This window comes from Pseudomonas sp. SWRI179 (assembly GCF_014268705.1).
Lineage (GTDB): Bacteria > Pseudomonadota > Gammaproteobacteria > Pseudomonadales > Pseudomonadaceae > Aquipseudomonas > Aquipseudomonas zanjanensis.
The window spans coordinates 1-91427 of sequence record NZ_JABWRA010000024.1 but is presented as its reverse complement, the minus strand read 5'-3'; the positions used below and the strand labels follow the sequence as shown (position 1 = coordinate 91427).

The window sequence follows — 91427 nt, the reverse complement described above, 5'->3', positions numbered from 1 at the left end:
AGATCAAGATCAAGATCAAGATCAAGATCAAGATCAAGATCAAGATCAAGATCAAGATCAAGATCAAGATCAAGATCAAGATCAAGATCAAGATCAAAAGATCGCAGGCTTCGCCAGCTCCTACGGGGTTTAGATCCAAACGAAGATCGCCAGTAATCCACCGAAAAATGCCCACTTCTGCAGGTAGTACAACCTGCGGTTGCGCTTTTTCAGGGCCTTGCCTTGCAAACGTATCTTGTAGAGCCTGGAGAATGCCCGGTTCAGGCCGCCCGTCCTGTCGCCCGCGTCGTTGGGCGCGCCGGCCGCCGCCATCACGGTGCGGCTGAACCAGCGGTTGAACGCCGTGGCCCAGGGAAACTTCATCGGCCGCTCCACGTCGCAGAACAGGATGATGCGGTTCTGGTCGGTGGTGTTCTCGGCGTAATGAATGAACGTTTCGTCAAAAATCACCGCTTCGCCATCACGCCAGTGATAAGCCTCGCCATCGACATTGATGTAGCAGCCGGCATCGTTGGGCGTTTCCAGGCCCAAGTGATAGCGATAGGACCCGGCATATGGGTCGCGGTGCCGGACCAGCTTCGACCCCGGCGGCAACTCGGCAAACATCGCCGCCTTGATCGACCCGATGCTCTGCACCAGTTCGGTGGTGCGTGGGCACAATTTCATGGCCGACGGATGGCTGTCGCCGTACCACTTCAGGTAGAAACGTTTCCAGCCGGTCTTGAAGAATGAGTTGAAACCCACGTCGTCGTACTGATTGGAACGCTTGATCTCCCCCGCCCGCAGCAGGCTCTGGCCTTCGGCCCGGATTTCTTCCCAATGAGCCTGCAGCGGACTCAGGTCCGGGAACTGCGTCGGGCTCAGGAAAGGCCTGTTGGGCAGTTTCGAGCACAGGTAAAGCAGGCAATTGATCGGTGCGAGAAAAGACGAATGATCGCTCAGCTGGCGTCCGACCTTATGCCGCACGCGTCCACGCAGGTGGACGTAGCCGATGGAGAGGAGGTAGATCGCGACAATGATGAGCTTCACGAAAGTCCGTCACAAAGCAGGGAGTGAACAGGCTGCGTCTCCGGGCCAACCAAGCGGCAAGGGAGATGGCATTGGGTGAGGTGGCATTTTAGCCAGAGTTTGTAACCAAAAGTTATCCTGAAGTTGTGAAAAACTGTCTTGTCCGGGCAATACCCTATCGTTAATGCGGCCAGATCAGTACAATCGCCGCCAATTATCACGCGCTCCCTTTGGCCGATGCCGCAAACTGCGGTTTCGGCGCACGTCTACCCGGGCCGGGCGCTCCGTATGCTGCTGTCCTCTTATGCCGGATGGACCCTTGCGCTTGCGACCGCGACGCCTTTGCGCGGTCGGGACGTGCGCAAACAGGTACTGAACAGGTACTGCCGCACCCTTAGCTACTCTGAATGTTCCGCAGGATAAACCTTTGATCTCTACAGCTAACATCACGATGCAGTTCGGCGCCAAGCCACTGTTCGAAAACGTCTCTGTCAAATTCGGCGCGGGCAACCGCTACGGTCTGATCGGCGCCAACGGTTGCGGCAAGTCGACCTTCATGAAAATCCTCGGTGGCGACCTCGAGCCGTCCGGTGGCCAGGTCATGCTCGAGCCGAACGTGCGCCTGGGCAAACTTCGCCAGGACCAGTTCGCCTACGAAGAATTCACCGTGATCGACACCGTGATCATGGGTCACGAAGAGCTGTGGAAGGTCAAGGCCGAGCGCGATCGCATCTATTCGCTGCCGGAAATGACCGAAGAAGACGGCATGGCCGTGGCCGAGCTCGAAACCGAATTTGCCGAGATGGACGGCTACACCGCCGAATCCCGCGCCGGTGAACTACTGCTGGGCCTGGGGATTGGCATCGAACAGCATTTCGGCCCGATGAGCGAAGTGTCGCCAGGCTGGAAGCTGCGTGTACTGCTGGCCCAGGCGCTGTTCTCCGACCCGGAAGTGCTGCTGCTCGACGAACCGACCAACCACCTGGATATCAACACCATCCGCTGGCTGGAAAACGTGCTGACCCAGCGTTCGAGCCTGATGATCATCATCTCCCACGACCGTCACTTCCTGAACAGTGTCTGCACCCACATGGCGGACCTGGACTACGGCGAGCTGCGCCTGTTCCCGGGCAACTACGATGAGTACATGACCGTGGCGACCCAGTCCCGCGAGCAACTGCTGTCGGACAACGCCAAGAAGAAAGCGCAGATTTCCGAACTGCAGTCGTTCGTCAGCCGCTTCTCGGCCAACGCCTCGAAAGCCAAGCAGGCCACCTCCCGCGCCAAGCAGATCGACAAGATCCAACTGGCCGAGGTCAAGCCATCGAGCCGCGTCAGCCCGTTCATCCGCTTCGAGCAGACCAAGAAACTGCACCGCCAGGCGGTCATCGTCGAACGCATGGCCAAGGGCTTTGACGGCAAGCCGCTGTTCAAGGATTTCAGCTTCACCGTCGAAGCCGGCGAGCGCGTGGCGATCATTGGCCCGAACGGTATCGGCAAGACCACCTTGCTGCGCACCCTGGTCAATGAACTGGAACCGGATGCCGGTACGGTGAAATGGACCGACGCCGCGGAACTGGGGTACTACGCCCAGGACCATGCCCATGACTTCGAAGACGACGTCAACCTGTTCGACTGGATGGGCCAGTGGACCCAGGGTGGCGAGCAGCTGGTGCGTGGCACTTTGGGCCGCATGCTGTTTTCCAACGACGAGATCCTCAAGTCGGTCAAGGTTATTTCCGGTGGTGAACAGGGCCGCATGCTGTTCGGCAAGCTGATCCTGCAAAAGCCGAACGTGCTGGTGATGGACGAACCGACCAACCACTTGGACATGGAGTCCATCGAAGCGCTGAACCTGGCGCTGGAAAACTACCCAGGCACGCTGATCTTCGTCAGCCATGACCGAGAGTTCGTATCGTCCCTGGCCACCCGCATCATCGAGCTGAGCGCCGACGGCGTGGTCGACTTCAGCGGCACCTACGACGACTACCTGCGCAGCCAGGGTGTGGTGTTCTAAGGGCAGCCCCGAGTTGTAAGCTTCAAGCGGCAAGTCAAAAGCCCCGTCCACTGTGACGGGGCTTTTTGCATTCCAAGGGTAACTCCCCTGTGAGCGCGAACTTGCTCGCGATGGCGCCAGCCCAGACAACGCTGCCCCCGTGGCGAGGGAGCTTGCTCCCGCTCGGCTGCGCAGCCGTTGAGAACGCTCACCGACTCTGCCCGGAGCCCAACGCCTCGGCCATCCGGACCAGGTCCGCAAACGACCTGGCGCACATTTTTTTCATCGCATGGGCGCGATGGATCTTCACCGTGATTTCGCTCAGGTTCATTTGCCCGGCGATCTGCTTGTTCATCAACCCCGTGACCGCAAAACCCATGACCTCTTTTTCACGGGCGGTGAGCGTCTGGTAGCGGGCATGCAGATCGGCAAACTGTTGTTCGACCTGCCGTCGCCGGACATCCGCCTGAAGCGCGGCGGACACCGCATCCAACAGGTTCTGTTCACGGAAAGGTTTCGCCAGGAAATCCACGGCACCGGCTTTCATCGCCTTGACCGACATTTCGATGTCGCCGTGGCCGGTGATGAAGATGATCGGGATATTCGTATTCGACTCCGCCAACTGCGCCTGGAAGTCGAGGCCACTGGCGCCTTGCAACCGTACATCGAGGACCAGGCAACTGGGGCACTCGGTCTTCGGCTGCCGAAGAAAATCCGCCGTGGAGGCGAACGTCTCGACGCGGATCCCGACCGAGCGCAGCAGGTTGCTCAACGCATCGCGCATGGAGGCATCGTCATCCACCACGAACACAATAGAACCTTTGAGACCCGCCTCATTGGATGAAGCATTACCGTTCATTCACGACCCTTCCGGCGACCGAAACGAAAAAAAAGTGTAGCACAGCGACCTTGTCCAGCCTGCGCTGTACCTAGGCAATCAGCTGCGGCTCCAGCGTCGAAATTAAAGCGAATAGATCACGGGGACGCTGGAAATAAGCGTCGACCTGAGCGCTGTAGTGTTTTCCGCTGATGCACCAGTTGCAAAAGTGTTCGCAGTTGTTGGACAGAATCCGATAGCGGTTCTCACCGATCCGTGAAAGCGCCCGCCTGACGACTTCATCATTGGAAAATTCATACGGTTCCTGTGCTATCCAGACCGGTTTGCCATGGGCGAAATGTTCAAGGTCGATCACTTCGATGGGGCCGGATCTCAGCGAACCGCTGAAGCCGGAGTAGTGGGCGACTTTCAGGTCGCCCAGGTAGATCCCGTGATGGAGATAGAACCCCCGTGGGCTGATCAGGTGCGCGCCGATCGGCAACGTGGCCCCAGACCGTTCGACATGCACCCATTTCAAGGCGATATCAGACAGACCGCGATTGCGGGCCGCTGCGCACCCCTGCCCGTCCAGCATCGGCGTACCCAGGCGATAGAAAGCGCTCGCCGTGACGAGCGCCATCAAAACCAGCGCGACCGAACGAAGCGCAGAAAGTCCATCCATTGCCCGGTGGGTTAAATCGATCATGGCTCACACTCCGCAACCCGTGAGGCCAATCTATCGCCCGGGTTGCGACGTTGCATTTGTACGTGGGAGTGGAACCGGTGATCTATTGATATGCAGCCTTTAAACCTAAGTATGAATCGAACGCTGTCGAGTCCTCAGGCAGGCGTTTCCCCCTGGACGATGGGCAACGTGAATTGAACGGTAGCGCCGCGAGGCTGATTGACGCAGGCCTTCAGGCAACCGCCGTGGGACTCGATGATCGAACGACAGATCGATAACCCCAAGCCCAGCCCGGTGGGTTTGGTGGTGTAGAACGACGTGAACACCTGGTCGACGTTTTCCGAGGCGAACCCCGGCCCCGAATCGCTCACACTCACCAGCACCCAATCGGCCCCCTCTGACGTTGCGCAGATCCACAACTGCCGTTCGCCCTCGTTGACGCAGCTCATCGCTTCGAGCGCATTCATGATCAGGTTGAGCAGCACTTGTTGCAGCTCGACCCGGTCACCTTGGATGAGCGGCAAACCGTCGGCCAGGTGCGTCTGGATCGAGACGCCGCTCTTGATGATCTGGCCGCGGGTAAACTCGATCATTTCGCCAATGGCAATGTTGATGTCCACCGGGCCTTTTTGTGGCGGCGCCTTGCGGATATGCCCACGGATCCGCCCCAACACGTCCGCCGCCCGATTGGCGTCGTAGATGAGGCGCCCCAGTACCTGGCGGACTTCCTCGATCTCGGGTGGCTGGGTGTTCAGCCAACGCAGGGCGGCATCGGCATTGAGGATCGTCGCGGCAATCGGCTGGTTGACTTCATGGGCGATCGAAGCCACCAACTGCCCCATGGTCGCGACTCGGTTGGCGTGGGCCAGCTCGGTTTGCACCTCGCGATAACGTCGCTCGCTTTCGCGGATCTTTTCTTCCGCCTGCCGGCGTTCGGTCAGGTCCACCACGAAGGCGACCCCTTCCCTGCTATTGGCCTCGAACAGCGCCAGGCCGACGATGACCGGCAGGCGGCTGCCATCCTTGCGAAAATATTCCTTTTCATAAGGCCGGGCGTGCCCGGTGAGCAATGCCTGGGCCAGGGAGCGTTCGCTCAGTTCGCGGAACTCCGGCACCGTCAGGTCCCGCCAGCCCAGGCGGCCCAAGGCCAGGTCTTCGCGCTCGTAGCCGACCATGCGCAGAAAGGCATCGTTGGCTTCGATAATGTCGCCATCGGCATTCCAAAACAGAATGCCAATGATGTTGGCGTCCACCAGGCGCCGGATCCTCGCTTCGCGCTCGGCGACTTCGCGATACAAGCGGGCATTTTCCAAAGAGATGGCCGCACGGGACGCCAAGAGTTTCAACACGGCGATACGGGTCGGATTGAACACATGGGCAGCCAGATTGTTTTCCAGATAGAGCGCGCCGACGAGCTTGGCCTGGTTCAGCAACGGCACGCAGAGAATCGAGCGGGCACGCTGCTGGCGGATATACGGGTCCGCGGCAAACGGCGCCGCGATCAGGGCATCGTCAAGAAAAACGCTCTCCCCGGTGCGCAGGACGTGGTAGAGAATCGACTCCGGCAACAGTGCCGCGCTCACCGGGGCATTGTGGATTTGCGTTACGTGGTTGCCGGTGGTCACCTGCGCCGCGACTCGGTACTCGCCGTCGCTGGACAGGATCAATAACCCGCGTTCGGCGCCGGCCTGTTCGATCGCCGTGCACATGACCATGTCGATCAGTTTATCCAGCACGATTTCCCCCGACACCGCCTCGGAGACCTTGAGTACGGTGGCCAGGTCCAGGTGCTCGACCGGCGTCGTCATCGTCGTCGTTGGCCCGGGCACAGGCGCTTCGGTCCTCAGCAATGGATAGGTCTGCTCCAACTGCCGCACTTTGCCCTCAGCGCCCCAACGCTGGTAGGCGTAACGAGCATCCTGGAGATAGACGCGGGCGATCTTGTCGAAACCACGGGCAGCGTAAAAGCGCGCTGCAAGCTCGTTGGCCAGCGCCTCGATATGGACAAAACCGCTTTGCTGCGCGGCATGGATGGCTTGCTCGTACAGCGACTCGGCATCGACCACACGCCCTTCGACCCGGGCCATTTCGGCACCCACCAACGCGGTGCGGCTGGCGAAGTTCTCTGGACACTGCTGTGCCCATGTCTGGAGCTGGCGGTAATTGGCCGCCAACTCCACCCAGTGAGGTTCGCGCGCGTCCACCGGCACACGGTCGCAATAGGCGGCCCGCGTCAGGGCGCCATAGAAATGGTATTCGGCTTCCTCGAAGAACGACTGGCAAACCCAGAGCAAACCCTGGGCCTTGGCAGCGGCCGCCATGGCCGCTTCAGGATCGTCGGCCAGGTAGCGGGCCTGCAGTTTGCGGACCCAATACAAACATTCAGCCAGGACCAGATCCGGGTTGCCGGACAAGTGGGTTTCGATGGCCGGCTCGTTCAACTGGCCGTCGTCCAGGCAGCCGAACGTCAGCGTCACGCCCCGAAGCATTCGGATCAGCGCCAGCTGGGCGATAATAAAATCGGTCACCAGCCCGAAGTGCACCCTCTTGGCGTAGGCCAGGCCCCGCTCGGCTTCTTCTTGTACATCGATCAACGGCTCGCCAGCGAACAGCAGATCGGCGGTGAGGTTGTTGCCGGCGTAGGCTCCATACGGCAGGTCACCGATCCGATTCGCCGCCGCAAACGAACGACGCAACAGGTCCCGGCATTGCCCCACCGGCTTCATCCAACGCACGGCAAAGCATGAAAAACAGAGGTAGGTACTGGCCTCGAATCGCCGCAGGTCGCGTTTTTCAATGAGGTCGCAACCAAGCTGGCCAAAGCGGAATCCCATCTGGTAGTCACCGAACCGCCGGCCGGCGACTCGGAACAGATTGGCGTAGAGCACGCAGGACGCATCGCAGTTGCCCTGCTCCAGGCTCAAGGTGACCGCCTTGCAGATCAACAGGTCCGCCAGGTTCGCTTCACTCTGCAAGGCCGGCGCAAAGAGCTTACCCAGTGCGTTGAGCGTCGCCAGGGAGGTGGCGTCCACCATCAGCGGCAGATCGATGAGGTCCTCGATGGCCCGGCCTTCAAGCAGTTCCCCGATGCGCTCGTACTCGTGACGCACATCGTCGTCGCTCGGGTGGGCCGACCACTCGATCCCCACATGACGCAGGTAGTCGAGGCAGACGGCCACCGCACCGTCGCTGCGATCCAGGAGCAGGTAGACGTCCATCAGCAGGCACGCCACGTTGGCCCGCTCGATCACCGTCACGGCGCGGTCGGCCAAGGCCTTCAGGCGTTCGTCCGCGGCACCGAGTTGTCCGGTAAGGAACTCGCATTCGGCCCGGTTCAATTCCAACCCGAAAATCAAGTCATGACGCCCTGTCCAGCAGTCCTCATCCAGCAACTGCACGCCGGTGGCCAGGTAGTTGAGTGCCGAAGCATAGGCCGTCGAGGCCTTGGCCCGCTGGCCGGCCAGCAGGTTGAATTCAGCCAACTGCTCCCGCTCAGCCCGGTCGGTGAGCAATGCCGCGCCACGATTGAGCTGGCCGGCAATTTCAAAGATCGCCTCTTCAAGCGCTTGGGCGTCCGTTTGTGCCGCGAGCAACCGTCCAATGCGCAGGTGCGTCTCGGCACGCGCAGCCTGGGGGATCAGCGAGTAAGCGGCCTCATGAATGCGGTCGTGAACGAATCCATAGGCATCGTCCAGCCGCTCGACCAGTTCCTGGCGGACCGCCTGCCACATAACCGCCCGGACCTGAGTCAGGGAGATGTCCAGAACGGTGGAGAGCGCCTTGAGCCCAGCCACGTTGCCCAGGCACGCCAGTTGCTGCAATGCCTGCTGCGTGTCGGCGGGCAAGCGGACCAATTTGCCAACCATCAGGTCGACGACGTTGTCGGTGTAGCCCTTGGCGTGAATGCGCTGCGGATCCCACCACCACTGCCGCGCCTCGTGATCGAAAGTCAGCAATCGCTCGTCAGCGAGGGCCTGCAGGAATTGGATCACGAAGAATGGGTTGCCCGCGGTCTTGTCCAGCACCAGTTGCGCCAGCGGCTCGACACGATCAAGGGCGTCATGCAGGGCTTCGGCGATCAACTGCTCGACGTGCACCTTGACGAGGGGCGCCAGGGTGATCTCGCTGATCTTGCCCCCAGCGCTCCGAATAGCCTTGAGCTTGCCCGTCAACGGGTGCGTGGCGTCCACCTCGTTGCTGCGGTAGGCCCCCACCAGCATCAGGTGGCGCACATCGGCGCTGGTCAGCAGATCCTCCAGCAGGTCGAGCGTCGCCGCGTCCAGCCACTGCAAGTCGTCAAGAAACAGGGCGAGCGGATGGTCCGCGCGGGCGAACACACCGATGAAGCGCCTGAATATCAGTAAGAAGCGGCGTTGCTCCTGTTGGGGGTCAAGTGCCAGGACCGCTGGCGGCTCGCCGATGATGAGTTTGAGTTCGGGAATCAGATCGGTCATGAGCCGCGCATTGGCATCCAGCGCATCCAGCAACGCCTCGCGCCAATGCGCCAGTTCCGTGTCGTTTTTGCCCAGCAACGTGCGCACCAGGCTCTGGAAGGCCTGCACCAGGGTCGAGTAAGGAATGTCTCGCCGGTATTGGTCGAATTTGCCACTGGCGAAGAGGCCGCGCGGTGGAACCAGGACCTTGTGCAGCTCATTGACCACCGAGGACTTGCCGATACCGGAGTAGCCCGTCACCAGCACCAGTTCCGGCGCGCTGGTTTCGACCACCCGACCGAACGCGGTAACCAGCGTCTCGACTTCACGCTCACGGCCGTAGAGCTTCTCAGGGATCAACAGTTGATCGGAGGCGCCCTGTTCGCCCAGGGCAAAGGCATCGATGTGCCGCGATTGTGTCCAATGCGCCAGGCAACGGCGCAGATCATGTTCGACACTCGCGGCCGTCTGGTAGCGCTCCTCGGCGGTCTTGGCGAGCAGCTTCATGACAATTTGGGACAGTATCTCGGGGATGGTTTCGACCCGCACACTGGGCGGCGAAGGCATTTTGGCGATATGGCAGTGGACCCACTCTATCGGGTCGGACGCAGTGAACGGCAGCGATCCCGTCAACATCTGATAGAGCGTTATGCCGAAGGAATACAGGTCACTGCGCGAATCGATCGAGCGATTCATTCGGCCGGTCTGCTCGGGGGCCATGTAGGCGAGCGTGCCGGCCAGGGTCTCGGGGGCCTGGCGCTCGCGCGGCAGCCGCGAGGCCAGGCCGAACCCGGTGAGCCGTGCCTGGCCATCGTCGCAATTCACCAGGATGTGACTGGGCTTGATGTCCTTGTGGACGATGCCGCGCTGATGGAGCTTGCCCAGCGCCACGGCAATGCTCACCGCAAGGCGCAGGAACGTCGTCGTTTCCATCGGTGCGATCAACAGTTGCACGAGCGGCACGCCGCCGGGATCCGCGAGCACCAGTTGCACCTGGGGCCCTTCGCGCACCATGTCGAGGGGTTGTACCGACCAGGCGCCATCGAGTTCATCCTTCAGGCCAAACTCATGGACAAGCCGGTCAAGGCAACCAGGGCGAGGCTGTTCGGTCGCGGGCCGGGCCACCAGGACCGTATCGTCGCCGTCCACACCCGAGCGCAATTCCCGACAGAAGATACGCTCACCATCGTCCCATAATATTTGCATGCTGTTATTCCATCGGCACAGGAGCACTATTTTGTTTGGTCTGCCGCACTTTGCCGTCGGCTGTCGTCCAGTGTCATGTTGCACTTGCCGATGTCGTCACCAGGAGGCGACTTCCGTGGCTGCGCTGGATGCCTGAGGGTGAAGCATGTGCCGGGATCCAGGACGGGGTGTGTTGCGCTCTTTAGATTAGCGCCTCACGAAAGCGCTTCACAATTTTTTCATGGCCTGGTGCTGCACCAGGCACAAGGCACCGACCCTTAGGTCTTAGGCCGTTATACGCAGGTATACTTCTGCCCCCTATGAGACCGCGTATCGTGTAGTCACGACAGGCGCTGTTACGAGCGACCCCTATGACGCAAGCCACGCAGATACGCAACACGAGGATTATCGCCGTTGTTGACGATGACGAATCCGTTCGGACAGCCCTGGATAGCCTGTTGCGTTCCAGTGGCTACAAGGTTCGAACTTATTGCAGTGCCATCGAGTTCCTGGACGCCAAAGCCCCGGCCAGTACCCATTGCCTGATTTCCGATATCCAGATGCCGGGCATGAGTGGCCTGGAGCTGCATGAACAGCTCGGAGCCATGGGCTTGCGGATTCCCACTATCTTCATTACCGCTTATCCGGACCTGGGGGCGCATACGCCGGGGTTGGTCGCCTGTTTGCCCAAGCCTTGTGATACCGACGAGCTGCTGGAGTGCATCGAGACGGCTCTGCGTCCGGCACATTGAGCCACCGCTATCGCGAGCAAGCTTTGCTCCCACCGATCTGATGGATATACACCCCATTCCCAGCTAAGAAACCATACCCCCAGGCTCAACACATACCTTCGTATACATCCCCCGCCACCGAGGTATGACTTGGCTGAACCGATGTAGAAGTGCCCTCGCCGCAACCGCTCAATACCATGACCCCACAGCGGACGACTCGCTATCCAAGGATCGATCAAGCCCAGGCGCACGCTCGCGCAGCGGCGCTGCAACCTTGTGGGGAACGGCCCATGCCGGCTTTTTTCGAACTACTTCAACGCCGCTTGCAACCCATGGTCGTGCTCACAACACTGGCCCTCACCGGCTGCGCGGTGGGCCCCGATTTCATGGAACCCAAGAACGAACTTGACGCCGCGCAACTGACGCTCCGCCCCGAGCATGGACGCGACGCCTCCCTGCTCCCCGGCGCCGTTCCCAGCCAATGGTGGCAACTATTCAACGACCCGCTGCTCACTCAGTTGCAATCACAGGCACATGCCGGCAACCTTGATTTGCAGATAGCCGCCGAACGCATCGATCAAAGCCGAGCGCAACTGGGGATTACCGCTTCGCAGTTGCTGCCCAGCGTCGGCGCCAATGCCAGTTACGCCCGGGAGGCGCTCAGTGAACATGGCAAGTTCGCCGCGCTGGGCGCCCCGACGGCCCCCAGCAACTTCTGGCAAATGGGTTTCGATGCCAGTTGGGAAATCGACCTGTGGGGCCGGGCCCGCCGCGCGCGCGAAGGTGCGGCGGCGACGCTGGAGGCGACGGTCTATGAGCGCGAAGCCGCTCGGGTGGCCCTGTCCGCCGAAGTGGCACGGACCTACCTGCAACTGCGTGGCACCCAGGCCCAACTGGACATCGCCCAACAGAACCGGACGATCGCCGAGCGCACCCTGGGCCTGGCCGAAAGTCGCGAGCGCAATGGCGTGGCGACACGCTTCGAAACCTCCTCCGCACGCGCGCAGCTGGCGACGATCAAGGCCATGCTTCCCGAACTGGCCCAGCGTCGCAATGCCCAAATGAATGCCCTGGCGCTGTTGATGGGCGAACCACCTCGTACCCTCGACGCACAACTGCGCCAGGCCATGCCCCTGCCTTCGCTGCCCACTCGGGTGCCGGTCGGGGTCCCGTCTGAACTGGCCCAGCGACGTCCCGACATCCTGCGCGCCGAAGCGCAGCTCCACGCCGCGACCGCAGCCATCGGCGTAGCCAAGGCCGACTTCTACCCACGTATCGGCCTGAAAGGACGAATCGGTGTGGAAGCCTTCGACAGCGGCGACCTGGCCAATTGGGACGCTCGCTTCTTTTCCGTCGGGCCGACGGTTTACCTGCCGATCTTCCAGGGCGGGCGCCTGGTACAGCGCCTGGCCTTGAACGAATCACGGCAAAAGACCGCCGCCCTGGCTTATCGGCACACCGTATTGCGCGCCTGGCACGAAGTGGACGATGCCCTGGACGCCTGGGCCGCGCAACAGCGCCAACACGACGAGCTGCTGGTTTCGTATGAGCAGAACCGGCAGGCATTGCACGCGGCCGAACGCGGCTATCAGCAAGGTGCCGCCGACTACCTGAGCGTTCTCACGGCGCAACTGAACCTGCTCGCCAGCCAGACCAGCCTCAATGCCAGCGCCACCAACGCCACGCTAACCGTGGTCAATCTCTATAAGTCCCTGGGTGGCGGCTGGGACCCGGAGCCGCAACCATGAACAGCATCGCGTTGTCGCCCACCCAGGTCGCACCTCGCGCGGCCCCCTTGGCCACGTCGTCGAAACGCCAGCTGGTCGGTCTGGCCGGGATTTTCCTCGCGGCCATGATGGCGGGACTGAACACCCGGGTTGGCGCGTTAGCGCTGGCGGACGTAAGAGGCGCACTGGGCTTTGGCTTGGACGATGCGTCCTGGCTCACCACGGCGTATAGCGCCGGGGAGCTGATTGCCATGCCCTTTGCCGCGTGGTTTGCCCTGACGCTCTCGCTCCGGCGCCTTGAGCTGTTGACGCTCGCCACGTGTACGTCGCTGGCACTGCTCCTGCCGTTCATCCATGACCTCGATCTGCTCCTGGGCCTGCGTTTTGTGCAAGGCATCGCCAGCGGCACGACGATTCCGTTGCTGATGATGGCGGCTCTGAAATTCCTGCCGCCACCCATACGGTTGTACGGCCTGGCGATGTACGCGATGACCGCGACCTTCGCGCCCAACCTGGCCATCTGGCTGGCGGGGCATTGGACAGACGAACTGCAGGACTGGCGCTGGGTGTACTGGCAGATCGTTCCTCTGGCCGTGGTCGCTGCCGGCTTGATCGCCTGGGGGCTGCCACGGGAACCGATCCAGTTCCCACGTTTTCGCCAGGCCAATTGGGCCGGCATGGCCTGCGGTGTCCCGGCGCTTGGTTTGCTGACCGTCGCCCTGGATCAAGGCATACGACTGGATTGGTTTCACTCACCGTTGATCACCTCGTCCCTGCTCGCGGGCCTGGCCTTGCTGGCGATCTACCTGTTGACCGAATGGTTTCATCCCTCGCCGTTCATCAAGTTGCAGATCCTCGGGCGTCGCAACCTGGGGCTGGGCTGCATCCTGTTCGTCTCGTTGCTGGTAGTACTGCTGTCCAGTTCGTTGCTACCGGCCAGTTACCTCGGGCCGCTGCAGGACTATCGCCCGTTGCAGATGGCCGCGATCGGGCTGATCGTCGCGCTGCCGCAGTTACTCCTGGGGGCACTGGTGGCGCTGCTGCTGTACCAGAAATGGGTTGATGCGCGCTTCATGTTCGCGTTGGGACTGTGCCTGATCGCCCTGGCCTGCCTTTGCGGCGCGCAATTGACCAGCGACTGGAACCGCGAGCAGTTCGTCGTGGCGCAAACGCTACAGGCCTTTGGACAACCGATGGCGGTGGTGTCGATGCTGTTTCTGATCACCAGCGTGGTGCAGCCAGCCGAGGGTCCGTATGTGTCCGGCACCATCAATACCCTGCGCGCCTTCGGGTCGTTGTTCGGCGCGGCGCTGGTCGGACAGCTCGTGGTCGTGCGCGGCCGCTTCCATGGGGAAATGTTGCTGGACCAGGCGGCCCTGGCAAGCAATACCCTGGCCTCGGCGCCGCTCCCCTCAGAACTGCTGGGCATCGTCAGCCAGCAGTCGCTGGTGTTGTCGATCGCCGATGCCTATCGCGCGTTGGGCCTGCTGGCACTGCTGCTGATTCCCCTCGTGCTGCGGCTGGCCTACATCCCGGCACCTGCCAGGCAGGCCGCCTCATCCTCATCCTCACATGGGTAATTCATCATGGCCTTACCGAAGAAAGCCCAGATCATCAGTGTCGTGCTGCTCGCCGTGGCAGTCGCCGGAGTGCTCTACGCCAATCGCCCTGAATCCAGCTCATCGACGCAGTCAACGGATGACGCTTATGTCCACGCGGACTTCACCACAGTCGCGCCGCAGGTGTCCGGTACGATCGAGACGGTGTTGATCGAAGACAACCAGCGGGTCGAGAAAGGCGACGTGTTGGCGACACTGGACGACCGTGATTTCGTCGCCGCCGTGAACGCGGCCAACGCCCAGGTCGCCAGTGCCCGGGCCAGCATTGCCAGCCTGCAAGCGCACCTGAGCCGGCAGCAAACCGCCATTCGCCAGGCTCAAGCAGCGGTGGCCGCGGACGAGGCGGCGCTGAAACTGGCCAGTGCCAATCAAGCGCGGTATCGCAATTTGGCCCACGATGGCTCGGGCACCGTGCAAGCGCGACAACAGGCCGAAGCGCAATTGAGCATCCAACGGGCGCGTCGGGACAGGAGTGAGGCGGGTCTGCAGGCGGCCCGGCAGCAGGTGGATGTCCTCAGGGCCGATCTGGAAAAAGCCCAGGCCGCCCTCGCCCATGCCCAAGCCACGCAGGCCATCGAGGAACTGAAGCTGTCCTATACCCGCATCACGGCGCCGATCGCCGGCACCATCGGACAGAAATCCGTGCGCATCGGCGCATTCGTGAATACCGGGCAACCGTTGCTGGCGATTGTGCCGCTCGACGCCGTCTACATCACCGCCAACTTCCGCGAGACGCAGCTGGCGCGCGTCGCGATGGGTCAGGCTGTGGACATCACGGTCGACGCGTTGCCGGGCGAGTCGCTGCTCGGCACCGTGCAAAGCCTGGGACCTGCCAGCGGCGTCAGCTATTCAGCCATTGCGCCGCACAACGCCACTGGCAACTTCACCAAGATCGTCCAGCGCTTGCCTGTGCGCATTCGCATCGACCCCGACCAACCCGCCGCGGCGAAACTGCGAGTGGGGATGTCCGTGACCCCGCATATCCGCATTGAGGGATAAATGCCAAGCCCCGAACTGTGGGAGCGAGGCTTGCTCCCACAGTCGCCTAAGCAAATAGCTTAAAGTTATTTATTATCAGTTTTTTAGATCATTTAGATTAAGCCTTAAGCCCAATGGCTTCGCGGAAATGCTTTCAAGGAAATGTTGGCATTCATCCACCTTCAGTCACGGCAATCTCATTAACGGGCCACCGTCATGCAGCTTCTAACACTACCTCCCTCCCCCGGCCTGGCCACCTCGATCCGTGCCACCGCCCAAGTCTTCGAAGACCCCACCTCCCGCGCCTTGCTGGCTCACCTGCAACAAGTCGCGCCCAGTGAAGCCAGCGTGTTGATCATCGGCCAGACCGGGACCGGCAAGGAACTGGTGGCGCGCCACGTCCACAACCTCAGCGCCCGTCGCCACAAGCCCTTCGTCGCGGTCAACTGCGGGGCGTTTTCCGAGAGCCTGGTGGAGGCCGAGCTGTTCGGACATGAAAAAGGCGCTTTTACCGGCGCGTTGACAGCCAAGGCCGGCTGGTTCGAGGAAGCGGACGGCGGCACCCTGTTCCTCGATGAAATCGGGGATTTGCCGTTGCCGATCCAGGTCAAGTTGCTGCGGGTACTGCAGGAACGCGAAGTGGTCCGGCTGGGTTCGCGCAAAAGCATCAAGATCGATGTCCGCGTGCTGGCGGCCACCAACGTACAGTTGGAAAGAGCCATCAATGCCGGGCATTTTCGCGAAGACCTCTATTACCGCTTGAACGTGGTCAGCCTGGTGCTCAAGCCGCTGCGCGAACGTCCCGGCGACATTCTGCCGCTGATACGCCATTTCATTGCGCAATACAGCCACAGGCTCGGTCACGGCGAGGTGACGCTGGATGCCCAGGCGCAGCGCAAGTTGCTCGATTATTCCTGGCCGGGGAATATCCGCGAGCTGGAAAACGTCATTCACCACACGCTGCTGATTTGCCGTAACAAAGTGATTGGTGAGCAGGACCTGCACCTGTCGAACTTGCGCATCGAACGCCAGGACAACTTGTCGCAACCTGTACCCCAAAGTGCAGAGGCGCTCTTGCAGAAAGCCTTCGAGAAACTGCTCGAGCAAGGGCATGGCGATGTGTATGAAAAGGTCGAGGCCGAGTTATTGCGCACCGCCTACCGATACGCCAATTGCAATCAAGTCCATACCGCAAGCCTGCTGGGCCTGAGCCGCAACGTCACCCGCACGTTGCTGATCAGGATTGGCGAGTTGGTGGTCAATCGACGCCGCCCGGCACTGGACACTCGGGATGGCCGGGTAGTCAACCTGTCGACCTGACGCCCAGACTTTTGTGGCGAGGGAGCTTGCTCCCGCTGGGGTGCGAAGCGCCCCCATTGAGGCGGATGACATCCATCTGATACACCTCGGTGACTGGCTTTGGGGCCGCTGCGCAGCCCAGCGGGAGCAAGCTCCCTCGCCACAAAAGCGGTTCGGCGATGGCCCATTCATGGGGGCGCAGTGCTTAAATCCCGGCACCTTGTTCGCCCCTCGTCCGCCCTGCTGCCTCCCGCGCCTAGGCGACCGCCGCCGTTTTGGCCGTCACTTTGCGTTGCTCCAGCTCACGCACCAACGGCAGGACCTTACGGCCGAAATACTCGACTTCTTCCTGGAAGTGCAAGAACCCGGCAAGCACCAGATCCACACCCACGGCCTTGAGCGCGACGATGCGTTCGGCGATCTGCTGCGGGGTACCGATCAAGTTGGTCTTGAAGCCATCGTTGTACTGCACCAGGTCTTCGAAGCTGGACTTGGCCCAGTTGCCTTCGCCTTCCGGGCTGGACTTGCCGGCCTGTTTCGCCGCGTCGCCAAAGGCATTGACGGCCTCGGGATCGGCCTGGTCGATGATTTGGGCAAGGACCGCCCGCGCCTCTTCTTCGGTGTCGCGGGCAATGACAAAGGCATTCACGCCGACCTTGACCTTGTGGTGGTTGGCCGCGGCTTTTGCCTGGAGATCATCGATCTGCGCCTTGACCCCTTCCACGGTATTGCCGTTGGTGAAGTACCAGTCCGATACCCGGGCGGCCATGTCCCGAGCCGCACGTGAGCTGCCGCCCTGGAAAATTTCCGGGTGCTGCTGCAGGGGTTTCGGCTTGAGGGTGTAGTCGTGGAAGCGGTAGAAGTCACCGCGCAGCGTGAAGTTATCGGTGGTCCAGATACCCTTGAGGGCGGTGATGAATTCTTCGGAACGGCGATAGCGCTCGTCGTGCTCCAGCCACGGCTCGCCAATGGCCGTGAACTCGCCCTTGAACCAGCCCGACACGATGTTGACCGCCACTCGGCCACCCGTCAGGTGATCGATGGTTGCGATCTGCTTGGCCAACACCGACGGCGTCCACGGCCCCGGCAACACCGCGGCGATGACTTTCAGGCGCGTGGTGGCGGCCAGCAAGGCATGACTGAACGCTACGGACTCGTGCTGGTATTCGGCGCCGTAGCCGGCGGTAAAGCGCACCTGGGACAAGGCGTAATCGAAGCCGGCCGCTTCAGCGATCTGCGCCAGCTTGCGGTTGTAGTCGATGCCCCAGTCGGTGCGTTGTTCGATTTTGCTGACCACCAGTCCGCCGCTGACGTTGGGCACCCAGTAGGCAAATTTGATCGTGTCCTGGCTCATTGCATGTACTCCACGGCTCGTTTTGAAAGGGAAAAGGGATCAGGCGGCACTGGCGTCGCGTCGTGCGCTCGGGACCAGGCTCAGCAGCGCCGATTCGACGGCGCGCTCGATACGGTCCAGCACCTGTACGCTGGAGATCCGGTATTGGCTGAAATCGGTTTCGCTGGCATAGACGCCCACCGGCAGGCTGAGGGCTTGGAAGAAGCCGAACAGCGGTCGCAACTGGTGATCGATGATCAAGGCATGGCGATCCGAGCCCCCTGTCGCGGCGAGCAGCACCGGAACATTTTTAAGGGCTTCGTGATGGACGAAATCGAACAGGTGCTTGAACAAGCCGGTGTACGAGGCTCGATAGACCGGGCTGGCAGCGATCAGCAGATCGGCCGACTCGATGGCGTGCAGGTCATCCTGTACCGCAGCCGGCAACGCCTCGCGACGCAACACCCCGGCAAACTGCGGACCGACCTTGGCCAGTTCGATCAAGCGCACCTCGATCGGCAGTTGCTGCGCGAGCCTGTCCACTATTGCCTGGAGCAGGGCCAGGGTGCGTGACGGGTGCTGCACGCTGCCTGACACCGCCACCACTTTGAATTGCTTGCTCATCACTTACCCCATGCCTGGAGACGCCACCTCAGCGTCTGCACAGGGTGTAGAGCAGCAACCGTGCCACGTTCATATATCTTTAATAATCAATTGGTTGGAAGTACCGCCTAATCACTTCACTGTCGCTCGACGGGCAAGCTGTTGTTCCACTGTTGCCTGGTGAACACCTGCGTTTCGATGCCTGCCGCAACAACTGTTGCCGGGCATACAGTTGCGCAACAGATTGTCCGCAGCCAGGACAGCCCTATCACCGACGAGCGTCGTACAGGCCCCGCATTCATGGACGTCGCGGGCCGGGCATGGACTGTGCAAAGGCCCTTGGCACTGGCAGGTTTTTCCCCTGCCCGCCTACTCGCCATCAAGAAGGAACATCAACATGACCGCACAGCAACAACACCTGCCGCCAATCCTTTCCACTGGCACCGACTACGAACCCTTGGCCGAACGTTTCCGGCCGATCTTTGCGCGCATCCAGGCTGGCGCCCTGGAGCGGGAGCAGACGCGCAGCCTGCCCTTTGAACAGGTGAAATGGCTGAAGGAAGCCGGCTTTGGCGCTATCCGCGTACCGCTCGAATATGGCGGTGCCGGGGCCTCGTTACCGCAGCTATTGCAACTGCTGATCGAACTGGCCGAAGCCGATTCCAACTTGCCCCAGGCCCTGCGCGGGCACTTTGCATTCGTCGAGGACCGTCTCAATGCCCATGCCAGCAGCCCGCAGGACATTTGGTTCAAGCGCTTCGTCGAGGGTGAGTTGGTGGGCAACGCCTGGACGGAAGTCGGCGCGGTGAAAATCGGCGAGGTCGTCACCCGGGTTTCCCGCCAGGGCGATCAATGGGTGGTCAATGGCGCCAAGTACTACAGCACCGGCAGTATTTTCGCCGACTGGATCGACGTGTATGCCCAGCGTGACGACAACGGTGCAGACGTGATTGCCGCCGTACGCGTGCACCAGCCGGGCGTCAAGCAAAGCGATGACTGGGACGGTTTTGGCCAACGCACCACCGGCAGCGGAACATCGCTGTTCGAGAACGCATTGGTCGAGGCGCAAAACCTCATCGACTTCTCCACCCGCTTCAAATACCAGACCGCGTTTTATCAACTGGTCTTGCTCGCCGTGCTGACCGGCGCCGGCCGTGCCGCGGTCCATGACATCACCGAGCAAGTGCGCAAACGCACCCGGGTCTTCAGCACCGGCAATGCCAGCGAAGTGAGCCAGGACGTGCAGGTGCAGCAAGTGGTCGGCCGGGCCTCGGCCCAGGTCTATGCCGCCGAGGCCACTGCCCTGCGGGCCGCGAGCGCTTCCCAACGTGCCTATGAAAGCCGCTTCAGCCAGAACGCCGAGACCGAACACACCGCCAACATTGCCGCCGAGTTGGAGTCGGCCCAGGCCCAGGTGGTGATCTCCGACCTGGTGCTACGCGCCACCAGCGACCTGTTCAATGCCCTCGGCGCCTCAGCCACCAGCACCAGCAAGGCCCTCGACCGCCACTGGCGCAACGCCCGTACCGCCGCTTCGCACAATCCGTTGATCTACAAGGAGCGGATTATTGGGGATTGGGAAATCAATGGGACGGAACCGCCGTATGTCTGGCAGATTGGTGGGGGGGCGAAGCAGGTCTGAGTGCTTTGGGTCCGTGTGTATATCCGTTGCTGCGGTAACGGCGGCTTAGACCGCGCTCCTCCAGTGGGAGCGGGCTTGCTCGCGAAGGCGGTGTGTCAGTTTGCAGTGATGTTGGATGTGCTGGCCTCTCGCGAGCAGGCTCGCTCCCACAGTGGTTCTGTGTTGTACATGAGTTTTGTGTCTGCTGAAGATCCAGTGTGGGAGCGAGCCTGCTCGCGATGGCGGTGGGTCAGTTACATGGATGTTGAATGTGCTGGCCCCTTCGCGAGCAAGCCCGCTCCCACAGTGGTTCTGTGTTGTACATGAGTTTTGTGTCTGCTGAAGATCCAGTGTGGGAGCGGGCTTGCTCGCGAAGGCGGTGTGTCAGTTTGCGGTGAGGTTGGATGTGCTGGCCTCTTCGCGAGCAAGCTCGCTCCCACAGGGGGGCCAGGTGCACACGGATTTTGTGTCTGCTGAAGATCCAGTGTGGGAGCGAGCCTGCTCGCGATGGCGGTGGTTCAGGTGTATCCACCAGGTCCAATTGCCGACTTTTTCACAAAGCCAATAGGAACCCATCCCAGACGATCAAAACACTGGCATCATGCCTTTTTCCTTGCACTCATGGAGTGACTGTGACGAATCTAAGTGCCACCCCTGAGTTTGCACCCGCCTCCACTCTATCGCCTTACCGCTTCTTTCCCCGGCTCGGGATGTTTGTGCTGGCCACCGTGGTCGTCTTCCTGGCGGCGATGCCCGAGGTCCTTTTCGTCCCCGCAGACATGCAGGCCTATCTGACGTTCACGACCACCTCCGGTATCACCGCGCTCCTTCTCTTCGCCCTTTTCGCCTTGCAATATCGCGCCGATTTACGTTCACAGTGGCGAGGTCGCTCCATCCGCAAACCCCTGCAATGGGGAGCGATGGGCACCATCGGGGCCTACCTGCTTTTCGGGGTCGCCGTCCTCGTACTCGGGTTGCCGCGTGAAGTGTTCATGGCCGAGCTTCTGGACGGGCTCAACAATTGGCAGGCCACGATCAAGATCGCCTCCCTGATCGTGCTGCCGCCCATCGCCGAAGAATTATTCTTCCGCCACTACATGCTCCGGCTGTTTCCCTACGAGAACAGCCGTGCCTGGACATGGATCGCGATCATCGTGACGTCGGCCATCTTCGCCGGCATGCACATCCAATACGGAAACTGGCTGACGGTCGTGCTGATCTTCGCCTGTGGCGGCGTATTCGCCGTCGCCAGAGTGGCCAGCGGTGGCCTGCTGGTGCCGGTGCTCCTGCATTCGCTGGCCGAGATTGTCGCACTGACCACGGACAAGTCTTTCTCGTTGATGGGGCTTTACGGTTGAGTCAGGCGAAGGCGCCATGCCGCGCTATGATTTTGCGAACACCAGCATTTCAAACAAGGGCAACGATGAACACTCACGCATCATGCCTCGGACTGCTTGCCTTGACGCTTCCCTTGCTGTGCGAGCCCGTCCAGGCCTCGACATGGCAGATCTGTGAGATGGAGCTGCGTGTCGTAGAGGTGCTGAAACGACCCTATCCGCAGCTTCAGGCGCAGGTGGTGAAAGTCAAGCCGAAATCCGCCTCGGTGGAATGCCCGCAGCCAGGCTCGTTGCTCACCTTCACCCCGGAAACCCCGGACTATCAAGCCACGCTCCCCCGCCGGCAATGGCCCGGGAAAGGGCAGTCGGTACGGGTGGACTACCGTTACCTGGATGGCGTCTGTAAAGGCGACGGTAATTCGTACGCGTGTCGTATCAAGCACTACCCGGTGGTGGGTCGATAAGCGGGCGGCCGGACCGGGGCGTTGCTCATTTTGGTGAAATGACTGATGGCCTCATCGCGAGCAGGCTCGCTCCCACAGGGAAGTGTGGATGGTCACTGCATCCCGAGTCACCACAAAACCCCTTGTGGGAGCGAGCCTGCTCGCGATGACGTCGGCACATCCAACCTCAATGCCACTCAAGCCAGCAGCGCGCTGATCCAGCGGACCTGCCGGGCTATCTCTTGCAGCTTCTCCTCGGGCACGGCTTGCCGCGCCTTGGCCAAGCTGATGAGGGTCTTCTGCTTCTGGCGCAACAGGCGCTGCCACTTGGCCAGGAAGACCGGGGTTCGGGCTTGCAACTGCAGCGGGCCGAAATACAGTTCCTCGGCGGTGTACGCCACCGGCCCGGCGCGCTCGGCCACGATGATCTCGTAGTAGAAGCGGTTTTCCCGCAGCAATTCCTCGCAGAGGATGCGGTAGCCGTTTTCCATCAGCCATTGGCGCAGCGGTTGTTCGCCGCCGTTGGGTTGCAGGATCAGGCGCTCCCGACCGCTCAACCGCGCTTTGCCACTGTCCAGGATGTCGCGGATCGTCTCGCCCCCCATGCCGCAGAGGCTGATCGCCGTGATTCCGTCCTCCGGCTCGATTGCCGCCAGGCCGTTGGCCAGGCGCACGCTGATCCGCTGCTCCAGGTCATTTTCGACCACGGTGCGTTCGGCGGCGCGCAATGGCGTCAATGCCACCTCACCGGCCACCGCCGTCGCGATGACGCCACGGCGCAGCAAGGCCACCGGCAGGTAAGCGTGATCCGAGCCGATATCGGCCAGGTGCGCGCCCGCCGGCATGTGCGCCGCCACGCGCTCCAGGCGCATGGACAATGTGTGTTCGTTCAACTGCAATTCCCTGGGTTAATCGTAGAACGGCTCGACCGCCGCCCGACTGCCGACAAAGAAGCTGTCGGCGACCAAGCGCAGTGGCTGCAGGTCCATGTCGCTGGTTTTGTCGTTGATCAGTTGTTGAAAATGCCGGTACGCCGCCGCGTACTCGCCCTCCTCGGATACCGCCTGGCGCACGCCGTCGATGCTCAACAACGCACCGCCGTTGTCCAGGCGCAACACGCCTTCGGCGCAGCGAATCTCGATGCTCCAGAGCTCGTCATGACCATGGTCGAAGTCGAACTCCGCACGGATATCGAGGTGACGCGCGTCGGCCATCTTGATGCTGGCGGCAATCGGCGACTGGCAGTTGTCCGGCACGCGCAACTCGGCCGATTCCACGAACAACGGCAGTGCCAGCAGATGGGTGGCGATCGACAAGGCATTGATGCCCGGATCGAACACGCCCAGGCCACCGGGTTGCCAGATCCACGCCTGGCCCGGGTGCCACTTGCGCACGTCTTCCTTCCAATCGATCTGCACGCTCTGCAAGGTGCGGCTGGCCAGCCAGTCACGGGCGGCTTCGATGCCCGGGGCGTAACGGGAATGCCAGGCGAACAGGCCGCTGACGCCTTGCTCGCGAACCTGCTCCACCAAGGCCATGGCTTCACCCAACGTGGCGCACGGCGGCTTTTCCACCAGGACGTGTTTACCGGCCGCCAGCGCCTGTTGCACCAGGGCGAATCGACCTTGCGGCGGCGTGCAGAACGCAATCGCATCGACCTGCGGACCGTTTTCCAGCAGCTCGCCCAGGGAGCGGAAGTTCTCCACCCCGGCGCAAGGCTGTCCTTGCGTGGCGACCGCCACCAGTTGGAACGCGGGGTTGGCGTGGATGGCTGGAACGTGTTGATCCTGGGCAATCTTGCCGTAGCCCACCAGGCCGAGACGAATCGGTTGCATCGATGACTCCTAATTTTTTTGTACTTGTGATCGGCCAGCAAACTAGACGCAAATCGCCTGGCGGACAATGGGGGTCGTGCAGTATCTATTCGATTGCCCCGCCCAGTTGGGCAAATACTTCAGGCCCGTCGCTGTCCACCGTCCGCCGTCACGACGTTGGTCACTCGGCCGAAGAAGGGTTCGAGTCGCTCACGCGGCGCGTCGTGTTCCACCACCAGGGCGGCGACTTCTTCGCAGGCGGCCACCTGGTAGTGGGCAACGCTGGACAGCTTTTCATTGGTCACCGCCGCGATCACCTGCCCACTGGCCGCGACCACCGCGCGCTTGAACTCCGCGTCATCCAGGCCGAACGCCGTAACGCCATTGTCAGGATCGATGGCGCAGGCGCCGAGGAAACACAGGTCAAAACTGAACTGGCGCAATTGCTGGACAGCCGTCAACCCGATCACACCACCGGCGACTGGGTTCAAGCGGCCGCCCAGCAGGATGACTTCGGCCCGGGGCAGTTTCATCAACTGGACCGCAATCAACGGCGAGTTGGTGGTGAGGGTCAATGGCAGGTGCGGATCGATGGCGCAGGCAATCGCCAGGTTGGTCGACCCGGCGTCGATGAACACGTGCTGGCCCGCGCGCAACAGTGCAGCGGCGGCTTGGCCGAGGCTGCCCTTGCGCGCCGGGTCTTTGCGCACGCGCGCCTCCATCGACCCTTCGGCCGCGGGCACGAGGATCGCGCCACCATAAACGCGCTTGCACACCCCCGCCGCTGCCAACGCGCCCAGGTCACGCCGGATCGAGTGCTCGGAGACCTTGAATTCGCTGGCCAAGTCAGCCGCGATCACCCGGCCATACCGGGCGAGACGTTGGCTGATCAATTGCTGGCGTTCACCGGGGAACGCTTCGTGAGGAGTAGTCATGACATTACAACCTGCGTAAACGAGCACTAATGATCACAAACGAGCAAATAGTGCCGGTTATGCAACGAAGCGTCAAACCCGAGCGCTCACGCGGTAAACGTCAAGCGCCCCCAGGGACATTGGTGCCCATGCCCAATGGCAGGAAAGGTTGGATCTCGTCGATTTCCTCGGCGCTGAGGCGCAGCTGTGAACCGGCAATCAACCCATCGACCTGGGCGGGACGACGGGCACCGACGATGGCGCCGGTCACCACCGGTTTGCGCAGCACCCAGGCGATGGCGACTGCCGCCGCACTCACCCCGTGCCGCTCGCCGATACCGGCCAAGACCTCCACCAGCGCCAGGTTCGCGCTCAAGCGAGGCTCCTGGAAGTCCGCGCTTCGCGCCTTGCGCCAATCGTCGTCGGGCAATTGGGCGATGCGTTCGCGGGTCATGCTGCCGGAAAGCAGTCCCGATTGAAGGGTGGAATAGGCCAGGACCCCCATTCCCGCCTGCTCGCAAAATGGCAGGACGTCGTCCTCGATGTCTCGCATCAAGGCCGAATACGGCGGCTGGAGTGAGACGATCTCGGTCACCGCCTGGGCCCGCTTGAGTTGCGCAACATCGAAATTGGAGACGCCGATCGCGCGAATCTTTCCCTGTTCGCGGGCAGTGGCCAAGGCCGAAAGTGCCTCCTCGATCCCTTCACTGCTGCCGTCGGCAGGAAAGGCCGGCCAGTGGATCTGATAAAGGTCAATGGTTTCGACTTGCAGTCGACGCAAGCTTGCCTCGACCTCGGCGAGCAATGACTGAGGCTTCAGCGAGTGTGAGATCAACTGGCTGACCGGGTCCCACACCAGGCTGCCCTTGGTGAACACCAACGGACGCCGCGAAGCCGGTACCCGACGCAACAACTGCCCGACCAATTGCTCGGCATGGCCCAAGCCATAAACCGCCGCCGTGTCGATCCAGTTCACCCCACGCTCGACGGCATATTCAAGGGCGCCAAGGCTGTCCTCGTCATCCTGCGCGCCCCAACTGTATGCCCAGCCGGTGCCGGCGATGGCCCAGGTTCCCAGGCCAATGGGCGAAATCAGGAAATCCGATGATCCAAGACGATTCTTTTGCATAGTGCGTTCTCCACAGATGATGTGGGCCAGTATCCGCGAGGGATCTCATGACGATAAGATGGGTAATCGTATTTGAACTACTGAACGGTATTCATGAGTCAGCACCCCGATCTGTCCGAACTGGATGCCTTCGCCGCCGTCGCTCGCCATTGCAGCTTTCGCAAGGCCGCCGACGAGCGTGGCGTTTCGGCCTCTGCATTGAGTCACGCGATGCGTGCATTGGAAGCACGCCTGGGTGTCAGGCTGCTCAACCGCACCACGCGCAGCGTGACCCCGACCGAGGCCGGCCATCAGCTGTTGGTAACGCTGGCCCCTACCCTGCAGCAGGTTGCCGATGCCTTGGCGCAGTTGACCTCGCTGCAGGACGTGCCCGCCGGCAAGCTTCGCCTCAACGTAGCGCGTCCGGCGGCGCGTGCGGTCTTTGCCAAGGTGCTCGGGCCATTCGTGGCCCGGTACCCGCGCATTCAACTGGACCTGGTCACCGATGATGGCCTGACCGATATCGTCAGCGGCGGGTTTGACGCTGGTGTGCGCTTTGGCGAAAGCCTGGCCGGCGACATGATCGCCGTCCCTGTCGGGACCCCTCAATCGTTCGTGACTGTGGCGGCGCCAACCTATCTGGCCGCGAAGGGGATCGTCCAGGCGCCACGGGACTTGCTCGACCATGCCTGCATCGCCCGGCGTTTTCCCAGCGGCAAGCTCTACGCCTGGGAGTATCAGGCCGAGGGGCAACCGATCCGGTTGTCCGTCACCGGCCCACTCATCCTTGAAGACGATGCGCTGATGATCCAGGCGGCAAAAGATGGCGCAGGCATTGCCTACGTGTACGAGGAGCTGGCGCGCGATGACCTGCGCAACGGGCATCTCACGGAACTGCTTGCGCAATGGAAAGCGCCGCCAAGCCGGTTTTTTCTCTACTACCCCAGCCGACGCCATGTGCCGCCGGCCCTGAAAGCGCTCATCGAATTCATCCGGGCGCAAGATTGGCTAACCTGAAACCGCCAGGCAAAAAAAAGCCCCGCGACCGAAGACGGTGCGGGGCAAGGGAATTGGTTGGTTGCGGCCAACCAAAGGAGCACGGTGAAAAACGTTTACGGGCCGGTCAGATGCATTCCTGTGCGGCGCGTTCAAAACTCGAAGGCAGAAGGTTGGAAGCCAGCAGGTGGCGCTCGTAGATGAACACCTTGCCGCCGCTGCCGGCCTTGTAGGCTTCCAGCACGTTGTCCGCCGACACTTTGCTCGGCACCACGATGCGGTAGCTGCGCTGGGTCTGCGAGACCAACGGGTTCAAGGCATTGCCCTGCAATTTGGGTACGACGCACTCGGCGTATTGGGCCGGCGTCTTGCTGGTCTGCAAGGTCAGCGTCGGGTCATTCGGTGCCGAGGCACAACCGGCGAGCAACAGCGGGGAAAACGCCAGTGGAAGCAAAAATAAACGGCGCATGGGTCGGGGTCCTGAAAACAAAAATACGGGGCTGCGTGTTCGATGGCGCTGATTTTCCAATGATTGCCGGCAAAGCAGAACTTGCATTTGGTAATGGTCACTATTACTCCTAGCAATAGTTGCAAGCCGAGAAAGATTGATGAGGTCTATCCATGAGAACGTTTGATCTGATCCGCGATGCGGTATTGCCCGACTTTCGTGAGCGGGTGGCGGACTATCTGGTCCAGTACGAAAGCGTGCTGTTGAGCAATACAGAAGCCGACCCGGAGCTCAAGCAGGCCACGGCCCATCAACTGCGCGGCTATCTGCGCGGGTTGAACACGACGCGAGTATTGGGCATGGCGGATTGGGAGGAACTGGATCGGCGGGTGGTGGATACGTGGCTTTAGCGCCCGGCCAATGACAGGCTGGCCTTCGTGGAATGTGCTCGATTCATTGTGGCGAGGGAGCTTGCTCCCGCTGGGCTGCGCAGCAGCCCTCTTGCCGCCTCGGCCCGACACTGGCTTGCGCCCTGTCCACCAGCCGTTGCACCCAGGCGGCATCCTGGTCATTGACCACCCCATAGCGGTTCGGCGGTAAGAAATTCCAGTGATGGGCGGCCTCGTCCAGGCGCTTGAGTTCATCGGCAGACAGCCAGTACGGCATATCCATCAATGGCATCAACGCACCGCCGAAACGCCGGCCCAGCGGCAGGTTCGTACCGGGGGCGAAAGCGATCGCCAGTTCCTGACGGGGTTGCAGCAGCTTGTCCGGCGCCGGCATTTGCCCTACCCGTCCGTAACTGAAGTCGCCCGAAAACTGCTCCTTGAGCACCAGCCAATGCCCCGCCGCGGTCCGGGCCAGGATCCATTGCGACACACCGCTGTCCTGCACGTACTTCACTTTGCCGTCGGACCATTGCATGAGGGTGTTGCAATCCGGGTCATAGTCGTTGGACCACAGGCAGATGCCGGAAACCAGGGTATGGTGTTCGAGCTCGACCAGCCCTTGATCGGGCATCGACGCCCAATAACGCTTGGTCGGGTCGCGCGTATCACGCCAGACGTTGTGCACGATCCACGCCGCCATGAACAGCAAGGTGGCGAGCACAAGCCAGCCAAAGGAGGCCCCGATGATCCGGTCAAGGTCAACGCCTGGAGCGGATAACCCCTGATAGGCCAGCAGCCCCAGCAGAAACACGATACCCGGCAACACCGGGCCCAGGCTCAACGGCGGCACCAGCACCACGACCCAGCTGAAGCGATGCATCGTCGCACGCTCGCGCGCCCAAGCCAGTTCCTGAGCCAGCATCGGCGCCCGCTCCCGTGGGCCGATACCAGGATCGGGGGTCTGGAAGCGGGTGAACAGGTTGTAGATGTCATCGCTCATGGATCGGATCATGCCCTTGAAATCATCATGGTCGAGCGCCCCTTCGGGACGCCCTTTGACGCTGGAACAGGCGTATTATCCGGGTAACCAAGCGCCGTGTAGCCCCCCAATCATGCCCATCTCCCAGACCCGCCCTTCACCCGCGCCCTTGCTCAAGCCAGGCGAGACAGTGGTCCTGTTCGACGGTGTTTGTAAACTGTGCAATGGCTGGGCGAAGTTCCTGATCCGCCATGATCACGCCCGACGCGTACGGTTGGCCTCCGTCCAGTCGCCCGAAGGACAAGCCTTACTGGCCTGGGCGGGCTTGCCCTTGCAGCAGTTCGACACCATGGCCGTGGTTCGCGACCAACATTACTGGGTGCGCTCGGAGGCGATTCTTGAAGTGGTTGCCCTACTGCCCTGGGTTTGGCGTCCGGTGCAACTGCTGCGTTACGTCCCCCGCGTGTTTCGGGATTGGGCCTACGATCGCATTGCCCTGAATCGATACCGGCTGTTTGGCAGGTACGACGTGTGCCTTTTGCCGGATCCGGATCATGAGCGACGTTTCTTGAAGGCGCCCGCGCCTGAGAGCAATCCGGTGGAACGGATCGGTACTTAGCCCGTCAATAGCTCGATCCACTGACGTGGCGCCATCTTCGTCACCATGATCAGCACAATGACAAACATTCCCAAAAATCCAAAAACACCCATCCAGAACCACTTTTGATACACGGATGAGTATCGATCATCGAGCGCCCGCCCGTCCCCAACCGCGTTCGAAGCCATCACATGTAGCCGCTTCTGAAGCACCAGTACCGGAAGCCAGAGCGCGCCCACGCAAAAAAAGATGATCAGCGACGTCATGACCCATTCAGTGGTAAGGGGAAGTCCGGCCAGCCTCAGCAGCAGGTAGCCCGTCCCTATCTGAATAAAGCCCGCGGGCGTGGTAATCCAAGTGTCGAACTGAACGACCGTCCTGGCCACGTGGGCAATGACCTGAGGGTTGGCGGTGCGGCTGGCCGCGATCAGGTAGAGATAGGACCCCATGCCGAAGCCGAAGAGAAAAATGGCAGCAATGATGTGGAGGTACTTCAGGCAAAGATAGAGCATCTGTCAGCCCTGCTCGTCAGAGAAGCGTACAGACAGGCTCAAGTTTTCGGGGTCGTTGATGGCGGCCATGTATTCGTCAACACTGATTTCACCCACGCAGGCCCTAGCACCGGGTTCGGGCAGATACCCTTGGGCGACTTTTGCCGCCAACGCAACGGCTGCACAGCTGGGAATCTCCGGGCCCTTGTCGTTCATGGCGGTGAGTTGCACGTTCATCGACAACGGTTCGCCATTGGCCCCCATGCCATGGACGTCGATGTACATTGCGCTTTTGCCATCGCCAAATCGTTCGAACCAGAGCCCCCACCGATGTAGCCTGGCGGCCCAAATAACATGATCACGCACCAGCCCCATCCGCATTGCCTGGGCCAGCAGGTAGTTGGCGATGCCGCCTAGCTTCAGGCCTGCGCCGGCCTTGAAGCTCAGGTTCCGGGCACCATAGCGGCTGGCGAAGATATCCATGTCCGGCACGTCGACATTGGCCAATACCCGGGTCCCCATGTGCCGCAATCTGCGAAGCGTCAGATCCTGCCATCCCAGGACCTCATGCACCCGGCCATTCCTGAGTTGCTTGATCGGCTTGCCCGCATAGGCGAGGACGCCTTCGACGGTGGACAACCCCGGCATCTTGGCCGAAGAGGAAATGCCATGTTCAATGGTGTCGATGCGTTTAAATCGATACCGCTGCTGATCGATAAGGGCGGCCGAGAGCGTCGGCACTGAGCTGCAACCACTGAGGATCGCCACGCCTGCCTGTTTTGCCCTGGCGTCGAGTGCGCCAATGCCGGTGACAAAGGCTCTCGAATCGGACAGGTCACAGTAGTTCACGCCCGCGTCGATGCAGCTCTCGGCGACTGCATAGGATTGCCCTTGAAAGGGGCCGCCGGTATGAATGACCCATTGGATGTTCATCGAGCCAAGGACGGATTTGAAGCCCGGCCCCATGGCGTCGCCGCACCAACTTTCACACACCGAGTTCGATTGAGTGTTCAACTCATCGACTTTGCGCTGCAGTTTTTGGGCATCACGCCCGGAAATAACCAATTGCACGCCTGGCATCACCACCAGATGCCTGGAAACGATACTGCCGAAATTTCCATACCCACCGACCACCATGACCCTGAGCGTCATTCCATCCGTCCCTAAATATTCGATGAGGCAAGCACCTTGCCACAAGAAAGACTCGGTGGTGTACCCCCAGCGGTGGGTCACTGTCCCTTTGTGGCGAGGGAGCTTGCTCCCGCTGGGCTGCGCAGCAGACCCATGTCGTCAACTCAATTAGCCTGACACACCAAGGTGTCAGGGTTCAGGGCCGCTTCGCGCCCCGGCGGGAGCAAGCTCCCTCGCCACAAGAGCGGTTCGGTGGTCGGTCAGTTCATCAGGTGCAGGCTGTTTGGCGAGGGAGCTTGCTCCCGCTGGGCTGCGCAGCAGCCCCATGTCGTCAACTCAATTAGCCTGATCCACCAGGGTGCCTGGTTTCAGGGCCGCTTCGCGCCCCAGCGGGAGCAAGCTCCCTCGCCACAAGAGCGGTTCGGTGGTGGGTCAGTTCATCAAGAGCGGTTCGGCAGAGGGTCAGTGGGTGGTCGCATTTGTCCCCTGCTGATACTCCCGTGGCGTGCAGCCGAATTCGCGGCGAAACACGGTGTGCAGGTATTGCGCCGATTTGAAGCCACAGCTCTGGGCGATGTCGGCAATCGGCGCGTCGGTGTTTTCCAGTCCGTTGGCGGCGGCGGCGAGTTTGAAGCGCAGGATTTCGTCGTGGACGCTGCAGGCCCGTTCCTTGCGAAAATGCGCTTCCAGCGATGAGCGCGATATCCCGACATAAGCCGCCACTTGGGCGGTCTTGATGCCCTGGCAGGCGTATTGGCGGATGAAGAGCAGGGCCTGCATGACATAAGGATTGCCCAACGGTTGATGCAGGCTCGATACCTGTACGTTGATCGCATCAGGCGGGACCAGGATTTGCGTGCCCGTGGACGGCATGCCGTGCAGCATCTGGTGGAGCAGGCGCGCGGCGGTGCGGCCCATGGTTTCGGTGCCCTGGATCACCGAACTCAGCGGCACCCGTGTCAGGCTGCGGGTGAGCGGGTCGTTGTCGATGCCGATCAACGCCACTTGCTCCGGCACGGCAATGCCGGCGGTCAGGCAGGCTTGCAGCAGTTGCCGGGCGCGGGCGTCGCTGACGGCGATGATACCGATGGGTTTGGGCAGGCTTTGCAGCCAGGCGATCTGCTGTTCGACGGCGCTGTCCCAGAGCGGTGCGCTGGTGCCCATGCCGCGATAGACCTCGGCGTGCAGGCCATCGCGCTGCAGCAGCCGGCGGAAGGCCTTCTCCCGCTCCTGGGCCCAGCGATTGGCTTGTGCCTCGGGCAGGCTGAAACAGGCGAAGCGGGTCAGCCCGGCTTCGATCAGGTGCTCGTAGGCCAACCTCATCAACGCATCATTGTCAGTGGCGACGTAGGGAATGCCCTTCGGGTAGGCGCGCTCATCCTGATAGGAACCGCCCACCGCCACCACCGGCAGCTTGATCCCGGCCAGCGCCTCGCCGATCAGCGGGTCGTCGAAGTCGGCAATGATGCCGTCGCCCTGCCAGCGCTCGATGCCTTTCAAGCGGCAGAGAAAATCCTCCTCGAGAAACAAGTCCCAGGACGCGCGCGTGCTGCTCAGGTAGTTGCCGATGCCGCTGATGATGCCGCGGTCGTAGATCTTGCTGCCATTGAACAGCAACGCAATGCGGTGAACGGGCGGAACGGTTTTCATTGGTTTAACCCTGTGCCGATCGACACAGACTAGGCGCGCATACGGCGAATCTCAATACTCAAAATCGAACTGCCCGTTGGTGATTTTCATAATCAGCAGCCACGGGGCCGGCGTTAGTATCGGGACACCGCCAAGAATAAAAAGGAAACCTGCACATGCCCTACTTCCCCGGTGTCGACACGATTCGCTACGAGGGCCCCGCCAGCGATTCGCCGCTGGCCTTCCGTCACTACGACGCCAACAAACTGGTGCTCGGCAAACCCATGCGCGAGCACCTGCGCATGGCGGTCTGCTACTGGCACACCTTCGTCTGGCCCGGGTCGGATGTGTTTGGTGCCGGCACGTTCAAGCGTCCGTGGCAGCACGCTGGGGATCCCATGGAAGTGGCCATCGGCAAAGCCGAAGCGGCTTTCGAGTTCTTCTCCAAGCTGGGCATCGACTACTACTGCTTCCACGACACCGATGTCGCCCCCGAAGGCAATTCGCTCAAGGAGTACCGCAACCACTTAGCCCAGATGATCGACCACCTGGAACGCCATCAGGAACAAACCGGGATCAAGCTGCTATGGGGCACCGCCAACTGCTTTAGTAACCCGCGTTTTGCCGCCGGCGCCGCCAGCAACCCGGACCCGCAAGTGTTCGCCTGCGCCGCCGCCCAAGTGTTCAGCGCCATGAACGCCACCCAGCGCCTCAAAGGCTCCAACTACGTGCTATGGGGCGGTCGTGAAGGCTACGAAACACTGCTCAATACCGACTTGAAACGCGAGCGCGAACAGTTGGGCCGCTTCATGCGCATGGTGGTCGAGCACAAGCACAAGATCGGCTTCAAGGGCGACCTGCTGATCGAACCCAAGCCCCAGGAGCCGACCAAGCACCAGTACGATTACGACAGCGCCACGGTGTTCGGCTTCCTGCAGCAGTTTGGCCTGGAAAACGAGATCAAGGTCAACATCGAAGCCAACCACGCCACCCTGGCCGGTCACAGTTTCCACCACGAGATCGCCACGGCCGTCTCCCTGGGGATTTTCGGCAGCATCGACGCCAACCGCGGCGATCCGCAAAACGGCTGGGACACCGACCAGTTCCCCAACAGCGTCGAGGAAATGACCCTGGCCACCTATGAAATCCTCAAGGCCGGTGGCTTCGGCAATGGCGGGTTCAATTTCGATTCCAAGGTCCGGCGCCAGAGCCTGGACGAAATCGATCTGTTCCACGGCCACGTCGGCGCCATGGACGTGCTCGCCCTCGCCCTGGAACGCGCGGCGGCCATGGTGCAGGACGATCAGTTGCAGGCATTCAAGGACCAGCGCTACGCCGGCTGGCAACAACCCTTCGGCCAAGCGGTCCTGGCCGGCGACTTCAGCCTGGAATCGCTGGCCGAGCACGCCTTTACCAACGACCTGAATCCCCAGGCCGTCAGCGGTCGCCAGGAGATGCTCGAAAACGTGGTCAATCGGTTTATCTACTCCTGACAACGGGCAAAAGTCGGGCACAGCGGCTGTTACATTCTCGCGACAAATCTGTGCCCACGGCGCCCTGCAACGCTCTACAGTTCTACCCGGTATCACGCTCATCGTCAGGCAGTGTCTTTCAAACAACAATAAAAGGACGCACCACATGAAAAGATTCAAACGTACCCTGCTCGCCGGCGCCCTCGCCCTGCTCTCGCTTCCGGTCATGGCCGATGCGACCCATCCGAAAATCGGTTTCTCCATCGATGACCTGCGCCTGGAACGCTGGTCGCGGGATCGCGACTACTTCGTCGCGGCGGCGGAAAAACTCGACGCCAAGGTCTTCGTCCAGTCCGCCGATGCCAACGAGCAGAAGCAGATCTCGCAGATTGAAAACCTGATCTCCCGTGGCGTCGATGTGATCGTCATCGTGCCGTTCAACGCCACTGTGCTGACCAACGCCGTCGCCGAAGCCAAGAAGGCCGGGATCAAGGTCGTCTCCTACGACCGACTGATCCTCAACGCCGATATCGACGCCTACATTTCCTTCGATAACGAAAAGGTCGGCGAGATGCAGGCCAGCGGCGTGCTGAAAGCCGCGCCCAAGGGCAACTACTTCCTGCTCGGTGGCGCGCCCACGGACAACAACGCCAAGGTCCTGCGCGAGGGCCAGATGAAAGTGCTGCAACCGGCCATCGACAAGGGTGACATCAAGATTGTCGGCCAGCAGTGGGTGAAGGAATGGAACCCCACCGAAGCCTTGAGCATCGTGGAAAACGCCCTGACCCGGAACAACAACAAGATCGATGGCATCGTTGCTTCCAACGACGCCACCGCCGGCGGCGCCATCCAGGCCCTGGCCGCACAGAAAATGGCCGGCAAGGTGCCGATCTCGGGCCAGGACGCCGACCTCGCGGCGGTCAAGCGCGTGATCGACGGCACCCAGACCATGACCGTCTACAAGCCGCTGAAGCTGATCGCCTCCGAAGCCGCCAAGCTCTCGGTACAACTGGCCCGCAACGAGAAACCGGCCTTCAGCTCGCAGTACGACAATGGCAGCAAGAAAGTCGACACCATCCTGCTCACCCCGACGTCGTTGACCAAGGACAACATCGACCTGCTGGAAAAGGACGGGTTCTACACCAAGGCGCAGATCGCCGGGCAGTGATCTGAGTGCAACCCTGGGAGACCTGTGGGAGCGGGCTTGCTCGCGAAAGCGGTGCACCAGTCAACATTGATGGTGCCTGACATGCCGCCTTCGCGAGCAAGCCCGCTCCCACAGGGACTTAGCCTGACCTTGGCATTAGGGTGAGGCTGTTTCCTCCCCGCCGATGTGTAAGCCCTTTTTCATGAGCCCTTGCCATGTCCGACTACCTGCTGCAAATGAACGGCATCGTCAAAACCTTTGGCGGTGTCAAAGCCCTGAACGGCATCGACATCAAGGTCCGGTCCGGGGAATGCGTTGGCCTGTGCGGTGAAAACGGCGCGGGCAAATCCACCCTGATGAAAGTGCTGTCGGCGGTCTATCCCTACGGCACTTGGGAAGGCGAGATCATTTGGGACGGCCAGCCGCTCAAGGCGCAGTCTATCAGCGAGACCGAAGCCGCAGGGATCGTCATCATTCATCAGGAACTGACCCTGGTCCCCGACCTGTCGGTGGCCGAAAACATCTTCATGGGCCACGAGCTGACGCTGCCCGGCGGGCGCATGAACTACCCGGCGATGATCCACCGCGCCGAGGCCCTGATGGGCGAACTCAAGGTGCCGGACATGAACGTCTCGCTGCCGGTTTCCCAGTACGGCGGTGGCTACCAGCAGTTGGTGGAAATCGCCAAGGCGCTGAACAAGCAGGCGCGACTGCTGATCCTCGACGAGCCCTCTTCAGCCCTGACTCGCTCGGAAATCGAGGTGCTGCTGGACATCATCCGCGACCTCAAGGCCAAGGGCGTGGCCTGCGTGTACATCTCCCACAAGCTCGATGAAGTGGCCGCCGTGTGCGACACCATCTCGGTGATACGCGACGGCAAACACATCGCCACCACCGCCATGGCGGACATGGACATTCCCAAGATCATCACCCAGATGGTCGGACGGGAAATGAGCAACCTCTACCCCACCGAACCCCATGACATCGGCGAGGTGATTTTCGAGGCGCGCCACGTCACCTGCTACGACGTCGATAACCCCAAGCGCAAGCGGGTCGACGACATTTCATTCGTTCTCAAACGCGGGGAGATTCTCGGCATCGCCGGGCTGGTCGGCGCCGGTCGCACGGAACTGGTTTCCGCGCTGTTCGGCGCCTACCCCGGTCGCTACGAAGGCGAAGTCTGGCTGGGCGGCCAACCCATCGATACGCGCACGCCGCTCAAGTCGATCCGCGCCGGCCTGTGCATGGTCCCTGAAGACCGCAAGCGCCAAGGCATCATTCCTGACCTGGGGGTGGGCCAGAACATCACCCTGGCGGTGCTGGACAACTACGCAAAACTGACCCGCATCGACGCCGAAGCCGAACTGGGCAGCATCGACAAGGAAATCGCGCGCATGCACCTCAAGACCGCGAGCCCGTTCCTGCCGATCACCAGCCTCTCCGGCGGTAACCAGCAAAAAGCCGTGCTGGCCAAGATGCTCCTGACCAAACCCCGGGTGCTGATTCTCGATGAGCCCACCCGCGGCGTAGACGTTGGCGCCAAATACGAGATCTACAAATTGATGGGCGCGCTGGCAGCCGAAGGCGTGTCGATCATCATGGTGTCCTCGGAGCTCGCCGAAGTCCTGGGGGTTTCCGACCGCGTCCTGGTGATCGGCGAAGGCCAGTTGCGCGGCGACTTCATCAACCACGAACTCACCCAGGAACAGGTGCTCGCTGCCGCGCTCAGCCACCCCGATGGCCATAACAATAATGATCGGAAGTCCGCGTAGATGAATCAGGTCAAACAGCTGTTTTCCCGCTACAAAATGCTCGCGCTGGTGATCGCCGTGGCGCTGATCTGGCTGTTCTTCAGCTGGCAGACCGACGGTGGGTTCCTGACCCCGCGCAACCTGTCCAACCTGCTGCGGCAGATGTCCATCACCGGGATCCTGGCCTGCGGCATGGTGCTGGTGATCATCAGCGGCGAGATCGACTTGTCGGTGGGCTCGTTGCTTGGGCTATTGGGTGGGCTGGCGGCGATCCTCGATGTGGTCTATCACATCCCGCTGCTGGCGAACCTGAGCCTGGTGGCTCTGTGCGGCTTGGTGATCGGCTTGGGCAACGGCTACATGACCGCCTACCTGCGCATCCCGTCGTTCATTGTCGGGCTGGGTGGCATGCTCGCGTTTCGCGGCATCCTGCTGGGCGTGACGGGCGGCACCACCATTGCCCCGGTGTCACCGGAGCTGGTCTATGTCGGCCAGGGGTATTTGCCGCACACGGTCGGGACCGGGTTGGGCATCCTGCTGTTCGCCCTAACCCTGTTCCTCACCTGGAAACAGCGGCGCAACCGCGCCCTCCATGGCCTGGCAGCCCACTCCCTGGTGCGTGATGGGTTGCGCGTGGCATTGATCGGCGCGGTGCTGGCCGGCTTCGTCTACACCCTCAACAGTTACGACGGCATTCCGGTGCCGGTGCTGCTCCTGCTGATCCTGCTGGGGGTGTTCAGCTACGTCACCAGCCAGACCGTGTTCGGCCGCCGCGTCTACTCGGTGGGCAGCAACATGGAAGCCACGCGCCTGTCCGGCATCAACGTGCAAGCGGTGAAGCTGTGGATCTTCGGCATCATGGGCGTGATGTGCGCCCTCGCCGGCGTGGTCAACACCGCCCGCCTGGCCGCCGGTTCACCCTCGGCCGGCAACATGGGCGAACTCGACGCCATCGCTGCGTGTTTCATCGGCGGCACCTCCATGCGCGGCGGTTCCGGCACGGTCTACGGCGCTCTTCTCGGTGCGCTGGTGATCACCAGCCTGGACAATGGCATGTCCATGCTCGACGTCGACAGTTATTGGCAGATGATCGTCAAAGGCAGCATTCTGGTGCTGGCGGTGTGGGTGGATGTGAGTACGCGCACTGGGCGGCGGTGATAGGCTCCGTCATTTGCTGGCGGAGGCCATCAACACACCAAAGCCCACGAAGGTGATGCCCGACAGTTTGCCGACAACCCTGGCGCCCTGGCTCGACGAGAGCCAGCCCCTGGCGCCATTGGCCATCAGCGCATAGCTGGAATGCACCAGAACTACAAGCACGCTATAGGACGACACCAACAAGAAAAACTGGCGATAGTAATCGCCCTCCGGCTTGATGAACTGAGGGAACACGGCCAGGAAGAAGAACCCGGCCTTGGGGTTGAGCAACTGGATCGACAGTGCCTCGACGAATCGCCGCCATGGACGCGGCGACGTGGCTTTGAGTTCGGGAATAAAGCGCTGTGTACGCCACATCTTGATGCCCAGGAACAGCAAGTACGCCGCCCCGATGTATTTGAGCAGCGTGAAAGCCGTCGCGGAGGCCGCCAGGATCAACCCCAAGCTGCTGGCGCAAATAGCAGCCACGATAAACGCGCCCGTCGCGATCCCGAAGATACCCGGCAGCGCGCCGCGCCAGCCATGGCGTAGAGCATTGGATAGCGTCAGCACCACGCCTGGGCCCGGGCTGAGCACCGTCAGGGTCGCCAGGATCAGAAAAAGTCCGTAACCGGCCATGCATCACTCCACATTGAAGGCAAATTGCTGCGGCCTTCAGGGTGGCGTGGCGCGTGGGGACTGACAAACGCTTTAATTGCGCCGCATATGTGACTAAATTAGACACATGATCGCCAACCTCCCCCCGTTGAACGCCGTCCGCGCCTTCGCCGCTGCCGCTCGCCACCAGAGCTTCAGTCGCGCCGCCGAAGAGCTGCACGTCAGCCACAGCGCCGTCAGCCGTCACGTCAAGTTGCTCGAAGAGCGCCTGGGCGTACTGCTGTTCGAACGTCGAACCCGGCAATCCTTGCTCACCCCGGCGGGTCGAATTTTCTACGAGCAAGTCAGCGAGGCCCTGACGCAAATCGCCAACGCCGCCACCGCACTGACGCGCAATGCGGCCCAACGCAAAGTGACCATCAACGTACGCCCTTCCTTTGCGGTGCGCTGGCTCATCCCTCGACTGCCGGACTTCATGGCGCGCCATCCGGACATCAAGCCCGAGGTCGTCACCAGCACCCGGTCTCCAGATCCCTCAAGGGAATCGTTCGACGTGGTCATTCGGCGTGGAGATGCTGGCTGGTCGGCCGAGGTGCAGCCCACCCTGTTACTGGAAGACGACCTGCTGCTGGTCGCCGCCCCGTCGTTGCTGCAAAACGTACCGTTGGAAAGCCTCCAGGACCTGGCCAGGCACACCTTGTTATCGGGCAGGACACGCAGCAACGATTGGCAGGATTGGGTGGAGCACGCCGGGATCGATCCATTGAACAACCCGCCGACCCTGCAATTCGATCACATGCACCTGGTGCTGCAGGCGGCCGTCGATGGCCTGGGCGTGGCGTTGTGTCCGGCTTCGCTGTTGGGTCGGGATTTGTCCAATGGGCGCCTGGCCTGCCCACTGCCGGGGTTGCGCATGCCGCTGGCTCGTTATTACTACGGCGTTTCCGGGAGTGCGGTGGCTGAGATGCAGGTTTTTGTTGATTGGTTGTTGAATCAGGTCCATCAGCCCATCACTTGCCCGCCCGATCATTGACTGAGCGAGCCCTATGACCGCTTTGAGCTGTGGGAGCAAGGCTTGCCCGCGATAAAGATAACGCGGTCTTCCGGGAAACGAGGCGCCTGCATCGCGAGCAAGCTTTGCTCCCACAGAAATTCGCGCACTTCAGGGGTAGCGGCAAGAGGCGGTCCGAAAATCTCGTAGGAAACTACTTCCCGTGGCGAGGGAGCTTGCTCCCGCTGGGGCGCGAAGCGGCCCCGAACCAGGTGCCTCTTTTCACCAGGTACACCGCAGGCACCGGTTTTGCGACTGCTGCGCAGTCGAGCGGGAGCAAGCTCCCTCGCCACAGGGGGAGCGTGCGTCCTACAGGTCGGTTGTGGGTGCCGGGATCGGCTTCTATAGTTGGGGCGTCGCTGGCTTTTGTCAGTGGCTGTGGGTTTCGCAGCCCTCGATGAAAAAGATCTAATACCGTCAAATGAAATTCAGGCAAACTTGCCCGCGTTCGTTTTATGGCGGTTGTGCGCGGGAGACTTTCGGGTCTGCCGAGTTTTTGGATTCTTTTCCTCGGTCTGCGAACCCTCGCGCAACTGCCACCCATTCGATTCGCAGCGAAAAGGTGGCATTTCTTTTTTCTTAAAGGAATTCAACCTCATGACAACTCACTCATCCAACCGCTTCACCCCTCTCACCCAAACCGCCACCACCCACCCCGTGCTGCTGATCGACACCCAAGCCCCTCTCCCCGAACTCCATGCCTGTGCCAGCGAGCGCCTGCACGCCACGCTCGATTACCTGACCTTGGTGGCCTGCAGCAGCCTGCGTGATTCAGCGGCCAGCGACCTCAACACCCTCACCAATGTCGCGCGGATCCTGGTGCAGGATGTCGCGGATGTGTTCGGCGTGATCGAGCGGCGCGGGCTCGAAGGCTGAGCCATTGTGGGAGCGGGCTTGCTCGCGATGGCGGTGGCACAGGCAACATCTTTGTTGGCTGAACCACCGCTTCGCGAGCAGGCTCGCTCCCACAGGGTATTGCGGTAGCCCGAGCATTTCTCAGGAGTTTACCTCCCGTGGCGAGGGAGCTTGCTCCCGCTGGGTTGCGTAGCGACCCCAAACCGCCTGAATGCGATCGGCCTGATGCACCGAGGCGCCGGGTTTTAGGGCTGCTGCGCAGCCCAGCGGGAGCAAGCTCCCTCGCCACAGGTTAGTGTGCTACTCGGTCCAGTTGTCGGCGAACGGCCAGTTCTACTCCGCGGATTTCCGCCAGGCCCTTGAGGCGGCCGATCAGTGAGTAGCCGGGGTTGCTTTTGCGGTGCTGGTCGTCGAGCAGTTGATGCCCATGGTCCGGGCGCAACGGCAAGCGCGGGCCGCCTTCGCGTTCGCGCCGGCGCTCTTCGGCCACCAAGGCGCTGATGACCCCGACCATGTCGACGTCGCCGTCCAGGTGATGAGCTTCATGGAAGCTGCGCGGGTCGCTTTCCCGGCGGGTCGAGCGCAGGTGGGTGAAGTAAATGCGCGGCGCAAAGTGCTTGGCCATCGCCACCAGGTCGTTGTCTTCACGCACGCCATAGGAGCCGGTGCAGAACGTCAGGCCGTTGGCCGGGCTGGGCGCGGCGTCCAGCAGCCATTGGGCGTCTTCGGCGGTGGAGAGGATGCGCGGCAAGCCGAGCAATGCCCGGGGCGGGTCGTCCGGGTGGATCGCCATGCGCACGCCCACCTCCTCGGCAACCGGGATCACCGCGCGCAGGAAATACCCCAGGTGTTCGCGCAACGTGGCCTCGTCGATGTCGGCGTAGGTGCGCAGCAAGTCCCGGAAGTTGTCCAGGCTGTAGTGTTCCTCGGCGCCGGGCAAGCCCGCGATCAGGGTGTTGACCAGGGCTTCGCGCCGGGCTGGCGTCAGTTGTTCGAAATAGTCCTGGGCCTGCTGGATGTCCTCGGCGCTGTATTCGGCCTGCGCCCCCGGGCGTTGGAGGATGAACAGGTCGAAGGCGGCAAACGCGGTTTGATCGAAACGCAAGGCCCAGCCGCCATCCGCCAGCTCAAAGGACAAGTCGGTACGGGTCCAGTCCAGCACCGGCATGAAGTTATAGCAGACGATATCGATGCCGCAGCTCGCCAGGTTGCGCACGCTTTGCTGGTAGTTGGCGATGTATTCGTCGCGCCGTCCGCAGCCGCGCTTGATGTCTTCGTGCACCGGAATGCTTTCCACCACCGACCAGCTCAAGCCGGCCGTTTCGATCATCTGCTTGCGCGCCGCGATGGCGTCCACCGGCCACACTTGGCCATTGGGGATTTCGTGCAGCGCGGTGACGATACCGGTCGCACCGGTCTGGCGAATGTCCGCCAGGGAGATCGGGTCCTTGGGGCCAAACCAACGCCATGTCTGTTCCATGTTTCTCTCCTTTTTATCAGTTGGATGCGGCAAGGGTGTGCAACAGGCTATCCACGCCATCGCGCGTCAAGGCGTCGTAGGCGCGGTGCACGGCGTCGCGAAATGCTGGGCGAGCCGAGAGCGGCGGCGGGAAGACTTCCTGCAGATCGAGGACGGCATTCACCCGCGAGGCGCCCTCGAAGCGTCCCGCAAGGTCGGCAAAGGTCGCGCTCAGCGGGTCGTCGACCACGTGGGCCGGACGACCGGGCAACGGCTGCGTGCAGTAGTGGATCCAGGCCGCGATGCCCAAGGCGGTGCAGTCGATGCCGCGCCCTTGGTCGAGCAACTGCTGTGCGCCGAGTAGCCAGCGTTGCGGCAGTTTCTGCGAGCCGTCCATGGCGATCTGGCGCAAGCGATGTTGCAGGCTGTCGTTGGCAAAGCGCGCCAGAAGGTCGTTGGCATATGCCGAAAGATCGATCCCGGCCGGCATGTCCAGGGTCGGCGTGGCTTCCTCGGCCATGTAGCGCTCGATCAGGCGCGCCAGCCTCCCGTCGTTGACGGCCTCGAAGACCGACTCATGACCGGCCAGCAACCCCACGTAGGCCAGCAACGAATGGCTGCCATTGAGCATGCGCAGCTTCATCGTCTCAAAAGGGCCCACGTCGTCCACCATCTGCACGCCTTCCACTTCCCAGTCCGGGCGGCCGAGGGGAAAGTGGTCCTCGATCACCCACTGGCTGAAGCGCTCGCAAACGACTGCCGCACGGTCGTGACAGTCGAGTTGCTGTTCCAGCCGGCGGAAGGATGCGTCGTCCATGGCCGGCACGATGCGGTCGACCATGCAACTGGGAAAGGCCACTTGTTGCTCGATCCACCGCGCCAGCGCCTCATCCTGCAACGCCGCCAATGCGCTCACCGCCTGGCGGGTGCGCTGGCCGTTGTCGGGCATGTTGTCACAGCACAACACCGTGAAGGCCGGGACGCCTGCGGCGCGACGGCGACGCAGGGCTTCCAGGACAATGCCGGGGGCCGAGCGTGGCGTGTGTGGGTGGGCGATGTCATGGGCAATCGTCGGGTCTTCGCGGCGCAATTGCCCGGATGACGGGCTCAGGCAGTAGCCTTTTTCGGTGACGGTCAGCGTGACAATCCGGGTTTGCGGCGCGGCCATGCGTTGCAGCAACTGCTCCAGTTCCTCGCCGCCCTCGCCCACGAACAAGGCCTGGCGCAACACCCCGATCTCGCGCAGCGTCACCTGCTCGCGGTCGCGGTACTCGGCCACATGATAGCGGCCGTCCTGTGTGCGCAACTGCTCGACCAAACTGCGATTGGAGCGCAGGTTGGCGCTGCACACGCCCCAATCGCTTTCGCCATGGCGATTGAGATGGCGTTGCAGGTAGACCGCCTGGTGCGCGCGGTGAAACGCCCCCAGGCCCAAGTGCACGATACCGATCTGCGTGGCAGTGCCGGTGCTAGGTACACGGTTCACAACAGGCATCGACTCACTCCTTCTGTTCAGGAACGGCCCAAGGCCGAAGCGGGTTGCGGGCTTTGCGCCGCCGCGTGGCCGGTATCCGCCACCGACAGGGGTTTAACGTAGCGCGCCACACACACGGCACCGATCACGGTCAACAGCCCCGCCAGCAGGAAGGCACTGGTGAACGAACCGGTGAACTGCACCAGGAAGCCCGTCAGGGTCGGGCCGACAATGCCGGAGGTGTTCGCCAGGAAGTGCATGAAACCACTGACGCCACCCACTCGCGCAGCGGGGACGGTGTCCTGGATGATCGCCCAGTAGATGGCACCGGTGAGGTACAGGAAGAACACTGCCAAGGCGACCAGAATCACCGCCGGATACAAGGTACTGACCATCCCGGCACAGGCGATGCAAACGGCGCAAGCCAGCAGGCAGGTCACCAGCACCACTTTGCGGGAGAACATCATTTTTCCGGTTTTCTTGAACACGAAGTCGGAGATGAAGCCGCCCAGGGCCAGGCCGAGGAAACCCAGCACCCAGGGAATGACCGTGGCGATGCTCATGTCCTTGACGTTCAGGCCGTGGGCCATGGTCAGGTAGCTGGGGAACCAGGTCAGGAAAAAGAACAAGGTGTAGTTATAGGAAAAGAACGCCAGGGAGGTGAACAGCACCGTGGGCTGCTTGAGGTAGAACCGCAGCGGGAACACCGGTTGTGCCGCCAGCTCGCTTTGGCCCTCGGCCTGGAGAATAGCGTCGGCGCCCTCGCCTTCTGGCCGCTCCTTGACGAACTTGTACCACACGGCCGCCCAGATCAGGCCGACGAGCATGATGATAATGAACGACACCTTCCAGCCGTAGGTGACGGCGATGAAACCCACCACCGGGCCGGAAATCGCGCCACCCAGCGGCGTACCGGACATCGATGCGCCGATGGCTCGCGCCCTGCGCTTGGGGGTGTACCAGTTGTTCACCATCTTGCTGGTGGTGACGCTCAACGGTCCTTCGCCCATGCCGAACAAAATCCGGATAAGCACCAGTGAAGCGAAGCCCACCGTCAGCACGGTGAGACCACTGAACAGCGACCACAAGACCATGGCCAACAGCAACGTGGTCTTGGCGCCGTAACGGTCGGCGGCCCAGCCACCGATGAAGTTGAAGGCGGCATAGCCGACGAAGAAGCTGCTGAAGATCATGCCCATCTCACCCGTGCTCAGACCGTAGTCCTTCTGGATGAAAGGCGCCGCCACAGACAATGCCGACCGGTCGAGGTAATTGATGACCCCGGCCAGGAACAGCATGATGATGATTAAGCTACGTCCTTGACCAAACATGGTGGAACCTCCCGCTTGTTGTGTTTATTCGGTGAGGGTGCCCATGACAGGCACGGTGAAACCGGTGGTAGCGACGGCTCAGTGATGGGCGTTCGTCAGCTCCACCAGCACTTTTCGGGTTTGCTCGGGGTGCTGTTCGATCAGGTCGATGGCGCCGGGCATTTCGTCGAAGGTGACGCGATGGCTGATCAGGTCCTGGACCTGCAACTTGCCACTGGCGATCAGTTCGATCACCCGCGGGAATTTGCGATTGTTGAGCCGTGAGCCCACCAGGGTCAGTTCCTTCTTGATCATTTCCAACTGCACCAGATCACTGGGCGTGGCATTGAAGCCCAGCAATCCGATACGCCCGGCCGGCGAGGCCAGGCGCACCATCTGCGGCATCAGTGCCGGTATGCAGGCGGCATCGACGATCAACGGCACGCCTTCGCCTTGAGTGTGCTCACGCATCAGCGCTTCGACATCGACTTGCTGGCCGTTGAGGGTCCGACTGGCGCCGAGTGCTCGCGCCGTCTCCAGGCGGCTGTCGATGACATCGGTGACGGTGATGTCGGTCAATCCCAACGCCTTGGCCATCTGCACCAGGGTCAGGCCGATTACTCCGGCACCGTAGATCAACACGCTGTCGCCCGGTTGCGGCTGCATGCGATCGAGCACGTTCAAGGCAATGGAATAAGGTTCGACCAAGGCGCCGTGGCTGAGGGACATCGAATCGGGCAGGCGATGGGCGTTCTCGGCTGGTACGCAGACCTGTTCGCTGAAGCCACCGTCGCGGTGCACGCCGATCACTTGCAGCCGCGTGCAGACGTTGGGCCGGCCAATGCGGCAGGGATAACAAGTGCCGCAACTGATCACCGGATCGATGCACACCCGGTCGCCCACCTGCAGGTGTTCGACGCCTTCACCGACTTGCCGGATCACCCCGGAGAACTCATGACCGGTGACCCGGGGGAAACGCACGAATGCGTTCTGCCCATGAATGATGTGCATGTCCGAGCCACAGATGCCGGCATACGCCACATCGACCTGGACCTCGCCTTGGGCGACCTCGGGTCGGTCGACCTGGGCCAGCCCGAACTCGAAGGGTGCTCTTACCTGGAACGCTTTCATCGGGTCACTCCTGGCGGGACGTTTTCGCCCCGTTTCCTCAAAGGGTTGGAACTGCTTTACCAATGCCAGAGCGTGCCGTCTTCGAGACGGTTGACCGGCAGGCTGGCGCGTTTGTAGGGGTATTGGCGGGCAAGGTCTTCATCGATGTCGACGCCATGCCCCGGTGTTTCGCCCGGAGTGAAGTGGCCGTCCTCAAAGCGATAGGCATGGGGGAACACTTCATCGATGCGTTCTTCATGAGGCATGTGTTCCTGGATGCCGAAGTTCGGCACCCAGGTATCGAAATGCAGGGCCGCGCCCATGCACACCGGCGACAGGTCGGTGGCGCCGTGAAAGCCCGTGCGCACCTGGAACAGCGCGGCGAAGTCGGCAATACGCCGCACATGGGTAATGCCGCCGGCATGCACCAGAGTCGTGCGGATGTAGTCGATCAACTGCTCCTGGATCAACTCGCGGCAGTCATGGATGGAATTGAACACCTCGCCCACCGCCAGCGGCGTGGTGGTGTGCTGGCGAATCAGCCGGAAGCTCTGCTGGTTCTCCGCTGGCGTGCAGTCTTCCAGCCAGAACAGGTTGTACGGCTCCACGGCCTTGCCCAGGCGCCCGGCCTCGATAGGCGTCAGGCGATGGTGCACGTCGTGGAGGATATGCAGGTCGTCGCCAAAGCGTTCGCGCACGGCGGCGAACAGCTTGGGCACGTAGTTGAGGTATTTGGCGGTGTCCCACACGTGCTCGGCAGGCAGGTCGCTGTCGGCGGGCTCATAACGCTCGCCGCTGCGCTTGGCGACGCCATAGGTGGTGGCAATGCCGGGCACGCCGCATTGCACACGCACGGCTTTATAGCCCAGCTCGACGTGACGGGCGACTTCGTCCAGGCACCCTTCGATGTCCTTGCCAGTGGCGTGCCCATAGACCATCACCCGCTCGCGACTCTTGCCGCCGAGCAGTTGGTACAAGGGCATATTCGCGGCCTTGGCCTTGATGTCCCACAGCGCCACGTCGACGGCGGCGATAGCGGTCATGGTCACCGGCCCCCGACGCCAGTAAGCGCCGCGATACAGGTACTGCCAGATGTCCTCGATGCGGTGGGCATCGCGGCCGATCAACGCGGGCAGGACGTGCTCTTCCAGGTAAGCGACCACCGCCAGTTCGCGGCCATTCAAGGTGGCATCGCCGATACCGTAAATGCCCTCATCGGTGACGATCTTCAAAGTGACCAGGTTGCGGCCCGGACAGGTGACGATGACGCGCGCTTCAACGATTTTCATAAAGTCAGACCTGTGCAACAGAAGGAAGTGAGGACGCGCCCATGTTCGGCATCGCCGCGTGGGGAATCAGCGCACCCCGGTATTGGACGACCTGGGCCGCCAGGCGATGGCCCCAGCGAGCGGCCTGCTCCGGATCGCCGCCGCGCAGGCGGCACGCCAGGTAGGCGGCGCTGAACGAATCACCGGCCGCGGTGGTGTCGACGACATGGGAAACGGTTTGCGCGGGCACGTCGAAACGCCCCGTCGGGCACTGGATCAAGCAACTGGCGGCGCCACGCTTGAGGGCGACTTCGCGCACGCCCAGCTCTGCATAGGCACTGAACAAGGCCTCCGGGTCGCGATAGCCGAACAGGGCCACGTCATCTTCCCAGGTGACCAGGGCCAGGTCGGTCAGGTGCAACAGGTCGCGGTAGGCCTGCCGGGCGGTTTCAGGATCGGGCCAAAGATGGGGACGGTAGTTGTTGTCGAAGACGATGCGCGTGCCGGCCCGACGGGCCAGGTGCACGGCGTCGATCAAGCGTTGGCGCCCTGCTGGCGTGAGGATCGCCAGGCTGATGCCGCTCAGGTAGGCGTAGTCGTAGTCGGCCAGTGCCTCGAGCATGGTGTCGGCCTCGGGACCTTCGAACATGCGTCGCGCCGCTGCTTCCCCGCGCCAGTAGTGGAAACGCCGCTCGCCGTGTGGATCGGTCTGGATGAAATACAGCCCGGGCAGCGCGTCCTCGATCACGCGGACATGGGCGTCACCGATCCCTTCGGCCAGCCAGGAGCGGCCCATGGCGACGCTGAACGCATCGTTGCCCACGGCCGTCATGTAGTCCACGGCCACAGCGCCACGGGGATTCAATCGGGCCAGGTAGACCGCGGTGTTGAGCGTATCGCCACCGAACGTCTGCGTGATCGCGGCGCCCGGCTCACCGCGCATCTCGATCATGCACTCGCCCACCAGCACCACCTTCAGCGGGCGAGTGAAGCGGGTCTCGGAGCCATGGTTATGCGTCAAATCCATCATTACGCGCCTTTTCTTTATTTTTAAAACGGCGTTTCATTTTTGTCTCAAGGCCCGAGTCTAGTCAGATTTCCGCCCTCGTCAAGGAAAAATGAAACAGCGTTTTGTTCTGCTAGCGTATATCCTTGGGTTTTACTTTCACGTTGGAGCCTTCATGGACAACAGCGTCATTCCAAACAACGATCTGGTGTCGGCGGTGGGCCGGACCATGGCCGTGCTTGAGGCACTGGCCGAGCATCCGGAAGAAAGCGGCGTGTCGGAAATCGCCAACAAGCTGGACATGTCCAAGGCCACGGTCTATCGCTTCCTCCAGTCGCTCAAGGCCCGTGGGTATGTGGTTCAGGACGCCGAGGACCGTTATCGCCTCAGCGTCCGGCTGTTCGAATTGGGCGCCCAGGCCCTGCCCCACCTGGACATCGTCCGGGAAGCGGAGCCCGGGATGCGCAGGATCAACGAGCTGACGGGCGAGACCGTGCACCTGGGGATTCTCGACGAAGGCAGCATCGTCTACGTGCACAAGATCGACTCCAAGTACAACCTGCGCATGTACTCGCGGATCGGCCGGCGGGCGCCGTTGTACTGCACCGGCATCGGCAAGGTGCTGATGGCCTGGCTCGAAGAAGACGAACTGCTCGCCCACCTGGCGCTGGAAAGCTTCGAGCGCCGCACCGCCAACACCCTGACCAGCGTCGAGGCGTATCTGCTGGAATTGGAGACCGTTCGCCAGCAAGGCTATGCCGAGGACCATGAAGAGTTCGAAGACAACATGCGTTGCCTGGCCGCGCCAATCCGCGACCGCTTCGGCCACGTGATCGGCGGGATGAGCGTTTCATTCCCGTGCTTTCGCTTCCGGGAAGAGTTGAAGCAGGACTACGTCAAGCAACTGATGCAGGCCACCCAACAGATTTCAAGTCAGTTGGGTTGGCATGGGCACTGATGGCCGTCGACAAACCCGTGGCGAGGGAGCTTGCTCCCGCTCGGCTGCGAAGCAGTCGTGAACCGGCAGGTGCGGTGTGTCTGACGCCCCTCATGCGGCAGGTTTTGGGGCCGCTTCGCGACCCAGCGGGAGCAAGCTCCCTCGCCACAGGTCCGTCGCCGTTCTTAAGTGAACCGCATACCTGTGGGAGCGGGCTTGCTCGCGAAGGCGTCGGCACATCCAACATCATTGCAATCTGATCCACCGCTTTCGCGAGCAAGCCCGCTCCCACAATGGATCTTCACCAGGCTCAAAGTTCATATGTACCGCAAAACCTGTGGGAGCGAGCCTGCTCGCGAAGGCGTCAGCACATCCAACATCACTGCAAGCTGACACTCCGCTTTCGCGAGCAGGCTCGCTCCCACAATGGATCTTCAGCAGGCAAAAAATCATATGTACCGCAAAACCTGTGGGAGCGGGCTTGCTCGCGAAGGCGTCGGCACATCCAACATCACTGCAAGCTGACCCTCCGCTTTCGCGAGCAGGCTCGCTCCCACAGGGATGTGGGGTGCTCATGAGCCTTGCATTCAGCTTGCAGGTTTCACTGGGCGGGCCTCAGAACCAGGTTTCCATCTGGATGCCGTACTGCCAGGTGCCGCCGGCGTTGAAGTCGGTCTTGCCGAAGGCGTCCGTGGTGCTGTACCTGTCCAGGTCCGACGACCAGTTCATGACGCTGGCGAACAGGCGCAGCTCAGGGCGGGTGAGCAGATCGCCCAGGTCGGGCTTGAAAGTCGGAGCGACCGTGAATTTCCAGAAGTTGCCGTCGACCGCATTACGTTGCAGGTAGCCCTTGGGGTCGAGCTGCATGGTTTGCCAACTCATCTCGTAGGCCATCTCGAAATTGCTGTTGATTTCGTTGGCCAACCGCACGTTCAGGGTCATCCAGCGGTAGTCGTCGCCCTTGACGTAGCGGTCCTTGCTTTGCTCGGCCAGAAGGCTTGGGCCGATGCGCCAGTTGGGCGCCAGCGGCGTCTCGCCGTACAGCGCCAGACGCAGCGCACGAGCGTCGTCGATCAGTTCGCCGTCGGCGCCGACATTCTTGACCTCCGCCCCCAACCCTTGGCCATAGAGCAGCGCCGTCTTGAAGAAGCCTTCGCGACCGAAGAAGTTTTTCTGGTGATTGGCAACCATGCTGTGCAAGCCGGAATCGGCCGGCGTCAGCCCTGCTTCGTTGACGCGGGTGCCGACGTCGTTTTTCTTCGAGCCGATGGCGTTGAACATCCACTGCCACTGCCCGCCGTCGAAAAACTGATTGGAGGTCAGGATGTAGCTTTCCACATCGGCATTGACGCTGCCCTCGCTGAAATCCCCGTAGTTACGACCGATCAACGAGTAGTTCGAGCGCCAGTCCTTGGTCATCTGTATGTCATAGATGCCGCCGCCAGTGCCGGCCAGATAGACCACGTCCGAGTCCAGCCAGTGAATGTCGAAGTTGTCCCTGTCGAAGCGCTTGCCGGCCCATAGGGTGGCGTTTTCGAACATCGAATTGCCCTTGAATGCCGCCAGGTGATCGAGTTCGGTGAACACCTGGCGCACGTTCAGGTTGCTTTCCTCGGCGGTCCAGTCGTTGGAACTCTCCACGCCATCGGCGATGGACACCGTGAATTTGGAGCGGGTGCCGTTCTGCGCATACAGCTCTTTCGACAAGTCGATGCGCATGTAGGTGTCGTCCTCGTTACCGAGCCGCCCGACGGCGCCGCCGACAGAACCGGCCGGGGTGGTGTAAGGACCGCCACGACCACCGCCCAACCCATCGTTGATCAGCAAGCCGGAACGGGCGTAGCCCTTGAAGCTGAAGCCGTCGGTAAGGTGTGCGCCACTGCCCGGCTTTTCCGTGCCTTGCTGACTGGCCTCGAGTTTTGCCAGGCGGGCATCGACCGTTGGCGTCGCAACGGCGGCGACAACCGGTGGCGTGGCGAGTTTGATCTGCTGCAATTCCCTGGCGAGTGCCTGGGTTTGCTGTTCGGCGGCGGCGGCACGTTTTTCCGCTGCGCTGGCACGGGCCTCGAACGCGGCCATCCGCTCTTCCAGCGTCGCGGCCTGAGAAGTGGTCGCCGAGACGCCGAGCACGCTTGCGAGTAGCCAGCTTGATGCTTTCTGCATGTGGATTTTCCCTGTTTTGTTTTTATTGTTCTGTTGCCGCGAACGGCCTTATTCGCCCAGGTCATGAATTGTCTAACCGAAGGAAAAAAAGGATGCCTCAGCGCAAATACACTGCTACATTTGGCGATGTTAACGTTAACTTTTCTAAAAACAAAAATAAAGAGGGCTTTATGAAACAGCTCAAATCGTTCCTTCCAGCGGCGTTGCTCGGTCTTTGCGTCGGGTTTCCAACCCTGTCGATGGCCGCCAACCTGACGATTTCCTGCGGCGCCGTGGGCGCGGAATTGCAACTGTGCAAGGAGGCTGTCGAGGCCTGGTCGAAGCAGACCGGCAACAGCGTCGAGGTAGTGTCCACGCCTAACTCGGCGACCGAGCGGCTGTCGTTCTACCAACAGATCCTCAGCGCGCAATCCAGCGATATCGACATCATCCAGATCGACATGGTGTGGCCGGGCATGCTGGCCAAACACTTGATGGACCTGCGCGAAGTGCTGCCTGCCAATGCGACCCAAGGTTATTTCCAGGCCCAAGTGGACAACGCCACGGTGAACGGGCGCCTGGTCACCATGCCGTGGTTCACCGACTCGGGGCTGCTGTATTACCGCAAGGACTTGCTCGAGAAATACAACAAGCCCGTGCCCCAGACCTGGGAAGAAATGACCACCACCGCCAGGGCTGTCCAGCAAGCCGAGCGCGATGCCGGCAATGCCAACGCCTGGGGTTATGTGTTCCAGGGGCGCGCCTATGAAGGCCTGACCTGTAATGCGCTGGAATGGATCAGCAGCCAACCGCAAGGCGGACTGGTCAACGCCCAAGGCGATATCGTGGTCAACAGCCAGGCCTCAAGGGCGGCGTTGACCTTGGCCAAAAGCTGGGTCGGCGACATCGCCCCCCGTGGCGTGCTCAATTACACCGAGGAAGAAGGACGCGGTGTGTTCCAGTCGGGCAATGCGCTGTTCATGCGTAACTGGCCGTATGTCTGGGCCCTGGTGCAAAGCCAGGACAGCGCCGTGAAGGACAAGGTCGGCGTCGCGCCCCTGCCCCGCGGCGGCGCGACGGGCACCCACGCATCCACACTCGGCGGCTGGGGCCTGGCGGTGTCGCGCTACAGCGCCAACCCCAAACTCGCCGCCGAACTGGTGAGCTACCTGAGCAGCGCCCAACAGCAGAAACACCGCGCCCTGGTAGGCGCCTATAACCCAGTGATCGAGTCGCTCTACCAAGATCCCGAGTTGCTCGCGGCCATGCCTTACTACAGCCAACTGCACAGCATTCTCAACGATGGGGTCATGCGCCCCGCCTCGATCACCGCCGACCGCTATCCACGGGTCTCCAATGCGTTCTTCGATCAAGTGCATGGCGTACTGGCGGGCGAGCGGCCGGTGGATCAGGCCCTGGCCGAGCTGGAAAGCGAACTCACACGAATCAAACGCCGGAACTGGTAAGCCACAAGGAAGGAAATCACCATGTCTGCCTCCACCACACTCGCCCCTGACGACGAGTACCCGCTCACCCCGGAAACGCCGGTACAACGCCGTCGCGTTCGCGCTGCCTGGCTGTTCCTGACCCCGATGCTGCTGTGCCTGGCCCTGGTGGCGGCCTGGCCGCTGTTGCGCACATTCTGGTTCAGCCTGACCGACGCCAGCCTGGCCGACACCGGCGACGCGACCTTTGTCGGCTTGAGCAACTACCTGTTTTATAGCGGTTCCGCCTGGTCAGGCCTGCTCGTCGATCCACAGTGGTGGAATGCGGTGCGCAACACCTTGCATTTCACCGTGGTCTCGGTGGGATTGGAAATGGTCCTGGGGTTGCTGGTGGCGCTGCTGCTCAACGTCCAGTTCAACGGACGCGCCCTGGTGCGGGCGTTGATCCTGATCCCTTGGGCGATCCCGACCATCGTCTCGGCAAAAATCTGGTCATGGATGCTCAACGACCAGTTCGGCATCATCAATCACCTGATGCTCGGCCTCGGCCTGATCGACGCGCCCCTGGCCTGGACCGCCGACGCGGACCTGTCGATGTGGGCGGTGATCATCGTCGACGTCTGGAAGACCGTGCCGTTCGTTACCCTGCTGATGTTGGCGGCCTTGCAAATGCTGCCCAGCGATTGCTACGAAGCCGCCCGGGTCGATGGCATTCACCCGGTTAGGGTGTTCTGGCGGGTCACCCTGCCGCTGCTGATGCCGGCGTTGTTGGTGGCAGCGATCTTCCGCATCCTCGATTCCCTGCGGGTCTTCGACGTTATCTATGTGTTGACCTCGAACTCGTCGAGCACCATGAGCATGTCGGTGTATGCCCGCCAGCACCTGGTGGAATTCCAGGACGTCGGTTACGGCAGCGCCGCCTCGACCTTGCTGTTCCTGGTCGTCGCGGTGATCGCCATGGCTTATCTGTACCTCGGACGCCGTCAGCTGGAGGTGCGCTCATGAGCCCGCGCCTGCTGAAAAAAGCCCTGTTGCGCCTCGGATTCTGGTGCCTGATCGGAATCTTGCTGGTGTATGCGGTCTTCCCGTTCTACTACGCCATCGTGACGTCGCTAAAACCCTCCAGTGCCTTGTTCCAGGTGAGTTACTGGATCGACAATCCCGACTTTTCCAACTATGCCGCCGTGCTCAACCAGGCCTCGTTCCTGCGGGCTATCGGCAACTCGCTGGTGGTGGCGCTGTGCGTGGTCACCCTGGCGCTGTTCCTCAGCCTGACCGCCGCTTATGCCTTGGGCCGGGTGAAGTTTCGCGGGCGCGGTCCGGTGTTGATGATGGTCTTGGGCGTTTCGATGTTTCCTCAAGTCGCGGTGCTGTCGGGACTGTTCGAGGTGATCCGTTTCCTGGGCCTGTACAACACCTCTTGGGCGTTGATCCTGAGCTACACGATTTTCACCCTGCCCTTCACCGTCTGGGTGCTGACCACCTTCATGGGGCAACTGCCCCATGAGCTGGAAGAGGCCGCGATCATGGACGGTGCCTCACCCTGGATCACCCTGACCCGCGTGCTGTTGCCGCTGCTCTGGCCGGCACTGGTCACCACTGGTCTGTTGGCCTTCATCGCCGCGTGGAACGAGTTCCTGTTTGCCCTGACCTTCACCCTGACCGACTCGCAACGCACCGTCCCGGTGGCCATCGCACTGATTTCCGGCGGCAGCCCCCATGAGTTGCCCTGGGGCCTGTTGATGGCGGCGTCGGTGCTGGTCACGGTGCCCTTGGTGATTCTGGTGCTGATCTTCCAGCGCCGCATCGTTTCCGGCCTCACTGCCGGTGCGTTAAAGGGTTGAGGCCCAACACAAATAAGAAAGGAACAGCATCGTGATCAAGTTGAAGCTGGACAACGTGAACAAACAATTGGGTGGCGCGCGCATTCTTCGTGACGTCAGCCTGGAAATCTCGGCCGGTGAGTTCGTGGTCTTCGTCGGCCCTTCGGGCTGCGGAAAGTCGACCCTGCTGCGCCTGATCGCCGGGCTGGATTCGATCTGTGGCGGCGACCTGCTGATCGACGGTCGCCGGGTCAACGACCTGGAGCCACGCGAGCGTGGCGTCGGCATGGTGTTCCAGTCCTATGCGCTGTACCCGCACATGAGCGTCTACGACAACATCAGCTTTGGCCTCAAGTTGGCCAAGACCGAAAAGACCAGCCTGCGCGAGCGGGTGCTGAAAACCGCGCAAATCCTGCAGTTGGACAAGCTGCTGCAACGCAAGCCAAGGGAACTGTCGGGCGGCCAGCGCCAGCGCGTGGCCATGGGCCGGGCCATGGCGCGGGAGCCGGACATCCTGTTGTTCGACGAGCCACTCTCCAACCTCGACGCCTCCCTGCGTGTGCAGATGCGCAACGAAATCGCCCGCCTGCATGGGCGACTGGGTTCGACGATGATCTACGTGACCCACGACCAGGTCGAAGCGATGACCTTGGCCGACAAGATTGTCGTGCTCAATGGCGGGCGCATCGAGCAGGTCGGCTCGCCACGGGAACTCTATGAGCGTCCGGCCAGCCGTTTTGTCGCCGGATTCCTCGGTTCACCCCGGATGAATTTCATTGCCGCGTTCCTGCATACGCCGGGCGAAACCAGCCAGGTGGAAAGCCTGGTGCTGGGCATGACGTCCCTGCCCGTCGACAGCTCGGGCCTGACGGCGAATACGCAACTGAGCCTGGGGATTCGCCCGGAACATCTCTTCCTCAAGGCGGCACAGGGAACGACCGGCCTCGTGGTGAGCGCGGTCGAATACCTGGGCAGTGAAACCTATGTGCACCTCGACACCGGCCAGGACGAACCCATGGTCTGTCGTTGCGAGGTCAACGCCGGATGGCGGGTGGGTGACCGGGTCGAGCTGCAACTGGATATCGACAACCTGCATGTATTCGACGCCCACGGCACGGCCTTGAAGCGCCACACCATCGACAGCCTGCCTGCTGGCGTGGCTCCACGCCCGGCATCTGCGGGCGCCCTATGACCTTGTCCTTGAAGAACATGAACAACCCAATGCCAGCCTCTCTCGAAAGGGCCCAGCAGGCCCTGATCGATAACCTGCCTCACCTGATCCATGACTATCGACCCGACTATCACCTGGCCCCGCCAACGGGTTGGATGAACGACCCTAACGGGGTGGTGTTCTTTCGTGGCGAGTACCACGTGTTCTACCAACACCACCCCTTCGACGCCAAATGGGGCCCGATGTACTGGGGTCATGCCAAGAGTGCCGACCTGGTCCATTGGCAGCACCTGCCCATTGCCCTGGCACCCGGCGACGACTTCGACCGCGACGGCTGTTTTTCCGGTAGCGCGGTGGTGTGTGGCGACACCTTGGCGCTGATCTATACCGGGCACACCTGGTTGGGAGACGTCGGTGACGAACGCTTCATTCGCCAGGTCCAATGCCTGGCCACCAGTGTCGACGGCGTCAGGTTCGTCAAGCATGGCGCCGTCATCGAGCACGCACCGCAAGCGGCAATCATGCACTTTCGCGACCCCAAGGTCTGGCAGGAAGACGGCTATTGGTACCTGATTGCTGGCGCACGCCTGGGCGATACGCCGCTGCTGCCGCTGTACCGCTCCACCGATCTGCACACCTGGGAATTTCTCGGCTACGTGTCCAGCGGCAATGAGGGCGATGGCTACATGTGGGAATGCCCGGATCTGTTTCGCCTGGACGGACGCGATGTGCTGCTGTATTCCCCGCAAGGCATGAAGCCCGAAGGCTATGAACGGCTCAACAAGTACCAGACCGGTTATCGCATTGGACAGCTCGACAGCGACTGGCACTTCAGCGGCGGGCCGTTCATCGAGCTGGATAACGGTCACGACTTCTACGCCGCGCAAACGCTGGTGGCCGCCGATGGTCGGCGCCTGGTGTGGGCCTGGCTGGACATGTGGGAAAGCCCGATGCCGAGCCAGGCCCATCACTGGTGCGGCATGCTCGGTTTGCCCCGCGAGCTGGAATTGCAGGGCGATCGCCTTGGCGTGTTTCCGGCCCGAGAGCTGACGGCGCTGCGCCAGGCGCCGTTGCCGAGCGTTGCGCCATGGGCTGAGTCCGGCAGCCGCTGGGTGCCGCAGGTGACAGGCGACCGGTTGGAAATCCATGTGCACCTGGATCTGCTCGGTTGCAGCGAAGGCCAACTGGGCATCGCCTTGCGCTGCAGTGCCGATGAGCGGGAACAGACGCTGCTTTACTACGACGCGACACTGCAACGCTTGGTGCTCGATCGCAGCCGCTCGGGGGCGCAAGTGAGCGGTCAGCGCAGCGTGTCGATCGATCAGGCGCAAACGCAACTGCACCTACGGGTGTTTCTCGATCGCTCGTCCATCGAGGTGTTCGAGGACAATGGCCGTTTCAGCCTCAGCAGTCGCCTCTATCCCCGGCCCGACAGCCTCGGGGTGAAATTGTTGGCCAACGGCACTGGCGGGCGCGTCGCCATTGCCAACGCCTGGCCGCTGGGCTCGGGTTGGCTATGAGTCACGTCATCCGAGTCGCGAGAAGCGCGGGCGCTGTGGCATGATTCGGCGTCAACCTGACTGGCCGCACTTCGCATGACTTCCGTGAAAGACGTTGCACAGCTGGCCGGCGTATCCCTGATGACGGTTTCGCGAGCGCTCAACACGCCGGAAAAACTGAGCCCCGAAACCCTCGAGCGGGTCCGTCGCGCCATCGATGAACTGCAATTCGTACCGAGCCTGTCGGCGCGCCGGATGCGCGGCGACAACCTGCAAGCACGTACCATCGGGGTGTTCGCACTGGACACCGCGACCACGCCGTTCGCCGTTGAGTTGCTGCTGTCCATCGAGCAGACCGCGCAGCAGGCGGGCTGGAATGTGTTCATCCTCAACCTGCTGAGCAACCCGCCCACCGACCAGAACATCGATCTGATGCTGTCGCACCGTCCCGATGGCTTGATCTTCAGCGCCATGGGCTTGCGCCAGGTGAGCATTCCCGAGCGACTCAAGCGCAAACCGCTGGTGCTCGCCAATTGCCTGGCCGATGACCACCAGTTGGTCAGCTATGTGCCGGATGATGAAGCCGGGCAGTATCGCGCCGTGCATCATGCGTTGAGCCAAGGCTATCGGCGCCCGCTGTGCATCAATCTGCCCAGGAAAAGTGTGGCCTGGCGCCTGCGTCAGCAAGGCCTGCAACGCGCCTGCCAGGCCTTCGGGCTGGCGCCGGATGCGCTCCTGCAATACGACCTTTCCGATCACGATGCCTACGGTGAAACCGCCGCCATTCTCGACCGGCATATCGTCGACGGCCGTCCGCGATTCGACATCCTGGTCTGCGGCAACGACCGCATCGCCTTTTGTGCCTATCAATGGCTGTTGGGCCGCGGTTTGAAAATTCCCGGCGATGTCGCGGTGCTCGGCTATGACAACATGATCGGCATCGCCGAACTGTTCATGCCGCCATTGACCACGGTGCAACTGCCTTACTACGAGATCGGTCGCCAGGCGGCCCGGCACCTGATCGAGACCCTTGAGGTATCGGGCCCTCAACCGGTGGATTGCCCGCTAGTGGTCAGGGCATCGCTATAAGACCGCCGGCAACCTGTGGCCAGAGATGCACCTTTTTTTGCTTAAGTGAACAGCATCATGATCACTCCAATCCTGTGGGAGCTGAGCTTGCTCGCGATAGCGGTGGGTCAGGCTGCATTGAAGTTGTATGTGCCGCCGTCATCGCGAGCAAGCTCGGCTCCCACATTGATCTCGGGTGCTTATGATTCGGTGTCCACGGCAGGCTGCTGCGCGGGTGCTGGCGGCAACGACGCGATGATCCGGGCGCGGCACACCTCGAGGATTTCATCCGCCAGGGCGGAATCGTCCGGGCAGGACCGCGACAACATGATCGCGCCGACGGCATGGGCCAACATGTCGAGCATCTTCGCCCTCACCTCTTGCTGCGGCGCCTCTTGCCCGGTGTCGTACTGGCTTTCGAGCGCCGCCAGCGTGTTTTCGATGCCGTTGGCAAAGGTCGCCTTCAGCTCGGGCGGTTGACGGGCGGCATCCCCGCACAGCGCCGCCATGGTGCAACCGCCGCCAGGGGCGTCACGGTGCTCCCTGGACACGTAGACATTGACGAACTCAGGCACGCCGATACCCACATTGTTGGTCAGCGATTGCGCCAGGCCGTTCGCGGCCGCTTCGGCCATCAGGTCGGCCTTGGAGCCGAAATGTTTGTAGAAACCGCCATGGGTGAACCCGGCGGCCGCCATCAGATCCGCCACACCCACGCCGTCAAAGCCTCGCTCACGAAACAGGACAGAGGCCGTCTCGACGATGTGCTCCCGATTGGCCTGGGCCTGGGCCTTGGTTACGCGCATTTTTCACTCCCTCGTGCTGCTCAAAATCATGCTCACATCATACATAGATGTCGAGCATAATCAAATTCGTTGACAGTTTAGATTTCGGTCATCATCCTAATGAAAAGCCCGCTCACGTCGGCAGGCTGTGCGCAACGTTTATCCAAACATACGGAAACAAGACACCATGACCGACCAGAACCTGTTCACGCCCTACACGCTGGGTAACCTCACACTGTCCAACCGAGTGGTCCTGGCACCGCTGACACGTAACCGTGCGGGGCAAGGTTTTGTACCGAGCGAGTTCGCGGCCACTTACTACAGCCAGCGAGCGTCCGCCGGCCTGCTGATCTCCGAGGCGTCACAGATTTCCCGGCAGGGCCAGGGTTATCAGGACACGCCCGGGATCTACACGCCGGCGCAGATCGACGGCTGGCGCAAAGTCACCGAGGCCGTGCATGCCGAAGGTGGGCGGATATTCCTGCAACTGTGGCATGTCGGTCGGGTTTCCCACGTCGACCTGCAAGAAAACGGCGCCGCCCCTGTGGCCCCCTCCGCTTTGCGTCCGGCGACCAAGGTGTTCGTCAACAACCGTTTCGAGGACGTTTGCGAGCCGCGAGCGCTGGACATCGACGAGTTGCCGGGGATCGTCAACGATTTTCGCCAGGCGGCGGCGAACGCCATCGCGGCGGGATTTGATGGCGTGGAGATCCACGGCGCGAACGGCTATCTGCTGGACCAGTTCCTCAAGGACGGCGCCAATGTGCGCACCGATGCCTACGGCGGCTCGATTGAAAATCGCGCTCGCCTGCTGCTGGAAGTGACCGCGGCCGTCGTGGGAGCAATCGGGGCCGAACGCACCGGCCTGCGCCTCTCGCCCGTCTCGCCGGCCAATGGCGTGTCCAGCAGCGCGCCCCAGGCCCAGTTCGACTACCTGGTCGATCAGCTCAATGCCTTGGACATCGTTTACCTGCACGTGGTCGAAGGCGCGACGGGCGGGCCGCGCGACGTTGCGCCCTTCGACTTCGGCTCATTGCGCCAGCGCTTCAAAAACACCTACATCGCCAACAACGGCTACGACCTGGACCTGGCCACCGCGCGGCTCGTCGAAGACCAGGCTGACCTGATCGCTTTCGGCCGGCCGTTCATTGGCAACCCGGACCTGGTCGAACGGCTCAAGACCGGCTCGCCATTGTCGGCCTTCAATCCCGCCACGCTCTACGGCGGCGGTGCGGCGGGCTACATCGACTACCCGACGCTCGCTGAATCCAGCGCGCGGTAATCCTGACCAGAACCCATCGGCGCACCTGGAAAACAGCGCGCTAACGTTCCCTGAAAAAGAGAATCACCCATGAACACTCGCACAACCGTTCTCATCACTGGCGCCTCCACCGGCATCGGCGCTGTCTATGCCCAGCGCTTTGCCCAACGCGGGCACAATCTGGTCCTGGTGGCCCGCGACAGCACTCGCCTTGAAGCGCTGGCCGTCAAGCTGCGCAGCGAACACAACGTTGCCGTCGACATTCTCCAGGCCGACCTCACCCAGATCAGCGACCTGACCACCGTCGAAGCCCGCCTACGGGACGACGCCAGCATCGGCATCCTGGTCAACAACGCCGGTGCCGCCCAGTCCGGCAGCTTCATCGAACAGTCGACCGACAGCGTCGCGCACCTCGTGTCGCTCAACACCACCGCGCTGGTCCGGCTGGCCAGCGCCATCGCCCCACGCCTGGTCCAGGCGGGTGACGGGGCGATCATCAACATCGGCTCCGTCGTTGGCCTGGCACCGGAGTTCGGCATGTCCGTCTACGGCGCGACCAAGGCGTTCGTGTTGTTTCTCTCCCAGGGCCTCAGCCTGGAACTCTCCCCGAAAGGTGTCTACGTTCAAGCTGTCCTGCCGGCGGCCACTCGCACCGAGATCTGGGAACGCGCGGGCATCGACATCAACACCTTGAACGAAATCATGGAAGTCAGTGACCTGGTCGATGCAGCGCTGGTCGGCTTCGATCGTCGCGAGCCGGTCACCATCCCGCCCTTGCAGGAAGAGGCGCGCTGGGATGCCTTGCAGGCGGCGCGCCAAGGCCTGCTCGGGCAAATCAAGCAGTCCCAGGTTGCCGAGCGCTATCAAGACCTGGCGTGATCGACGTCTAGCGGGCGCCGGCGCGAAGGAACGCGCCGGATGGCTCGACGCCTGCCCAGCCTGCTGCCCCCTTATGAGAACCAAGCACCATGAAGGCATTTCTAATCGACCGCTACGGCAAGCACAGTGGCCGTATCGGCGAGGTACCGGCCCCTGAAGTGGCTGACCACGACGTTCTGGTCCGCGTCCACGCCGCCAGCGTCAACCTCCTGGATTCGAAGATCCGCAAAGGCGAATTCAAACTGATCCTGCCCTACTCGTTTCCGTTGACATTGGGGCATGACGTAGCCGGGGTCGTGATGCGGGTGGGATCCCGTGTCCAACAGTTCAAGCCGGGCGATGAAGTCTATGCCCGCGCCCCGGATGGGCACATTGGCACCTTTGCCGAGCAAATTGCAGTGAACGAAAATGCCCTGGCCCGGAAACCGGCAAACCTCAACATGGAACACGCCGCCGCCCTGCCCTTGGTCGCCCTGACGGCCTGGCAGGTATTGGTGGAAACCGCGGGATTGAAGAAAGGGCAAAAAGTCTTCATCCAGGCCGGTTCAGGGGGCGTCGGCACCCTCGCCATCCAGCTTGCCAAACACCTCGGTGCCTTCGTTGCGACCAGCACCAGCACCCCCAATGTGCCTTGGGTCAAAGCGCTGGGGGCTGACGTTGTCATCGATTACAAGCAGCAGGATTTCTCCAGCGTCCTGCAGGACTACGACGTCGTGTTGAACAGCCTGGGCGCCGATGAACTGGAGAAGTCGCTGAAGATCCTAAAGCCCGGCGGCCAGCTCATTTCCATCTCCGGACCACCCTCCCCGCAGTTCGCCCAGACCCAGGGATTTTCCTGGCCGCTGCGGCTGATCATGGGCCTGCTGAGCAGTGGCATTCGCCGCAAGGCCCGTCGAAAAGGTGTGAGCTACGCCTTCGTGTTCATGCGCGCCAACGGCGCTCAACTGCGCGAGATCAGCACACTTGTCGAGTCAGGTAGCCTCAAGCCGGTGATTGACCGAGCCTTCCCTTTCGAGGCGACGGCCGATGCCTTGAGCTACGTCGAACAAGGACGCTCCAAGGGTAAGGTCGTCATCAGGATTCACTCAGGAATGATCGATGAGTGAAACCCGTTTGCCCACGTTCATCACCACACCGCAATGTGCGAATCCGCCCTCGGCTCGGTCCCACCACACAGCACGCCGCTGATCGGGTCGCGCAGGATGATCTGGCCGCGACCATAGTCGGTCAGGTCACTGGCGATCTGGACCTCATGTCCCCGTCGCGCCAGGGCATTGGCCAGGTCCCGTGAAGCCCCGTGCTCGATCCCGACCTTCATGTCGCCCAGCCATTGCCAGCGCGGTGCGTCGAGGGCCGCTTGCGGGTTCAGGCCGAAATCCACCAGGTTCATGACCATCTGCACATGTCCCTGGGGCTGCATGTAGCCGCCCATCACGCCGAAGGGGCCAAGGGCCTCGCCATCGCGGGTAAGGAACCCGGGAATGATGGTGTGGAAGGTCTTCTTGCCCGGGGCCAGGCAGTTGGTGTGGGTCGGGTCGAGGCTGAATTCCTGCCCACGATTCTGCAAGGCAATACCGCTGTTGGGCAGCACCACACCGGAGCCAAACCCGTGGTAGTTGCTCTGGATGAACGAGACCATGTTGCCCTCCCCATCCGCGGTCGCCAGGTACACCGTGCCGCTGGCGTGGGGGTCGCCGGGCGCGGGCGGTTGGGCCTGTTCGCCGATCTGCCGACGACGGCGGGCACTGTAGTCATCGCTGAGCAGGTCAGCCACCGCCACGCGCATGTGCAGGGGGTCGGTGATGTAGTGCAGGCCGTCGCTGTAGGCCAACTTCATCGCTTCCAGTTGGCGATGCCAGGTCTGTTGGCTGTCACGGTGATCGAAGTCGAAGCCTTCCAGAATCTTCAGGGCCATCAAGGCCACCAGGCCCTGCCCGCTCGGCGGGATTTCCCAGACATCCACGCCTCGGTAATTGACGTGGATGGGGTCGACCCACTGGGCGCGATAATCCTTGAGGTCCGAGGCCTGCAGATAGCCGCCGCTGGCCCGGGAATGAGCGTCCAGGCGCTCAGCCAAGGCACCGCGATAAAGGCTTTCGCAGGCGGTGTCGGCCAGTTCCTGGAGCGTGCGCGCCTGGGCCGGGTTGCGAAAGATCTCCCCGGCCCGTGGCGCCCGGCCGTCGATCAGGAACGTCTCAAACCAGGCGTCCAGCACGGCGTCCCGATGGGGTGCGAACTCGTTCACGGCGATCTGCCATTGATGGGCAACCACCGGTGACAGCGCAAAGCCGTCCCGGGCCAGGCTGATGGCCGGTTGCAGCAACTCGGCGAAGGGCAGCTTGCCAAAGCGTCGGGACAGCTCGGCCCACGCCGATGGGCAGCCCGGGACCGTCACCGGTGTCCAGCCATAGACCGGCATTTTTTCATGGCCAGCGGCATTGACCGCCTCGATGCTCAAGGCCGCCGGCGCATGGCCGTTGCCGTTGAGGCCGTACAACTGGCCCTTGCACCAGACCAGCGCGAAGGCGTCACCGCCGATGCCGCAGCCCGTGGGCTCCACCACCGTCAGCGCGGCCGCCGTGGCGATGGCGGCGTCGATGGCATTGCCGCCTTTTTGCATGATCTCGATGCCCGCCTGGGCCGCCAGGGGCTGGGACGCAGCGACCATGCCCCGGCGGGCGAAGACGCTCTGGCGTTGTGACGGATAAGGGTATTCGTGGGCAGAAAATTTAAGCATGGCAAAAACTCTTCAATACAGAAATTCGGTGGCCGGGAAACGTCACAGCACGCGGCTGAGAAAAGCCCGGGTGCGCGGATGAATCGGATGACAGAAAATCTGCTCCGGCGGCCCTTGCTCGATCAGCTCGCCCTGGTCGAGCACCACCACACGGTCCGCCACTTCCCGGGCGAAGCCCATTTCGTGGGTCACTACGACCATGGTCATGCCCTCCTCGGCCAATTCCTTCATCACTTGCAGCACCTCGCCGACGGTTTCCGGGTCGAGGGCACTGGTGGGTTCATCGAACAGCATGGCCTGGGGCTTCATGGCCAGGGCCCGGGCAATCGCCACCCGCTGTTGCTGGCCGCCGGAGAGCATCGATGGGTAGTGATCGGCCTTGTCCGCCAGGCCGACCCGCTCCAGCAACCCGCGGGCCTGTTCCAACGCGGCGGCGCGAGTCACACCGAGCACCTGGATTGGCGCCTCGATGATGTTTTCCAGGGCGGTCATGTGGGGAAACAGGTTGAAGCGCTGGAACACCATGCCTATGTCCCGCCGCTGCCGGGCGATGTTGCGCTCCGACTCACGCACCAGGCTGCCATCGGCCCGTTCGCGATAGCCCATGGGCTGGCCATTGACGCGGATGCGTCCGCCCTGGATGTCTTCCAGCAGATTGATGCAACGGATGAACGTGGTCTTGCCGGAGCCCGACGCACCGATCAGCACCACCACTTCGCCGCGCCGCACTTGCAACGAGATGCCCTTGAGAATCTGCAACTCGCCGAAGGACTTGTGAACGTCCAGCGCCTCGATGATCAACTCTTCGCTTTTATGCGCCATGGTCAACGTGCCCTCAGCAGGTTCAGGGTGCTGCGGCCGAACATCCGCGTCGACGCCGGCGGTGGCGACGAAGGCCGGTCCGATTGGCCGAAGCGAGTCTCCAGCCAGCGCTGGAAAAAGCCCCACAGCGTGGTCAGCAACAGGAAATAGATCGCCACCACCAGGTACAACTCGAATACTCGGAACGTCGCCGACGTGACCATCTGGGTACTGAGCAACAATTCCTGGACGCCGATCACGCTGACCAGCGTGGTGTTCTTGAGCATCACGTTGAACTCGTTGCCCAACGGCGGAACGATGACCCGGAACGCCTGGGGCAGGACAATGCGCCGCATCAGTTTGGCGAAGGTCATGCCCAGGGAACGTCCGGCCTCGTATTGACCCTTGTCCACCGCACCGATGCCGGCGCGGATGATCTCGGCCATGTAGGCGCCCTCGTTGAGGCCCAGGGCGATGATCGCCGCCTGGATATTGCCGGGGATCACCAGCCCAAAGAGGTCGATGTCATCGAAGCGGAAAATCCCGCCGGCAGCCAGCGCGGTGTAGAGAAAGACGATCTGCACCAGCAACGGCGTGCCGCGCATCAGCCACACGTAAAAGCGCACCGGTACATGCAGCAGCGGGTTCTTCGACAACCGCAACAGCGCCGCCGCCAGCCCCAGCACGCAGCCCAGCAACATCGCCAGCACACTGATCAGGCAGGTCAGCCAGAGCCCGGTGAGGTACACCCCACTGGGCTGGAGCAGGTACTGCCAGAACACATCCCAATTGAAATTCATCGACGGTTCACCTCAATCAAGGGTGTCACTGGAGACATGCCATTTGCCGAGCAGTTGGCTGTAGCTGCCATCGCTGCGCATATCGCCGATCACCTGCTGCACGGCGGCGGTCAGTTGCGGATCGTCCTTGCGAATGCCCAGGCCGGTGAGAATCCGGCTGAAGGCCGGCACGCCTTCCTCGAACAGGTCGGGGGCCATGGTGGCGTAGTAACCGGCGGTTTCCACGGTGGTGCCGTAGGCGTCGACCTGGCTGATGCGCAGGGCCTGGAAGGCATCGGTGTCGGAGTTGTAGACCACCAGTTTCATGGCCGGCTTGCCGGCCTTGGCCAGGGTTGCGTTCTCGGCGTCGAGCAAGGTCTTGATGGTGGAGCCATTGAGCACCGCGACCTTGTGTCCGGAGAGATCCGGCAGCGTCTTGAGGCCCTTGGGATTGCCCTTGGGCACCACCACCGCCTGGCTGGAATACATGTAGTTGACGATGTCGATCACCTCGCGGCGCTCGGGCTTGTCGAACAGCTGGTCGACGATCATGTCGCACTGTCGGGCCAGCAACGCGGGGAGCAATCCGGAAAAGGGAATGACCCGCCACTCCACCTTCTTGTCGCCCAGGCGCTTGGCGATTTCCAGCCCCAGGTCCACGGTTAATCCCTTGGGTTTCTGCGCCTCATCGAAGGACACCAGCGGCGGCGAATCCATGCCCGAGCAGTAGACGAGTTTATCGGCCTTGAGCAAACGCTCCGGGACAACGGGCGCGGCAACCGCCCATTGCGCACAGAAACCCAAGGATAAAGCGGCAACCAACAGGCGAGGCATATGCATGACCAGACACTCCAGTTCATTAATGACGGCAGTACTCAAAGTCAGAACACGGGCGGACTCGAAGCCCGCTCTCGTTATTTTTTCGATTGCAGGAACTCGATCAATTCAGGGACGGTGCCTTCGATGTGCGCACGCACCACCGCCTCGGCCTTCTCGGCATCGCCCGCACGCAGGGCGTCGAGGATCAGCATGTGCTCCTGACGCGCACTCAGGGGCTTTTCCACATGCTGCAGCCACAGGCGCATGGGCGCTTCGATCAGGGAATAAAGCGCGCTGATCTGCTTGAGCAATCGCGGACGACCGCTGAGGCTGCACAGGTATTCATGGAAGGCGCGATGGCGGCTGACCCACTCGGCGCTTTCCTCGCGGTAATCGTCCATCTCGTCCAGCAAGCGCTCCAGGGCGGCCAGCTGGCGCTCACCAATCTTCGCCGTCGCGACACGCACCGCCAGGCCTTCGAGGGCGCTGCGCATTTCGAAGACTTCGTGCAACTCATCGATGTCGAGGCCGCTGACCACCGCCCCGCGATTGGGCCGCAAGGTCACCAGGCCCTGGGCATCCAGGCGGCGAAAGGCTTCGCGCACTGGCATGCGGCTCATGCCGATCTCGTTGGCGATGTCCTCGGCAATCAGCCGGTCGCCCTTGCGTAACCGCCCGCCACAAATGGCATCGAGCAGGAAGTTGTAGGCCTCCTCCTCGGCCGTCATGGGCGGGCGTTCAGCGTACGTCGGAGCAAATTGCATGGCAGCACCTTCTGCATTTTTGTATCCAATTATCCATGGATTCATAAAAGCAGAATGCATGCCAACCACACGCGTTATCGTGCAAGGATTTGATTTGAAGGAAGTTTCCGAGGAGAACGACCGCCCGTCTCTGGCCCAGGGTGGTACGGGTGTGCTACCAAACAGCTCAGCGGCTGCCTTTTATCGGTGCAGGAAGGCGCTTCGGTAACACCGCAGGATACCGCTCTTCAAGCCGGTGCCCTGGGCGTGTCCGAGGGTGACTCGCCAAACAGCGCCCGGTAATGGACGGCAAAATGGCTCAGGTGGAAAAACCCCATCGCCACCGCGATTTCACTGACGTTCAGCGCGGCCGCACGGGTCGTGATCAATCGGCGGCGCACCGCATTGAGCCGCAGGTTACGCAGGTACTCCACCGGACGCATGCCGGTGACGGCCTGGAAACTGTTCTGCAGGGTTCTGCGGCTGACCCGCAATTGCTCGCACAAATCAAGGATGCTCAAGGGCACATCGGCGCTGGCCACCACCAGTTCCTGGCAACGCTTGACCAGGTAGGCACTGACGGCAAAATTGCCGCGCCGGCCGCGCACCTCGTCCGTGGCGTGGCTGAACAGGTCGAGGAAGGCGTTGAGCAAAACGTCTTCGAGGATTTTCTCCGCGGCGGGATTGACCGCATCGGTCTGTTCCAAAAGGTGACGAAACAGTGGGTGGATCCGCTGTTGCACCCGGCGCAGTACCGCCTCATCCACGCTGACCTGGGACACGCTTTTCAAGCGTTTGAGCTGTTCGCTCGACAGTTCGTAGGCCGCGAGCTTGGCAAACCGCACCGTGTCGACATTGGCCGCGAAGAAATGCGTGCCTTCCGGGGCGTGCAGGACGAAATCTTCGCCATCGCGCAACAGCACGACGCTGTGGGCGCCCACCTGGTGCCCCTGCACCACCGGCGCACCACCCAGGGACATGGCAATGCACAAGCGTCCTTTTGGCGCGCAACCGCGCTGCACGACGCGTTTATCCAGCACCTCCTGGAAAATCTGGAAACGCTCGGCGCACACCTGCCGCAGCTCGCTGGACAGGCAACCGCGCCCGAGCTGGTCATAGACTTGTTGCCAACCCAGGATCGAGCCGGCGTGTTGCTGAGGATCATTGAAGGTACGGACTTCGGCGAACATGATCATTGTTCCTCGGTGGCGCTGTGCTTACTGCCTGGTACGGTTATGCAAGCAAGTCGGTAGCCCCGTGGCGAGGGAGCTTGCTCCCGCTTGACCGGAGCTGGCGCTCCAGCGCGAAGCGCTCACAAAAATGGGTCTGCTGCGCAGCCCAGCGGGAGCAAGCTCCCTCGCCACGGGTTCATCATTTCATTTGGGTGAACAGTGCTGACTACCGGAAATCCAAAGCCAGTTCCATGCCAAGCATGTGCAACCGGTACTCGGCAGCCTTGATGTCCAGAGGCGCCAACAAAGCCCCGGACAGCACCACCTGCCCCGCTTCGACACACTGCCCATCAGCCAGCAAGCGCCGGACCAGCCAGCACAGGTTGGCCTGGGGCGTGTCCTCCCGCGCCTGGGCATTGCCCTCGCCACAGGGCACCCCGTCACATTCCAGGCGATAGTTCACGTGGGCCTGCCCGGGATGAAACCTGACCCGCGACCCCAGGCAATACAGCGCCGCGGCAGCATTGTCGGCCAGAAACGCGCCGACGCCGAAACGCCAGCCTTGCCAACGGCAATCGGCGATCTCGAACGCCGGCGCGACTTCGGAAATGACGGCAAGGATGTCCTCGTCGCTGTAGAAGCCGGGCACCAGCGTGCGCCCCAGGACGAACGCCAACTCGATTTCCAACTTCGGCTGAATCAGCCGTGCGAGGGATACCGTACGTCCAGGTTCCACGACCATGGCATCGGTCAGCGCCCCCAACACCGGCTCATCGATACCGAAACGATCCTGGGCGGCGCGGCCGGCGAAGGCCACTTTCCATCCGGTCAGCCGCTCACCGCCGACCTGGCGCCGACGCAGTGCCTCGCGCTGCAAGGTGTAGCCCGTCGGCAAATCGACGGCCTCGGGTTCCAACGAAGGCAAGGCGTGTATGGCCTGCCCGGCATCGTGAAGCCGTACCAGCAGATCCTCTTCGCGCCTCATGACAGTTGCTCCGCCAGTTTGCGCAACACGCCTTCGAGTCGCTCGGGGGTGGTGATCGCAGCAACGAACCGATCCGGCCGCACCACCACGACGCAATCTCGGACCTTGGCAAACCATTCCCCCAGGCGGTTATCAACGTCTTCGACGCAAATGGCACCGCTGGCCGACAAGGGTTGATTGCGCCCCACGCCACTGCGCGAGCGATTGATCTGGATGAAACGCGTGTCCCAGCGCGCCCAATAAGCAGCGGTCTGCTCGCTGAGTTGTTCGCTCGGATTGACCCGATACCCCAGCACCGCATAGGAATGCCCCAGTACCTCGTCCAGGCGCCGACGCTGGCCTTGGGAATCTTCGATGGACGGTTGGATGAACAACTGTCCAACCAGATCATCCTCATGCAACTCGGCACGCTCGTGATACACCAGGCCTTTGGTGATGGTCGCCTTGGGTTTGAACTTGAATTCCAGCAAATGCGAACGCAGGTTGTCGACGCTGTTGACGGCCTGGAACAACCAGTCCCGCACCCCGGCCATCAACGGGTTGGTCAGCCCCAGGACCGCGCCCATGTTGTCGGCTAACGCGATGAGATCGGTCGCGTGCCCGCGGCGCTCCTGGTCGTAACTGGCCAGGATCGCCGGCGCCGCCCGCCCCTGGAGAATCGCGGCGAGCTTCCAGCTGACGTTGGCGACATCACGCAGGCCCGAATTGAGCCCCTGCCCGGCCCAGGGCGGGGAAATATGCGCCGCATCCCCCACCAGTGCCACACGGCCCTGGACAAAGCGCGCCGCGACCCGGGAGTTATGGGTATAGGCGCGGATCCGGATGATCTCCAGTTGATCGACCGCCTCGCCGATATGCCCACGGATCAGATCCCGGATCATCGCCTCTTCGCACATCCGGGTCTCGTCTTCGCCCTCCAGGAGCATGAACTCCCAGCGCCGCTGCTGATACGGCAGGTAGATGCAGACAAACGGCCGCTGAGGGTCGGCATGCAAGGCGGTATAGGGTGCATCGAGGCTGTCGTTGGCCGTGTCGATCACCACCCATTTGCGCGGATGGGTCAGCCCCAGCAGTTCGATGCCGAGTTTCTTGCGCACGCTGGAACGTCCGCCATCGGCACCGATCACGTACTGCGCCTGCAACTGATACAGCTCCCCTTGGGCATCGCGCACCTGCAAGGTCACGCCCTCGGCGTCCTGCTCCAGATCGAGCATTTCATGGCCCTGGCGCAACTCGACACTGGCGTGCTTGCCCAACTGCTCGCGCAGCGTCGTTTCCAACAACTGCTGCATGAAGATGTTGCGCATCGGCCAGCCATAGTTCGCCGTGCTCGGCTTGACCTCGGCAAAACACACGCCCCGCGCATTGTAGTAACGCAGGGGCACGTTGCTGATCATGTCGCGTGCGGCCAGCTCAGCGATGCCGATGCCCTGCAACACCCGCAGCGCCTCGTCATCCATGCCCACCGCACGGGGATACGGCAGGACGCCGTCAGCCAATTCGAGGACGATGCAGTCGATACCGTACAGCCCCATGTAATGAGCGGCCGTGATCCCGTTCGGGCCACCGCCCACGATGACTACCTGGGTTTTCTCCTGCTTCATCGCTATTCACCGCTTTGTTGTTGTGGTTTTAGGCATTGGTCGTACAAATAGTCCATGACGACAAGGTTGAACATTGCGCTCTGGTCATCATGAACGTAATGGCTGGCGTCGGCGATTTCCTCTGTGCTCACCCACTTGTTGGCCTGCTTTATCGACTCGAGGGTCGCCAGGGGCAGGAAGTCGGAACGGGCACCACGAATGAACAGCGTCGGGCAATCCAGCGCCCGTACCGCCGGCCACAGATCGGTCGGGGTAATGCTCAGGCGCGCCTGGGCAATGCCTTGCTGGTCGTGACGCCATTCGATTCCAGCCAGGGTTTCCTTCATCGAATACATCAACCTGGAGGCCAGTCCCTCCTCAGAGAGACCAGGTCGCGCTTGCAGCCAGAACTGGGCGGCGCTCTCCCAGTCAGGAAACAACAGCGGTGTCTGGCTCATCTCGCGCCGAATCCGCGCGGCGCCGTCACCGCTGACCGAAGAACCCGGGCCGATGTCCTCGATCACCAACGCTTGCAGTCGTCCCGGATGGAGCCGCGCATACTCCAGCGCATTGGTGCCGCCCAGAGAATGCCCCACCAGGACGAAACGCTGCAGCCCCAAATGCGCCACCAGGTCTTCAAGATCGTTGACATAGACCTCGGTCCGGTAACTGGAGGCATCCGCCCAGTCACTGTAGCCGCGACCGCGCTGGTCAAGGGCATAGCAGCAGTACCGCTCGCCCAATGCATTGGCCAGGCCATCCCAGGTCTGGGCATAGGAACGCAGCCCATGGAGCAGCAGCACGGGAATGCCTGACGCATCGCCCCACGACAGATAGTGCAGGCGCATCCCCGAGCGATTGGTGAAGAACTGGCTGTTTGCAGACATTCGTTGGCTTCCCACGATCAGCGCCCCTCAATACAGGCCGTCATTGCCCTTGACGTCAGCCGCCTGGAGACCACCCAGGCGCGCATGCAAACGCCCGCGCGTGGCGAAGGCCCAGATGATGATCAACTCGTCGGCCGCCGGACCATCGCCGAACGACAGGGAAATGCTGTCGTAGTGGGAACGGACATACAGCGCATCCTTGTGGGCCAGCGGCACGTCGATGGTCACGCCAGGCCCGCCGCGCTTGCCGGTGGAAGGCACCCAGGACTTGCCGCCGCCCAACGCGACACGGATCGGATCCGCCGCCGGGTTGGTCAGCAATGCATTGCCGTGCTCGTACTCACCTTGGCTGCCCACCAGGCACGCCTTGCCGTAACTGACGATCTCGCGCTGGCCCGCCAGTACCCGAATGCGCCGACCAAACTCCTGGCCCAGCAAGGGCGATGGTTCTATCAACTCCGCCAGGCTTTCACTGAAACGGCCAGCGTAAGGGTTGGCGATCACCGCGCCGATGGCGTACTTGAACAACGGCTCGCCATCGGCCAACTGGCCGGTTTCGTTGGCCAGGGTTTCCTCGACGAAGCTGTACCATTTGCGGATGTGATAACTGGCGAAATTCGCGGTTTTCATAGAGCAGTCTCATTCAAAGTGGGTCGAGATCGAAATGCCGGCTGGGGGCGCCAGCGGCCTTGAAGCGGGCCTTGCCGAGCGCGTCGTCGTGTTCGGACTCGAGGAAAAATTCCATGCGATTGCCATCGGGGTCGTTGAAATACACGCCGTTGCCGATCTCGTGGTCGGTGATCTTCACCACCTCGACGCCCTTGTTCAGCAACATGCCGTAGAGCTTGCGCAGGGTGGTCATGTCGCCCGCGATCTCCAGCCCGTAGTGCTGCAATCCCAGGCCGCCCTGGTGGGCCCCGGGCTCGGCGCGGAGCAACGCGATGTCGTGATGCTTGGCACCAAACGCCATCATGATCCAGCTTTCACCCCGGGCGCTTTCATGCATGCCCAGCACGTCGGCGTACCAGCGCGCCGACACTTGCGGGTCGCGCACGAACAACGACAGGTGAGTACGAACGACTTCGACTTTCATCGCACGGTCCCTCAGTTTTTCTTGATGATGGATTGATGCCCGGACTTGATTTGCGCCACGGCGGGCGTCCAGAGCACATCAGCGATTTCACTGAACTCGCGCCACTGCTTCTGCCAGCCGTCACCGCCATTCTCGGAGGTGAACAGGTGCCCGTACTTGGTACCGGCGACGATCTGGCGAGGGTCGGCAGGGTTCAAGGCAATCGCCCAGACACAGGAATTGGGTTGTTGCGGCAGTGGCAGCACTTCCCAACTGACGGCGGCGTCCCGGGAGACCAGCACCTTGCTGGTGGTGCCTGGGGTGCCGTCGGAGATGCTCAGGTACAGCGTATCCTCGCTGCCCAACGCCGCATTCATGGCGCGCACGTAGTACAGACCGAAGGTTTCCCGGGCGACGATGCCGCTCCAGGTCTGCCCTTCGTCGAGGCTGCGGTACACGGCGTTGACGCACACCACGACGATGACCTTTTGCCCGTGATTGGGCAGGACCACGATGTTGTGCACGTCCGAGTTGTAGTCCCACAGCAAGCGATCATCGACGCGGGTCCAGCTGTCGCCACCGTCACGGCTGTGGAACAGCCCGCCCTCTTCCAGGCCGAACCAGAGCTGGTTGCGATCCGTCGGGTCGTAGGCGAAGGCCAGCAAGCGTGGACGACTGACGCCGTCGCAGAATTCCGGGATTTCCACCGGGGCACGGTCCCAGCTCTGGCCACCGTCGAGGGTGCGCCACAGCACGGCGCGCGACGGCGCACCGGTGCCGACGAAAATCCGCTGCGCATCCTGGGGATCCACCGCGACCTTCCAGACTGTCTGCCCACTGAACGGCGAATCCACCCGCTGCCAATAGCCGCCGGTATCGCGGCTGACGCACAGGCCGACATCGGTGCCGGCGTAGATCACCTCGGGCGTGCCCGGATGAAAACTCAGGGACCGGGTGATCGCATCGAATTCCAGGTCCTGGCCCAGGCCCAGGCGATGCCAGGTACGGCCATCGTCGGCGCTGCGGATCAGCGCTTGCCCGACGGTGGCGACCAAAAGGGTTCCGTTACTCATCACTGCTGCTCCTCAAATGAAGATGCCACGGGTCAAGCCGCCGTCGATGCCAATCGATTCCCCGGTCACCGCACCGGCCTTGGGGGACGCGAGGAAACCGATCAGCCAGCCCATTTCGATGGGGGCCAAGGTGCGTCGGATCGGCGTCGCGTCGATGTAGCCCTGCTCCACCTGCTCGGGCGTCTTGCCCTGCTTGACCCCTTCGCGCTCGTACAGCTCCTGGATGTGCGGGGTGTCGACCACGCCGGGGTGGATCAGGTTGACCGTGATGCCGGACGGGCCGAGTTGGTCGGAGAGGGTCTTGGTCATGTGGGCGATGGCCAGGTTGCGCATGCCCGAAAGCACCTTGCTGCCACGCCCGGTCAGGCCACCGATGTTGATGATGCGACCGAAACCGCCAGCCTTCATGTGCGGCGTCACCGCCTTGGCGCAACGGAAATAGCCGATCACCTTGGTGTTGAGGTCCGAGAGCAATTCATCGTCGCCGGCATGTTCGATGTCGTTGCGCACCACGCCGGACGGGGCCGCCGCGCCGTTGACCAGGATATCGATGCGGCCAAAGTGCTTGTGGGCCGCCTCGACCATGTCGGACACCGCCGACATCTGGTTGGTGTCACAGAACAGCGGCAGCACCTCGTTGCCGGTCTCGGCGCTGATTTCCTCGGCGGCTTGCTGGAGGTATTCCATGCGCCGCGCGCAGATCACCACCTTGCAACCTTCCTGAGACAGAAAGCGCGCGACTTCCTTGCCGATGCCCATGCCACCGCCGGTGACGATCGCCACGCGGCCTTGCAATTCCAGATCCATAGCAGTTCCTCTTGTGATTATTCGGCTCAGGCCAGATCGACGAAGACACTTTTGGTTTCGGTGTAGGCATCGATCACGTTCTTGCTCATTTCCCGGCCCCAGCCGGATTGCTTGTAGCCACCGAAGGGCGAGGCCGGGTCGACGACGTTCCAGCAGTTGATCCACACCGAGCCGGCCTTCAACTGCGCCGCCACGCGGTGGGCGGAGCGCAAGTCACGGGTCCACAGTCCGGCCGCCAGGCCATAAGGCGAGTCGTTGGCACGCAGCACCAGCTCGTCGATTTCGGTCCAGCTCATGACGGTCAGCACCGGGCCGAAGATTTCTTCCCGGGCGACACAGGCGCGCTCGGCGCGGTCGAGAAACACGCTGGGGCGGATGAAGTGGCCGCGCTCCAAATGGTCGGGACGATCACCGCCGCAGATCAGTTCGGCGCCCTCGTCCTGGCCCCGCTGCAGGTAGCCACGCACCGTGCCCAATTGCCGGGCCGAGACCAGCGGGCCCATGCTGTTGGCCGGATCCAGGCCTGGCCCCAACACATGGGCGGCGGCGTGGCGCTGGAGCTCTTCGAGCACCTGGTCGAGGACGCTGGCGTGCACGTACAGACGCGAACCGGCGGTGCAGACTTGGCCCTGGTTGTAGAAAATCCCATCGGCGGCGCCTTTGGCGGCCCGGACGATGTCGGCGTCCGGCAGGATGATGTTGGGGGACTTGCCACCCAACTCCAGGGAGACCTTCTTCATGTTGCCGGTGGCCGCCTGGGCGATCAGCCGGCCCACTTGGGTCGAACCGGTGAAGGCGATCTTGTCCACGTCCGGGTGCTGGGCCAGCGGTGCGCCAGTGCGCGCGCCGAGGCCGGTGAGCAGGTTGACCACCCCGGCCGGGAAACCGGCGGCCTCGATCAATTGCACCAGGCGAATGGCAACCAGGGGCGTCTGTTCGGCGGGCTTGAGCACCGCGACACAACCGGTCGCCAGCACCGGGCCGAGCTTCCACACGCACATGGTCAGCGGAAAATTCCACGGCACGATCAACGCGCAGACGCCCACCGGCTCGCGCAAGGTGTAGTTGAGCATCGGCGCGCCACTGGCGGGCGACACCGGCAACGTGCTGCCTTCGATCTTGGTCGGCCAACCGGCAAAGTAACGAATGATATTCGCGGCGCTGGCCGCTTCGCCCCGGGCCGCGCCGATCGGCTTGCCGTTTTCCAGGGTGATCAATTGCGCCAGTTCTTCGCGATGCTGATCGAGCAGTTCCGCCAGGCGAAACAACAGCAACCCGCGCTGGGCCGGCGACTGCTGCGCCCAAGCTCCGGTGAAGGCCGCGCGGGCGGCAGCGACGGCGGCATCCACGTCGCGTTCGCCGCCTTCGGCGACTTCGGCCAGGGTGTGTTCAGTGGCCGGGTTTTCTACGGCAAACCGGCGACCATCGGCGGCGTCCTGCCAGGTGCCGCCGATAAACAGGCGCCCGGGTAACGACAGGAACTTCTCGACTACGGGTAACAATTGAATCTGGTTCATATGCCCTCCTTCACAGCGCCATTTCAATCAGGCAAGGGCCGCCATCGGCCTTGGCGTTGGCCAGGGCGCGCTGCAACTCGCCGTTGGTGTGCACGGTGCTGGCCGGCAAGCCGTAGCCCTTGGCCAGGGCCTTCCAATCGATGCGAGGACGGTCCAGTACCGTCAGGCTCAGGGCCTCGGGGCCCAGCTCGGTCATGCCGAAGCGGCGCAGTTCGTTTTGCAGGATGGCGTAGCGATGGTTGGCCGCGATCAGGATCACCACCGGCAATTGCTCCCGGGCGATGCTCCACAAGGTCTGGATCGTGTACTGGGCACTGCCGTCCGATTGCAGGCAGAACACCTTGTTGCCACGCTCGGCCATGGCGGCGCCAAAGCCCACCGGGATGCCCTGGCCGATGGCCCCACCGGTGTTGGTCAAGACCCGATGCCGTGCGGCATGGGCCGAGGCGGTGAAGAACGGATAGCCGCACGTCCCGCCTTCCACCGAAACGATGCAGTCGTCCGGCAGCGACGCGGCCAACACCTGGCCCACGGATTGAGGCGTCAACGTGGCTTCGCTGGGCGGCAGTTCGATACCGCTTGGCGTGGGCACATAAGCCGGTGCTTCAAGGGCATCGGCCAGCGCAGTGAGCGCCCCGGCAACGTCGTCCCCCACCTCAGCCAAACACAGCAGGCGTTCACGCTCGGCCAGCCGCGAGGCAATGCCTTCGTAGCCGAAATAGCTGATGGGTTCGGGGACGCCGGCGCAGACCACCGCGTCATATTGATCCAGGATCTCGATGGCCACTTCAGGGAAGTAAGGCAGGCGATCCAGGTCCGGCAGGCCACCACCGCGATAACTCACGCGGGGAAAGGTTTCGGCGAACAGGCGCACGCCCGGCAGCCGGGCCAGGCGCCCCGCCGCTTCGAGTCCGGCGACGGACAAGCCTTGGTCGCCGACGATAAACACCAGGCGCCGGCCATCGCGCAGTGCCTGGGCGACCGCCTCGATCCGGTCACCGGCAAAACGCCGGACCGGGGCCTGCAATGCCGTGAAGGCTTTCTCGTGCTGCACGGTGCTGGCTTGCAGGTCCATCGGCAGGATCAGGCTGGCGATCTGGCCGTTGGCTTGCCAGGCGGCACGCACCGCCTCCTGGAAATCTTCACCAACGCCCGATGCCGTGCGCGAAGTACGTACCCACGTGGAAACGCTGCCGGCCAAGGCCTGGATATCGCTGGCCAACGGCGGATCGTAATTGACGTGCCAGGACGCGTGATCGCCGATGACGTTGACGATCGGGGTGTTGGCGCGACGGGCGTTGTGCAGGTTGGCAATGCCATTGGCAAAGCCGGGGCCGAGGTGCGTCAAGGTCATCGCCGGCTTGCCGGCAATCCGGCCGTAGCCGTCCGCCGCACCGGTGCATACCCCTTCGAACAAGGACAGTACCGGCTTGAGGGCTGGCGCGCTGGCCATGGCTGCCACCAGGGGAATTTCAGTCGTTCCGGGGTTGGCGAAGCAGTATTCGATACCGCTCGCCACCGCCGCTTTCACTATCAGTTGCGCACCATTCATTTCCAGCCCTCTTCATCGAGCGTTTGCAGTGGCTGAGATTTATCACACAGTCAAATCGACAAAACAAGCTATTTTTCTGCATTAAAATCATATTTTGAGATAAATGCATATTTTCTAAGGGCAAACGACTGGAAATAAGTTTGCATTTCTCAAGCGTTCGGTTACCGTGGCAACGCGCTCCTGAGGGCATGCGCGGGCTTTTCATCACCGCCGCGGCTACCTATAGTGCTCACCCAACGCCCCCCTACGCGCCATTCCCCCTTTAGGAGCGAAATGAGCAGTCTGAGCAAAATGCTGAGCGTGCTGGACCTTTTCGGCCCGGCCACGCTGAAGATCGACCCTGATACCATCGCCGAGCGCATGGGCCTGTCACGGGCGACCGTGTACCGCTACGTCAAGGATTTGTGCGATGCCGGCCTGCTGGTTCGGGTGGATGCCGGCAGCTACGGCCTGGGGCCACGCATCATTGAGCTGGACTGGATGATGCGACAGTACGACCCGATCCTCGTGGCCGGCCGCGAGTTGATGCACGAGCTGTCCGATGCCACTGGCCTGGCGGTGTTCGCCAGCGTTTTCTACGACGGCCGCATCATCAACACCTACATCGCCGAACCCAGCGACACCTACCAGTTCTCATTCGGCCGCGGCCAGCCGCTGCCGTTCTTTCGCGGTGCGCAATCCAAAGTGTTGATCGCTTTCCAGAAGGGTCGACGCCTGCAACGCCTGTTCGAAGAGCACCTGGCCAACGACCCCCACGGCAGCTATGACTGGGCAAGCTTTTCCAAGGCCGCGAAAAAGATCCGCAAGGACGGCTATTGCATGACCCACGACGAACTCAACCTGGGGCTCACCGGTATCGCGGCGCCGATCGTCAACCCCGAACTCGACGACGTGGTTGGCAGCCTGTCGGCCGTCGGCAGCACCGACAGCTTCAAGCTGCTGCGCCAGGAAACCGTGATTGAAATGGTGATGGACACGACCCGGCGGATTGCCGAGCGGATGCAGAATCCGCCTGCGGTTGGCTAGAAAGCACAGACACTGCTCACTCAAGAGAAACACTGTCCCTGTGGCGAGGGAGCTTGCTCCCGCTGGGTCGCGCAGCGGCCCCTCTTTTTTGGGCCTGCTACGCAGTCCAGCGGGAGCAAGCTCCCTCGCCACAGGGTTTATCGAACAGCCCTGGCCTCAGAACGGCACGGCCACCGTCACCTGGCTGTAGACGTTGGTGCCATTGCCGCTCACTTGATTGCCCCCCGTCGTTGCGTCCCGATCCGGCTTGTAGAGGCCGATCAGCGGCGTGACGATCAAATGTTCGTTCACCGCCCATTCGGCGTACAGGTCCAACTCGCGGGCATCCAGGTCCAGCGCGTTGTCTTTACGCACGGTGTTGTAGTCGAAGTACAGCGCACCGAGGGTCAGTTTCTCCAACGGCTTGGCTGTCAGGCCGACATGATGAATGCCCGTGTTGCTGTTGAAGGGCCCGGCATAATTACCCGCGACTTCGCCCTGAAACCAGGTGCCATAACCGGTGCTCTGCCCGGTGAACAGCGAATCCCACTTCTGCGAATAGCGGGTGTAGCGGTACGTCAGCTTGGGGGCCCAGGCGAGATCGGCAAAGGTGTAGCCGGCCTCGGCGTACCAGGCGTTCTGCGGGCCGGCGTCCTTGTCTTGCCAAGCGTATTCGAACGCCAGGCTCGCATTTTCAATGCCGGCGTCGCCTTCACCGCGAAGACTGTAGACATCCATGCCCTTGCGTTGCCGCTGGAAATCGCTGGCCCACCGGTCATTCACATCCAGGCCGTGGATCCAGGTCAACCCCAAGGTCCCGGCCTTGGCGGTGTAGTCCAGCGTGCCGGCGGCCAGTTCGGTTTCGGCCTGGGCGCGGTTGTCGGACTTGAGCCACACCACGCTGCCATGCAGCCCCTCCTGCCCACCCAGGCGCAACACGGCGGTCTGATCGAACGCGTGCCGGGCCGCCAGGTAATAGGCGCCACCGCGATTCAAGCGACCGTCGGCAGGCCCTTTGCCCAGGTTCGGCCCGTCATCGTTGATCAAAAAGCCCCTGCCCAGCTTGACCACCTGGCGCCCGCCGGAGATATCGACACCGTCCTGCCCCAGCACGGGGAACAGGTCGGCGGAGCGCCACCCCAGGTACGCGTCTTCGATCTTCGTCGTGCGTTCGCTGCCCAGCGAATTGCCGGCCGCGTCGCCATCGCCCCAGGTAGCGGAACTGACCAGGCTGAACGCACCGTAGGCGGTGCCATGACCGGCCAGGCCCTGGTCGCCGCTGACGCCATACTTGATGAAACCTTCGCGCCAGGTTGAACCGCCGGGCCTGCCGTCGTAGTTCTTGCGACTGTTGAAATGGCCGAACACTGCCAGCAGGTCGGCGTTGAAATGCGTGTCGTCATCGGCATACAACTCATAGGCCTGGACCTGAGTCGCGGCGCAAAGCGCCAGCGTACAGGCCAGGCCACTGCCGAAAATTTCCATACGCGATAGGTTCCGCATGGCTGGAGCTCCTTGTGCTGCGCCTTTTGAAGGCTGTTTTTATATTCAGGGAGCCGGCACGGCATACCGCGCCGGCTTACAGATCAGCGGCAGTCGGCGAGCGCACCGTCCAACGCACCGACCATCAGGGCGGCCTCGTCGCTGGTGAGGGTCAGCGGCGGAGACATCACGATCTTGTTGCCAATCGGGCGCACCAATACGCCGGCCCGACGCGCTTGCTCGGCGATGCGCGAGGCCAGGCCGTTAGCGGGGTCAAGCGGCTCGCGGGTGACCTTGTCCGCCACCAGGTCCACGGCGATCATCAAGCCCTTGCCGCGCACTTCGCCCACCACCGCGTAACGTTCGGTCAGCGGCTGCAATTGCTCCAGCAACTGGGCACCGACTTTCCCGGCGTTGCCCGGCAAGTCCTCGGCCTCGACGATGTCCAGCACCGCCAGGGCCGCCGCACACGCCGTCGGGTGTCCGCTGTAGGTGTAGCCGTGCATGATCACGTTGCTGAAACCCGGACCGTTTTCGATGGCATCGACGATGCGCTGGTTGAAGACCGTGGCGCCCATGGGGATGTAACCGGCGGTGATGCCCTTGGCCAGGCACAGCACGTCGGGCGCGACGCCCCAGCCCCGGCTGCCGAGCATGCAGCCGGTGCGGCCGAACCCGGTGACCACCTCATCGGCGATCAACAGGATGCCGTGGCGGTCGCAGACTTCCCGCAGCCGCTTCCAGTAATGCGCCGGCGGCACGATCACGCCACCGGCGCCTTGCACCGGTTCGGCAATCAACGCGGCAATGGTCTGCGGGCCGAGCAGCGCGATCTGGTCTTCCAGCTGGCGAATGCAGTGAGCGGTCAGTTCTTCTGGATCGCGGCAGTCCCAGGGGTTGCGGTACAACCACGGCGTATCGAGCAGATGACAGCCGGCCAACAGCGGCCCATGGTTGTAGTGATACACGCCGTTGCCACCCACTGAGGTGCCGCCCATGTGCACGCCATGGTAGCCATTGCGCAACGACAGGAAACGCGTGCGCCCTGGCTCGCCGCTGGCGATCCAGTATTGGCGGGCCATTTTCAGGGCCGTCTCGACCGCATCGGAACCACCGGAACTGAACAGCACCCGCTCCATGTTTTCCTGGGCGAACATCGACGTCAGCCGCTCGGCCAGGTCGAACACCCGTGGATGGGCAATGCCGTCGAAGGTCTGGTAATAAGCCAGTTCGTCCATCTGCGCGGCGATGGCCGCCTTCACCGAAGGTCGGTTATGGCCCACGTTGACGTTCCACAGGCCACCGACACCGTCGAGCATGCGATGCCCCTCGATATCGGTGATGTAGTTGCCGTCGCCACGGGCGATGATCAACGTCTTGGAGCGGTTGGCGGGCGCCGAAGAACTCATCGGGTGCCAGAACTTCTTCTGTGCTGTCTTGTAGTGCTCGTACATGGTTGCAGTCCTCATTCTGTTTTACGCTTGCGTACGTACAGCAGTTGCTGGCCGGTGAACTCCAGCAACCCTTCAAGGCCGAACTCGACGCCAAACCCGGACATCTTGCTGCCGCCAAACGGCGTATTCGGCTGGATCTGCGCATGGCAGTTGACCCAGGCCATGCCGCATTCCAGGCGACTGGCCAGTGCCTGGGCCTGCTCGCTGTCGCTGCCCCAGACCGAACCACCCAGGCCCATGTCGCCGGCATTGGCGCGGCGCAGGACGTCCTCGACATCCTGGTAGGCAATCAGCGGCAACACCGGACCGAACTGTTCCTCGTCCACCAGGCGCTGTCCGTCGGTCACATCGGCGACCAACGTCGGCGGATAGAAAAAGCCCGGGCGGTCCAGACGGGCACCGCCGCACAACACCCGCGCTCCATGGGCACGGGCATCGGCCACCAGTTCCTCAACCAGCTTCAACTGTTCGAGGTTCTGCACCGGGCCAAACGTGACCTCAGGCGCCAAGCCGTCACCCACCACCTGACGCTGGGCGATCTGGGCCAGGGCCTGGGCAAAGGCTTCGTACTGGGATTGGTGGATGTACAAACGCTTGAGGGCCGCGCAGGTCTGGCCCATGTTCAGGAAGGCCGCCTGGAAAATGTCTTCGGCCACCGCCTCCACCGGGGTCCCGGGCAGCACGATGGCGGCGTCGTTACCGCCCAGTTCCAGGGTCAGGCGCTTGAGGTTGCCGGCAGCACCGCGCATCACGCTTTGGCCGGTGGCGGTCGAACCGGTGAAGACGATTTTCTGGATACCGGCATGGGCCGTGATCGCGCTGCCAAAACCTTGTTCGCCGGTCACGCTATTGATCACCCCTCGAGGCACATGGCGCGCGATGATCTCCACCAGGCGCAGGGTGCTCAGGGGCGTCAGGCTTGACGGTTTGCTGATCACACAGTTGCCGGCCCGCAACGCTGGCATGATGTGCCAGACGGCGATCATGAACGGCCAGTTCCAGGGCGTGATCGACGCGACGACGCCCAACGGCTTGCGGTGCAGCTCAATGCGCTGGCTCGGGGTTTCTTCCACCAATTCCACGGGGATCTGCTGCTCGGCGGCGTAGCGCGTCCAGGCCACCGCCCCCATCACTTCAGAGAACGCCAGTTCCAGCGGTTTGCCCTGCTCCAGGACAATCAACCGGGCCAACGCCTCGGCGTCCTGCTCGATGTCCGCGGCGATGTCCAACAGGCGTTGGCGGCGATCTTCATGGGTGCTGTGGCGCCACTCGACAAAGGCCGCTTGCGCCGCCTCGACGGCAAGGTCCAGTTGGGCCAGGGAGCCGGCCGGACACCGTGCTAACACCGTGGCGGTGGCTGGATTGAGCACATCGAAGTGGCCGTTCTCGCCGTCGACTCGAATCCCATCGATGAGCATTTGATAATCGTGCATGACACCTTCCTTTCGCGCGCTGCCGGACCGTCCCGAACGGCAGCGGATTTATTGTCTGGGTAGATTGATGGGGGCGCGCGGTGCCCTAGAGCTTGTGGCTGCCCAACGCCATGAACCGCTCGGGCGAGGCCTTGCGCAATCGGGCGGCGAGGTACACGCCGACGATCAGCGCGACGGGAATCACCGCGCAAAGTCCGTAGGACAAAAGTTGGCTGGCGCCGGTCAGCACGTCGAAATGAATCACCGCAAGGGCCAGGATCGCCAACAAGGCCAGGCACGAGAAGCCCGGAAGAATCCGACCGCGCCAGAGCCCCAGCTTCAACTCTGGGTGCGCGCGGAAATAAACCAATACCGCCGCCGAGGTCAGGGCCATGAGCAGGATCACGCACAGCGTGGCCAGGTTGGAAAACCAGGCGAACAGTTGCAGGATCGGATCGGCATCCAGCGCGGCGAAGATCAGCACCACCACCGCAGCGATCAGGCTTTGCAGGACCGAGCCCATGTGCGGGCTTTGATGCACGCGATGGGTGGTGCCCAAGCGGCTGTGCAGCAAACCGTCACGCCCGATGGCATAGAAATAACGGGCCGCGGCATTGTGGAACGCCAGCAGCCCGGCGTAGATGCTGACCATGAACAGCACGCGGATGACCTGGGTCAGCTGCGGGCCGACAAAGTGGTCGGACATGCCGTAGATGAACGTAGTGGGATCCTGCAGCGCTTGCAGGGTCGGCACGATCTTGTCCGCCCCTACGCCAATCACCATGGCCCAGACCGACAAGGCATAGAAACCACCGATCAACAGCACCGAGCTATAGGTGGCGATGGGAATCGTACGGTGCGGATTCCTGGCCTCCTCGCCGTAGATGGTGGTGGCCTCGAAGCCGATGAACGCCGCGAAGCAGAACAGCAAGCCGATGGATGGCGTACCGCTGAACACATGGCTGCGATCGAACGAATCGAGATTGATGCCGCTGTCGCCACCGGTCTTGAGGATGGCGAAATCCAGCGTCAGGATCGCCAGGTATTCGGCAATGACCACCACCGACAGCACCCGGGCCGACAGGTCAATCTTGCGATAGCCGAGAATCGCGATGCTCGCCATCGCCAGGAGCGAATAGGTCCACCATGGCAAGTCCAGGCCAAAGACGCTGGCCATCGTGCCGCTGACCACGCCGCCGAACATGCCGTACAGGCCGACCTGCAGGATGTTATAGGCAAACATCGCCAGTACCCCTGCCGCGCCTCCGGCCAGGCCCCCCAACCCACGAGAGGTGAACGCATAAAAACCACCGGCATTGGTCATGTGCCGGGACATGGCGGTGTAGCCCGCCGAAAATGCCAACAGCACCAACAGCGCCAGGAGCAGCAACGCCGGTGTGCCGGCGCCGTTGCCCAGCATGATGCCAATGGGGAAGCCACCGGCGATGACACTCAAGGGGCTCGCCGCCGAAATCACGAAGAAGATGATGAAGCCGACACCCAGGGCACCGCGTTTCAACTCCGTCGAGCTGCTGATCGGGAAAGATACGCTCATTGTTCTTGACCTTATTGTATGAGGCAGTTGTGGCTGGACCGCAGACGCCAGCTTCGCCGACTTCCAAACGCTTATTGTTCTGCTTGCACGCTGGATTCGATGCTAGGCCCTGGCCGAAACCCTTCGCTATCCCAAAACGGCAGCATCCGAAGCCGCGCCCCAAAACAGGTCAGGCCAATGCCGGAGTGCTATTCACTCAAGACCGACGACATTCTGTGGCGAGGGAGCTTGCTCCCGCTGGGGCGCGTAGCGGCCCCTCTTTTTTTGGGCCTGCTGCGCAGTCCAGCGGGAGCAAGCTCCCTCGCCACAGGGACGTCGTTGCCCTAAGTGACCCGCAATTAGCCCACTGTTGGAGCACAACCGCTGCCGATTCGGGATAACGGGAAAGAGCCTCCTGCCGCAAGATAACCTCGCCCACCGCTCAACCCGTGCTGGGCACAGAACAATAAAAATCCTCACGCAGGAAAACCTCAGCATGTCCTTCACTCGTCTCTCTATCCAATGGCGGATCACGCTCCTGAGCGGCCTATGCCTGCTGGCCGTCGTCGGGGCACTGACCGGTGCCTCGCTGTATCAGAGCCAGCAAAGCGCAACGCTGCTCAAGCAGCAAAGCAGTCAACTGCTGGGGCGCTCGGCCCTGGAAGGTTTGCAGGCACAGGGTCTGGCCCACGGTCAGCGGGTGGAACGGTTTTTCAGCGAAACGGCAATCTATGGGCAAGGTTTTGCCCAGCAAGTCCTGCAACTGCGCGCCCAGGCGTGGAACGGGCGACTGACACCGGGGCAACTGCGTCGGGACTTGATCGCCGCGACCCGCCAGGCCCTTCAGAATCGCGAAAAAGTGCTGGGCTTCTACGTGGTGCTGCTTCCCGACGCGCTGGTCGGTGAAGATGCCGGTTTCATCGGCCAACGGGATCTGGCCGGCAATGAAACAGGTCGCTTTGCCCTGTACTGGTCGCAAAGCCAACCCGGCCATCTGGTGCAAGAAGTGCTCAGCGAAGCCCAGATCAGTGCCAACACCGCGCCACCGGGCAGCGAGCCGGCCAACGCCTGGTACGTCTGCCCCCAGACCCAAGGGCGCACCTGCGTGACCGAGCCCTATGCGATCGAGGTCGAAGGGCAGAAGACGTTGATGAGCAGCATCTCCATACCGCTGCTGGACCAGGGCAAAGTCATCGGTGTCATCGGCATGGACATCAGCCTCGATACCCTCCAGCAGCTCGCCGCCAGCCTGGCCAACGACCTGTACCCCGGCCACAGCGAAATCAATATCCTTTCCCCATCCGGGCAAATTGCTGGCCACAGCGGCACCGTGGCGGGTACGTCTGTCGATGTGCAGCAATCCGTGCAAACCGCTCCGGCAAACGCCCCCTGGCAATTGCAGATACGCGTGCCGGAAACGCTGGTACAAGCGCCGGCCCTGCACATGCAGGCCCAGTTGGACGACAAGCATCGCCAGGCCAATTGGTTCAATCTCAGCCTGGGCTTGCTGGCTGCCGGCTTGGGCCTGTTACTCATCTGGCTCACCGCCTACGGCGTGACCCGGCCGCTGCTGAGGGTGGCGCAGATGCTCGATGCGATTGTCGACGGCGACGGCGATCTCACCCAGCGTCTGCCCGACGACCGTCACGATGAATTGGGCCATCTGGCCCAGGGCTTCAATCGTTTTCTCGATAAACTGCAGCCCATCATCCGCGATATCCAGCAAGCCTCCCTCGACACCCGCAACACCGCCGACACCTCGGCGCAGGTGGCCCGGGAAGTCAGCGCGGGCATGCACACGCAGTACCGGGAAGTCGAACTGGCGGCAACCGCCTTGCATGAAATGAGCACCAGCGCACAGGAAGTGGCGCGCCATTCCCACCAGGCGGCCGATGCCGCCACCGTCGCCGAAAACGCTAGCCGATCAGGGCGGGAGCTATTCGCCAACGCGGTCAACAGCATCGACAGCCTCGACCGCTGCCTGGAAACCACCCTCGAGCAAGTGCAGGCACTGGCCGGCAACAGTCAGCACATCGGCCAGGTGTTGGATGTGATTTGTGCGATTGCCCAGCAGACCAACCTGCTGGCATTGAATGCCGCCATCGAGGCCGCCCGCGCTGGCGAACAGGGCCGTGGCTTCGCGGTGGTGGCCGACGAAGTCCGGCATCTGGCGAGCAATACGCAGAATTCGGTCGAACAAATACGCTCGGTGATCGAAGCGTTGCAGCAACTGAGCCAGGACGTCGTGCACAGCACCCAGTCGAGCCGCGAGCTGGCCAGGGACAGCGTCGCTCAAGTCGATAAGACCCAGGCGGCGCTGCAGCGCATCACCGATGCCGTGGAAGTGATCGAACACATGAACCAGCAGATCGCCAGCGCGGCCCTGGAGCAAAGCGCTGTCGTGGAAGACATCAGCCAACGCGTCAGTGACATTCGCGGCATCAGTGAAACCTTGACCAGCCGCATGGAGGAAGCCTCGCAGGCGAGCCACTCGTTGCACGCCATGGCCAACCACCAGCAGCAGTTGGTGGGGCATTTTCGGATCTGATTACACAATTTCACAGAGCGCCTACAAAGCTTCACCCCTGCCGCAGGCCTCGGTCCCTACCATGGGCGGCTCAATCGTGGGGAAGCACCATGTCCAAGACTCCTTTCGTCACACTGGGCCTGTTGGTCGGCGCGCTGCTGCTCAGTGGTTGTGATAGCGCCTCGAACCCGCAAGCCTCCGCCCCGCTGCCCAATGTGCGTGTGGAAACCGTCCAGGCCCGGCCATTGTCGATCAGCAACGAACTGAGCGGGCGGATCGCCGCGCCACGGGTCGCCGAAGTCCGGGCGCGGGTGGCCGGCGTGGTCTTGCAGCGAGTGTTCCATGAGGGCCGCGACGTCAAGCAGGGCGAGGTGCTGTTTCGTATCGATCCGGCGCCGTTCAAGGCCGATCTGGACAGTGCCGAGGCGGCGTTGCGCAAGGCCGAGGCCAATGCGTTCCAGGCCCGCTTGCAAGCCCAGCGTTATGCCCAGTTGATCGATGACAAGGCGATCAGTGGCCAGGACTACGACAACGCCCGGGCCAACGTGCGCCAGACGGCCGCTGACGTCGCCGCCAGCAAGGCCGCGGTGGAACGGGCGAAACTGAACCTGGGGTATGCCACGGTGACCGCACCGATTTCCGGGCGCATCGGCCGCGCCCTGGTGACGGAAGGTGCCTTGGTGGGGCAGAACGAAAGCACGCCGTTGGCGCTGATCCAGCAACTGGACCCGATCCACGCCGACCTCACGCAATCGACCCGCGAACTCAACGACCTGCGCCGCGCCTTTCGCGCAGGGCAGTTGCAAGCAGTCGGCCAGGGCCAGGCCAAGGCCACCTTGATCCAGGACGACGGCAGCCCTTACCCGTTGCCCGGCAAGTTGCTGTTCACCGACCTCAGCGTCGACCCGAGCACCGGCCAGATCACCTTGCGCAGCGAATTCCCCAACCCCGACCTGGACCTGCTGCCGGGCAGTTTCATCCGCGTGCGTCTCGAACAAGCGGTCAACAGCCAAGGCATCACCGTGCCGCAACGGGCCATCCTGCGTGACAGCGCCGGGGTCGCCCAGGTGTTGCTGCTGGACGCCGAGCAAAAGGTCAGCCAGCAACCGGTGCAACTGGGCGCCGCGCAAAACGATCGCTGGGTCGTTACCCACGGCTTGAAACCCGGCGACCGCATCGTCATCGAAGGCCTGCAACACGCCCGTCCCGGCGAGCAAGTCCGGGTCGACGACTCCCCACTTCCCCTCGCCCAGGTTCCCGGGCCACAGGCAGGACACTAAGCCATGCCGCAATTCTTCATCGACCGTCCGGTGTTCGCCTGGGTCGTCGCCTTGTTCATTCTGTTGTCCGGTGTCCTGGCCATTCCACAACTGCCGGTGGCCCAATACCCGGTCGTGGCCCCGCCACAGATCGAGATCTACACGGTATATCCGGGCGCTTCGGCGCAAACCGTGGACCAAAGCGTGGTCAGCCTGATCGAGGAAGAACTCAACGGCGCCGACAACCTGCTGTATTTCGAATCCCAAAGCAGCCTGGGCAGCGCCACCATCACCGCGACCTTCCAGCCCGGGACCAACCCGGAACTGGCCCAGGTCGATGTGCAGAACCGCCTCAAGGCGGTGGAGTCGCGCCTGCCGCAAGCGGTCACGCAGCAGGGCTTGCAGGTGGACAAAGTCTCGGCCGGCTTCCTGCTGCTGATCACCCTCACCTCCAACGACGGCAAGCTCGACGACGTGGCCCTCAGCGACTACCTGGCGCGCAACGTGATGAACGAGATCAAGCGCCTGGACGGTGTCGGGAAGGCCCAGCTGTACGGCGCCGAGCGGGCCATGCGGATCTGGATCGACCCCCGGAAACTGGTGGGTTTCAACCTGACCCCGGCCGACGTCAACGCCGCCATCGTGGCGCAGAACGCCCAGGTGTCGGCCGGCAGCCTGGGGGATCTGCCGAGCCGCAGCACCCAGGAAATCACCGCAACCATCGTCGTCAAAGGCCAGCTCAATACGCCGCAAGAGTTCGCCGACATCGTACTCAAAGCCAACCCCGATGGCTCGACGGTGCGCATCGCCGACGTGGCACGGGTGGAAATCGGCAGCCAGGAATACCAGTTTTCCACGCGCCTGAACGGCAAGCCATCCACTGCCGTGGCGGTGCAACTCTCACCGGGCGCCAACGCGTTGAACACCGCGACCCTGGTGCGCAACAAGATGGATGAGCTGTCGCGCTACTTCCCGGCCGGCGTGGAATACAAGATCCCCTACGACACCTCGCCGTTCGTCAAAGTCTCGATCACCAAGGTGATCTATACCCTCGGCGAAGCGATGCTGCTGGTGTTCGCGGTGATGTTCCTGTTCCTGCAGAACATTCGCTACACGCTGATCCCGACATTGGTGGTGCCGGTGGCGCTGATGGGCACCTTCGCGACGATGCTGGCGCTGGGGTTCTCGATCAACGTGCTGACCATGTTCGGCATGGTGCTGGCCATCGGCATCCTGGTGGACGACGCCATCGTGGTGGTGGAGAACGTCGAGCGAATCATGGCCCAGGAAGGCTTGTCGCCCAAGGAAGCCACGCGCAAGGCCATGGGGCAGATCACCGGTGCGATCATCGGCATTACCCTGGTGCTGGTGGCGGTGTTCATTCCCATGGCGTTCATGCAGGGCTCGGTGGGGGTGATTTACCAACAGTTCTCGCTGTCGATGGCGACGTCGATTTTGTTCTCGGCCTTTCTCGCCCTGACCTTGACTCCGGCACTTTGCGCGACATTGCTCAAACCGGTCGCCCAAGGCGATCACCACGGCAAAAACGGTTTCTTCGGCTGGTTCAACCGTGGTTTCGACCGATTCGGCGACCGCTATCAAGGATGGGTGGCCTACGCGCTGAAACGCAGCGGCCGATACCTGCTGATCTACGGCGTGCTGCTGGTGGGCATGGGCCTGCTGTTCAGTCGCCTGCCCTCCTCGTTCCTGCCGGTGGAAGACCAGGGCTACACCATCACCGACATCCAGCTGCCACCGGGCGCGAGCAAAAACCGGACGGTGCAGGTGGTGGAGCAGATCGAGGCGCACAACGCCGGTGAGCCGGGGGTCGGCGACAGCACGGTCATCCTCGGTTTCAGTTTCTCCGGCAGCGGGCAGAACGCGGCCCTGGCGTTCACCACCCTCAAGGACTGGTCGCAACGCGGCGCCGAGGACTCGGCGGCGTCCATCGCCGACCGCGCGAACCTGGCACTGAGTCAGATCAAGGACGCCATGGCGTTCTCGGTGTTGCCGCCGCCCGTGGACGGCCTGGGCACCTCCAGCGGTTTCGAGTTCCGCTTGCAGGACCGTGGCGGCCTCGGCCACGCCACGCTGATGCAGGCCCGCAGCGAATTGCTCGCCGCCGCCGAAAAAAGCCCGATGCTGATCAATGTCCGCGAAAGCGCCCTGGCGGAGGCGCCGCAAGTGCAACTTGAAGTCGACCGCAAGCAGGCCAATGCCCTGGGGATTTCCTTCGCCGATGTCGGCGGTGTGTTGTCCACGGCGGTGGGTTCGGCCTACATCAACGACTTCCCCAACCAAGGGCGGATGCAGCGGGTGGTGGTGCAGGCCGAGGGCGACCAGCGCAGCCAGGTCGAGGACTTGTTGAAGATTCACGTGCGTAACAGCAGCGGGAAAATGGTGCCGTTGTCGGCCTTCGTCCAGGCCCGCTGGACCCAGGGGCCAGCGCAATTGACCCGCTACAACGGCTATCCGGCGGTGAGCATTTCCGGCGAACCGGCCCCGGGCTACAGCACCGGGCAAGCCATGGCTGAAATCGAACGGTTGGTGGCCCAAGGGCCGACGGGCCTGGGCCAGGAATGGACCGGGTTGTCCTTGCAGGAACGTCTGTCCGGCAGTCAGGCGCCGATCCTGCTGGGCCTGTCGCTGCTGGTGGTGTTCCTGTGCCTGGCGGCGCTGTACGAGAGTTGGTCGATCCCGACCTCGGTGCTGCTGGTGGTGCCGCTGGGTGTGCTCGGCGCGGTGCTGGCCGTGTCGTTGCGCGGCATGCCCAACGATGTGTTCTTCAAGATCGGGCTGATCACCATCATCGGCCTGTCGGCAAAGAACGCGATCCTGATCATCGAGTTCGCCAAGAGCCTGTACGACGATGGGCATGACCTGATCGACGCCACGCTCCAGGCCGCCCGCCTGCGCCTGCGACCGATCATCATGACGTCCCTGGCGTTCATCCTCGGCGTGGTGCCGCTGGCAATCGCCACCGGTGCCAGCTCGGCGAGCCAGCAGGCCATCGGCACCGGGGTGATCGGCGGCATGATCACCGCCACACTGGCGGTGGTGTTCGTGCCGGTGTTTTTCGTGGTGGTGATGAAGCGTGTCAGGCGTGTTGATTCAAAATAAGGCCCGGCCGGGCCACTGCTATCGCGAGCAAGCTTTGCTCCCACAGGGATTTGAGTTGAACGCCTATCCGGCGGTCACCCGGGACAAACTGTGGGAGCGGGCTTGCTCGCGAAGAGGCCGGCACATT

The 91427-nt window shown here is 62.3% G+C and carries 75 protein-coding genes; 32 read left to right on the top strand and 43 right to left on the bottom strand.

What is annotated here, in order from left to right:
- Nucleotides 1-129 precede the first annotated feature (129 nt).
- A complete protein-coding gene (gene lpxO / locus HU767_RS15695; protein ID WP_186709397.1) occupies nt 130-1029 on the bottom strand; it encodes a lipid A hydroxylase LpxO in 900 nt (299 codons plus the stop codon).
- 406 nt (nt 1030-1435) lie between these two features.
- Here lpxO and HU767_RS15690 point away from each other — a divergent pair, with 406 nt between their 5' ends.
- Nucleotides 1436-3025 (top strand): ABC-F family ATPase, encoded by a 1590-nt coding sequence (locus HU767_RS15690; RefSeq protein ID WP_003181279.1) that lies wholly within the window; start codon nt 1436-1438, stop codon nt 3023-3025.
- A 187-nt stretch (nt 3026-3212) separates the two neighbouring features.
- Here the strand turns inward: HU767_RS15690 and HU767_RS15685 are convergent, their stop codons facing one another.
- From HU767_RS15685 to HU767_RS15675, 3 genes are all read right to left on the bottom strand, one after another.
- Nucleotides 3213-3863: a response regulator transcription factor gene (locus HU767_RS15685; RefSeq protein WP_186709398.1), complete on the bottom strand. Its 651-nt coding sequence runs from the start codon at nt 3861-3863 to the stop codon at nt 3213-3215.
- Between the two features lie 70 nt (nt 3864-3933).
- Entirely contained in the window at nt 3934-4527 is a 594-nt protein-coding gene (locus tag HU767_RS15680; RefSeq protein ID WP_186729928.1) for a lecithin retinol acyltransferase family protein, read from the bottom strand.
- Nucleotides 4528-4661: 134 nt separating this feature from the next.
- On the bottom strand, nt 4662-10145 hold the full coding sequence (locus HU767_RS15675) for an ATP-binding sensor histidine kinase (protein WP_186729927.1): 5484 nt from the start codon (nt 10143-10145) through the stop codon (nt 4662-4664).
- Between the two features lie 350 nt (nt 10146-10495).
- Between HU767_RS15675 and HU767_RS15670 the strand changes: the two genes are divergently transcribed.
- From HU767_RS15670 to HU767_RS15650, 5 genes are all read left to right on the top strand, one after another.
- Nucleotides 10496-10876: a response regulator gene (locus HU767_RS15670; protein ID WP_186709405.1), complete on the top strand. Its 381-nt coding sequence runs from the start codon at nt 10496-10498 to the stop codon at nt 10874-10876.
- A gap of 269 nt (nt 10877-11145) precedes the next feature.
- Entirely contained in the window at nt 11146-12603 is a 1458-nt protein-coding gene (locus HU767_RS15665) for an efflux transporter outer membrane subunit (RefSeq protein WP_186729926.1), read from the top strand.
- Nucleotides 12600-14162: an MFS transporter gene (locus HU767_RS15660; RefSeq protein WP_186709408.1), complete on the top strand. Its 1563-nt coding sequence runs from the start codon at nt 12600-12602 to the stop codon at nt 14160-14162. Before HU767_RS15665 ends, HU767_RS15660 begins: the two co-directional genes overlap by 4 nt.
- A 6-nt stretch (nt 14163-14168) precedes the next feature.
- The gene (locus HU767_RS15655) at nt 14169-15200 is read left to right on the top strand and encodes an HlyD family secretion protein (protein WP_186729925.1); all 1032 of its coding nucleotides are present in this window, start codon (nt 14169-14171) and stop codon (nt 15198-15200) included.
- Between the two features lie 195 nt (nt 15201-15395).
- Nucleotides 15396-16499: a sigma-54 dependent transcriptional regulator gene (locus tag HU767_RS15650; RefSeq protein ID WP_186729924.1), complete on the top strand. Its 1104-nt coding sequence runs from the start codon at nt 15396-15398 to the stop codon at nt 16497-16499.
- A 235-nt stretch (nt 16500-16734) separates the two neighbouring features.
- Here HU767_RS15650 and sfnG read toward each other — a convergent pair whose 3' ends face one another.
- Both sfnG and msuE read right to left on the bottom strand, forming a co-directional pair.
- Complete coding sequence (sfnG, locus tag HU767_RS15645; protein WP_186709414.1) at nt 16735-17832, bottom strand: dimethylsulfone monooxygenase SfnG; 1098 nt, start codon at nt 17830-17832, stop codon at nt 16735-16737.
- A 39-nt stretch (nt 17833-17871) separates the two neighbouring features.
- On the bottom strand, nt 17872-18435 hold the full coding sequence (gene msuE, locus HU767_RS15640) for an FMN reductase (protein WP_186709416.1): 564 nt from the start codon (nt 18433-18435) through the stop codon (nt 17872-17874).
- Between the two features lie 376 nt (nt 18436-18811).
- Between msuE and HU767_RS15635 the strand changes: the two genes are divergently transcribed.
- From HU767_RS15635 to HU767_RS15625, 3 genes are all read left to right on the top strand, one after another.
- Nucleotides 18812-20056, top strand: a complete 1245-nt coding sequence (locus HU767_RS15635; protein ID WP_186709419.1) for an acyl-CoA dehydrogenase family protein — start codon at nt 18812-18814, stop codon at nt 20054-20056.
- Between the two features lie 611 nt (nt 20057-20667).
- On the top strand, nt 20668-21393 hold the full coding sequence (locus HU767_RS15630; protein ID WP_346343470.1) for a type II CAAX endopeptidase family protein: 726 nt from the start codon (nt 20668-20670) through the stop codon (nt 21391-21393).
- Nucleotides 21394-21458: 65 nt separating this feature from the next.
- On the top strand, nt 21459-21836 hold the full coding sequence (locus HU767_RS15625; protein ID WP_186729923.1) for a hypothetical protein: 378 nt from the start codon (nt 21459-21461) through the stop codon (nt 21834-21836).
- Nucleotides 21837-22012: 176 nt separating this feature from the next.
- On the opposite strand, the gene HU767_RS15620 is transcribed toward HU767_RS15625, so the two are convergent.
- The 4 genes from HU767_RS15620 to HU767_RS15605 form a co-directional block, all read right to left on the bottom strand.
- Nucleotides 22013-22708 carry a tRNA (adenine(22)-N(1))-methyltransferase TrmK gene (locus tag HU767_RS15620; RefSeq protein WP_186729922.1) on the bottom strand — a complete coding sequence of 232 codons (696 nt, stop codon included), beginning with the start codon at nt 22706-22708 and terminating at the stop codon, nt 22013-22015.
- Nucleotides 22709-22723: 15 nt separating this feature from the next.
- Nucleotides 22724-23650 carry a Gfo/Idh/MocA family oxidoreductase gene (locus tag HU767_RS15615; protein ID WP_186729921.1) on the bottom strand — a complete coding sequence of 309 codons (927 nt, stop codon included), beginning with the start codon at nt 23648-23650 and terminating at the stop codon, nt 22724-22726.
- 119 nt (nt 23651-23769) lie between these two features.
- Complete coding sequence (locus HU767_RS15610) at nt 23770-24564, bottom strand: DeoR/GlpR family DNA-binding transcription regulator (protein ID WP_186729920.1); 795 nt, start codon at nt 24562-24564, stop codon at nt 23770-23772.
- Nucleotides 24565-24664: 100 nt separating this feature from the next.
- The gene (locus HU767_RS15605) at nt 24665-25672 is read right to left on the bottom strand and encodes an aldo/keto reductase (protein WP_186729919.1); all 1008 of its coding nucleotides are present in this window, start codon (nt 25670-25672) and stop codon (nt 24665-24667) included.
- 93 nt (nt 25673-25765) lie between these two features.
- Between HU767_RS15605 and HU767_RS15600 the strand changes: the two genes are divergently transcribed.
- Nucleotides 25766-26668 carry a LysR family transcriptional regulator gene (locus HU767_RS15600; protein ID WP_186729918.1) on the top strand — a complete coding sequence of 301 codons (903 nt, stop codon included), beginning with the start codon at nt 25766-25768 and terminating at the stop codon, nt 26666-26668.
- A gap of 106 nt (nt 26669-26774) precedes the next feature.
- Here HU767_RS15600 and HU767_RS15595 read toward each other — a convergent pair whose 3' ends face one another.
- Entirely contained in the window at nt 26775-27116 is a 342-nt protein-coding gene (locus tag HU767_RS15595) for a hypothetical protein (protein ID WP_024617582.1), read from the bottom strand.
- 152 nt (nt 27117-27268) lie between these two features.
- Here HU767_RS15595 and HU767_RS15590 point away from each other — a divergent pair, with 152 nt between their 5' ends.
- The gene (locus tag HU767_RS15590) at nt 27269-27505 is read left to right on the top strand and encodes a hypothetical protein (RefSeq protein ID WP_186705909.1); all 237 of its coding nucleotides are present in this window, start codon (nt 27269-27271) and stop codon (nt 27503-27505) included.
- 43 nt (nt 27506-27548) lie between these two features.
- Here HU767_RS15590 and HU767_RS15585 read toward each other — a convergent pair whose 3' ends face one another.
- Nucleotides 27549-28484: a hypothetical protein gene (locus HU767_RS15585; protein ID WP_186729917.1), complete on the bottom strand. Its 936-nt coding sequence runs from the start codon at nt 28482-28484 to the stop codon at nt 27549-27551.
- Between the two features lie 112 nt (nt 28485-28596).
- Between HU767_RS15585 and HU767_RS15580 the strand changes: the two genes are divergently transcribed.
- Complete coding sequence (locus HU767_RS15580; protein WP_186729916.1) at nt 28597-29082, top strand: thiol-disulfide oxidoreductase DCC family protein; 486 nt, start codon at nt 28597-28599, stop codon at nt 29080-29082.
- Here the strand turns inward: HU767_RS15580 and HU767_RS15575 are convergent.
- From HU767_RS15575 to HU767_RS15565, 3 genes are all read right to left on the bottom strand, one after another.
- Nucleotides 29079-29573, bottom strand: a complete 495-nt coding sequence (locus HU767_RS15575; protein ID WP_186729915.1) for a DUF2269 domain-containing protein — start codon at nt 29571-29573, stop codon at nt 29079-29081. The genes HU767_RS15580 and HU767_RS15575 overlap by 4 nt on opposite strands.
- A gap of 3 nt (nt 29574-29576) precedes the next feature.
- A complete protein-coding gene (locus tag HU767_RS15570; protein WP_186729929.1) occupies nt 29577-30704 on the bottom strand; it encodes a saccharopine dehydrogenase NADP-binding domain-containing protein in 1128 nt (375 codons plus the stop codon).
- A 441-nt stretch (nt 30705-31145) separates the two neighbouring features.
- Complete coding sequence (locus HU767_RS15565) at nt 31146-32333, bottom strand: XylR family transcriptional regulator (RefSeq protein ID WP_186705906.1); 1188 nt, start codon at nt 32331-32333, stop codon at nt 31146-31148.
- A gap of 155 nt (nt 32334-32488) precedes the next feature.
- On the opposite strand from HU767_RS15565, the gene xylA reads away from it, so the two are divergent.
- The 4 genes from xylA (at nt 32489) to HU767_RS15545 (ending at nt 37840) form a co-directional block, all read left to right on the top strand.
- A complete protein-coding gene (xylA, locus tag HU767_RS15560) occupies nt 32489-33805 on the top strand; it encodes a xylose isomerase (RefSeq protein ID WP_186729914.1) in 1317 nt (438 codons plus the stop codon).
- A 145-nt stretch (nt 33806-33950) separates the two neighbouring features.
- Nucleotides 33951-34952 (top strand): D-xylose ABC transporter substrate-binding protein, encoded by a 1002-nt coding sequence (gene xylF / locus HU767_RS15555; RefSeq protein ID WP_186729913.1) that lies wholly within the window; start codon nt 33951-33953, stop codon nt 34950-34952.
- Nucleotides 34953-35146: 194 nt separating this feature from the next.
- Nucleotides 35147-36703, top strand: a complete 1557-nt coding sequence (xylG, locus tag HU767_RS15550) for a D-xylose ABC transporter ATP-binding protein (protein ID WP_186729912.1) — start codon at nt 35147-35149, stop codon at nt 36701-36703.
- Nucleotides 36704-37840, top strand: a complete 1137-nt coding sequence (locus tag HU767_RS15545; protein ID WP_186705902.1) for a sugar ABC transporter permease — start codon at nt 36704-36706, stop codon at nt 37838-37840. It abuts the gene before it with no gap.
- A gap of 9 nt (nt 37841-37849) precedes the next feature.
- On the opposite strand, the gene HU767_RS15540 is transcribed toward HU767_RS15545, so the two are convergent.
- Nucleotides 37850-38458 (bottom strand): LysE family translocator, encoded by a 609-nt coding sequence (locus HU767_RS15540; RefSeq protein ID WP_186729911.1) that lies wholly within the window; start codon nt 38456-38458, stop codon nt 37850-37852.
- A 106-nt stretch (nt 38459-38564) separates the two neighbouring features.
- Between HU767_RS15540 and gcvA the strand changes: the two genes are divergently transcribed.
- Nucleotides 38565-39470, top strand: a complete 906-nt coding sequence (gene gcvA, locus HU767_RS15535) for a transcriptional regulator GcvA (protein WP_186729910.1) — start codon at nt 38565-38567, stop codon at nt 39468-39470.
- A gap of 615 nt (nt 39471-40085) precedes the next feature.
- On the top strand, nt 40086-40364 hold the full coding sequence (locus HU767_RS15530; RefSeq protein WP_186729909.1) for a fructose-bisphosphate aldolase: 279 nt from the start codon (nt 40086-40088) through the stop codon (nt 40362-40364).
- A 271-nt stretch (nt 40365-40635) separates the two neighbouring features.
- Here HU767_RS15530 and uxuA read toward each other — a convergent pair whose 3' ends face one another.
- The 6 genes from uxuA to HU767_RS15500 form a co-directional block, all read right to left on the bottom strand.
- Nucleotides 40636-41823, bottom strand: a complete 1188-nt coding sequence (gene uxuA / locus HU767_RS15525; protein WP_186729908.1) for a mannonate dehydratase — start codon at nt 41821-41823, stop codon at nt 40636-40638.
- A 16-nt stretch (nt 41824-41839) separates the two neighbouring features.
- Entirely contained in the window at nt 41840-43297 is a 1458-nt protein-coding gene (locus HU767_RS15520; RefSeq protein ID WP_186729907.1) for a mannitol dehydrogenase family protein, read from the bottom strand.
- 17 nt (nt 43298-43314) lie between these two features.
- Nucleotides 43315-44607: an MFS transporter gene (locus tag HU767_RS15515; protein WP_186705896.1), complete on the bottom strand. Its 1293-nt coding sequence runs from the start codon at nt 44605-44607 to the stop codon at nt 43315-43317.
- 78 nt (nt 44608-44685) lie between these two features.
- Nucleotides 44686-45717, bottom strand: a complete 1032-nt coding sequence (locus HU767_RS15510; RefSeq protein ID WP_186705895.1) for a Zn-dependent oxidoreductase — start codon at nt 45715-45717, stop codon at nt 44686-44688.
- 56 nt (nt 45718-45773) lie between these two features.
- On the bottom strand, nt 45774-46985 hold the full coding sequence (manD, locus tag HU767_RS15505) for a D-mannonate dehydratase ManD (RefSeq protein WP_186631641.1): 1212 nt from the start codon (nt 46983-46985) through the stop codon (nt 45774-45776).
- Between the two features lie 4 nt (nt 46986-46989).
- Complete coding sequence (locus HU767_RS15500; protein ID WP_186729906.1) at nt 46990-47991, bottom strand: sugar kinase; 1002 nt, start codon at nt 47989-47991, stop codon at nt 46990-46992.
- A gap of 154 nt (nt 47992-48145) precedes the next feature.
- Between HU767_RS15500 and kdgR the strand changes: the two genes are divergently transcribed.
- On the top strand, nt 48146-48928 hold the full coding sequence (gene kdgR, locus HU767_RS15495) for a DNA-binding transcriptional regulator KdgR (protein WP_186705892.1): 783 nt from the start codon (nt 48146-48148) through the stop codon (nt 48926-48928).
- A gap of 594 nt (nt 48929-49522) precedes the next feature.
- On the opposite strand, the gene HU767_RS15490 is transcribed toward kdgR, so the two are convergent.
- The gene (locus tag HU767_RS15490) at nt 49523-51070 is read right to left on the bottom strand and encodes a carbohydrate porin (RefSeq protein WP_186729905.1); all 1548 of its coding nucleotides are present in this window, start codon (nt 51068-51070) and stop codon (nt 49523-49525) included.
- A 170-nt stretch (nt 51071-51240) separates the two neighbouring features.
- Here HU767_RS15490 and HU767_RS15485 point away from each other — a divergent pair, with 170 nt between their 5' ends.
- The 6 genes from HU767_RS15485 to HU767_RS15460 all read left to right on the top strand — a co-directional run bounded on the left by HU767_RS15485 (nt 51241) and on the right by HU767_RS15460 (nt 58076).
- Entirely contained in the window at nt 51241-52515 is a 1275-nt protein-coding gene (locus HU767_RS15485; protein ID WP_186729904.1) for an ABC transporter substrate-binding protein, read from the top strand.
- A 21-nt stretch (nt 52516-52536) separates the two neighbouring features.
- A complete protein-coding gene (locus HU767_RS15480; protein ID WP_186729903.1) occupies nt 52537-53499 on the top strand; it encodes a sugar ABC transporter permease in 963 nt (320 codons plus the stop codon).
- The gene (locus tag HU767_RS15475) at nt 53496-54338 is read left to right on the top strand and encodes a carbohydrate ABC transporter permease (RefSeq protein ID WP_186705888.1); all 843 of its coding nucleotides are present in this window, start codon (nt 53496-53498) and stop codon (nt 54336-54338) included. The genes HU767_RS15480 and HU767_RS15475 overlap by 4 nt, the downstream gene beginning before the upstream one ends.
- Before the next feature lie 31 nt (nt 54339-54369).
- Nucleotides 54370-55509 (top strand): sn-glycerol-3-phosphate ABC transporter ATP-binding protein UgpC, encoded by a 1140-nt coding sequence (ugpC, locus tag HU767_RS15470; RefSeq protein WP_186729902.1) that lies wholly within the window; start codon nt 54370-54372, stop codon nt 55507-55509.
- Nucleotides 55506-57008 carry a glycoside hydrolase family 32 protein gene (locus tag HU767_RS15465; RefSeq protein ID WP_186729901.1) on the top strand — a complete coding sequence of 501 codons (1503 nt, stop codon included), beginning with the start codon at nt 55506-55508 and terminating at the stop codon, nt 57006-57008. The genes ugpC and HU767_RS15465 overlap by 4 nt, the downstream gene beginning before the upstream one ends.
- Nucleotides 57009-57083: 75 nt before the next feature.
- Nucleotides 57084-58076, top strand: coding sequence for a LacI family DNA-binding transcriptional regulator (locus tag HU767_RS15460; protein ID WP_186729900.1), 993 nt, complete (start codon nt 57084-57086; stop codon nt 58074-58076).
- A 179-nt stretch (nt 58077-58255) separates the two neighbouring features.
- Here HU767_RS15460 and HU767_RS15455 read toward each other — a convergent pair whose 3' ends face one another.
- The gene (locus HU767_RS15455; protein ID WP_186705884.1) at nt 58256-58861 is read right to left on the bottom strand and encodes a TetR family transcriptional regulator; all 606 of its coding nucleotides are present in this window, start codon (nt 58859-58861) and stop codon (nt 58256-58258) included.
- 166 nt (nt 58862-59027) lie between these two features.
- Between HU767_RS15455 and HU767_RS15450 the strand changes: the two genes are divergently transcribed.
- The 3 genes from HU767_RS15450 to HU767_RS15440 all read left to right on the top strand — a co-directional run bounded on the left by HU767_RS15450 (nt 59028) and on the right by HU767_RS15440 (nt 62086).
- Nucleotides 59028-60122: an alkene reductase gene (locus HU767_RS15450; protein ID WP_186729899.1), complete on the top strand. Its 1095-nt coding sequence runs from the start codon at nt 59028-59030 to the stop codon at nt 60120-60122.
- A gap of 69 nt (nt 60123-60191) precedes the next feature.
- Entirely contained in the window at nt 60192-60980 is a 789-nt protein-coding gene (locus HU767_RS15445) for an SDR family oxidoreductase (RefSeq protein ID WP_186729898.1), read from the top strand.
- 89 nt (nt 60981-61069) lie between these two features.
- A complete protein-coding gene (locus HU767_RS15440; RefSeq protein WP_186729897.1) occupies nt 61070-62086 on the top strand; it encodes an NADP-dependent oxidoreductase in 1017 nt (338 codons plus the stop codon).
- 20 nt (nt 62087-62106) lie between these two features.
- Here the strand turns inward: HU767_RS15440 and HU767_RS15435 are convergent, their stop codons facing one another.
- The 15 genes from HU767_RS15435 to HU767_RS15365 form a co-directional block, all read right to left on the bottom strand.
- The gene (locus HU767_RS15435) at nt 62107-63717 is read right to left on the bottom strand and encodes a gamma-glutamyltransferase family protein (RefSeq protein WP_186729896.1); all 1611 of its coding nucleotides are present in this window, start codon (nt 63715-63717) and stop codon (nt 62107-62109) included.
- A gap of 42 nt (nt 63718-63759) precedes the next feature.
- Entirely contained in the window at nt 63760-64539 is a 780-nt protein-coding gene (locus HU767_RS15430; RefSeq protein WP_053184086.1) for an amino acid ABC transporter ATP-binding protein, read from the bottom strand.
- 2 nt (nt 64540-64541) lie between these two features.
- A complete protein-coding gene (locus tag HU767_RS15425; protein WP_186729895.1) occupies nt 64542-65318 on the bottom strand; it encodes an amino acid ABC transporter permease in 777 nt (258 codons plus the stop codon).
- Nucleotides 65319-65330: 12 nt separating this feature from the next.
- A complete protein-coding gene (locus tag HU767_RS15420; RefSeq protein ID WP_186729894.1) occupies nt 65331-66137 on the bottom strand; it encodes an ABC transporter substrate-binding protein in 807 nt (268 codons plus the stop codon).
- Between the two features lie 74 nt (nt 66138-66211).
- Nucleotides 66212-66880 carry a GntR family transcriptional regulator gene (locus HU767_RS15415; protein ID WP_053122016.1) on the bottom strand — a complete coding sequence of 223 codons (669 nt, stop codon included), beginning with the start codon at nt 66878-66880 and terminating at the stop codon, nt 66212-66214.
- A 227-nt stretch (nt 66881-67107) separates the two neighbouring features.
- Complete coding sequence (locus HU767_RS15410; protein ID WP_186729893.1) at nt 67108-68049, bottom strand: helix-turn-helix domain-containing protein; 942 nt, start codon at nt 68047-68049, stop codon at nt 67108-67110.
- A gap of 208 nt (nt 68050-68257) precedes the next feature.
- Complete coding sequence (locus HU767_RS15405) at nt 68258-69016, bottom strand: 2-keto-4-pentenoate hydratase (RefSeq protein ID WP_186729892.1); 759 nt, start codon at nt 69014-69016, stop codon at nt 68258-68260.
- Nucleotides 69013-70620: a bifunctional 3-(3-hydroxy-phenyl)propionate/3-hydroxycinnamic acid hydroxylase gene (locus tag HU767_RS15400; RefSeq protein ID WP_186705874.1), complete on the bottom strand. Its 1608-nt coding sequence runs from the start codon at nt 70618-70620 to the stop codon at nt 69013-69015. Before HU767_RS15400 ends, HU767_RS15405 begins: the two co-directional genes overlap by 4 nt.
- Before the next feature lie 2 nt (nt 70621-70622).
- Nucleotides 70623-71486, bottom strand: a complete 864-nt coding sequence (locus HU767_RS15395; protein WP_186729891.1) for an alpha/beta hydrolase — start codon at nt 71484-71486, stop codon at nt 70623-70625.
- A 27-nt stretch (nt 71487-71513) separates the two neighbouring features.
- Nucleotides 71514-72116, bottom strand: coding sequence for an amino acid synthesis family protein (locus HU767_RS15390; RefSeq protein WP_186705872.1), 603 nt, complete (start codon nt 72114-72116; stop codon nt 71514-71516).
- Nucleotides 72117-72129: 13 nt separating this feature from the next.
- On the bottom strand, nt 72130-72579 hold the full coding sequence (locus HU767_RS15385) for a VOC family protein (RefSeq protein WP_186705871.1): 450 nt from the start codon (nt 72577-72579) through the stop codon (nt 72130-72132).
- An 11-nt stretch (nt 72580-72590) separates the two neighbouring features.
- Nucleotides 72591-73631 (bottom strand): YCF48-related protein, encoded by a 1041-nt coding sequence (locus HU767_RS15380; RefSeq protein ID WP_186729890.1) that lies wholly within the window; start codon nt 73629-73631, stop codon nt 72591-72593.
- Between the two features lie 12 nt (nt 73632-73643).
- Nucleotides 73644-74438, bottom strand: a complete 795-nt coding sequence (locus tag HU767_RS15375; protein ID WP_186705869.1) for an SDR family oxidoreductase — start codon at nt 74436-74438, stop codon at nt 73644-73646.
- Nucleotides 74439-74464: 26 nt separating this feature from the next.
- Complete coding sequence (locus HU767_RS15370) at nt 74465-75955, bottom strand: aldehyde dehydrogenase family protein (protein WP_186729889.1); 1491 nt, start codon at nt 75953-75955, stop codon at nt 74465-74467.
- 10 nt (nt 75956-75965) lie between these two features.
- A complete protein-coding gene (locus tag HU767_RS15365; protein ID WP_186729888.1) occupies nt 75966-77507 on the bottom strand; it encodes an acetolactate synthase large subunit in 1542 nt (513 codons plus the stop codon).
- Nucleotides 77508-77780: 273 nt separating this feature from the next.
- Between HU767_RS15365 and HU767_RS15360 the strand changes: the two genes are divergently transcribed.
- A complete protein-coding gene (locus HU767_RS15360) occupies nt 77781-78533 on the top strand; it encodes an IclR family transcriptional regulator (RefSeq protein WP_186705866.1) in 753 nt (250 codons plus the stop codon).
- A gap of 156 nt (nt 78534-78689) precedes the next feature.
- On the opposite strand, the gene HU767_RS15355 is transcribed toward HU767_RS15360, so the two are convergent.
- From HU767_RS15355 to HU767_RS15340, 4 genes are all read right to left on the bottom strand, one after another.
- The gene (locus HU767_RS15355) at nt 78690-80015 is read right to left on the bottom strand and encodes a hypothetical protein (RefSeq protein WP_186729887.1); all 1326 of its coding nucleotides are present in this window, start codon (nt 80013-80015) and stop codon (nt 78690-78692) included.
- A gap of 83 nt (nt 80016-80098) precedes the next feature.
- The gene (locus HU767_RS15350; protein ID WP_186729886.1) at nt 80099-81448 is read right to left on the bottom strand and encodes an aminotransferase class III-fold pyridoxal phosphate-dependent enzyme; all 1350 of its coding nucleotides are present in this window, start codon (nt 81446-81448) and stop codon (nt 80099-80101) included.
- 11 nt (nt 81449-81459) lie between these two features.
- Nucleotides 81460-82881 (bottom strand): aldehyde dehydrogenase family protein, encoded by a 1422-nt coding sequence (locus tag HU767_RS15345; RefSeq protein ID WP_186729885.1) that lies wholly within the window; start codon nt 82879-82881, stop codon nt 81460-81462.
- An 85-nt stretch (nt 82882-82966) separates the two neighbouring features.
- Nucleotides 82967-84415, bottom strand: coding sequence for an APC family permease (locus HU767_RS15340; protein ID WP_186729884.1), 1449 nt, complete (start codon nt 84413-84415; stop codon nt 82967-82969).
- A 475-nt stretch (nt 84416-84890) separates the two neighbouring features.
- Between HU767_RS15340 and HU767_RS15335 the strand changes: the two genes are divergently transcribed.
- From HU767_RS15335 to HU767_RS15325, 3 genes are all read left to right on the top strand, one after another.
- Nucleotides 84891-86942: a methyl-accepting chemotaxis protein gene (locus HU767_RS15335; RefSeq protein ID WP_186729883.1), complete on the top strand. Its 2052-nt coding sequence runs from the start codon at nt 84891-84893 to the stop codon at nt 86940-86942.
- An 89-nt stretch (nt 86943-87031) separates the two neighbouring features.
- Nucleotides 87032-88201, top strand: a complete 1170-nt coding sequence (locus tag HU767_RS15330) for an efflux RND transporter periplasmic adaptor subunit (protein WP_186729882.1) — start codon at nt 87032-87034, stop codon at nt 88199-88201.
- A 3-nt stretch (nt 88202-88204) separates the two neighbouring features.
- Nucleotides 88205-91300, top strand: coding sequence for an efflux RND transporter permease subunit (locus tag HU767_RS15325; protein ID WP_186729881.1), 3096 nt, complete (start codon nt 88205-88207; stop codon nt 91298-91300).
- Nucleotides 91301-91427 lie beyond the last annotated feature (127 nt).

Coding starts and splice junctions, on each gene's coding strand:
- HU767_RS15400 (WP_186705874.1), bottom strand. CDS start 70,620: ATGAAGCAGGAGAAAACCCAGGTAGTCATCGTGGGCGGTGGCCCGAAC.
- gcvA (WP_186729910.1), top strand. CDS start 38,565: ATGATCGCCAACCTCCCCCCGTTGAACGCCGTCCGCGCCTTCGCCGCT.
- HU767_RS15595 (WP_024617582.1), bottom strand. CDS start 27,116: ATGCGCCGTTTATTTTTGCTTCCACTGGCGTTTTCCCCGCTGTTGCTC.
- HU767_RS15625 (WP_186729923.1), top strand. CDS start 21,459: ATGAACACTCACGCATCATGCCTCGGACTGCTTGCCTTGACGCTTCCC.
- HU767_RS15575 (WP_186729915.1), bottom strand. CDS start 29,573: ATGCTCTATCTTTGCCTGAAGTACCTCCACATCATTGCTGCCATTTTT.
- HU767_RS15485 (WP_186729904.1), top strand. CDS start 51,241: ATGAAACAGCTCAAATCGTTCCTTCCAGCGGCGTTGCTCGGTCTTTGC.
- xylF (WP_186729913.1), top strand. CDS start 33,951: ATGAAAAGATTCAAACGTACCCTGCTCGCCGGCGCCCTCGCCCTGCTC.
- HU767_RS15580 (WP_186729916.1), top strand. CDS start 28,597: ATGCCCATCTCCCAGACCCGCCCTTCACCCGCGCCCTTGCTCAAGCCA.
- HU767_RS15650 (WP_186729924.1), top strand. CDS start 15,396: ATGCAGCTTCTAACACTACCTCCCTCCCCCGGCCTGGCCACCTCGATC.
- HU767_RS15660 (WP_186709408.1), top strand. CDS start 12,600: ATGAACAGCATCGCGTTGTCGCCCACCCAGGTCGCACCTCGCGCGGCC.
- HU767_RS15585 (WP_186729917.1), bottom strand. CDS start 28,484: ATGAGCGATGACATCTACAACCTGTTCACCCGCTTCCAGACCCCCGAT.
- xylA (WP_186729914.1), top strand. CDS start 32,489: ATGCCCTACTTCCCCGGTGTCGACACGATTCGCTACGAGGGCCCCGCC.
- HU767_RS15655 (WP_186729925.1), top strand. CDS start 14,169: ATGGCCTTACCGAAGAAAGCCCAGATCATCAGTGTCGTGCTGCTCGCC.
- HU767_RS15475 (WP_186705888.1), top strand. CDS start 53,496: ATGAGCCCGCGCCTGCTGAAAAAAGCCCTGTTGCGCCTCGGATTCTGG.
- HU767_RS15365 (WP_186729888.1), bottom strand. CDS start 77,507: ATGAATGGTGCGCAACTGATAGTGAAAGCGGCGGTGGCGAGCGGTATC.
- HU767_RS15325 (WP_186729881.1), top strand. CDS start 88,205: ATGCCGCAATTCTTCATCGACCGTCCGGTGTTCGCCTGGGTCGTCGCC.
- HU767_RS15405 (WP_186729892.1), bottom strand. CDS start 69,016: ATGAGGCGCGAAGAGGATCTGCTGGTACGGCTTCACGATGCCGGGCAG.
- HU767_RS15515 (WP_186705896.1), bottom strand. CDS start 44,607: ATGTTTGGTCAAGGACGTAGCTTAATCATCATCATGCTGTTCCTGGCC.
- HU767_RS15330 (WP_186729882.1), top strand. CDS start 87,032: ATGTCCAAGACTCCTTTCGTCACACTGGGCCTGTTGGTCGGCGCGCTG.
- manD (WP_186631641.1), bottom strand. CDS start 46,985: ATGAAAATCGTTGAAGCGCGCGTCATCGTCACCTGTCCGGGCCGCAAC.
- HU767_RS15530 (WP_186729909.1), top strand. CDS start 40,086: ATGACAACTCACTCATCCAACCGCTTCACCCCTCTCACCCAAACCGCC.
- HU767_RS15395 (WP_186729891.1), bottom strand. CDS start 71,486: ATGTCTGCAAACAGCCAGTTCTTCACCAATCGCTCGGGGATGCGCCTG.
- HU767_RS15460 (WP_186729900.1), top strand. CDS start 57,084: ATGACTTCCGTGAAAGACGTTGCACAGCTGGCCGGCGTATCCCTGATG.
- HU767_RS15380 (WP_186729890.1), bottom strand. CDS start 73,631: ATGAGTAACGGAACCCTTTTGGTCGCCACCGTCGGGCAAGCGCTGATC.
- HU767_RS15435 (WP_186729896.1), bottom strand. CDS start 63,717: ATGCTTAAATTTTCTGCCCACGAATACCCTTATCCGTCACAACGCCAG.
- HU767_RS15610 (WP_186729920.1), bottom strand. CDS start 24,564: ATGACTACTCCTCACGAAGCGTTCCCCGGTGAACGCCAGCAATTGATC.
- HU767_RS15635 (WP_186709419.1), top strand. CDS start 18,812: ATGACCGCACAGCAACAACACCTGCCGCCAATCCTTTCCACTGGCACC.
- sfnG (WP_186709414.1), bottom strand. CDS start 17,832: ATGAGCCAGGACACGATCAAATTTGCCTACTGGGTGCCCAACGTCAGC.
- HU767_RS15355 (WP_186729887.1), bottom strand. CDS start 80,015: ATGCGGAACCTATCGCGTATGGAAATTTTCGGCAGTGGCCTGGCCTGT.
- HU767_RS15500 (WP_186729906.1), bottom strand. CDS start 47,991: ATGGATTTGACGCATAACCATGGCTCCGAGACCCGCTTCACTCGCCCG.
- xylG (WP_186729912.1), top strand. CDS start 35,147: ATGTCCGACTACCTGCTGCAAATGAACGGCATCGTCAAAACCTTTGGC.
- HU767_RS15345 (WP_186729885.1), bottom strand. CDS start 82,881: ATGCACGATTATCAAATGCTCATCGATGGGATTCGAGTCGACGGCGAG.
- HU767_RS15490 (WP_186729905.1), bottom strand. CDS start 51,070: ATGCAGAAAGCATCAAGCTGGCTACTCGCAAGCGTGCTCGGCGTCTCG.
- kdgR (WP_186705892.1), top strand. CDS start 48,146: ATGGACAACAGCGTCATTCCAAACAACGATCTGGTGTCGGCGGTGGGC.
- HU767_RS15370 (WP_186729889.1), bottom strand. CDS start 75,955: ATGAACCAGATTCAATTGTTACCCGTAGTCGAGAAGTTCCTGTCGTTA.
- HU767_RS15685 (WP_186709398.1), bottom strand. CDS start 3,863: ATGAACGGTAATGCTTCATCCAATGAGGCGGGTCTCAAAGGTTCTATT.
- HU767_RS15565 (WP_186705906.1), bottom strand. CDS start 32,333: ATGAAAACCGTTCCGCCCGTTCACCGCATTGCGTTGCTGTTCAATGGC.
- HU767_RS15590 (WP_186705909.1), top strand. CDS start 27,269: ATGAGAACGTTTGATCTGATCCGCGATGCGGTATTGCCCGACTTTCGT.
- HU767_RS15375 (WP_186705869.1), bottom strand. CDS start 74,438: ATGGATCTGGAATTGCAAGGCCGCGTGGCGATCGTCACCGGCGGTGGC.
- uxuA (WP_186729908.1), bottom strand. CDS start 41,823: ATGGAACAGACATGGCGTTGGTTTGGCCCCAAGGACCCGATCTCCCTG.
- HU767_RS15350 (WP_186729886.1), bottom strand. CDS start 81,448: ATGTACGAGCACTACAAGACAGCACAGAAGAAGTTCTGGCACCCGATG.
- HU767_RS15340 (WP_186729884.1), bottom strand. CDS start 84,415: ATGAGCGTATCTTTCCCGATCAGCAGCTCGACGGAGTTGAAACGCGGT.
- HU767_RS15410 (WP_186729893.1), bottom strand. CDS start 68,049: ATGTTCGCCGAAGTCCGTACCTTCAATGATCCTCAGCAACACGCCGGC.
- msuE (WP_186709416.1), bottom strand. CDS start 18,435: ATGAGCAAGCAATTCAAAGTGGTGGCGGTGTCAGGCAGCGTGCAGCAC.
- HU767_RS15665 (WP_186729926.1), top strand. CDS start 11,146: ATGCCGGCTTTTTTCGAACTACTTCAACGCCGCTTGCAACCCATGGTC.
- HU767_RS15415 (WP_053122016.1), bottom strand. CDS start 66,880: ATGCAATTTGCTCCGACGTACGCTGAACGCCCGCCCATGACGGCCGAG.
- HU767_RS15680 (WP_186729928.1), bottom strand. CDS start 4,527: ATGATCGATTTAACCCACCGGGCAATGGATGGACTTTCTGCGCTTCGT.
- HU767_RS15545 (WP_186705902.1), top strand. CDS start 36,704: ATGAATCAGGTCAAACAGCTGTTTTCCCGCTACAAAATGCTCGCGCTG.
- HU767_RS15420 (WP_186729894.1), bottom strand. CDS start 66,137: ATGCATATGCCTCGCCTGTTGGTTGCCGCTTTATCCTTGGGTTTCTGT.
- HU767_RS15455 (WP_186705884.1), bottom strand. CDS start 58,861: ATGCGCGTAACCAAGGCCCAGGCCCAGGCCAATCGGGAGCACATCGTC.
- HU767_RS15450 (WP_186729899.1), top strand. CDS start 59,028: ATGACCGACCAGAACCTGTTCACGCCCTACACGCTGGGTAACCTCACA.
- HU767_RS15360 (WP_186705866.1), top strand. CDS start 77,781: ATGAGCAGTCTGAGCAAAATGCTGAGCGTGCTGGACCTTTTCGGCCCG.
- HU767_RS15480 (WP_186729903.1), top strand. CDS start 52,537: ATGTCTGCCTCCACCACACTCGCCCCTGACGACGAGTACCCGCTCACC.
- HU767_RS15670 (WP_186709405.1), top strand. CDS start 10,496: ATGACGCAAGCCACGCAGATACGCAACACGAGGATTATCGCCGTTGTT.
- HU767_RS15510 (WP_186705895.1), bottom strand. CDS start 45,717: ATGAAAGCGTTCCAGGTAAGAGCACCCTTCGAGTTCGGGCTGGCCCAG.
- HU767_RS15445 (WP_186729898.1), top strand. CDS start 60,192: ATGAACACTCGCACAACCGTTCTCATCACTGGCGCCTCCACCGGCATC.
- HU767_RS15390 (WP_186705872.1), bottom strand. CDS start 72,116: ATGAAAACCGCGAATTTCGCCAGTTATCACATCCGCAAATGGTACAGC.
- HU767_RS15570 (WP_186729929.1), bottom strand. CDS start 30,704: ATGACGCTCAGGGTCATGGTGGTCGGTGGGTATGGAAATTTCGGCAGT.
- HU767_RS15600 (WP_186729918.1), top strand. CDS start 25,766: ATGAGTCAGCACCCCGATCTGTCCGAACTGGATGCCTTCGCCGCCGTC.
- HU767_RS15605 (WP_186729919.1), bottom strand. CDS start 25,672: ATGCAAAAGAATCGTCTTGGATCATCGGATTTCCTGATTTCGCCCATT.
- HU767_RS15465 (WP_186729901.1), top strand. CDS start 55,506: ATGACCTTGTCCTTGAAGAACATGAACAACCCAATGCCAGCCTCTCTC.
- HU767_RS15675 (WP_186729927.1), bottom strand. CDS start 10,145: ATGCAAATATTATGGGACGATGGTGAGCGTATCTTCTGTCGGGAATTG.
- HU767_RS15385 (WP_186705871.1), bottom strand. CDS start 72,579: ATGAAAGTCGAAGTCGTTCGTACTCACCTGTCGTTGTTCGTGCGCGAC.
- HU767_RS15540 (WP_186729911.1), bottom strand. CDS start 38,458: ATGGCCGGTTACGGACTTTTTCTGATCCTGGCGACCCTGACGGTGCTC.
- HU767_RS15615 (WP_186729921.1), bottom strand. CDS start 23,650: ATGCAACCGATTCGTCTCGGCCTGGTGGGCTACGGCAAGATTGCCCAG.
- HU767_RS15425 (WP_186729895.1), bottom strand. CDS start 65,318: ATGAATTTCAATTGGGATGTGTTCTGGCAGTACCTGCTCCAGCCCAGT.
- HU767_RS15430 (WP_053184086.1), bottom strand. CDS start 64,539: ATGGCGCATAAAAGCGAAGAGTTGATCATCGAGGCGCTGGACGTTCAC.
- HU767_RS15440 (WP_186729897.1), top strand. CDS start 61,070: ATGAAGGCATTTCTAATCGACCGCTACGGCAAGCACAGTGGCCGTATC.
- HU767_RS15335 (WP_186729883.1), top strand. CDS start 84,891: ATGTCCTTCACTCGTCTCTCTATCCAATGGCGGATCACGCTCCTGAGC.
- HU767_RS15520 (WP_186729907.1), bottom strand. CDS start 43,297: ATGCCTGTTGTGAACCGTGTACCTAGCACCGGCACTGCCACGCAGATC.